The sequence below is a fragment of the Meiothermus sp. genome, assembly GCF_037443965.1.
GTDB lineage: Bacteria > Deinococcota > Deinococci > Deinococcales > Thermaceae > Meiothermus.
Window position 1 is genome coordinate 1 of sequence record NZ_JBBINI010000012.1, and the last position, 93,200, is coordinate 93,200.

General features: G+C 60.6%; 82 protein-coding genes. 38 read left to right on the top strand and 44 right to left on the bottom strand.

All coding sequences use genetic code 11. The features are described 5' to 3' along the window. Positions 1-203 precede the first annotated feature (203 nt). Complete coding sequence (locus WKI89_RS08165; protein ID WP_337868684.1) at positions 204-3,017, top strand: NPCBM/NEW2 domain-containing protein; 2,814 nt, start codon at positions 204-206, stop codon at positions 3,015-3,017. A gap of 131 nt (positions 3,018-3,148) precedes the next feature. Here WKI89_RS08165 and WKI89_RS08170 read toward each other — a convergent pair whose 3' ends face one another. From WKI89_RS08170 to WKI89_RS08205, 8 genes are all read right to left on the bottom strand, one after another. Then, complete coding sequence (locus tag WKI89_RS08170; RefSeq protein ID WP_337868685.1) at positions 3,149-4,096, bottom strand: acetyl-CoA carboxylase carboxyltransferase subunit alpha; 948 nt, start codon at positions 4,094-4,096, stop codon at positions 3,149-3,151. 38 nt (positions 4,097-4,134) lie between these two features. Further along, positions 4,135-4,989 (bottom strand): acetyl-CoA carboxylase, carboxyltransferase subunit beta, encoded by an 855-nt coding sequence (gene accD / locus WKI89_RS08175; RefSeq protein ID WP_337868686.1) that lies wholly within the window; start codon positions 4,987-4,989, stop codon positions 4,135-4,137. A gap of 489 nt (positions 4,990-5,478) precedes the next feature. Further along, complete coding sequence (locus tag WKI89_RS08180) at positions 5,479-6,288, bottom strand: bacteriorhodopsin-like (RefSeq protein ID WP_337868687.1); 810 nt, start codon at positions 6,286-6,288, stop codon at positions 5,479-5,481. 316 nt (positions 6,289-6,604) lie between these two features. Next, entirely contained in the window at positions 6,605-7,606 is a 1,002-nt protein-coding gene (locus WKI89_RS08185; RefSeq protein WP_337868688.1) for a peptidoglycan DD-metalloendopeptidase family protein, read from the bottom strand. A gap of 191 nt (positions 7,607-7,797) precedes the next feature. Continuing rightward, the gene (locus WKI89_RS08190; RefSeq protein WP_337868689.1) at positions 7,798-8,181 is read right to left on the bottom strand and encodes a polymer-forming cytoskeletal protein; all 384 of its coding nucleotides are present in this window, start codon (positions 8,179-8,181) and stop codon (positions 7,798-7,800) included. 157 nt (positions 8,182-8,338) lie between these two features. Continuing rightward, a complete protein-coding gene (locus WKI89_RS08195) occupies positions 8,339-9,241 on the bottom strand; it encodes a M23 family metallopeptidase (RefSeq protein ID WP_337868690.1) in 903 nt (300 codons plus the stop codon). A 239-nt stretch (positions 9,242-9,480) separates the two neighbouring features. Next, entirely contained in the window at positions 9,481-10,248 is a 768-nt protein-coding gene (locus WKI89_RS08200) for a nucleoside phosphorylase (protein WP_337868691.1), read from the bottom strand. Between the two features lie 35 nt (positions 10,249-10,283). After that, positions 10,284-11,366 (bottom strand): anhydro-N-acetylmuramic acid kinase, encoded by a 1,083-nt coding sequence (locus WKI89_RS08205; RefSeq protein WP_337868692.1) that lies wholly within the window; start codon positions 11,364-11,366, stop codon positions 10,284-10,286. Between the two features lie 52 nt (positions 11,367-11,418). Between WKI89_RS08205 and WKI89_RS08210 the strand changes: the two genes are divergently transcribed. Then, positions 11,419-12,426, top strand: coding sequence for a serine hydrolase domain-containing protein (locus WKI89_RS08210; RefSeq protein WP_337868693.1), 1,008 nt, complete (start codon positions 11,419-11,421; stop codon positions 12,424-12,426). Between the two features lie 238 nt (positions 12,427-12,664). On the opposite strand, the gene WKI89_RS08215 is transcribed toward WKI89_RS08210, so the two are convergent. Together WKI89_RS08215 and recG are read right to left on the bottom strand one after the other, a co-directional pair. Further along, positions 12,665-12,913: a hypothetical protein gene (locus tag WKI89_RS08215; RefSeq protein ID WP_337868694.1), complete on the bottom strand. Its 249-nt coding sequence runs from the start codon at positions 12,911-12,913 to the stop codon at positions 12,665-12,667. A 66-nt stretch (positions 12,914-12,979) separates the two neighbouring features. Next, positions 12,980-15,310, bottom strand: a complete 2,331-nt coding sequence (recG, locus tag WKI89_RS08220) for an ATP-dependent DNA helicase RecG (RefSeq protein ID WP_337868695.1) — start codon at positions 15,308-15,310, stop codon at positions 12,980-12,982. 412 nt (positions 15,311-15,722) lie between these two features. On the opposite strand from recG, the gene WKI89_RS08225 reads away from it, so the two are divergent. From WKI89_RS08225 to WKI89_RS08235, 3 genes are read left to right on the top strand one after another with little or no spacing between them, the layout of a single operon-like run. Next, positions 15,723-16,955: a pitrilysin family protein gene (locus WKI89_RS08225; RefSeq protein ID WP_337868696.1), complete on the top strand. Its 1,233-nt coding sequence runs from the start codon at positions 15,723-15,725 to the stop codon at positions 16,953-16,955. A gap of 20 nt (positions 16,956-16,975) precedes the next feature. Further along, positions 16,976-18,214 (top strand): pitrilysin family protein, encoded by a 1,239-nt coding sequence (locus WKI89_RS08230; protein ID WP_337868697.1) that lies wholly within the window; start codon positions 16,976-16,978, stop codon positions 18,212-18,214. A 10-nt stretch (positions 18,215-18,224) separates the two neighbouring features. Next, positions 18,225-19,130, top strand: a complete 906-nt coding sequence (locus tag WKI89_RS08235; protein ID WP_337868698.1) for a CAP domain-containing protein — start codon at positions 18,225-18,227, stop codon at positions 19,128-19,130. Here the strand turns inward: WKI89_RS08235 and WKI89_RS08240 are convergent. Together WKI89_RS08240 and WKI89_RS08245 are read right to left on the bottom strand one after the other, a co-directional pair. Further along, a complete protein-coding gene (locus WKI89_RS08240; protein ID WP_337868699.1) occupies positions 19,096-19,323 on the bottom strand; it encodes a hypothetical protein in 228 nt (75 codons plus the stop codon). The genes WKI89_RS08235 and WKI89_RS08240 overlap by 35 nt on opposite strands. Continuing rightward, positions 19,320-19,742 carry a nucleotidyltransferase gene (locus WKI89_RS08245; protein WP_337868700.1) on the bottom strand — a complete coding sequence of 141 codons (423 nt, stop codon included), beginning with the start codon at positions 19,740-19,742 and terminating at the stop codon, positions 19,320-19,322. Before WKI89_RS08245 ends, WKI89_RS08240 begins: the two co-directional genes overlap by 4 nt. A gap of 92 nt (positions 19,743-19,834) precedes the next feature. On the opposite strand from WKI89_RS08245, the gene WKI89_RS08250 reads away from it, so the two are divergent. The 11 genes from WKI89_RS08250 (at position 19,835) to WKI89_RS08300 (ending at position 33,646) form a co-directional block, all read left to right on the top strand. After that, on the top strand, positions 19,835-20,707 hold the full coding sequence (locus tag WKI89_RS08250; RefSeq protein WP_337868701.1) for a DMT family transporter: 873 nt from the start codon (positions 19,835-19,837) through the stop codon (positions 20,705-20,707). A gap of 51 nt (positions 20,708-20,758) precedes the next feature. Next, positions 20,759-21,343, top strand: a complete 585-nt coding sequence (gene def, locus WKI89_RS08255) for a peptide deformylase (protein WP_337868702.1) — start codon at positions 20,759-20,761, stop codon at positions 21,341-21,343. After that, positions 21,340-22,335 (top strand): methionyl-tRNA formyltransferase, encoded by a 996-nt coding sequence (gene fmt / locus WKI89_RS08260; protein WP_337868703.1) that lies wholly within the window; start codon positions 21,340-21,342, stop codon positions 22,333-22,335. Before def ends, fmt begins: the two co-directional genes overlap by 4 nt. 200 nt (positions 22,336-22,535) lie before the next feature. After that, positions 22,536-24,380, top strand: coding sequence for a serine/threonine-protein kinase (locus tag WKI89_RS08265; RefSeq protein WP_337868704.1), 1,845 nt, complete (start codon positions 22,536-22,538; stop codon positions 24,378-24,380). A gap of 19 nt (positions 24,381-24,399) precedes the next feature. After that, a complete protein-coding gene (locus tag WKI89_RS08270) occupies positions 24,400-25,542 on the top strand; it encodes an AAA family ATPase (RefSeq protein ID WP_337868705.1) in 1,143 nt (380 codons plus the stop codon). Beyond that, a complete protein-coding gene (locus WKI89_RS08275) occupies positions 25,539-26,090 on the top strand; it encodes a DUF4276 family protein (protein ID WP_337868706.1) in 552 nt (183 codons plus the stop codon). The genes WKI89_RS08270 and WKI89_RS08275 overlap by 4 nt, the downstream gene beginning before the upstream one ends. Continuing rightward, a complete protein-coding gene (locus WKI89_RS08280) occupies positions 26,083-28,464 on the top strand; it encodes an ATP-dependent helicase (protein WP_337868707.1) in 2,382 nt (793 codons plus the stop codon). Before WKI89_RS08275 ends, WKI89_RS08280 begins: the two co-directional genes overlap by 8 nt. 133 nt (positions 28,465-28,597) lie before the next feature. Beyond that, positions 28,598-29,170, top strand: coding sequence for an SCO family protein (locus WKI89_RS08285; protein WP_337868708.1), 573 nt, complete (start codon positions 28,598-28,600; stop codon positions 29,168-29,170). Positions 29,171-29,172: 2 nt separating this feature from the next. Continuing rightward, positions 29,173-30,552, top strand: a complete 1,380-nt coding sequence (locus WKI89_RS08290) for a c-type cytochrome (RefSeq protein ID WP_337868709.1) — start codon at positions 29,173-29,175, stop codon at positions 30,550-30,552. A 10-nt stretch (positions 30,553-30,562) separates the two neighbouring features. Next, on the top strand, positions 30,563-31,090 hold the full coding sequence (locus tag WKI89_RS08295) for a hypothetical protein (RefSeq protein WP_337868710.1): 528 nt from the start codon (positions 30,563-30,565) through the stop codon (positions 31,088-31,090). Between the two features lie 201 nt (positions 31,091-31,291). Continuing rightward, a complete protein-coding gene (locus WKI89_RS08300) occupies positions 31,292-33,646 on the top strand; it encodes an ATP-dependent nuclease subunit B (RefSeq protein ID WP_337868711.1) in 2,355 nt (784 codons plus the stop codon). Position 33,647: 1 nt separating this feature from the next. Here the strand turns inward: WKI89_RS08300 and WKI89_RS08305 are convergent, their stop codons facing one another. Beyond that, the gene (locus WKI89_RS08305) at positions 33,648-34,289 is read right to left on the bottom strand and encodes a hypothetical protein (protein ID WP_337868712.1); all 642 of its coding nucleotides are present in this window, start codon (positions 34,287-34,289) and stop codon (positions 33,648-33,650) included. Positions 34,290-34,399: 110 nt separating this feature from the next. Beyond that, positions 34,400-35,245 (bottom strand): aminotransferase class IV, encoded by an 846-nt coding sequence (locus tag WKI89_RS08310; protein WP_337868713.1) that lies wholly within the window; start codon positions 35,243-35,245, stop codon positions 34,400-34,402. A gap of 217 nt (positions 35,246-35,462) precedes the next feature. On the opposite strand from WKI89_RS08310, the gene WKI89_RS08315 reads away from it, so the two are divergent. Beyond that, the gene (locus WKI89_RS08315) at positions 35,463-35,912 is read left to right on the top strand and encodes a type II toxin-antitoxin system death-on-curing family toxin (RefSeq protein ID WP_337868714.1); all 450 of its coding nucleotides are present in this window, start codon (positions 35,463-35,465) and stop codon (positions 35,910-35,912) included. A 2-nt stretch (positions 35,913-35,914) separates the two neighbouring features. Beyond that, positions 35,915-38,695, top strand: coding sequence for a UvrD-helicase domain-containing protein (locus WKI89_RS08320; protein ID WP_337868715.1), 2,781 nt, complete (start codon positions 35,915-35,917; stop codon positions 38,693-38,695). Positions 38,696-38,706: 11 nt separating this feature from the next. On the opposite strand, the gene WKI89_RS08325 is transcribed toward WKI89_RS08320, so the two are convergent. Together WKI89_RS08325 and WKI89_RS08330 are read right to left on the bottom strand one after the other, a co-directional pair. Next, complete coding sequence (locus tag WKI89_RS08325) at positions 38,707-39,480, bottom strand: hypothetical protein (RefSeq protein WP_337868716.1); 774 nt, start codon at positions 39,478-39,480, stop codon at positions 38,707-38,709. A gap of 57 nt (positions 39,481-39,537) precedes the next feature. Further along, positions 39,538-39,975, bottom strand: a complete 438-nt coding sequence (locus tag WKI89_RS08330; RefSeq protein WP_337868717.1) for an OsmC family protein — start codon at positions 39,973-39,975, stop codon at positions 39,538-39,540. A gap of 172 nt (positions 39,976-40,147) precedes the next feature. On the opposite strand from WKI89_RS08330, the gene WKI89_RS08335 reads away from it, so the two are divergent. From WKI89_RS08335 to WKI89_RS08345, 3 genes are all read left to right on the top strand, one after another. Beyond that, positions 40,148-40,651 (top strand): hypothetical protein, encoded by a 504-nt coding sequence (locus WKI89_RS08335; protein WP_337868718.1) that lies wholly within the window; start codon positions 40,148-40,150, stop codon positions 40,649-40,651. A 78-nt stretch (positions 40,652-40,729) separates the two neighbouring features. After that, on the top strand, positions 40,730-41,431 hold the full coding sequence (locus tag WKI89_RS08340) for an SDR family NAD(P)-dependent oxidoreductase (RefSeq protein WP_337868719.1): 702 nt from the start codon (positions 40,730-40,732) through the stop codon (positions 41,429-41,431). Between the two features lie 113 nt (positions 41,432-41,544). After that, entirely contained in the window at positions 41,545-42,144 is a 600-nt protein-coding gene (locus WKI89_RS08345) for a DedA family protein (RefSeq protein ID WP_337868720.1), read from the top strand. Position 42,145: 1 nt separating this feature from the next. Here WKI89_RS08345 and mce read toward each other — a convergent pair whose 3' ends face one another. The 5 genes from mce to WKI89_RS08370 all read right to left on the bottom strand — a co-directional run bounded on the left by mce (position 42,146) and on the right by WKI89_RS08370 (position 48,866). Beyond that, positions 42,146-42,541 carry a methylmalonyl-CoA epimerase gene (gene mce, locus WKI89_RS08350; protein WP_337868721.1) on the bottom strand — a complete coding sequence of 132 codons (396 nt, stop codon included), beginning with the start codon at positions 42,539-42,541 and terminating at the stop codon, positions 42,146-42,148. A gap of 40 nt (positions 42,542-42,581) precedes the next feature. Further along, positions 42,582-43,706 (bottom strand): hypothetical protein, encoded by a 1,125-nt coding sequence (locus WKI89_RS08355; RefSeq protein ID WP_337868722.1) that lies wholly within the window; start codon positions 43,704-43,706, stop codon positions 42,582-42,584. Next, positions 43,707-46,562: an LPS-assembly protein LptD gene (locus WKI89_RS08360; protein WP_337868788.1), complete on the bottom strand. Its 2,856-nt coding sequence runs from the start codon at positions 46,560-46,562 to the stop codon at positions 43,707-43,709. It lies immediately after the preceding gene. A 137-nt stretch (positions 46,563-46,699) separates the two neighbouring features. Beyond that, entirely contained in the window at positions 46,700-47,740 is a 1,041-nt protein-coding gene (locus WKI89_RS08365) for an LptF/LptG family permease (protein WP_337868723.1), read from the bottom strand. A gap of 109 nt (positions 47,741-47,849) precedes the next feature. Then, entirely contained in the window at positions 47,850-48,866 is a 1,017-nt protein-coding gene (locus WKI89_RS08370; RefSeq protein ID WP_337868724.1) for an LptF/LptG family permease, read from the bottom strand. Between the two features lie 522 nt (positions 48,867-49,388). Between WKI89_RS08370 and WKI89_RS08375 the strand changes: the two genes are divergently transcribed. After that, positions 49,389-51,494, top strand: coding sequence for a hypothetical protein (locus WKI89_RS08375; protein WP_337868725.1), 2,106 nt, complete (start codon positions 49,389-49,391; stop codon positions 51,492-51,494). 245 nt (positions 51,495-51,739) lie between these two features. Here WKI89_RS08375 and WKI89_RS08380 read toward each other — a convergent pair whose 3' ends face one another. Beyond that, complete coding sequence (locus WKI89_RS08380) at positions 51,740-52,957, bottom strand: class I SAM-dependent methyltransferase (protein WP_337868726.1); 1,218 nt, start codon at positions 52,955-52,957, stop codon at positions 51,740-51,742. 415 nt (positions 52,958-53,372) lie between these two features. On the opposite strand from WKI89_RS08380, the gene WKI89_RS08385 reads away from it, so the two are divergent. Beyond that, positions 53,373-54,599 carry a cysteine desulfurase gene (locus WKI89_RS08385; RefSeq protein ID WP_337868727.1) on the top strand — a complete coding sequence of 409 codons (1,227 nt, stop codon included), beginning with the start codon at positions 53,373-53,375 and terminating at the stop codon, positions 54,597-54,599. Between the two features lie 277 nt (positions 54,600-54,876). Here the strand turns inward: WKI89_RS08385 and WKI89_RS08390 are convergent, their stop codons facing one another. After that, positions 54,877-56,673: an ABC transporter transmembrane domain-containing protein gene (locus WKI89_RS08390; protein ID WP_337868728.1), complete on the bottom strand. Its 1,797-nt coding sequence runs from the start codon at positions 56,671-56,673 to the stop codon at positions 54,877-54,879. Between the two features lie 238 nt (positions 56,674-56,911). Between WKI89_RS08390 and sufU the strand changes: the two genes are divergently transcribed. Next, entirely contained in the window at positions 56,912-57,364 is a 453-nt protein-coding gene (gene sufU, locus WKI89_RS08395; protein ID WP_337868729.1) for a Fe-S cluster assembly sulfur transfer protein SufU, read from the top strand. A gap of 38 nt (positions 57,365-57,402) precedes the next feature. Here the strand turns inward: sufU and WKI89_RS08400 are convergent, their stop codons facing one another. From WKI89_RS08400 to WKI89_RS08435, 8 genes are all read right to left on the bottom strand, one after another. Next, positions 57,403-59,787 carry a YncE family protein gene (locus tag WKI89_RS08400; RefSeq protein ID WP_337868731.1) on the bottom strand — a complete coding sequence of 795 codons (2,385 nt, stop codon included), beginning with the start codon at positions 59,785-59,787 and terminating at the stop codon, positions 57,403-57,405. A 709-nt stretch (positions 59,788-60,496) separates the two neighbouring features. Further along, entirely contained in the window at positions 60,497-61,528 is a 1,032-nt protein-coding gene (folE2, locus tag WKI89_RS08405; protein WP_337868733.1) for a GTP cyclohydrolase FolE2, read from the bottom strand. Between the two features lie 295 nt (positions 61,529-61,823). Further along, positions 61,824-62,537, bottom strand: a complete 714-nt coding sequence (gene tmpR, locus WKI89_RS08410) for a bifunctional dihydropteridine reductase/dihydrofolate reductase TmpR (protein WP_337868734.1) — start codon at positions 62,535-62,537, stop codon at positions 61,824-61,826. After that, positions 62,534-62,950 carry an NUDIX domain-containing protein gene (locus tag WKI89_RS08415; protein ID WP_337868736.1) on the bottom strand — a complete coding sequence of 139 codons (417 nt, stop codon included), beginning with the start codon at positions 62,948-62,950 and terminating at the stop codon, positions 62,534-62,536. The genes tmpR and WKI89_RS08415 overlap by 4 nt, the downstream gene beginning before the upstream one ends. A 200-nt stretch (positions 62,951-63,150) precedes the next feature. Further along, positions 63,151-63,852: an ImmA/IrrE family metallo-endopeptidase gene (locus WKI89_RS08420; protein ID WP_337868738.1), complete on the bottom strand. Its 702-nt coding sequence runs from the start codon at positions 63,850-63,852 to the stop codon at positions 63,151-63,153. Positions 63,853-63,912: 60 nt separating this feature from the next. Beyond that, the gene (locus WKI89_RS08425) at positions 63,913-64,380 is read right to left on the bottom strand and encodes an effector binding domain-containing protein (protein ID WP_337868740.1); all 468 of its coding nucleotides are present in this window, start codon (positions 64,378-64,380) and stop codon (positions 63,913-63,915) included. 138 nt (positions 64,381-64,518) lie between these two features. Beyond that, entirely contained in the window at positions 64,519-65,157 is a 639-nt protein-coding gene (locus tag WKI89_RS08430; protein ID WP_337868741.1) for a dihydrofolate reductase family protein, read from the bottom strand. A 52-nt stretch (positions 65,158-65,209) separates the two neighbouring features. Further along, on the bottom strand, positions 65,210-65,602 hold the full coding sequence (locus WKI89_RS08435) for a helix-turn-helix domain-containing protein (protein ID WP_337868743.1): 393 nt from the start codon (positions 65,600-65,602) through the stop codon (positions 65,210-65,212). Between the two features lie 108 nt (positions 65,603-65,710). Between WKI89_RS08435 and WKI89_RS08440 the strand changes: the two genes are divergently transcribed. From WKI89_RS08440 to WKI89_RS08455, 4 genes are read left to right on the top strand one after another with little or no spacing between them, the layout of a single operon-like run. Further along, positions 65,711-66,007: a hypothetical protein gene (locus tag WKI89_RS08440; RefSeq protein ID WP_337868744.1), complete on the top strand. Its 297-nt coding sequence runs from the start codon at positions 65,711-65,713 to the stop codon at positions 66,005-66,007. A 50-nt stretch (positions 66,008-66,057) separates the two neighbouring features. After that, the gene (locus WKI89_RS08445; protein ID WP_337868746.1) at positions 66,058-66,438 is read left to right on the top strand and encodes an Lrp/AsnC ligand binding domain-containing protein; all 381 of its coding nucleotides are present in this window, start codon (positions 66,058-66,060) and stop codon (positions 66,436-66,438) included. Between the two features lie 39 nt (positions 66,439-66,477). Next, the gene (locus WKI89_RS08450; RefSeq protein ID WP_337868747.1) at positions 66,478-67,374 is read left to right on the top strand and encodes a VOC family protein; all 897 of its coding nucleotides are present in this window, start codon (positions 66,478-66,480) and stop codon (positions 67,372-67,374) included. Positions 67,375-67,399: 25 nt separating this feature from the next. Next, on the top strand, positions 67,400-67,771 hold the full coding sequence (locus WKI89_RS08455) for a VOC family protein (protein WP_337868749.1): 372 nt from the start codon (positions 67,400-67,402) through the stop codon (positions 67,769-67,771). On the opposite strand, the gene WKI89_RS08460 is transcribed toward WKI89_RS08455, so the two are convergent. From WKI89_RS08460 to WKI89_RS08480, 5 genes are all read right to left on the bottom strand, one after another. Beyond that, positions 67,761-68,714, bottom strand: a complete 954-nt coding sequence (locus WKI89_RS08460) for a nitroreductase family protein (protein ID WP_337868751.1) — start codon at positions 68,712-68,714, stop codon at positions 67,761-67,763. The two genes, WKI89_RS08455 and WKI89_RS08460, sit on opposite strands and share 11 nt — an antisense overlap. A 41-nt stretch (positions 68,715-68,755) precedes the next feature. Further along, positions 68,756-69,217: a GNAT family N-acetyltransferase gene (locus tag WKI89_RS08465; RefSeq protein ID WP_337868753.1), complete on the bottom strand. Its 462-nt coding sequence runs from the start codon at positions 69,215-69,217 to the stop codon at positions 68,756-68,758. A 3-nt stretch (positions 69,218-69,220) separates the two neighbouring features. Next, positions 69,221-70,408 carry a phosphoglycerate kinase gene (locus WKI89_RS08470; protein WP_337868755.1) on the bottom strand — a complete coding sequence of 396 codons (1,188 nt, stop codon included), beginning with the start codon at positions 70,406-70,408 and terminating at the stop codon, positions 69,221-69,223. Between the two features lie 108 nt (positions 70,409-70,516). Then, the gene (gap, locus tag WKI89_RS08475; RefSeq protein WP_337868757.1) at positions 70,517-71,509 is read right to left on the bottom strand and encodes a type I glyceraldehyde-3-phosphate dehydrogenase; all 993 of its coding nucleotides are present in this window, start codon (positions 71,507-71,509) and stop codon (positions 70,517-70,519) included. Between the two features lie 134 nt (positions 71,510-71,643). After that, complete coding sequence (locus WKI89_RS08480) at positions 71,644-72,903, bottom strand: ABC transporter substrate-binding protein (protein WP_337868759.1); 1,260 nt, start codon at positions 72,901-72,903, stop codon at positions 71,644-71,646. A gap of 126 nt (positions 72,904-73,029) precedes the next feature. Here WKI89_RS08480 and WKI89_RS08485 point away from each other — a divergent pair, with 126 nt between their 5' ends. Next, on the top strand, positions 73,030-73,608 hold the full coding sequence (locus WKI89_RS08485) for a glycerol-3-phosphate acyltransferase (RefSeq protein WP_337868760.1): 579 nt from the start codon (positions 73,030-73,032) through the stop codon (positions 73,606-73,608). Between the two features lie 31 nt (positions 73,609-73,639). Here the strand turns inward: WKI89_RS08485 and WKI89_RS08490 are convergent, their stop codons facing one another. After that, the gene (locus tag WKI89_RS08490) at positions 73,640-74,803 is read right to left on the bottom strand and encodes a prepilin peptidase (RefSeq protein ID WP_337868761.1); all 1,164 of its coding nucleotides are present in this window, start codon (positions 74,801-74,803) and stop codon (positions 73,640-73,642) included. Positions 74,804-74,993: 190 nt separating this feature from the next. Between WKI89_RS08490 and WKI89_RS08495 the strand changes: the two genes are divergently transcribed. The 5 genes from WKI89_RS08495 (at position 74,994) to WKI89_RS08515 (ending at position 81,317) form a co-directional block, all read left to right on the top strand. Beyond that, on the top strand, positions 74,994-75,458 hold the full coding sequence (locus WKI89_RS08495) for a hypothetical protein (protein ID WP_337868763.1): 465 nt from the start codon (positions 74,994-74,996) through the stop codon (positions 75,456-75,458). A 16-nt stretch (positions 75,459-75,474) separates the two neighbouring features. Next, on the top strand, positions 75,475-76,206 hold the full coding sequence (gene pgeF, locus WKI89_RS08500) for a peptidoglycan editing factor PgeF (protein ID WP_337868765.1): 732 nt from the start codon (positions 75,475-75,477) through the stop codon (positions 76,204-76,206). A gap of 110 nt (positions 76,207-76,316) precedes the next feature. After that, positions 76,317-76,871, top strand: a complete 555-nt coding sequence (locus WKI89_RS08505) for a YqeG family HAD IIIA-type phosphatase (RefSeq protein WP_337868767.1) — start codon at positions 76,317-76,319, stop codon at positions 76,869-76,871. Between the two features lie 164 nt (positions 76,872-77,035). Further along, on the top strand, positions 77,036-79,693 hold the full coding sequence (locus WKI89_RS08510) for an ATPase, T2SS/T4P/T4SS family (RefSeq protein ID WP_337868769.1): 2,658 nt from the start codon (positions 77,036-77,038) through the stop codon (positions 79,691-79,693). Positions 79,694-79,955: 262 nt separating this feature from the next. After that, the gene (locus WKI89_RS08515) at positions 79,956-81,317 is read left to right on the top strand and encodes a dipeptidase (protein ID WP_337868770.1); all 1,362 of its coding nucleotides are present in this window, start codon (positions 79,956-79,958) and stop codon (positions 81,315-81,317) included. Between the two features lie 217 nt (positions 81,318-81,534). On the opposite strand, the gene ftsH is transcribed toward WKI89_RS08515, so the two are convergent. After that, a complete protein-coding gene (gene ftsH, locus WKI89_RS08520) occupies positions 81,535-83,403 on the bottom strand; it encodes an ATP-dependent zinc metalloprotease FtsH (protein ID WP_337868771.1) in 1,869 nt (622 codons plus the stop codon). A 307-nt stretch (positions 83,404-83,710) separates the two neighbouring features. Here ftsH and WKI89_RS08525 point away from each other — a divergent pair, with 307 nt between their 5' ends. Beyond that, complete coding sequence (locus WKI89_RS08525; protein WP_337868772.1) at positions 83,711-85,075, top strand: tetratricopeptide repeat protein; 1,365 nt, start codon at positions 83,711-83,713, stop codon at positions 85,073-85,075. Between the two features lie 41 nt (positions 85,076-85,116). Here WKI89_RS08525 and deoC read toward each other — a convergent pair whose 3' ends face one another. The 6 genes from deoC to WKI89_RS08555 all read right to left on the bottom strand — a co-directional run bounded on the left by deoC (position 85,117) and on the right by WKI89_RS08555 (position 90,566). Then, entirely contained in the window at positions 85,117-85,857 is a 741-nt protein-coding gene (deoC, locus tag WKI89_RS08530) for a deoxyribose-phosphate aldolase (RefSeq protein WP_337868773.1), read from the bottom strand. A gap of 138 nt (positions 85,858-85,995) precedes the next feature. Next, the gene (locus WKI89_RS08535) at positions 85,996-86,856 is read right to left on the bottom strand and encodes an ABC transporter permease (RefSeq protein ID WP_337868775.1); all 861 of its coding nucleotides are present in this window, start codon (positions 86,854-86,856) and stop codon (positions 85,996-85,998) included. After that, positions 86,807-87,754: a Gfo/Idh/MocA family oxidoreductase gene (locus tag WKI89_RS08540; RefSeq protein ID WP_337868776.1), complete on the bottom strand. Its 948-nt coding sequence runs from the start codon at positions 87,752-87,754 to the stop codon at positions 86,807-86,809. Before WKI89_RS08540 ends, WKI89_RS08535 begins: the two co-directional genes overlap by 50 nt. A gap of 4 nt (positions 87,755-87,758) precedes the next feature. Continuing rightward, complete coding sequence (locus tag WKI89_RS08545) at positions 87,759-88,781, bottom strand: Gfo/Idh/MocA family oxidoreductase (RefSeq protein WP_337868777.1); 1,023 nt, start codon at positions 88,779-88,781, stop codon at positions 87,759-87,761. Next, positions 88,778-89,497 (bottom strand): ThuA domain-containing protein, encoded by a 720-nt coding sequence (locus WKI89_RS08550; RefSeq protein ID WP_337868779.1) that lies wholly within the window; start codon positions 89,495-89,497, stop codon positions 88,778-88,780. Before WKI89_RS08550 ends, WKI89_RS08545 begins: the two co-directional genes overlap by 4 nt. A gap of 10 nt (positions 89,498-89,507) precedes the next feature. Beyond that, positions 89,508-90,566 (bottom strand): ROK family protein, encoded by a 1,059-nt coding sequence (locus WKI89_RS08555; RefSeq protein WP_337868781.1) that lies wholly within the window; start codon positions 90,564-90,566, stop codon positions 89,508-89,510. 133 nt (positions 90,567-90,699) lie between these two features. Here WKI89_RS08555 and WKI89_RS08560 point away from each other — a divergent pair, with 133 nt between their 5' ends. From WKI89_RS08560 to WKI89_RS08570, 3 genes are all read left to right on the top strand, one after another. Continuing rightward, positions 90,700-91,482: a GntR family transcriptional regulator gene (locus tag WKI89_RS08560; RefSeq protein ID WP_337868782.1), complete on the top strand. Its 783-nt coding sequence runs from the start codon at positions 90,700-90,702 to the stop codon at positions 91,480-91,482. Positions 91,483-91,738: 256 nt separating this feature from the next. Beyond that, entirely contained in the window at positions 91,739-92,518 is a 780-nt protein-coding gene (locus WKI89_RS08565; protein WP_337868784.1) for an SIS domain-containing protein, read from the top strand. Between the two features lie 195 nt (positions 92,519-92,713). Beyond that, positions 92,714-93,200 (top strand): SDR family oxidoreductase (locus WKI89_RS08570; protein WP_337868786.1); only part of this gene is annotated, 487 nt, incomplete at its 3' end.

The following is a 93,200-nucleotide window of genomic DNA, read 5'->3' on the forward strand; positions in this document are numbered from 1 at the left end:
GGCCCGGTCGTTTGCAGGTTTCCTGGCGCGGGTGAACCTGATTCTGCTGGTGCACAACCTCATCCGCAGCCGTCTTCTGCTCAGGATGGCGGGGGTGGAAGGGTAGACTGCAGGTAGCACACGAAGGCATTACATTCCGCTAAATCTTCGATGAAATACAGCGACCCATAACGTTTGTGCTGCGGTGGCAGGAGGGGTGGAATATGGTTTCATTGTGGTGGGGGCACAAAACTGGGCTTTGGTCATTGGTGATGGCATTGGTTCTGGCGGCCTGCTCGAGCCCCAACAACACTGCCCCAGGGCCCTATGCGGCAGGCCCTGCGCCTTGGTCGGATACCGGCGAGGGAACGGTGGTCACCCAAGCCGTTCCCAGCGGCAACGTCTACCTGAGCGATCTCACCTGGCTATCGGCCACCAATGGTTGGGGCCCTGTGGAGCGTGACCAGAGCAATGGCGAGACGGCCCTGGGCGATGGACGGCCCATTACCTTGAATGGGGTGGTCTACGCCAAAGGGCTAGGGGCCCATGCCCACTCCGAAATTACCTATAACCTAGGGGGTAACTGCTCGCGTTTTCAAGCTGCGGTGGGTTTGGACGACGAGGTAGACCACCAGACAGAGTGGGGTACGGTGGTTTTCCGGGTGCTGGCCGATGGAGTACAGATTTTCAATTCGGGCGTGATGCGGGGTAACAGCCCAACCCAGGTAATAGATGTGGATGTGAGCGGGCGTCAGGAATTGCAGCTTGTAATCACCGACGCGGGCGATAACAACTATTACGACCACGCCGACTGGGCCGATGCGCGTCTGGTCTGTGCGGAGGGGGGCGGGGGTAACCCTGCGGTGCAGGGGCTCACCGGCGAGTATTTCGACAACAGCAACTTCACCGGAACCCGCGTGACCCGTGTAGACCCGCAGGTCAACTTCAACTGGGGCCGGGGTTCCCCCATGAGCCAGATTGCGCCCGATACCTTCAGCGTGCGCTGGACAGGCCAGGTTGAAGCCCGCTTCAGTGAGACCTATACCTTTACCACCCGCACCGATGATGGCGTGCGCTTGTGGGTCAACAATCGGCTCATCATTGATAGCTGGCGAAACCAGTCGGCTACCAATAGAAGTGGCACCATTGCCCTAGTGGCCGGTCAGCGCTACGACCTCCGTATGGAGTACTACGAGAATACCGGTAGCGCTGTGGCGCAGCTCTACTGGAGCAGCCCCAGCCAGGCCCGTGAGATCATCCCGCAGCGGTACCTGTATGCCAGCGGAACGGCCCAATCGCTGTTGCCGCCCACCGACTTAATTGCAGTGGGTTTGTCGGAGAGCAGTGTTTACCTGGACTGGTCGGCGGTGAGTGGGGCCACTGGCTACGTGGTGGAGCGGCGTGTGGGTAGCACCGGCACCTTTGTTCGGGTGGGTACGCCTACGGCCTCGAGCTTTGTGGATAATGGCCTCACCCCCAACACCCTGTACACCTACCGGGTGAGCGGAACGGCCCCCGATCGAACCATGGCTTTTGCTACCACCACCGTGACCACCCCAGGGGCGCAGGGGCCAATCCAGGGCGGGACGGAGGCAGCGGTTCGGGGGATGTTTGGCCCGGTGCGCGATTTCCCGCTGGTGGCCACCCATGCCGCGCTCCTGCCCGATGGCAAGGTAATTGCCTGGTATAGCTACGACCGCATCGGGGTCTACCGCGATATCCAGGATGCCAACTCGGTTTTCCATCAAAGCTCCATCGTGACGCTGTGGGATCCTGTGACCAATACCTTCGAAGAGGTCAACAACAACACCACCGACCTCTTTTGTGCGGGCTGGGCCGTGATGCAAGATGGGCGTTTGCTGGTGGCCGGGGGCAACCTTGGCACCCCCAACGGAAGCCTGCATACCAATATCTTCGACCCGGTTTCCAAGACCTGGACCAGAGGCCCCAACATGCGGGCTGGACGCTGGTATCCCAGCGTAACCCCCTTGCCCAACGGCGAGTTGCTAATTACCGGGGGCCAGACCCAGACCGGGGCCAACAACACCGTGCACGAAGTCTGGCAGACCAACGGCAGCCTGCGCCAGTTGACCGGAGCCACAACCAGCGGGCGCGACTTCGAACACTATTTCCCCTGGATGCACGTGGCGCCCAATGGCCTGGTTTTCCATGCAGGCTGGAACAACACCATGTCCTACCTCAATACGGCCGGCTCGGGCTCTTGGGGTAGCCAGACCTGGACTCGCCAGGGCCCCGGTCGCTACTATGGCTCCTCGGTGATGTACACGCCGGGTCGCATCATCACCATTGGTGGCGGTGGAACTGCCACCGCAACCACCACCCTGATTGACCTTAGCGGAACCGGCGTAACCTCGGTGGCGGGCCCCTCGATGGCGTTTGCCCGTACCCATCTGAGCGCCACCCTGTTGGCCAACGGGCAGATTTTTGTGAATGGTGGAAACAACGGCACCCTGTTTGACGACTCGAGTTCGGTCTACGATGGCGAGATCTGGAACCCGGCTTCCAACAACTGGACACGGGCGGCCAGGGCCCAGCGCCCCCGCAACTACCATGCGGTCGCGCTGCTGTTGCCCGACGCTACCGTCTGGACAGCCGGAAGTGGGGGCTGCGGCGCAGACTGCCAGCCCGGCAGCGGGAGCGCCAGGGCTGGGGTGAACCAGCTCAACTACGAAATCTACTACCCACCCTACCTTTTCGACAGCAGCGGTTCTTTGGCGGCACGCCCCACCATTGGTAGTATTCCCAGCAGCATTCGCTATGGCCAGAGCTTTTCCATTGCGACCCCCGATGCGGCTAGCATCCAGTCGGTTACGCTGCTAGGTCTGGGGGCATCTACCCACGCATTTAACTACACCCAGCGTTTTATGACCCTCTCGATTCAGTCCAGGGACGCCTCGAGCCTGACCGTGGCCGCCCCCGCCAATGCCAACCTGGCCCCCCCCAGCTACTACATGGTTTTCATCATCAACCAGAGCGGGGTGCCCTCGGTGGCCCGCATGGTGCGGGTTGGGCCATAGGTCTGTTGGACAAGCTGTTGTTTTCTACTCCCTTCGGTCGGCTTGAATCCTTCACCTATAACTACGTTCAACGGTGAAGGATTCAAGCGGAAACGGTATTACCCGAGTAGAGTGGACTCTTGGAGAAGAGTTCAGGTCTGGTAGCGCCCCAGTCCCCTGAATCGGCGGTAGCGGTCCTCGAATAGTTCCTCTGGGCCCAGGCCAGCGAGTTCTGCAAGCGTAGCCAGCAAGGCCTGCTTGATGTTGGCCAGGGTGGCGGCGGGGTCGCGGTGGGCTCCGCCGCTGGGTTCGGGGATGATCCGATCGACGATGCCCAGGCTCAGAAGGTCGGGGGCCGAGAGCTTGAGGGCTTCGGCGGCTTTGGCGGCTTCTTTGGAGTCGCGCCAGAGGATGGCCGCGCAGGACTCCGGCGAGATGACCGAGTACCAGGCGTTTTCCAGAATTAGCACGCGGTTGCCTACGCCAATGGCCAGCGCCCCGCCCGAGCCGCCCTCGCCCAGAATGACTGCGATGGCCGGAACCCGCAGGCGGGCCATGCGCTGGATGCTCTGGGCGATCACCCAGGCCTGGCCGCGCTCCTCCGCAGAGATGCCGGGGTAGGCGCCGGGGGTGTCAATAAAAGCGATGAGGGGTCGTCTGAAGCGGTCGGCCAGATCCATCATCCGCATGGCCTTGCGGTAACCCTCGGGGTGGGGCATGGCAAAGTTGCGCCGGATGTTTTCCTTGGTGTCGCGGCCTTTCTGGTGGCCTACCACCACCACCGAGGTACCCTCGAGGCGAGCCAAGCCCCCCACCACCGCGGGATCCTCGCCAAAGGTTCGATCCCCATATAGTTCGACAAACTCGGTCATGATGCCCCCAATCACCTCGAGGGTGGTGGGGCGTCCGGGGGCGCGGGCCAGTTGGACTCGCTCCCAACGGGAAAGGTTGTCGAAGGTCTCCGATTTGAGCTGGGCCAGCCGCTCCCGCAGGACTTGCAGCTCGCCGGACAGATCCACCCCGCTGCTGGCGGCGAAGCCCTCGAGCTCGGCGATTTTGGCCTCGAGCTCCTCTATGGGCTTCTCGAACTCAAGCGGCATGGGCACCCCCTTTGGCCCATTCGAGCCTGGTCTGAACCCTACCCTGCATGGTTCACCGTCCTGGGATGCAGCAGCTTGAGGATTCGCGCCACGGTATCCTTGAGCTGACGCCGATCTACAACCTGGTCTACCATGCCGTGCTTGAGCAGAAACTCCGAGCGCTGGAAGCCCTCGGGTAAGTCCTGGCGGATGGTCTGCTTAATCACTCGAGGCCCAGCAAAGCCGATCAAGGCCCCGGGTTCGGCCAGAATTACATCGGCGATGGCCGCGAAGCTGGCCGTGACCCCGCCGGTGGTGGGGTCGGTAAGGATGGAGACGTAGGGCAGTTTTTGGGCCCACAGCCGGTCGAGGGCCAGGGTGGTTTTGGCCATCTGCATCAGCGAAAGCGCTGCTTCCTGCATCCGGGCCCCACCCGAGACCGAGACGATCACCACCGCCCGGTTCTCCTGGGCGGCCAGTTCGATGCCACGGGTAATTTCCTCACCCACCACGCTGCCCATCGAACCCCCGGCAAAGGCGTAGTCCATCACCAGCAGCACGCTTTCCACGCCCCCAATGGTGCAGCGCCCCCCCACGATGGCGTCGGGGCGTCCGGCTTCTTTTTGGTAGCGCTCGAGCCGCCGGGGGTAGGGTTCGGTATCGTGGAACCCCAGGGGATCGGCGGGTTTGAGGCCGGTAATTTGCTCAAAGCTACCTACATCGGCCAGCATCTCGATGCGCTTGTCGGCAGACAGCCGCAGGTGATGCTCACACTTGGGGCAGACGTGCAGGTTGGTCTCGAGATCCTTCTTGTATATTTGCGCGTCGCACTTGGGGCACTTGACCCACAGCTCGGGGATGTCCCTTGCCTCCCCCTGCGCCCGGCGACGGCGGAAAAGCCGCTCTAAGGCCATAACGCCCTATCTTATACCGCAGAATGAGAATCGGGCGAAACCCCCCTTGCTTGGACGGGGTTCAATCAGAGTGCAGCACGACAACGATGAGCCCTGAGCCCACCGCAAAAAAATGTAATAGAGCTGCCCTGATTGGGAGCTAGGCTCTGATCTTATGCATATTCCAGCCTTATCATTCACTTTGACAAGGCTAAACAATACTGCCGAAATGCACTCCTATGAACCCCCCACCTTTGATTACATCCAAAGGTGAAGGGTTCAAGTGCAACCAGTTTTGTTCAGTTTTCAAGCCGAGATGGATTGGTTACTAACCACGGGAAAAAGATGTTATACCGGATTCAAAAAGATAGTCATCAAACGAATTATGTGGTTATCTTTTTGAATCCTAGAGCACTCCCGTTCCAAGGGGCGATATCGCCCTCCGCTACGCGGATAACTTCGGTCGGGTTAGTTCGCCACCGTTCGGTGACGAACTAACCGAATCTAGTACTAGGCTCGGACTGCGCTGGCGATGCGCTCCTCGTCGAACTTAGGATTGTCGGCCAGGGTCTTCTCGCGGGCAATCGCGTACAGCAGGAAACCGAACACCGGTTTGGCCAGTAGGTCGGCCAGACTGTAGCCAACCTGTAATCCCACAATTCCTACGGCATCGCCCAGCCCCAGCGTAGGCAGCAGGTAGGCGATGGGGTAGAAACCCCAGGAGAATAGAAGCAACAAACGCATATTTCCCGTAAGCAACTTGACGCGCTCGGGCTGGCGGTCCATGGCATTGGTCAACTCTACCCAGAGAACATACAGGATGTACACGAACGGAATGGTGGAGAGGGTGCCCCATAGCCAGCGGGTCGCATTGTCGGTAGAGATCTCACCTGGATAGCCCAGCACAAGCATCAGGATGGCGGCAGTCACAAGCTTGAAAATTAGGTTATTGGTCACTGCACGGGCCAAAGCCAGCACCAGCACCAACTCTGCGAGCAGCAGCGGCACCGTGAGCAACCAGTCGGCATAGCGGTAAGCGTCGTTGAATAGTGTACCGCTGGGTAGGTATTTACCTGCATCTGCTCCGGTTCCGACCACATAGGCATCTTTCCAGCTCAGGAAGATACGGTAGTAGTGGTAGGCTGCGATCCAGCACACCAGGGTCGAGAAATACATGGCCAGATGGTACTTATTAGAAATAAAGCTGCGAGCGAACAGGAAGAACAGCCCTGCTGCCGACATGCCTGCTATCGTCAGGGAGAGCATGTTGTATACCAACAAGTACTGACCTGTGGTGATGGGTGTGTCTGCTCCAATCATAGTCATCGCCTCCCCAGATGACTCGAGCCTGGCCAGGGTTTTGTATGAGTCATTTGGTAATTGGTTTATAGAGCCGAATCGAAATACCTACCGTAGGCTGAATAACTTTTGTAAAGTTTATGTACCATTTTCGTACTACTTAGATAGCCTCGTATGGGCTGTTGTGTCGGGAATCGCGTAACTTCAGTAAATTCTGACCCGTGCTGCATGGGTCATGCAAGATATAGGTTGCTTCGATTGGTGGGTTGTAGCCGGTGGTTGCTTGCTGGGTGAAAGGATGTACAACATTGAGATTGATCTTGTACAACTATAGGTATTAGCGAATGGCTCCTAATCCTATGTAAGGCAAAGGGTCAACTGCTACCCCATAGCGGTATACGGTGTAGTGCAGGTGCGGGCCGGTCGAGCGCCCGGTTGAACCTACCGTGCCTATCAAACCGCTTTGTTCGACCTGCTGGCCTTTTTCGACATAGGTGGACGAGAGATGCCCGTACAGGGTGTGCAGGCCGTTGCCGTGGTCTATTAGGACCATTAGCCCAAAGATGAGGTTCCAGCCCATCTCGCTCACGGTTCCGGCAGCGGTGGCATAGACCGGCGTGCCCTCGGGTGCGGCAAAATCTACGCCGTTGTGGAATTCGTATGCCCCGCCTCCAAAAGGGTTGGAACGGTAGCCAAAGGTAGAGGTGAGGCGGGTTTCGGCCAGCAGGGGCAAGCCTGTGGGGATTAACTGCGCAGGGTCGGGAAGGGGGGTCTGGGGTACGCGGGTTGGGGGAGGGGGTGGGGGACGCCGCACAACGCGGCCAGGGCGGGGATCGGGCGGGAGGGGGTTATTGAGGGCAACGGCAGTGGCCTCGAGTTCCGCTGCAAAATTCCCCACTTGCGAGCGCAAACTGAGCAGCAGGTTGCCCAACTCGATGGGCTCGCCAGCGCCCCTCGGCGGATTCTCGGGTTTGGGAGGGGTGGCCGGCGAAGCCGGGCCTGGAACCGAGGTGGGCTGAACAGGTTCGGGCACCAGGCGAACCTTGGGCAGGCCAGCCTTGCTGCGCAGACGATTAATCTCAGACTCCAGCACTTTGAGACTCTGCTGTAACTGCACAGCCTCGATGCTGTAGGCCTCGTTGCGGCTTTTTTCGGCCTCGAGCTCCAGGCTAAGTTTGCGGGCCTGGGTCTCGAGCAGGGCTAGCTGGCTGCGGTCGCTCGAGCTTCGGTCCCACAAAAAAAGCACCGCTGCTATGAGCAATACCGGCAGGAAAGCCACCACCCACAGCGGCACCGTCAGGGTGACGCTAGAAGCCAGGGGATGGGGCTCTTTCGGCATGACCTTATAAGCCTACCCCCGATTGCTGTGGGGCCGGGTGATACCTGACCCGGAGGCTTCAATCATTAAGCCGCAGTAATGCGCAGGTGGGATGCCTTCAGATGCGTAGCGTACCTACAAAAAGCGCACTGACTGGCAACGAAGGGGCGGTTTTCGAAAACTCAGCCGGTGTGGCGAATTTGAAAACCGCACTAGCTTTTGGTGTTTTGGGGTAAAGCCCTGGGTTCCCCCGTCTGACTGCGGCCCACAAAAATGGCCCCCGCCTCCACATCCAACGACATCGCCCGCACATCGCCTTCTACGCGGGCACTCTTGGTAATATGCAGCTTGCCGCTGGCGATGACCTGGGCGTTGATCTGCCCGTGCACGATGATGTTCTGGGCCTTGACCTGTTCCCCTTCGATGTGGGCGTTGTTTCCTACCTCGAGGTCGCCCTCAATCATCACCGAACCTTTGACCTTCCCGTCAATGCGGGCGCTTCCACTGGCCTTCAGGTTACCTTCGATCTCGCTGCCTTCACTCACGTAGGTGAGCGCAGCCGGATTGGGTTTACGTCCTCCGCCTAGCACCGCCATAGTCTACACCCCTGGTTTCTGTTGTGAACGTTCCACATCTGATCTCAACACCGTCACTTTTGGCTGCGTCATAAAGTTATAGAAGCCAGTTACCACAAACCAACCCCTCGATCATACCCTGAGGATTCAATCCAACAGGTTGGTTGCCTAAGAGTTCTTAATCCAAATATCCGGCGGGGTTCACTTCGTCCCCGTTGCGGAAGACGGTGTAGTGCAGGTGCGGGCCTGTTGAGCGACCCGTCGAGCCTACCGAGCCCACCAAGTCGCCGCGCTCGAGACGCTGGCCTACCCGCACCGAAACAGAGGATAGGTGGCCGTAAAGGGTGCGGTAGCCATAGCCGTGATCTACCACCACCGCCAGACCAAAGGGCCCTTTCCAGCCCGCTTCAACCACCTCTCCCGCCCCGGTTACCCGTACGGCGGTGCCGTAGGAGGCTGGGAAATCAATGCCATTGTGAAACTCGAAACCCCAGCCAAAAGGGCTGCGGCGGTAGCCGAAGTATGAAGTGATGCGGGTTTGCCCCCGAATAGGGTAGCCATAGGGCATGGCGGCTTCCCGCTGGAGGGTCTCATTGAGTGCAGGGGAAACTTCGCTCAACTTGTTGGTAAAGGCCGCAGTTTGTTGACCGGCGTACTTGAGGACTTCCTCGAGCTCTGCGGGAACCGAGGCACCTCCGCGCCCACCACCTTCGTTGCGGGTGGGTACCAGCTTGATTTTGGGCATTCCAGCCCGCTCGCGCAGGGTGTTGATCTCGGTTTCCAACACCTGTAGCTGCTTGAGGATGCTCTGGGCATCCTGGCTCAGGGCATTGTTGCGGGTGCGCTCTACCGCCAGTTGGTTGTTGAGCTTACGGGCCTGATCGGACAAACTGACCAACTGAATTTGCAGGCTGCGCATCTCAGCCGTGCGCTGCCAGAGCCAGATGTTCAGGCCACTCCAGCTCAACAAAACCAGCAAGACCGCTACCGGAATCCAGACCGGCAGAGATAAGGTCCTGGGGGCCGCGCCAGTTCGGGCCAACCATAAGGTGTAGCGCACGGGGTGACGACGAAGCGGCATCAGCTGCTATAACTAACGCAAGCGTGTAACAAAAGTCAAGGGAATTTTAACCCGTTACATTAATGCTCTCATATAAATCAGCTTCCGGATTGATGTTCTGATGCGGAAATTTCATATCCGAGGTTGGGGCTAGAATGAGAGCTGGCTTGCAGTTTCCCAGCGTTACATGAAAAGGCGGTTTTGTAGTTTATATTTCAATTAAGTCCTGCTAGCGGGCTTTAGCAGCCAAGGTAGCCCTATCAGGCATACTGTTCTGCCACGGCGATGGCCACATCAATGGCTCTTTGTACCGCCAGATCTTTAGCGTCCAGTACTGGTTGTTCGGCCCGGGTGCGTTGTGCGATAACCCCGGAGATACAGGCTGCGGCAAAGCCGTAGACGTTGCCCATCTTGAACAGGGTTCCGGCCTCCATCTCGTAGTTGATGACCCGTAGGTTGCGGTACTCCTCGGTAATGCCTTGCAAGGCCCGCAGTAAATGTGGGTTGGCCGAACCCATGCGCTCCTGCCCTTCGTAGAAGGTATCTACCGAGGCGGTAATTCCCAGTGCATAGGGGACACCCATCCGCTTGGCGGCTTCCACCAACGCTACCGTGAGGAAAGGGTCGGCGCTGGCGGGGTATTCGGGTGGGGCGATGTCGTTGGCTGCGCCCTGGCGGCACAGCGCTGCCTTGGAAATGGCCACACTGCCCGGCAGCACTTCTTCCTGTATCGAACCGCTGGTGCCCACCCGGATGATGGTGCGGATGCCCACCTGCACTAGCTCGTTTACCACAATGCTCAAACTGGGCGCGCCCATTCCACTGGTAGCCGATAGCACAGGCCGTCCATTGGACAGAAACCCCAAATAACTATTCAGTCCACGGTTTTCCGAAAGGGTCTTGGTCTGGTTCAGTTTGGTTTGCGCGATCAGGGTTGCGCGATTGGGGTCTCCGCTCAGGAGGGCCAGGGTAGGGGGGATGTCGCCTAAGTCTTCAGGCCCAAAGCCGATGTGGTAAAAGTCTGCCATGCGTTCATTATGCGGCATAGACGGTACGATCTTTTCTATTCCTTGGAGGGCAAGGTAATTTTTCCCGCAATAGCGTTTTTGCAGGCACCTGTGGTCTGTTTGAGGATATTGGGCAGTTTCATATACCGTAGATACCCCAATACCGCAAAGCATAGCGCCTCACGGTGCTTGGAGTCGAAGCCCTTTTCCTCAAAGGTATACGCAGGAATCGGTAAAAGTCGCTTGAGATGCTGCATCAAGGTAGCATTGTAGGCCCCCCCGCCAGCTACCCAGATTTCGTCAAGCCCCAGGGGTAGCACAAAGTCCCGGTAGGCTTTGGCGATGGAACGCGCAGTGAACTCGGTTAGGGTGGCCAGCAGGTTTTGGGGGGGTAAGGCTGCATCCTCGTCCAGCGTCTCCAGGTTCCAGATCTCGCGCCCGGTGGATTTGGGCGGTTTGCGGTCGAAGTAGGGATGGGTCAGCCAGCGCTCTACCAAAAGCGTATCTACCTTGCCCGAAGCCGCAATTTTGCCTCCTGTATCCTGGTTCAGACCCAGTCGGCCAGCAGCTTCGTCGAGCAGGGCATTGCCGGGGCCGGTGTCAAAGGCCATTACTTTTTCGGGCTTCAGGTCGGCGGGCAGGTAGGTCAGGTTGGAGATGCCCCCGATGTTGTGGATGGCCCGGCGAACGCCTTTTTCTCCGTAGAGCAGCAGGTCGGCATAGGGCACAAAGGGCGCGCCTTCGCCGCCCAAGGCCATGTCCGAGGGACGGAAATCGGAAACCACCGGTACGCCCAGGGCTTCCGCCAGGTAAGCGGGCTCGCCTATTTGCAAGGTGGCATGGGGGGGTTCGTGCCAGACGGTTTGTCCGTGGGAGGCCACCAGGTCTACCTGGCCTTGGAAATCGGCAGCCGCTTCTGCATAGAAACGACCCATGGCATGGTGCAACAGGGCCACCTCGCGGGTCGTGGCCTGCGACTTCAGGGTGCGGATAATCTGGGCGCGCAACTCGGCTGGGAAAGGGGCTTCTTTGTGGCGAAGCACCCGCCAATCGAGCGTAGGAGGCCGACCCTCCAACTCGGCCAGCACCAAATCCACCGCGTCCACCGAAGTGCCGGACATCAGACCTAAAACGCGCATAGCCTAGACTCTACCGCTGTTCCCTGGGTGAGCGATATAGACTGGGGAGGCCATGCTAAAAAAGGCTTCGCAGATTGTTACGAGCGCGGTTGAATCGGGTCGAATACCGGGGGTTGCTTTGGGCTTGGTGGGCCTGGATGGGTCCATGGAGATGTTTTGCAGCGGGGTCAAGCACCTGCAAAAGCCAGAACCGATAGACCCCGATACCCTTTTTGACCTGGCCAGCCTGACCAAGGTGCTCTTCACCGTGCCGCAGGTGCTGCATCTGGTGGAGGAGGGGCTGGCCGACCTGGACGACCCGCTCTCGAGCTTCCTGCCCGAGCTGGCCTGGATGCAGGGCAGCGAGCTGCCCAGTCGCACCCTTAGGCAGTTGCTAACGCATGTGGCGGGTTTGCCTGCTTGGGAGGCCATTTATACCTGGGGTGGGGAGGCCCATACCCTCAAGCACCGGGTTTTACAGCACCGCTGGGAAGTGGGGCCGGTGGGAGCGCATGTGTACTCGGATATTGGCTACATCCTGCTGGGGTTGGTGCTGGAGCGTGTAAGGGGTAAGGGCTTGGATACTTTTACTCTTCCGGAGGGCCTGGTGTTCAACCCCCCCAACCCCGCGCAGTGTGCGGCTACCGAGCAAGACCCCTGGCGCGGGCGGGTTTTGGAAGGTGAAGTTCACGACGAAAACTGCTTTGCCCTGGGCGGAGCCACCGGACACGCTGGGCTGTTTGGCAGCTTGAAGGGCGTTCTGGCCTACACCCACCGTCTGATGAAGGGCGAGGTACTCTCCCCGGCGGCGCTGGCGGAGATGCGGCGTCCGCAGCATGCCGAGCGGACCCTGGGCTGGCTTATACCAAACCCCCCCTACAGCGGCGGCAGTCTGTGCAGCCGCCAGACCTTGGGACACACCGGGTTTACCGGAACCGGGGTCTGGATGGATTTTGAGCGGGGCTATGCCTGGGTTTTGCTTACCAACCGGGTGCACCCCAGCCGACACAAAGAGACCGGAATCATAGAACTGCGCCGCGCTGTAGGGAACGCAATTGCAGCAGCCTGGAAGGGCCTTTAAGGGGGGTGCTCGAGGCAACGGGGGCGGTGTCGCCCTAATTTGCTCAGGGGTGGCACAGTCATCCACCCGTTCAGTCCAGAACCTCGTCAGCAGGGCAGTTCGCAAGTACACTCTGCCACAGCAGCGCAATCACGGGCAAGGCAACCACCAAAAGCAGCATTAGCGATAATAAACCTTCCACGTTACAAACCTTATGTCGGCTTGGTCAGGTGGGGGTCATTGTTACTTTGAAGAGGCGTCAGGAAGATTCGTCTTTGCTGGGGTTCTTGGGTAGAACGCGCTGATTGGCCTGGATACCTGCATCGAAATCAATTTCCATGGGCGGTTTGTCGTCCATGTCCACAAATATGGAGGGGTTGTAGGGTTGAGTACTGCGCTCACCCGAGGTTCGATGGGAACTGGATTGGCCCGGTCTGCCCCGGAGGTAGATCCCAATGCCAACCAACGCCAAAAGCCCCAAGAGCGCCACCACCCACACCCAGAACATATGGCCCTATGCTACCGCAGGTGGGTAAGGCGATGGGTTTAGATGTGCAAAGCGCCATACTTGAAGTCAGATCACTTCACGGAAACCGATGGCCTCGGCCCGGGCCTGTAGTTCGCGCTTCAGGAGGGCGTGCTCGGGCCGCTCGAGGTAGGGGTCGGCCTCCAGAATGGCCTGGGCTAACGCCCGGCTTTGCTCGATGATGGCCTGGTCGGAGGCCAGGTCGCCCAGCCGCAGGTCGGGCATGCCCGACTGGCGGGTTCCCCGCAACTCGCCGGGGCCGCGCAGCCGGAGGTCTTGCTCGGCGATGTAGAAGCCGTCGGTGGATTCCTCGATGACCCGCAGGCGCTCCATGGTGCGCTTGGAGGTCTCGCCGGCAATCAGGATGCAGTAGGATTCCAGCCCCCCCCGCCCCACCCGCCCGCGCAACTGGTGCAACTGGGCCAGCCCGAAGCGCTCGGCGTTTTCGATGATCATCACGGTGGCCTGGGGAATATCCACCCCCACTTCAATCACGGTGGTTGAGACCAAAAGGTCGAAAGCCCCTTGTTTGAAGCGCTCCATGACCGCGTCCTTTTCCTCGGCCTTCATCTTGCCGTGTAGCAGGTCAATGCGCACGTCCGGAAGAAGAATTTCCAGCTCCTCGCGCAGCCGGGTGGCAGCGGCCAGCTCGGCGGTGGCCTCCGACTCGCCCTCTTCAATCATGGGGGTGACCACGAAGACCTGGTGGCCTTTCTGAATCTCCTGCCGGGCAAAGGCGTAGGCCTGGGTGCGGGTTTTTTGGGTGAGGATTTTGGTGCGGACGGGGGTGCGGCCGGGGGGGAGTTCGTCAATCTGGGAGACCTCGAGGTCGCCGTACAGGGTCAGGGCCAGCGAGCGCGGGATGGGGGTGGCCGACATCACCAGCACGTCGGGGCGCTGGCCCAGCAGCCGGCGGCGTTGCAGCACGCCAAAGCGGTGTTCCTCATCAATCACCGCCAGGCCCAGGTCGTGGAAGGCCACCCCGTCCTGGATGAGGGCATGGGTGCCCACCACCACCTGGGTCTGGCCGCTTGTGAGCCGCTCCTGCACGCCCTTTTTTTCGCCATTCGACATGGAGCCCACCAGCAAATCCACTGAAACCCCCAGCGGGTAGAGGTAGCGGGTGAGGTTCTCGAAGTGCTGCTTAGCCAGAATTTCGGTGGGGGCCATCAGGGCCCCCTGGGCCCCGTTCTGGGCCGCCACAAAGAGCGCGGCGGCGGCCACCGCGGTCTTGCCCGAGCCCACGTCGCCCTGCACCAGCCGGGCCATCTGCCGCTCGGACTGCATATCGGCCAGGATTTCCGAGAGTACCCGTTCCTGCGCGCCGGTCAGGGTAAACGGCAGGGCGGCGCGGAAGCGCTGGAGCATCTCCGGGGTAACCCGGAAGACCCGGCCCAAAAGCGCCGAGCCCCCGGACGCGATCATCACCTTGAGCTCCAGGAGCAGGAACTCATCGAACTTGAGGCGCTGGAGGGCCTGCTCGAGCTGTTCTTCCGAGCTGGGGAAGTGGGCCTGCCGCAGGGCCCTGTCCAGCGGCATCAGCGATGCTTGCTGCAGGTAGGGCTCGAGGGGGTCGGGTATGGTTTCGAAAGCCTCGAGGGCCCGCCAGGCCGCCCGCCGTAAAAAAGCCTGTCCAATGCCTTCCTTGGCGGGATAGACCGGCACGATGCGCCCGGTGGAGAGCGACTCCCCGCCCTCGTCCTCGAAGTACTCCACCATCAGCGAGATAACGCCTCCGCGCTTCTGCACCCGCCCTGACAGGACGATGCTGGCCCCCTCGGGCATCTGCTTGAGCACCCAGGGCTGGTTGAACCAGATGCCGGTAAACTTCCAGCCCCAGGCGTCCATAAAGCGCACCTGCACCAGTTGCAGGCCCTTTTTGGGGGTCTTGACCAGCTCCCGGCTCAGCACCTTGCCCACCACTGTGGCCTTGTTGCCATCCTCCACCTCGCGGATGCTTTGGAGGGTGCGCCGGTCTTCGTAGCGGCGGGGGTAGTGATGCAGCAGGTCGCGCAGGGCCCGGATGCCCAGCTCGGCCAGCTTTTTTCTGCCGCCGGGCCCCAGGTTCAGGGCTTCCACGGGGGTATCGAAGGACACGGTCTCCAGCGCCGGGCTTCGGGTACTGGGCACCACCGGCGGGGGGCGGCTCTCGGCAACCTGTTCCCCCAGCAGCTCGAGGGCCTTTTTCAGTTGCTCTATGCGGGTTTCGACCTCCATCTGGCGGTACCCGGCCAGCACCCGCCCCACCTCGGGGAAGGGCTGACCCAGGTTCTGAATCAGCTTTTCCAGGCCCCCGGCCACCACCCGGTCTTGGGCGCCGTCGGCCAGTTCGCGCGCGATGGGGCGGATGAGGCGGGCTTTGAGCTCTTCGCGGGTCACGTGCTCCTCAACTTATTGTATCCAATCGCTTTTCTACAACTACAACTACACTGGCCGTGCGGCGTCGCTTGTCCAGTACAACCGAAACCGTTGTACCGGGTATTTGTCGGAGCCGCTCAAGGGGCTTGAAGTTGGAACTGATACGCGATCCGGTAGTATCGTTCACTTTGACAAGCCTAAACGATACTACCGAAATGCTTTTTTGCTCCCTTCGGTCGGCTTGAATCCTTCACCTCTAACTGCGTCCAACAGTGAAGGATTCAAGCGGAAACGGTATGAAACATGCCCAGTCTCGAACCGAGTTCCTTATTTTGGCAAGCGATTTACTGGCCAGAATTCGAATAGAACCCGTAACGCTTTAGTGTTATAAATGTCATGGTCTGGGAGAATCTAGCTCGTATACTTAGTGGGTATGGCTTTATCCCAAGTTGAAGTGTTGCCCAACGGCCTGACGCTGGCCGTGGAAGAACGCCCCTGGACACCCGGTGTGGCCATGCAGCTCCTGGTGCCGGTGGGCGCGGTGAACGACCCCGAGGGGATGGAGGGCGCGGCCAGTCTGCTGGAGGGCTGGCTATGGAAGGGGGTCGGCAGCCGCGATGCGCGGGCCCTGGCCGAAGCCTTCGACGACCTGGGGGTGCGCCGGGGGAGCAGTAGCGCCCTCGAGCACACCACCTTTGCCGCGCAGTTCCTGGCCGATAAGCTGGAGGCGGTGCTGGGGCTGTACGCCGACGTGCTGATGCGCCCCCACCTGCCCAGCGAGGGCCTCGAGGCGGTGCGGCAGATCGCCCTGCAGGAGCTGGCCGCACTGGAAGACCAGCCCCCCAAAAAAATGTTTACAGCCTTGCGTCGAGCGGTGTTTACCAGTCCTCACGGACGCAACCCCAGCGGCCAGGAAGCCCATCTCAGGGCCATCTCCGCCGAGGCCCTGCGGGCCGACTTTGCCCGGCGCTATGCCCCCCAGGGGGCCATCCTGGCCCTGGTGGGTGGCATCGGCTTTGAAGAGGCCAGACAGGCTGTCCTGAACGCTTTTGGGGCCTGGAGCGGGGCGGGGGCGGGCCAGCCGCCGGTTGAGCTGGCGCCGGTGCGCACCCTGCACCTCGAGCAGGAGACCGCCCAGGTGCAGATCGGCCTGATCTACCCCGACGTCTCCTTTGAGCACCCCGAGTTCTACAGCGCCCGCCTGGCCGCACAGGTGCTCTCGGGGGGCAGCAGCAGCCGCCTGTTTACCGAGGTGCGGGAGAAGCGGGGCCTGGTCTACTCGGTGTACGCCGCGCCCAACGGCGTCAAAGGCTACAGCTATCTGACCGCCTACGCCGGCACCACCCCCGAGCGGGCCGACGAGACCCTGCGGGTGATGCAGGCCGAAATTGCCCGGCTGGCCGAAGGGGTGGGCGAGGAGGAGCTCGAGCGCACCAAGGTGGGCCTGCGGGCGGCTTTGGTGATGCAGGACGAGTCCTCGCGCTCGAGGGCCGCCAGCATCGCCCGCGACCTTTACCTGCTGGGCCGGGTGCGCACCCTGGACGAGATCGAGTCCCAGATTGCAGCCGTAGACGTAACGCGCATCAACCACTACCTGGCCTCTGCCCCCTACCAGAATCCCTGGATTGCCACCCTGGGGCCGCGCAAGCTGGTAGCTGCCGAATAGATTCGTTTCCCGGAGTAGCCATGACCCTAACCCGATCGACCCTGACCTTCCGACAAACCACCCTCGAGAACGGACTTACCGTCATCGCCGAGATCAACCCCGAGGCCAAGAGCGTGGCCCTGGGCTACTTCTGCAAGACCGGCAGCCGCGACGAGACCCCGGAGATCTCGGGCGTTTCGCACTTTCTGGAGCACATGCTGTTCAAAGGTACTGAGCGGCGCGACGCCCTGCAGGTCAACCTCGAGTTCGACCAGATGGGGGCCCAGTACAACGCCTACACCTCGGAAGAGAACACCGTCTACTACGGGGCGGTGCTGCCCGAGTTCGCCCCCCGGCTTTTGGAGCTGTGGAGCGACCTGATGCGCCCGGCCCTGCGCCAGGAGGACTTCGATACCGAGAAGCAGGTCATCCTCGAGGAGATCGCCCTCTACCAAGACCGCCCCAACGTGATGCTCTTCGACTGGGGGCGGGCCCGCTATTTTGCCGGGCATCCGCTGGGGAATAGCGTGCTGGGCAGCACCCAATCCATCACCGCCCTGACCCGCGAACAGATGGCCCAGTACCAGGCCCGGCGCTACGCCCCCTCCAACCTGGTGCTGGCCCTGGCAGGCCGGGTGGACTGGGAGCGCACCCTCGAGCAGGTGGTCGCGCTCACCGCCTCCTGGCCAAAGGGCCATGCCGAAAGGGCCTATCCGGCGCTGAACCCGGCGGTGGGCGAGCTGCGCGAACCCTACCCCAAGGCCACCCAGACCTACCTGGCCGTCTTTGCACCGGGGGTCGCGGCCCAGGATCCGCGCCGCTACGCGGCCAGCATTCTGGCCAACATCCTGGGGGAGGAGGGCAACAGCCGCCTGCACTGGGCCCTCACCGATAAAGGGCTGGTGGAGTCGGTGGGGGCCGGTATAGATGAGGCCGACCGGGCCGGTTTGTTTTACATCTTTGCCCAGACCGACCCGGCCAACGAGGAGCGGGTCAAGGCGGTGCTGCGCGAGGAACTCGAGCGCCTCGAGCATCATGGGGTACGCCCGGAGGAGCTCGAGCGGGCCAAAAACAAACTGGCCACCGCCCTGGTGTTTGCTGGCGAGACCCCCATGCAGCGCCTGATGAGCGTGGGCCTCCAGTACCTCTACAACCAGAGCTACGAGCCCCTGAGCGAGGTGGCCCGCAAGGTGGAGGCCGTCACGCTGGACGATGTGAACGGCCTGCTCGAGGCCAGGCCTTTCAGCCAGAGCTTCTTCTACAGCCTGGTGCCAGCCTAGGGGATATTAGATGCGCTGGGCCTTGCTGCTTCTGGGCTGGCTTTGGGCCGCTGCCTTTGCCCAGACTGCCCTTGAGCTGGAGGTGCTCCAGCGAACCAACCAGGCGCGCCAGGAACGCGGCCTGCGGCCCTTGCAGTGGGACGCGCTGGCCTACAAGGCAGCCCTGGGGCATGCTCAAGATATGCTCCAGCGCAACTTTTTTGCCCACCAGAACCCCGAGGGCTTGGGGGCCGCCGAGCGGATGCAGGCCGCGGGGGTGCTCGAGGTAACGGTAGGGGAGAACCTGGCCAGCTTCGAGGGCTACCCCGACCCCGAAATTCCCCAGCGGGCGCTTGCGGGCTGGATGAACAGCCCCGGCCACCGGGCCAACCTGCTCAAGCCCGAGTTCACCCACCTAGGGGTGGCCCTGGTGCGCCAGGGGCGTCGGGTGATGGTGGTGCAGAACTTCATCGGGCGGCCCTTCAACCCCCAGGTGCGCCTGACCCCAGCCCAGGCCGAGCGCACGGTGCTGGCGCTCTCGGGCAGCGCCCCCGGCACGGTGGGGGTGTTTGTGGGCAACAACCTCTACGCCCGGCTCAATCCCCCCATCCAGGCCCGGCTCGAGCTGCCCCCCCAGGCCCAGGTGAGTTTTGCGCTGTTCGACGGGCAGACCTGGTGGACCACCCAGAACGGCCAGCGCGGCCTGCGCCTCGAGCAGACCCTCGAGCGAAGCCAGGGGCCGGGCCAGCGCATCGCGCTCAACCTGCCGGCGGGCAGCTTCACCCTGGCGGTGGGCGCACAACCGCGCTTCTGGCAGAACCTTGCAGGGCCGGTGCGCCTCGAGCTTACCCTTCCCAGCACGCTGGAAGCGCTATGGCTGGGCCTGCGCCAGGGCAACCGCATCAGCTACAGCCACCGGATTCCTCTGAAGCCCTAGGCGCTGGCCTGGTTAGGGGTCTTTTGCGGGCCACCGGCTGGATTTTCTCGAGGTTCTGCTGGCCATGCAAACGGGCCCAGAAGAAGGCCATCTCCACCACGGCCTGCAAGCGCACCTCCAGGGGCAGCGCCTGCCAGCGTTCCTTTTCGGAAGGCACCTCCTCGAAGCGGTATTTACGGGCGAGGGGTTTCATAGTTCCTCGATATCGCGCAGGTCAATGCTGCGCCCAAAAGCCTTTTTCAGGGCAATAAAATCCTCGCGCGAGACCACCCGCACCGGGAGGCCCTCTACTCGATAAATCTGGCTTCGCTGGTAGGCCTGATCGAAATCTGGCCCAGACAGCAGCACCAGATCAATCTGGTTGGGCTCGTAGCCTAGTTGAACCACCCCAGGGGTGCTGAGATCCTCCAGGGTGAGCCCCAGATCGTCCCCACCAAAAAAAGTCTGAATGGCCCGAAGAACCAGGGGCGCCTCGCTCAGGCCAACCCACAGGTCGAGGTCTTTGGTAAAGCGGGGCACGCCCAAAAAGGCCAGCGCATAGCCACCGATCACCATTGAGCGAGCGCCCTGGTTATCGAGGCAGCGGATAAAATTGAGCATCTCCCGGGTCATATCTCAGTGCGGGGTGCGTCGCTCTTATAGCTTAGCCCATGTTAGTATCCTCCAGCGGCGAAGCCGTCTGTTCCCGAGAGGAGCCGGTTGCTGTGGAAGCTCGAGTTCTCCTTGCCATCGCCCTCACCATCCTGCCCTGGGCCTCGGCCTTTGCCGGGATACGGGCGGGCCTGCACGACTACAGCCCCGCGCACCTCACCTTGTTGCGCTTTCTGGTGGCCTCGGCGGTGATGCTGGTTTATGCCCTGTGGGTGCGGATGCCCCTGCCCGAGCGGCGCGACTGGTCGGCCATTTTCGGGCTGGGGTTTTTGGGCATTACCATCTACCACACCGCGCTCAATTTTGGGCAGGTTACGGTCAAAGCCGGGCCGGCGGCGCTGCTAATTGCGGTGGGGCCGGTGTTTGTGGCCCTGATGTCCTATTTTTTCCTGCGCGAGCGGCTCTCGGCCTGGGGCTGGCTGGGCATCGCGGTGGCTTTTACCGGGGTGGCCCTGATCGCGGTAGGCAACCATCCGGGTAGTTTTCAGCTCGAGCCCGGTGCTTTGCTGATTGTGCTCTCGGCCTTCGTGACCTCGGTGTATTTTGTCTTCCAGTGGCCCCTGGCCCGTAAGTACAACCCCCTCAACTTCACGGCCTACACCATCTGGGCCGGTACGCTGCCCCTGTTGGTCTTCTGGCCGGGGCTCTTCTCCGAGCTGCGGACGGCCTCGCCGCAGGCCACCTGGAGCGTGATCTACCTGGGGGTGCTGCCCGGCGGTCTTTCGTACCTGACCTGGAACTACGCCCTGAGCCGGGCCCCAGCCTCGCAGGTAACCAGCTTCCTCTACGTCTCGCCGGTGCTCGCCACCCTGATTGCCTACCTCTGGCTGGGGGAGGTGCCCGGCCTGCTGGCCTTGGTGGGCGGGGGTATCGCCCTGGTGGGGGTGGTGATCGTCAATACCTTAGGCCGGGTGGTGAGGGGTTGAAAACCAGCAGCGGAGCGCACGGTGCTTTGGGCCGGTACAATCAACAAAGATATGGCCGAGATTCTTCCCATCCGCCTGTACGGCGACCCTGTTTTGAAGAAAAAAGCCCTGCCGGTGCAGGACTTTAGCGGCATACCCCAACTGGCCGAGAACATGCTCGAGACCATGTTTGAGGCCCGGGGGGTGGGGCTGGCCGCCCCGCAGGTGGGTGTGAGCCAGCGGCTGTTTGTGGCCGCCGAGTATTTGGACGACGAGGAGGAAGAAGGCCCCGAGGCCGACCTCAAGACCCGCGTCAAGCAGCTATACGTGATGGTGAACCCCGTCATCACCTACCGCGCGGGCCGGCAGTCCATCCTCGAGGGCTGCCTTTCGCTGCCGGGCCTGTACGCCGAGGGGGCCCAGCGCGACCTGCAGGTGCGGGTCGAGTACCAGGACGAGCACGGCCAGAAGAAGGTGCTCGAGGCCGAGGGCTACCTGGCGGTGGTCATGCAGCACGAGATTGATCACCTCGACGGCATTCTCTTTTTCCAGCGGATGCCCCTGCCCGAGCGGCAGAAATTCCTCGAGGAGCACCGCGAAGACCTGGCCGGGTTCCAGCGCCAGGCCAAAGCCTTTTTGCGCGAAGCCAAACTATGACGAACGAGACCATTTCAACTCACGCCAACCGACCTCGCAGGGTGGCCTTTTTCGGCTCCCCGGCCTGGGCGGTGCCGGTGCTCGAGGCCCTCTACCGGCAGCACCAGGTGGTGTTGGTGGTGACCCAGCCCGACAAACCGGCAGGCCGGGGCCTCAAGCTCACGCCCTGCCCGGTGGCTGCCTGGGCCGAGGCCCAGGGGCTGCGGGTCGAGAAGCCCGCCAAACTGCGTAAGAACCTCGAGTTTATGGAGCTTTTCCGGGAGATGGGCCCGGAGGTGGCGGTCACGGCGGCCTACGGCAAAATTCTGCCCGCCGAGCTGCTGGCCATCCCCCGGTTCGGCTTCCTCAACCTACACCCCTCCGACCTGCCCAAGTACCGCGGCCCGGCCCCGGTGCAGTGGACGCTCATCCACGGCGAGACCGAGGCCGCCGTCTGCATCATGCAGACCGACGTGGGCATGGACACCGGCCCGGTGGTGGCCCGCTGGCGCACCCCGGTGGGCCCCGACGAAACAGCCGTGGAGCTTTCCAACCGCCTGCGCGACAAAGGGATCGAGCTGTTATTGGAGGCCCTGGCCGACCTCGAGCACCTGCAACCCCAGCCCCAACCCCCTGAGGGCACCCACGCCCCCATGCTGCAAAAAGACCACGGAAAAATCGCCTGGGAGCGCAGTGCCGACGAAATCTACAACCGCCACCGGGGGGTGCAGCCCTGGCCGGGGAGCTGGTTTGAGCACCAGGGCAGGCGGGTAAAGGTTCTTCGGATGTCGAAAGCTACGCTGGAGCAGACCCTTGAATACCGGCACGGCCAGGGGCCAGGCGGCCCCTCACTCGAGCCAGGCACGGTTCTGCGGATTGCCGATGAGCTCATGGTCGCCGCTGGGCAGGGCAGCCTCTTGCTGCAAGAGGTGCAGCCCGAAGGAAAAAAACCCATGCCCGCCGCCGACTGGGCGCGGGGGGCCCGCCTGCGGATGGGTGATCGGCTGGGCTAACCCAGCTTTGGCGGCAAGCTATCGGAAAAACGCTGTCTGATACCGTTTCCGCTTGAATCCTTCACCGCCATGCGTAGTCAAAGGTGAAGGATTCAAGCCGACCGAAGGGAGTACAAAAGCATTTCGGCAGAATCGTTTAGACTTTCAAAAGTGAACGATACTGCCGGGAAAGCGTATGATTCATAATGGGGGCGTAGCCCATGAGTACCACGGATAAGGTGAAGCTGGCCGGGCGCTTCAGGCTGCTGGCCCCCCTGGGCGAAGGGGGGATGGCCGAGGTCTGGCGGGCCGCCGACGAGCGCATGGATCGCCTGGTGGCGGTCAAGATTCTGCATGCCTACCTGCCCCCCAGCGAGCGTAACCGCTTCTTCCGCGAGGTGAAGGCCCTCTCCAAGCTCTCCCACCCCGGGGTGGTGCAGGTCTTCGATATCGGCGAAGAGGAGGGCCGCACCTATTTTGTGATGGAGCTGGTGGAGGGTGGCAGCTACGACCGGCTGGGCCCTTTTGAGGACGGGGTGGAGGGCCTGCGTCTCCTGACCGCCTCGGCGCGGGTGCTCGAGGCCCTGGAGCACCTGCACCAGCGGGGCGTAATCCACCGCGACCTGACCCCCCGCAACATCCTGGTCACGCCCGAGGGCCAGCCCAAGGTGATGGACTTTGGCCTGGCCTATCTGATGCAGGAAAGCCGCCACTTCACCCGCACCGGCATCACCGTGGGCACCCCGGAGTACATGGCCCCCGAGCAGGCCAAGGGCCTGGCCCTCACCCCCCAGGCCGACCTTTACAGCTTTGGCGCGGTGCTTTACCGCACCTTCACCGGCAACCCCTTGTTCGAGGGGGAAAACGACCAGTCGGTGCTTTACCAGCACGTCTACGAGCCGCCCAGGCCCCCCCACAGCCTGAACCCGGCCATCCCGGCGGAGGTCTCCGAGCTGATTCAGTCGCTGCTGCAAAAAACCCCCGGCGAGCGCCCGGCCAGCGCGGCCACGGCCCACGCGGTGCTGGAGGAAACCCTGCGGCGCTACCGCGAGAGCCTCTCGGCCACCCCGCGGGCGGGGGCCAGCCGCAGCGGGCACTACCCCACCGGCCCTGCGCGGCCCGAGAAGCTCGAGCTGCGCGGCATCCACGACCTCTCGGGCGAGGTGGCCTGGCCCGGTGAGCTGGTGGCCCGCGAGGGCAACCTGTGGGTGGGGGCTGGACAGGGCATCGCCCGGCTCGACCTAACCGACGGCTCGGTCTACCGCCAGCGCCTGGGCGACGAGGTCTCGGCCCCGCCGGTGGTGACCGACGAGCGGGTCTATGTGGCGGCCTGGGATGGCCGCCTGACCGGGATGTCGCTCTCCGGGAGGCCCATCCTGAGCTTCCCCACCCGCGCCGAGATAACGGCGGCCCCGCTGGTGGGCGACCTCATCTACCTGGCCGGGCGCGACGGCTTTTTATACGCCCTGGACGCCAGCGGCACCCTGCGCTGGGGCTTCCAGGCCGGGAGCGAGCTTTCGGCCTCGCCCACGCTTTACCGGGGGCTTTTGTTCGTGGCCAGCGAGGGCGGCTGGCTTTTTGCCCTTGACCCCCAGAGCGGGCACCTGCGCTACAAGGTGGAGGCCGGGGCCGTGCACACCGCCATGCCGGCTCGAGGCGGCCTGCTTTTTATCCCCACCTGGGCGGGCGAGATCCACGCCTTCGACCCCCTGACCCGCGAGGTGCAGTGGAGCTTCGACCTCGAAGGCGAACTCTGGGGTACGCCCGCTCTGGACGATCAGCACGTCTACACCGCTAGTTGGGCGGGCAAACTCTATGCCCTCGACCAGAAAACCGGCGACGAGGTGTGGGCGCTCGAGGTCGGCAAGGTCACCGCGGCGCCCTCCCTTGCCCACGGGGTGCTGTACCTGGGTACCGAGGAAGGCCGGGTGCTGGGGGTGGACACCAAGGCCGGGCGCTTGGTCTTCGAGGCCACCGGCCTGGGCCCCATCCAGGTGCCCCCGCTGCCCTACCGGGGGGCGCTTTACGTGGCGACGCTAGCGGGGAAGCTGTACCGGTTTGCTTGAAAGCAGTTAGGATGGGCGCATGTTGGCCCGGCTTTTGGTGCGTAACTACAAGAGCTTGGGGAAGGTTGACCTCGAGCTTGATAAACTGGCCGTTTTTGTGGGCCCCAACGGCTCGGGTAAAAGCAACCTGCTGGATGCCTTGCGCTTCGTTTCGGATGCCCTGAGCCTCAACCTGGACTATGCGCTGCGAGAACGAGGGGGCATCAACGAGGTACGCCGGCGCTCGAGCGGTCGCCCCAACAATTTTCGGATTGAATTGCATCTAACCCTCGAGCGCTGGTCTGCTAAATATGCTTTTGACATCGAAGCTGTACGCGGCAACGATTACCAGGTTGCTCGGGAAGAGTGCCGGGTGTCTTCACTACAGACCGCCCTCTCGCCTGAGCGATATTTTCTGCTGGAGCGCGGCGAGTTGAAAGAGTCCAACCCTCGCTTGAGCGCGGCCAGCAACCGCCAAGACCTGTACTTGAGGGCTGTTTCGGCAGAAAAGGGTTTCGACGAAGTATTCGGTTATCTCACCCGAATCGCCGTCTACAACCCTAACCCTGCGGCTATTCGCAACCTGCAAGACCCCGATGCCTACCCCATCCTGCGCCGGGATGGTAGCAACCTTCCCAGCGTCCTGCGCCAGATGCGGGACACATCCCGACGTCTAGAGCGAGTGCAGGAGTTTCTCTCAAAGATTGTTCCGGGTGTCACAAAGGTTGAGCCGGTGATCTTGGGTCACAAGGAAACCCTCTTTTTTTTTCAGCGGATGGATAACAAGAACGACTGGCGCTTTTACGCCAGCTCGATGTCGGATGGAACTTTGCGGGCGCTGGCCGTCTTGGTAGCAGCCTTTCAGACCGCCGTCACGGTAGCGGGGGTTGAAGAGCCCGAGGTGGCCCTGCATCCCGGCAGTGCTTTTGTGCTTGCGGATGCCCTCATCGAAGCCAGTGAGAGCCGCCAGATTTTGTTGACGACCCATAGTCCCGACTTGCTTGACCACGAGGGCTTATCTCCCGATGCCCTCTTTATGGTGGGTATGCAGCGGGGAACGAGTCAGGTTCGGCCCATACCAGAGGAACAAAAACAGGTTATCCGGGATAACCTGTTTACCGCAGGGGAGCTTTTGCGCCAGCGGCAACTGGAGCTGCCCGCAGTCCAAGACGCACTGCTATGAAACTTGCGCCCATTGTAGAGGGACATGGAGAGGTGGAGGCCTTACCTACCCTAATCAGAGGCCTTTTCCCTTCGCTTCAAGTTCTGCGACCGCTCAGGGTTCAACGAAACCGTTTCTTGAATAACTCGGAAGAACGGATGCGTTTTCTTACACTTGCCCAAAACAATTTAGGCCAGCAGGGGGCCATCCTGGTGCTGCTGGACGCTGACGAAGACTGTCCTGCAGAACTTGCACCTCGCCTTATGTCCCAGCTTGGGCTGGTTACACGCCTCAACTGTCATCTGGTGCTGGCCAAATGCGAGTTTGAGACCTGGTTTCTGGCCGGCGCGGATGCTTTGCGGTTGGGACAGGTTCCAAAGGATGTTGAAGCGATTCAAGGGGCCAAAGAAGAGATAAGGCGGCGTATGGGGGGGTACTATTCGCAGACCGTAGACCAACCCAAGTTGGCAGCCAGAATGGCTGCGGAATGTGACCCGCATCTTTTGCGTGAAAGGTCACCTTCATTCGACAAGCTTTGGCGGGAGCTAGAGAAGATTGCCAATGCCTGATGTGCGCCTAACCGACGAACAACAGGCCATCGTGGCCCACAACGAAGGGCCGGCGCTGGTGTTTGCGGTGGCCGGGGCCGGCAAGACCACCGCACTGGTGCACCGCCTCGAGCGCCTGGTGCGCGAGCGGGTCTTCGAGCCGCGTAAGATTTTGGCCACCTCCTTTAGCCGCCTGGCGGTGGACGATCTCAAGCGGGCGCTTGCGCGCTGGCCTCACACCCAGGGCATCCAGGTCTCCACCCTGCACGCCCTGGGCTACCGCATCGTGCGCAAGGCGGCCTCGGAGGGGCTTTTAAAGCTGGCCGAGGCCCGTGACGAGGCCTCCGAACAGGCCCTGTTGCAGCGCACCCTGCGACGGGCCCGCGAGTTGAAGCTCGAGTGGGTGTCCGAGCTGGAGAACCTCGAGGCCGAAGACTTTCTGAGCTACGTGGGGGCCTGCAAGGGCAACCTGCAGTACGCCGACCTGGAAGGGGCCGGGCTGCCCCCAACGGCCCTGCAAGTGGCTTCGCAGGCCCAGGCGCCCAAGGAACTCGAGTGGTACCTGGAGCTGTACAAACTGATGGAGCAGGTGCGCCGGGAGGAGGGCCTGCTCACCTTCGACGACATGCTCATGACCGGCTGGGAGGTGCTGGTGCGCCATCCGGGCATTCTGCAGACCGTGCAAAAGGCCTTTCAGGCGGTGCTGGTGGACGAGTTCCAGGACGTCAACCTGGCCCAGTCGGAGATGCTCGACCTGATCACCCAGCCCCACCGGAACTACATGGGAGTGGGCGACGACGACCAGACCATCTACGAGTGGCGGGGAGCCAGCCCGCGCTTCATCCTCGAGTTCGCCCAGCGCTATGGGGCCAAAAAATACCTCATCCGCGACACCTTCCGCTGCCCCGCGCCGCAGGTGGCGCTGGCCGGGCGGGTGATCGCCCACAACCGGCAGCGCGAACCCAAGCGCCTGAGCCTGACCAGGGGCTTTGAGGGCCGGGTGCACCTCCGCCTAGAACCCCACACGCCCGCCCAGGCCCAGAGCCTGGTGAGCGATATCGCGGGCCTGCTGGCCCAGGGCCGCAAGCTTGGCGAGATGGTGGTGCTGGTGCGGCTTTATGCCCAGACCCCCTACATCGAGCAGTACCTGATCGAGCGGCAGATTCCCTACCGGGTGGTGGGCAGCACGCCCTTCTACCAGCGGCCAGAGATTCAGGTGCTGCTGGCCTACCTGCAACTGGCCCTGAACCCCACAAAACGCCTCTGGTTGCAGATTTACAACACCCCCAAGCGCTACCTGAGCCGGGCCCTGGCCGATGCCGTCTGGCGGCGGGTGGAGCGGGGGGCTTCGCTGGTGGCGGCGCTGCGGGCCGAGCTGGCCGGGGCCGAGGAGTGGGTGGCCAAGCGCTTGCGCGAGCTGGCCGAGCTTTTTGAGTGGCTGGGCGGGGCTATGGCGCAGGGCTCGGCCCATGCGGTGCTGGAGGCGCTTGAGGCCCGTCTGGACTACCGCCGCCACCTAATGCGCTCCACGGGTTTCTACGAGGTGGGAGCAGGCAAGGCCGAGGGGGTGCGGGCCTTCCTCGAGTACACCCGCGATAAAGGCAGCGTGCTCGAGCTCTTGCAGCACCTCGAGCGGCTGGCCCAGGAGCACCTGGGCGACGAGCCCGCGCCGGACACCCGCGAACGCCTGAGCCTGATGACCATCTTCCGGGCCAAGGGGCTGGAATGGCCCCTGGTCTTCATCCCCGACTGCAACGAGGGCACCCTGCCCTACAGCGGTTCGGAAAACCTCGAGGAGGAGCGCCGCCTGTTCTACGTGGCCTTGACCCGCAGCTCGCAGCATACCTTTCTTTATGCCCTGTCCAGCCTTCCACTCTCGCCCTTCTTGCAGGAGGCCGAACACCAGCAGGTGCTGGAGGCCGTGGGGCGGGTGGGGGAGGCCCTCGCGATGAAGGCCGAGGAGCTCTCCACTGCCCAGACCCTGGCCCTGGCCCAGGGCGCCCATAAGCTGGGCCTCGAGCGCTTCTTGCATCGCTGGTGGAATGCCGAGCAGGCCCAGTCCATCGCCGCCAAGGTGCTGCGCCTGTTTGCCTACGCCGAGCGTAAAAACTGGACGGAAGCACTCGATCTCTCAGCCGAAGCCAGAGGGGTGTGGGAAGCCTTCGACGCGGAGATGGGAAAGGGGGTAGAAGGAGAGTTTGCCGACCTCGAGCGGTTCATCTTCAAGCCTATCCCTGCCGGTAAGCCTGTGCTCAAAGCGGGACAAAAAGTCCGACATACCCAGTTTGGCATGGGGTTGGTGGTCGGCCTGGACGATGGCGTGGCCACGGTAGCCTTCGCCGATGGGGTGCGTAAACTGGCCCTCCGCTATGCCCGGCTGGAGGTGGTGGGATGAGGCCGGGGTGGGCTTCAGCTTGATTTCAGCCTGCGGGGATAGCTTACAAAATAAGAGCGCAGAACCCTAATCGTTTCATAAGGGTGCAAGCGACTGGTTTTCTTTCCAGGCAGTTCCAGCCATGATAGTAGAAATGAAACCTCTTCTACAAAAGCTTTTTCTTTTCTTGTGCGTGGGCTGGGCCTGGGCCCACGGCGGACACTACCTGCCGGCTACCGGGCCGGGGGCGACCGATTTTAAGCCTGCCCGGGCGTTTCCGTCGGTTGAGCTTCGCACACACGAGAACAAGGCCTTGGTCTTTCCGCCCAAAGGCCCGGCGGTGGTGCTCTTTGGCTACACCCAGTGCCCGGATGCCTGCCCCCTGACGCTGGGTCGTCTGCTCCCCGCCTACGAGGCCCTGGGCTCCCCTGCAAACCTGCACTTGATGCTGCTCAGTGTGGATGAGCGCGATACCCCCCAGACGCTGCAAAAATACCTGCGGGGTTTTTCGCCCGTTCAGGGGCTTACCGGCAAGCCCGAAGCCATTCGCCAGATTGCCGAAGCGGCCAAGGTCGAGTACAACCTAGCGCCTGGCGGACGACTGGTTTTTCACACCGATGCCATGGCCCTCCTAGACGCCGAGGGTCGTTTGGTGCGGATGTTGTACGGGGTGAGCCGCCTTTCTACCGCTAAACTGAAGGATGAAGTATCCAGACTGCTGAGGTAGCCATGTCGAGATTTTCCCTTTTGATGCTGATTTTTTTGGCTTTGGGTTCGCTGGGGGCCGGGCCCACACAGCCCCCCACCTACCACGGCGAGGTGGCCGAGATTCTGCAAGCCAATTGCGTGGGCTGTCACACCGAAGGTGGCATTGCCCCTTTTCCCCTGGACGACGCCCGCTGGGCTCGGAACATGGCGGCGGCCATTGCCGATTCGGTCAAGCAGGGCCGGATGCCCCCGTGGCCCCCCGGTGAGGGCACACCGCCCCTAAAAGATGAGCGTAAGCTCTCTGCAAGCGCTAAAGCAGCCCTCGTTGCCTGGGCCGAGGCGGGCGCACCGCTGGGTGACCCCCGACCGATGGTAGCCAAAGCCGTGACGCCCGCGCCCCAGCCCGATCTAGTAGCCAGTCTTAACCCACCTTACACACCCGACGACGCGATGCTGGACGATTACCGCTGCTTTTTGATGCCAGCTACCTTCAATAGCGACACCTACATGACCGGCTACAAAATCATTCCTGGCGACAAACGCAGCGTACACCACGTGATCTTGTTTCTGGTTGGCCCCGACATGGTTGAGGCTGCCGAGGCCAAAGACCGGGCCGAGGCAGGCCCGGGTTGGAAATGCTTTGGTGGACCGGGGCTCAGCAGCAACCCCCGCAGCATAGGCGGCATTTTGGGGTTCTGGGTGCCAGGTGGGGGTGCGACCCTGCTGCCCGAGGGCACGGGGCGGCTTCTGCGGGCAGGTAGCCGGGTGGTGATGCAGGTGCACTACAACACCGCCTCCGGTGCCAACCCCGACGCCACCCAGATGGCTTTGTACCTGGCCCCCAAAGGCGTTCAGCTCAAGCGTCTGGTGGGCATGACCCTGGCCGCTCCGGTGGAGCTCCAGTGCCCCCCCGGTATGACCGGTGAGCCGTGTACCCGCGAATACGCTCGAGCCAGAACCGAGCTGGGCTTTATCGCCGACTGGATTCACCTGCTGTGCAACACCTCCATCGAGGGCTACGCCCAGCGCAATGTGGGGGATGGTAGCCGGCAAACCACCTCCTGCGACTGGACCGCTTCCAGTGCGATGGAGGTGTACGGCGTAACGGCCCACATGCACCTGCGGGGGGTGGAGTTCAAGGTCGAGGTGAACGCAGGGACTGCGGGCGCGAAAACACTTTTCTACATCCCACAGTGGAATTTCCAGTGGCAAGGGGAGTACTGGTATCAGACCCCCATCCGCTTGCGGCAGGGCGACCGGGTGCGGGTAACCTGCGTTTATGACAACAAATCGGCCATTCCCGGCCCTGGCGGCGAGCCGCTCCAGCCCCGCTACATGACCTGGGGGGAGGGTACCACCGACGAGATGTGCCTGGGCTCGCTCTTTGGGGTGCGGGAGTAGGGGAGCAGCTTTGGGCCGCTGGGCGTTCTTGCTGTTGGTACTGGCTGGGGCTTCTGGCTTGGCCCAGTCCAATGATCCGGCCGCACTGGATCGCTGCCAGGCCGTTTTCCAGTCGCTGCGCCCCCAGTTTGCCTACGCCGAGCGGGCCGCACCCCAGCGCTTCTTTTTGCGGGTGGTATTGGGGTTGGATGGTCTGCCAGTAACCCGCATTACGGTGAACATTGATCTGACTCCGGTTCCGCTGGGCCTGGAAGATATTGCGGTGGTAGCGCTCGAGCGTCCGCTTCAGGATGCCTTGCGCCTGCGCAACCAACTGGCCCGCCGCTTTGAGGGTGTGTTGCAAAACATCAACCTGGGCAACTGGTACGTGGTGGAGCCCAGAGGTTATCGCTGTTTTCTAACCTTCCAGGGCCGGGTGGTGGGGGTGTTGGTGCTGGGGAGGGATCTCGAGCCCCTCTCTGACCCCCGCTGGTTGGCGGCCTACCAGCGTTCGCCGGTACGTTTTCCGGCAATAGAACCGGTGATTCGCTCGCCCTAACTTGCCAGTTCACCAGGCGAGATGGTCATGGCCTGTCTAGTCAGAAATACCCGCGCGCCCTCATCCTGCTGCCCTTGGCCGAAGCTTGTTCGCAGCCGGGTTGCCGGAGAAGGGTTGGTCGGTGAAAGCGTCTCCCGTTGGTTGGGGTAGTTCTTCACCATTTGGTAACGAAATACCCGAATCTGGTATTAGACTGGCTTTGTGAAGCTGGTGGTAGGGCCGCCCGCCTCGAGTAAGACCACCCGCTTGCTCGAGCTGGCCCAAACCTACTTTGCAGAGCGCAAGCGGGTCTGGTGGGTTTGCCTGCCCGCGCAAAAAGCCTACGTCTACCGCCGGGCTACCCAAAAAGGTGCAGTGCTGGGGCTCGATGTGCTCTCCTCGCAGCAGCTCTACTACCGCTTGCTGGCGGCCAGCTATGGCCTGAAGCCCATCCTGACCGGGCCGGGCCGGGTGGCGCTGGTGGGGGAGGCCCTCCAGGAGCCTAATGGCCCGCTGCCCAAGCCCGGCGAGGCCCGTCTGTTCGCTCGAGCCATTGCCGAGGCCAAGCGCAACGGGGTCAGGCCCGAGGAGATTCCCGCCTTGGGCTCCGAAACCCGGCGCTTACAGCAGGTCTATACCCGCTACGAAGAACTCAAACAAATCTGGGGTCGCTGGGACTACGACGACTTTCGCTCGTGGGCGCTGGAACTGCTGGAGACCGGCCAGGCCCAGATTGAGGCCGACTTGGTGATAGTGGATGGCTTCCGCGAATTGAGCGCATTGGAGTTGCGGCTGTTGCAGGCTTTGTTCCGCTATATTCCGGTCTGGATCAGCTTACCCGAAGCCCCGCCCGGCTTCATGCCCGACGAGGTTCTACCGCACCGCCCCATCCACACCCAGACCTACCGCGCCCAGAACCCGGTCAGCGAAGCCCGCTGGGTGCTGCGCTCGATCAAGCGCGACCTGGCCTTGGGCATGAAGACCCTGGATATTGCGGTGGTTGCGCCGGAGTCGCGGATTCCCGCGCTGCTCACCCTGGCCGATGAATACAACCTGCCCCTGATAGACTACCTACCCCGCACCGCCGCCGACACCCCCGAGGGGCGGCTTTTGCTCGAGCTCCTCGAGCTGCCCGACTACCCCACCCCCAGCCGCCTGCTGGCTGTTCCGGATCTGGCCCCGCTGGGCCGGGCCGCTTTAGAACGAAGCCTGGTCGGGTTAGAAGCCACCACAAGGCTGGCCCAGGAGTTGGGCCTGCATGAGGTTTGGGCCTCGTGGCTGTCGCGCTTGAAGCCTCCCGGCGAAGAAGGCTCCTCGTTCGCGCACCACCCAGAATCTGGAGCCTTGCACCCTTCGCTAGCTTGGGCCAGTGAGCTGCTGGACTCCTTGCCCGAAGTGCGCCACAGCCCGCGCCGAGCCACCCTGATGGAGCGGGCCCGCGAAGCCCACCGCATTGCCTCTGGGCCGGATTTTCGCCACTGGTGGGCCGCTCTGTTGGCCGAGACCTACGAGCCGCAACGTCCACCTGGCGGCGTAGCCCTGCTTACGCCTACGCTAGCCTCGGGGCAGCGCTGGAAAAAGCTCTATCTGATCTATGCAGTGGAAGGGGCCTATAGTACCGGTGAGCGAGAGGATTATTTCGTTCCCGAGGAATTGCGGGTGGCATTAGAAGAAGCGATGCGGCTGGTTCAAACTGGGGCGGGGGGCCTGCTCCCCAGGCGTTTTTTGGGACGGGATCGCCTGCTCCTGGAAGAACTCAAAACCCGTGCCGATGAAGTGATAATCACCTACCCCGAGGCCAGCCAAGAGGGGCCCTTGGAGCCCGAACCGGCCCTGGTTTCGCAGCACAAACCACCTTACCTGCCCCAACTGCCCCCGGCCAGCGTGCGGGAGATGGCCCGCTCCGAAGGCTACAAAGCCTCCCTTAGTCGGGTTAATTTGGGCAAGGCCCGCGTGGAAGACCTGCGGCGCTATAGCGAGTGCGGTCTGCAGTACTGGGCCTTGCAGTTTGACCACAAACACACCGAGCGAGAATGGTGGTGGCAGTGGGTGCGCGAATTACGCAAGGCCGAGAAATTGGTTCCGGCTCGGCTTCAGACCCTCTCCCTTCAATTCCCCCAGGCCGAGGGCTGGATGTTCCACCACCAGACCACCCTGGGTGAACTAAATCTGGGCTTCAAGCTGGAAGGTCAGAGCCTGGAAGTGCAGCTCGACGCAGTGCTGCGCAAAGGAGCCGAGGCTCACATCTACCGCTTTGTGGCGCCCGATACCCACCCCGAAGACGCCAATCAGCAGGTGCGCAACCGCTGGAGCGAGCGCTGGGCCGCGGCCTATCTGCTTTCGGCTTTTGCCGGACGCATCCAAAAAGTCTATCTTTGGGCTTGGCCGGTGCTGGGCGACCCGCTGCTAGTGTACGGCAAGCCCATCGAACGGCTCTGGGGGGCGCTGGAAAACCTTCTAACCAAAGCGCAGGAGACCTACGCCCAGTACAAAACCGGGGTGGTGGAACCCAACCCCGGTTTCCGTTGCCGTAGCTGTAGTGTGCGGGATGCCTGCCGCGAGGCGCAGTACGGCTAATTCAGAAGCGGAAGGACAGCGAAAAACTGAGCGGCGTAGCCAGGCGGGGGGTGGCATAGGCCTCGTCTGGGGGCAGTAAAAACAGCGAGATTTCCGGCGCGGCCACAAAGCGCCCCAGGCTGAGGCTGACCCCGATGCCAAAGCCGGGGTTCAGGCGCAGCCCACTGCACTGCAAGGGGGCGTTGTTGGTGCTCTGGCACTGCACGTAGCTGTATAGGCGGGGCCCGATGTACCCCTGGCCGGTCTCGAGGGCAATCGGCCAGTAATACCCTGCATCCAACCCTACGCCACCGCCATTTAGTGTCGAGGCCACGGAGCCCATGCCATCGTAGCGGTAGGCGATATAGGTTTCCCAGGTTACGCTCAAAGCAACAGCTAGACCGTCTTCTATGTACGAACCCCGGGCAAAGGCCGAGGTCCCAGTACGCGGGGGCAGCAACAGGTCGGCCCCCAAGGGCCCAACCGTGTACTGGAACCCGAAGCCCTCCGGCCCGCTGCGCAAGCCCAGCGCGGCTGTTCCATCGGTGGACTGAACCCGAGCAGCCAGCGGGGCCGACAAAAAGGGTGCAAAACTGTTGCTGTAGCCGATGGCTCCCGGCGGTGCCACGTTGGAGGGCGCACAGGCCGAGAATAGAGGCGCCAATGCCGCGAACAGAATGGGATGGGTTTTCGTACCCCCAGATTCTAAGTGAGGTTTTTTTACCCACAGGTTCTGATGCCCGTGGTGGACTGCCTTGCTGTGCGGCCTCGAGCTCAGCGCAGCACCGCGCGTTGGTTCAAGTAGGCCTCGAGGTGCTCCTGGAAGGCCTTCATCAACTGCTGGCTGTAAGGCCCTACCACGCCGCTGGCCACCTTTTTATCCTCGATCTGGGTGATGGGCATGACCTGCCGGGTGGCCCCAGTCAGCAGCACCTCGTCGGCGGAGTAGAGTTCGGCCAGGGTGATGGGCCGCTCCTGGACGGGCAGGATCGAGCGGGCCACCGCCAGCAGGTGCTTGCGGGTAATGCCCGGCAGCACGCCCGCCTGGGCGGTGATCAGGGTGCCCTGCTGGATGATCAGCAGGCTGCTGCGCCCGCCCTCGTACACGGTTTCGCCATCGTGGTAGATCACCTCGGTGGCCCCCTCCGCCCGCACCCGTTTGGCGAGTTTCACCGCGACCAGGTAGTCGGTGGTTTTGGCCTCGGGTAGCTCGCGCAGGTTCTGATGCAGGATGACCTTGCCCCCCTGCTGGTAGAGGTGGGCTGGGGGTGGGGTGACCGTCATGGGCGTGATAATCAGGTTGGGCTGGCCGGGGGAAAAGGCATCGGGGGAGTAACCCCCGGTGAGCAGCATCTGGATACCGGCCTCCCGCAGGTTGTTGAGCTCAATAAGCTCCCGAATCAGGCCCTCGAGCTTTTCCCGTCCAAAGGGCGGGGTAAGCTCCAGCAGCCGGGCCGAGCACTCGAAGCGCTCGAGGTGATCCTCCAGAAACACCGGAACACCCCGCAAAATGCGGAAAAACTCGAATACCGCATACCCCCGCCGCAGGCCCAGGTCGGAGATGTGCAGGCTGGCCTTGTCGTGTTCGACGATGGTTCCGTTGATGCTGGCGTATTTCACAAAAACCCTCTATCGCTCGATATTCTAGCAAAGTCTGATATACTATCTGTCGGTAGGAGTGCACTGGCCACTAAGCAGATTAAAGCCGGAAAGAGCCCCAAGTCTGCCCGTGTAACCAGGGGTGGTCGTGCAGGCACAGAACAGATTCTTGATATGACATTGGCTGAGGCCCAGAATTCCGCGCGTGCAATCGTCAAGAAGCATTCGAAGATTATTCATGCCCTCTCCAAACTCTAAAGAAAAGTACTGGTATCGCTACCGTGGTCACCAATACCCGACGATTGCCTACGTCGAGATCCTCCAAGACGCTGTGATCAAAGAGGCTGGGGGATTGCCCGGTATCAAGGATCAGGGGCTGCTCGATCGTGCGATGCATGCGCCTGTGCGCGCTGTAGGTGGCGAAGATCTCTACCCGACTATCTTCGCAAAAGTAGCAGCCCTGGGGTATTTCATTGCCAGAAACCATCCTTTCGCTGACGGGAACAAGCGAACCTCCTTCGCGGTGATGGCCGATGTACTGGAAAAGAACGGTTACTATCTTCAGTGGGAAGTATCCACGGCGACGCTCATAATGCCCTTGCTGGCCGCTGATCATCTTGAGGTTTCCGGTTTACGCTTCGCTCTGCTCCACGGTTGCGACCTGGATACCGCTGACGATAGCCTTTAGATGTGAAAGTCCGCGTTGCCTCCGCCGGAACCGGCAAGACCGCCAGCTTGGTCTTGCGCTACCTCGAGCTCATCGCTTCCGGTACGCCGCTGCGCCGCATCGCGGGCGTCACCTTCACCCGCAAGGCTGCTGACGAGCTACGGGTACGGGTGGGCTGGGCCATCGAGGAAGTCCTGACCTCCGGGAAACATCTAGACTTCGTGGCTTCGCCGGACTCAACCGAAGCCTTCGCCGAGGCCATGCGCGAACTCCCGGGCGCTACCATCAGCACCATCCACGGTTTTATGGGTCAGTGTTTGCGGCTGGCCGCCCCGATGCTCTCTCTCGACCCCGACTTTTCCATATTGGGTGATTGGGAGGCACAGGTTTTGTTTGAGGAGGAGTGGAACACCCTGCGCTACTTGGCCACCGACCCAGCCCATTTGCTGTACGGCCTTGCCTCCGACGAACTGACCGAACCCCTCCTGCAGTTGTTTTCCAAGCGCTCTTTGGCTGAGGTGTTCGAGCCTGCCGAAGGGGAAACCAACCGACATCTTTTGCAGATCTACCAGGCGGTGTACGCCGCCTACGAGGCCCGTTTGGGGGCCAACCTGCTCTCGCCCTCGGAGCTGGAACGCAAGGCCTTGGAGCTCACCCGGCATCCTCGCGCTCTGGAACGTGTCCTCGAGCGGGTGCAGGTCTTGCTGGTGGACGAGTACCAGGATGTGAACCCCCTGCAAGGAGCCTTTTTTGCCGCCCTCGAGCGGGTTGGTTTGCCCATCGAGATCGTGGGTGACCCCAAGCAGTCCATCTACGCCTTTCGCAACGCCGATGTGGCAGTCTTTCGCAAGGCTATGCGAGAAGGCCAGCTTCAACCCCCCTTGGCCCGCACCTACCGGCACAGCCAGACCCTGGTGCGTTTTCTGGGCCGCCTGACCGACACCCTGGCCCAAAATGGGCTGGGGTTTGGCCCCGATGAAGCCCCCCAAGTGCAAGGGGTGCGGCCCGAGCGCGGGCGGCTGGAAATTCACTGGATAGATGGCGAAGCCACACTCGACGATCTGCGAACCCAGGAGGCCTGGGTGCTGGCCCAGCGGCTCCAGGCCTTGTCGGACAAAACTAGTTACTCCGAAATGGCGGTGCTGGTGCGCTCCTACGGCAGCGTACGCTTTTTGGAGGAAGCCTTTACCCAGGCCCAGATTCCCTATGTGTTGTTGCAAGGGCGCGGCTACTACGAGCGGCAGGAGGTGCGCGATCTATATCATGCCCTAAGAGCGGCCCTCGACCCTCGAGGGCTATCGCTAGCAGCCTGGCTCCGCAGCCCTTTTGGGCAGCTCGTTGCCGATGGGGCTTCGCTGCGACCGATGGAGTTGGACCAGATCGAAAGCATCCTGCGCTCGGAAAACCCGGCCCAGACCCTGGCCCTGCACTTTCCGGTGGTCTACCGGCGGCTGCAAAAAATTCAGGCCCAACTGCGGGTCGCGGCTCCGTTGGAGACCCTGAAGTTCCTGATCCGCGAGCCGATGATTGAAGGCCGGGCCTACCACGATTTTCTGGAAACCCGCCCACGGGAAAACGTGGATGCCCTGCTGTTTTACTTTGCCCCGCGCCCACCGCAGAGCCTCGAGAGCTTGCTCGAGCGGCTCGAGTTGCTCTCACGCCAGGCTGATGCGGGCGATGTTCCGCAATCGGGCGAGGGGGTGCAAATCCTGACCATCCACCGCGCCAAAGGGCTGGAATGGCCCCTGGTAGCGGTATTCGACCTGGGGCGGAAGAACGTGCATCAAGCCCAGCCGCTGTATCTGGGGCAAGGGATGGGAGAGGAGGGAAAAGGGGAAGGGGCTGACGAGGGTCGCCTGAGGCAGTGGGTGGCACTTCCGGACACGCCGCAGTTCGAAAACTTCAAACAGCGCCAGGCGATGCTGGAAGAAGAGGAGAGTTATCGCCTGCTATATGTCGCAGCTTCGCGGGCTAGAGACACCCTGATCTTGAGTGGGAGTGTGCGCCAGGGCAGGCCCGAAGGCTGGGCAGCGGTGCTGGCCCGTATGGGACTGGGGCCAGAAAGCCCGCCATTTGACCGAAGCGATTTCCTGCACAAAACCTGGCGCTACCAGCCAGTACAGCCGGTGCATATCCGGGGTGGTGTGGAACCCCCCCTGGCCTCACCCTGGATCGAAACCCGATTCGACCCCGAGCCGTTCCCACCGCTCTTTTCGCCCTCGGCCTTAAAGCGCCAAGAGGCCGAACCCCTGCCCCTACCCGACCCCGAAGAAGGGGAAGAAATTCCGGGCCGGGCCCGGGCCATCGGGACGCTGGTGCACTATGCCATCGGGCAGAACTGGCAGGCGGGCAACCCAGAGCACCTTACCAACCTCGAGGCCCAGGAGGTCATGTTTCCCTTCGACCCAGACGAGCGTGCAGGCATCATGGCCGAGGTGAAAGAGCTGCTGCAAAGCTACCAGGAACTCCTGGGCCATCTCCTCCCCTGGCCCCGCGACGAGGACTATCCCGAGTTTGCCATGGCCATTCCCATTGGCTCTACGGTCTGGCAGGGGGTGATTGACCGCTTGTACCGGGTGGGAGAGCAGTGGTATTTAGAAGACTACAAGACCGACCTCGAGGTCAGGCCCGAACGCTACCACTTTCAACTGGGGGTTTACCTCGCCGCTATTCGCCAGGCCTGGAAGATCGAGCCGGAGGTTCGGCTGGTGTATTTGCGTTTCCGCAAGGTGATGAGGCTGGACAAGGCTGTCCTGGAAGCAGCCCTGGCCGAAATCTCCTCCAAAGAGGAAAGCTCTGCATAAAGCGGCGGTTTTTACCCGTTGCAAATGGGCCTGGGGGGCAGTTTTTTGCTGTAGCTGACCGTGAGCCGGCAGGCCAGGTCGGCGTAGATGGCCCGGATGGCCTCGCCCTCGAGGTCCAGCAGCCAGCGCCGGATGGCCTGTGGCGTGTTGGCCAAGAGCCACTTTTTAGCCTCATCAGCTTGGCCCGTAATCAGTCCACGGCCATAATAGCCCAGCGCAGCGCTGCGGGCGTTGATCTCGTCTTTTTGAAGCAAGGCATCCTGCAGGGCCTCGCGGTAGTACGACAGCGTGCGAAAACCCAGGGTGGGGAAGCGGGCGGTGGCGTCCACGTAGCGCACCCCGTCCCAGGCCAAAATATAGGTCAGGCGCGGATAAACCTCCCTGGGCAGGCCGCCAAAATCGGCAAATACATCGGTACCCACAATAATCTCGGGCCGCTGGTCGTTGTCTACGTCGCGCACCTCCAGCACCCCCGCCGTGCGTCCGCGGTAGATGAGCAGGTTGCGAAAGCCTTGCTCCTGGGTAAAGAAATAGGCTGTGGTGTGGGATCCCGAAACCTCGTTGATCCAGAGTTCGGTGGGTGCCTGACCGGTGAGTTCAATCTGCTTGACCTCGAAGCGTCCACCTTTAATCTCTACTTGGGTGCGATCTGAACGAATAATTCGCAGTAAACCGGGCTCTTGCCGTATGGTGTACTGACCCCAGGCGATGGGAGTATTAGAAGTGGATTGGGCCAGGGCAAAGCTGGATAAAACCAGTGCTGTAGCCAAAATTTGCACTCTCATATTGCAACGCTACCAGAGCCTTGCATGAGAGTGCGTGGGGGTTTGCTCTAGGAAAATTTACTGTTGCTGCTGAAGCTGCTTCTCGCCTTGCCAGGGCTCAATCACCACCCGGGTCTCGACAGGGGCATTGAGGGTGGCCGAGACCGAGCAGTACTTGGTGTGGGACAGTTCCACCGCGCGCTCGAGGGCTTCCTGGGTGACATTCGGTCCTGTGCCGTAGTGCGTTACCACGATGTGGGTATAGCGCTTGGGGTGTTCTTCGGCCCGCTCGCCCACGGCCTCTACCCGGTAGCTGGTCAGGGGCTGGCGCTTTTTCTCCATAATGTCCACCACGTCGTAAGCCGTACAACCGGCCAGCGCGGCCAGCAAGAGCTCCATGGGGCGCATACCGGTCGCGGGCTGGTCGCCGTCTACCATCACCTTGTCGCCCTGCTCGTTGATGCCTACGAACCGGTGTCCTCCCAAGCGATGCAGTACCACTTTTTTCGTCGCCATAAACCTCCTAGGGGCGGTTTCTTTTTGCTGCGAGCGCAGACCGCCGCTTCGACATCTGCCCACTTGACCGGGCGTGGGCGCTCGAGAGAGCCACCCTATTTCGGATAATATGCCAATCCTACGGGCAAAATGACCCGACTGCTTCACATTTTGTCGTAGCATCGAAAGCAAAGTGAACCGCAGTTTTCGCCTGTTCTCCATTGGCCCGCGCATTCGCAAGCAAGGGGCGCGCCTGGTGGCCACCTCTGCGCTCAGGTTGCAAATACTAAGCCTGGGCGCCTTTAGGCGCGAGGTGGTGGTGGAGCCGCGTAAAGGCTGGCTGATGGTCCACGACCGGCAGTTCTGGTTTTTAGAGCGTACCCGCCTGGTTCCTTTTGAGCAGGTGGAGGCCGTAACGTATGGCTTCGAGGACTGGACACTTGGGGGTTGGTTTTTCTGGGCTCGAGATACCCGCGAGCTTTTTCGGGTTGGGCTGCGTTTGCGAACCGGCAAAGAATTCGATTTGTTCAGATTTTATGGTGAAGGCCGCTTCGTCAACGAGAGCTATTTCCCCGACTGGTGGTTTTGGGAAGATTTTCTCACCGATTTGAGCGGCACGCAAGAGCAAGAGTCGCGGGTGTTGGTGGAACTTTTGAGCAAAATGATAGGGGTCGGAGTGGATCGTCCGAGGTTTTGATGCAGCAATGAGGGAGATTTTTTGGCTGAATGTAAGCCTAAAGACAGGCGTTTTGGGGCTGGCGCAGATAATTGAGCCATGCAGACGCTGGAGGGAAAAGTTTTTATTTTGACCGGCGGGGGTGGCGCTATTGCTGGAGCGATTGCCAAGTCCTTTACCCAGGCCGGAGCCAAATTAGCCTTGGTAGACGCGCACGAGGGAACCATCCATCAGCGGGCGCAGGAACTAGGTGGGCGGGCTTTTGTGGCCAATCTGACCCACTATCCCGATGCCGAGATGCTGATTCGGCAGGTGAAGGCGCAGATGGGGCGGGTGGATGGCCTGGTTCACACGGTGGGTGGTTTTGCCTATGCGCCCATCAAGGATGCCGACCCCAGCCTCTACGACCGGATGTTCGACCTTAACATGCGCACCCTGTTTTACATTTCCCGGGCCATCATTCCCGAGCTACTCGGCCAAAAAGATGGCTTTATTGCGGGAATTTCAGCGGCAGCGGCCTGGCATGGGGCGGGGCCGGGGGTGGCCCTGTATGCCGCTGCCAAGGCCGCCGTGGCCACCTACCTGCGCTCGCTGGATGCCGAGCTGGCCGGTACCGCCATACGGGTAGCCATCGTGTATCCGATGGGGGCTGTGGATACCCCGGCCAACCGCAAAGAGATGCCCGAGGCCGACCCCATGGCCTGGGTAGACCCCGCCGAGATCGGCGAGAGCTTGGTGTATGCGGCCAGCCGCAGCCCCAGGGGCCGGGTGATGGAGTTGCAGATTTTCCCGCCCCGTTGAGCACAACTTGCGACAGTGTAGATAATTTGTATTGCCGTTAGCCCAGGTGTAACCCCCAGTTACTGTGCGAATTGGCTTGTCGCTTCTCACCCTTTTGCCTTAGGGTGGAGCCTATGGACGTTACCGCGTATGTGCAGGCCGTAGGGTATCTGGGTATTTTTGCCACAGTATTTGTGGAAACTGGCCTGCTGGTGGGGTTTTTCCTGCCCGGCGACTCCTTGCTGATAGCGGTGGGGCTGTTGGCAGCCGCTAAAAAACTCCAGTTGCCCATTGCTCTGCTGGCGCTGTTTTTGGGCTCGGTGCTGGGTAACAACCTGGGCTATTTGCTAGGCCGCAAGATTGGGCCTGCTTTGCTGACCAGGGCCAGGGTAAAGAACGAAGATTTAGAGCGCACCCGGCGCTTTATGGCCCGCTTTGGCCCTCTATCGCTGCTGATTGGCCCCTATGTGCCGGTGTTCAGGGCGGTGGTGCCGTTTATGTGCGGTACGGTCAAGATGCCCTGGCCGCGTTTTTTCGTGCTGAGCCTGCTGGGCAGCCTGCTCTGGACGCAGGGCCTGACCCTGCTGGCCTACTACGTGGGCTCGAAAATCCCGCACCTCGAGCGCTACGTCTACCTGATTCTGCTGGCCGGGGTGGGTTTTGGCGTGGCCCTGGCGGCCTGGCGGGCCTACCGTGCGGGCCATCTGCGCTGGCCTGGCCGTAGAACGGGGTAGCTTAGGTGTGGGCCTCCACCAGCTCGACCAGTACCCCACCCGACCATTTGGGATGAATAAAAGCCACCAAGTGGCCCCCAAAACCGGGGCGGGGGGAGGTGTCAATTAGCGGCGTGCCTTCCGCGGCCAGGCGCTCTAGCTCAGCCCGAATGTTTGGGGTGGCGAGGGCGATGTGGTGCAGGCCCGGCCCGCGCTTCTCGATGAACCGGGCGATGGCCGAGTCGGGGCGGGTGGCCTGGAGGAGCTCGAGCCGGCTTCCCCCGCTCCTGAGCATCCAGACCTCGACCCCCTGGCTTTCCACGCTGCCCTGGGCCTCGAGCGCATACCCCAGGCCCAGGTAGGGCTGGGCGGCCTCCTGTAAATCCTGTACCGCGATGCCGATATGGTGAATCTCCATACCGCCAAACTACCCTAAGCACTGCCGATTAGCACAGGGGCTACTCCACCGGGATAAAAGCCAGGCTGGTGATGCGCTCCTGGAAGCTGCCCAGCGAGGAGGAGCGAACCCCCGCGCTGGTGAGGGCGCTGGCGATGTTCACGGTCAGGTCTATGACCAAAAGCGTGGGGGTGTCCAGGTCGGCCAGGTAGAGAAACTGGTCAATTCCCACGGTGGCGGTGCTGTAGCGGCGTGTGCGCAAAAGCCCGGTCTCGGTCTCGCGGGGCAGTTGGAAACTGCCCTCGAAGCGGGCCAGGCCGGTGCCCAGCACGAAGACCGGCGGAGCCCCTCGAGCAAACGAGCGGGCGGCGATGTTGCTGTTCTGGCTGAGCCCCACCTCCCCGCTGGCGCTCAGGTTCCAGGCGGCCAGGGTGGTGTCGGTGCTGGTGGGGTCGTTGTCGTCGAAGAGCCCCAGGGCCTGACCGTTCACAAAAATCAGATCGGTGGGGGTGGAGCTGCTCAGGCTCAAAGGCAAAGGCCGTTCGATGAAAGGGTTGACGAAATCGTACTGCCCGAACTGGTTGGGGGTCAGGTAGAGCAGTTGGTCGTTGGAGCCCAGGGCCAGCCGGGCGGGGGTGCTCAGGCGCACCAGGTTAGGATTCAAAAAGTCAATGGGGGTGGGGAGGGCCGTGGCTGTAAAGGGAATGATCCAGGCCCGGTACTCCTCGATGGGGCGCGGGGGGGTGGTGGGGGCGGGTGGACAGACCAGCAGGAGGTTGTTCTGCCCCTGGCGCAGATAGCCCTGGCTACAGTCCACGTTCAGGGCCTGGTCAAAGCCGTCGAGCTGGGGGGTGCCCACATCGTCCACCGTGAGGTTGTTGGCAACGTAGCGGCGCAGGCGGTCGGGGGTGAGCACCCAGAGCTGGTCGTTGCCCACCCCCAGGCTGCGGCGGTAGAGCAGGGTGACGATGGGCGCGTCCAGGCTCCAGCTCCCGACCAAGCGGGGGGTATCGGTGCTACCGGGTTGCAGTGTGGTGCTCTGAAAAAAGCGAATCTGGTAGGTATTGCTGCTGGGGTTGTTGATGGCCGCGGCCAGCAAGGCGCGGGTGGGTTCCTCGCTGCTACCGGTGCAGGCCGGGAGGCTGAGCAGCAGGCTTAGACTGAGGGTTTGGATTACTCGCTTCATCTAAGGCCCTCCAGGGCTGGGGAGTTTGAGGCCGCCGGGCAGGACGATGCTGTTCTGGTTGAACAGGAACTCGGCGGCCTCGCCCCCCAGGGCAAAGGAAAACTTGAACTCCTGCTTGAGCATATCGAGGCTGGCCCGGAAGGCCCAGCAGCAGCGGTCAATAATCAGGTCGAAGCGGGGGCGCAGGATGGTGCCCTCGAGGTTGGGCAAAAAAAACTCCCTGGGGTTCGTCCCGCCGCTCTCGGGGGCGTTCCAGACGATGCGGTAGAACAGGCGGGTTTTTTCCTGGCCTATAAAGCTTATGGTGGGGCCAAACTCGCGTAGGGTCACGCGGAAGCGCCCGCTGTTGTCCGAGAGGCGCTCGAGGCCCACAAACCCCTGCAGCGACAGGCCGGGCGGGTCTTCCGGGCGCAGCGGTGCGGGGAGGAGCTCCAGCTCGCCGGTAAAGCGCAAAAAGCGCAGGAAGGCCTGGGTGTCGTCCTCGAGGGTGAGGGGGTTTTCGCTTTCGGGGAAGTGAAATTCCGCCGAGACCTCGTTGATGAAGATATCGGGTTCGCGCACGGCCGCCCGCACCGCCAGGCGGGGGTTGCGCAGCAGCCCCTCGCGGTAGTTCCACAGCAGGTCGGCCTGCAAAAGGTCGGCGCTGTACTGGTAGCCCAGCCGGAAGCGGGTCTCGCTGCCAGGGCTGAAGCCGATGGTCTGGGCGAACACAAAGGTATGCAGGCTCAGGGTAAGCTGGGCCAGCCCGTCCAGCAGGGCCGGGGTGGGGACGGGGTTGGGGTTGGTGAGGGAGGGCAAGGGTGTGTAGAGGTGGGTCAGGCTCTGGCGCAAGCGGAAGGTGTTGGGGGCTTCCTGCACAACCAGATTCAGCTCGGTGCGGATGGCCTGCCCGTTGTTCAGGTCGCGGCTGTGGGTGAGCGCGGTGGTGTTGCCGGGGGGGTTGTAGCTGGCGGAAAGCTCGAGGGGGTCGTAGCGGGCGATCAGGGGAATTTGATCCAGGGGCCGGGTTTCCTTTTCCTGCACATCCCAGTAGCGGTAGGCGGTGCGCAGCGAAAAGTTGAAGGGCAGGGGGTTGTAGGCTGCGCTCAGGGTGAGCAGGCGGTCGAGGCCCAGCTCGATGTTGCGCTCGTGGTTCAAATTGAGACTAAAGGGGGTGGGTGCCACGCTGAGGGCGGTGCGTAGAATGCTCCAGCGGCCCAGCTCGAGGTCGCGGCTCACGCTGGTGGTAAGGTTTAGCCAGGGGAAGGGGCGCGAGGTGATAGCAAACTCGGCGGGCGGGTCGAAGATGCGACGCTCGAGGTCGCGGCTGGCCCGAGCGGTGAAGGAAAAAAGGGGGTCGGGGTTGAAGCTGAAGGAGCCCTCGAGGCGGCTGTTGCGCTGGGGCCGCTCGAAGTCGAACTGGAAAGGGGTCTCGCCCTCCACCACGTTGCGGCTCACGCTCAGGTTCACGCTAAAAGCCCCCAGGGTCTGGCCCACACTGGCACGGGTATCCCAGCGGATGAGCCGCTCGAACTCGGTGGGGTTGCCCTGGGGGTCAAAGTTCTGGGTACTGTAGTAGCGCCCGATAAAGGTGTTCTCGATGCTAAAGCTCAAGCCCGGCCAGGGGGGGGTGGCAGGCCGGTAGCTGCTGCGGTGCTCCACCCAGAGCCGGCCCGCCCCAATGTAGGGCCCCAGCCGCCGGGCGCTGCGGTTGAGGGGGTTGGAGGGGGCTTCGTAGTAGCCCAGCAAAACCCGCCCGTTCAGGCGAAACTCGCCCTCGAGGCCGCGCGGAAAAGTAATCTCGGCCTCGGGTAGGCGTTTGGGGGTGGTGCGCTCGTTGGGCAGGGCCAGGGGGTTGTGATCTATGTAGCCGTCCAGGGTCAGGCGGTAGAGGGGCTCGGGGTTGCTGGGGGTGGCCCGGGTGGCCCCCTCGAGCAGAAAGGTGGTGTAGTCGGGCTGGCCCCCCGCCCCCTGTAAAAAGCGCGGCTCGGCCTGCGAGCTGTCATCGCGCACGACCTGCCCCTCCAACCGCCAATCGGGCTCCTCGTGCTTGTAACTCAAGCGGTACTTGAAAATCCCGTCCTTGCGTGGGTCGCTGTCGGGCAGCACCAGCCCAGCCGGCGGGGGCAGGTACAGAAACTGGTAGCGCTCCTGGGCCGCCCCTACGCCAAAGTGGTCGAAGCCAAACCCCCAGCCCCGCCGCTCGAAATAGCGCAGCAGGGTAAAGCCGATGCCAAAGTCGGAAACGTAGGGCAGGTCGGCACTCACAAACACCCCGTCGCTGTCGCTCTGGCCGAACTCGAGCTTGGGCCGCCGCTCGTTCAAAAATAGCAGCAACACCGGCAGGTACAAAGTGCGTTCCCCGCGCAGCAAGACCCACACCCCCCGGGCGATGATCCGGTCGCCCGGATAAAGCACCACCTCGCGGGCCTGGAAGGCGTAGTCGGCCTCCTCCTGCTCACAGCGCTGGCAGGGGGTCAGGTAGCCCTCCTGCAGCAGAATCTGCCCGGCGGCCCGCTGGCAGATGGGGCCACTCAGAAAAAACTCGCCCGACTCGATCTTCACCTCCAGGGCCTCGAAGCTCTCGTCGTCGGTGAAAAGCTCGAGTTCCTCGGCCTCGATGAGCTGCCCTTGCTTATCCTGATAGCGCACCCCCCCCATCAGCAATAGGCGCTTTCGGGTGCGGTTAAAAATGACCCTCGGAGCCTCGATACGCTCGCCGTCCCGATCCATCTTGACTGGATTGCCCACCAGAATCACCAACTCCTCGCCCGCCTCGTTGCGCAGCTCCAAACGCTCGGCCTCGAGGATCTTCAGCCTTTTGCCGCCGGTTTGGGGTGCTTCGGTTTCCTGGGCAAAGGCGGCTGCGAAAAACACCAAGAGTAAGAGCAGAAAAGGGAGAAGGGGAGAGGGGGGGCGTGGGCGCAGCCAGGTTAGATTCCTGTTGCGAGACCCTGCGGGGCTGCGCCGGTTGCTGAGCGCGCCGTGTAGCCTAAGCCCCGCCGCCCGCATACTCACCTCTTCCCCAGTCGCAACAGGGCCAATCCAGCCAGCGCATAAAGCAAGTTAGGCCCCCAGGCTGCCAGGATGGGGTGCAGCACCCCCTGCTCACCCATGATGCGGCCCACGCTCCAGGTGGCGTAGTAGACAAAGGTCAACACCACCACGCCCAGCATGCCCAGGCTGCGGCTACCGCCCAGCAGGAAGAAGGCCAGCCCCACCGCAAAAATAGCGAACGAATACACCGCCGCGGGCTCGGCCCATTTGCGGTGCAGGGCGGTGAGTTCGGCGTGGTAGGGCAGTCCCTGGGTGCGGTACTGGGCGATGCGCTGGCGCAACTCGGCTACCGTGAGGCTAAAAAGACCCCCGGGCGGCTCCAAGGACAACTCGACCAGCGGGACGGTAGCCCGCTCGAAACGTGCGACTGTACGCGGTCGGGCCCCGCCATGTGTGACCCGTAGCCCTGCGGAGAGCACCAGCGAACCCTGCTCGAAGCGGCCCGTTTCAGCTACCAGTATCTCCTCCGCGGTGATGACCCGTACCTTACCGATGCCGGTATCGCTGACCTCGCCCACATATACGATGCGCCCATAAGCGTCCACCAGCCGGGTGCCGGGCTGGAGCAAGGCCCGGGGTTTTTGCAGAACCGCCTGACGCAAAACATTCTGCCCCTGCTGTAAACTGCGCGGCACCAAATTATCGGCGGCCACCAGACACACCACAAACAAAAAAGTACCCAGCAGTAAAAGTGGAAACAGCACGCGCAGCTTGGAAACCCCCCCCGCCAACATGGCCTTGAGTTCGGACTCCTCGCCCATGCGCGAGAGCACCAGCAAGAGCGCAAACAAGAAAGCCAGCGGCATTCCCCGCACCAGCGCCTCGGGCACCCGGTAGGCCAGGTACTGGCTTACCACCCAGGGATCGGCCCCCCTGGCCAAGAGCGGGGCCAGCACCTCGTACAAAGCGCCGCCCAGCAAGGCCAGTACCACCACCGCCAGCGCCCCCAGCACATAAGCGCCCACCTCCTTGGTTAGGTAGCGGTCGAGGGCGTTCATGGCTGCCTCCGGGTCTGGATTGGGGAGAGGCGGTGCAGAGGAGCACAGGGTTTGCAAGCGTCCCAGTACCAAGGCCGAAGGGCGGTGCTGCCCTGGGTTGCCGCATCCTTCATCGGGCCAGCCTCCAGGTTCCTAGCAGGGCTAAGCCACCATACACGATGTTGGGCAGCCAGGCCCCATAAGCGCCCAGCAGATCAAAGCGGGCAAACTGAGCCGAAAGGGTGAAGAGCGTCCAGTAGCCGAAAATAAGCCCCACCACAGCAATGAAGGCCCAGGCCGATTCACGCAACGAGAGGCCAATCACAATGGCCAGCCAGGCCAGCACCACAGTGCCGGCTGCGTTGGCGTAGCGCCGGGCCAGGGGGAATTGTGCTGAAGGGTCGGCTTTGGCTGCGGCATGTAGATCGGGCATGCGCATGGCCTCATAGGAAATGGCTTTGGGTTGTACGCCGATGGGAAAGGGCAGGGGGTGCTCGGCTTCTTGGAAGATTTTGCCATTGGGATCTATACGGTAGGCATTTTGCAGCCGCCAAGCCCCACTGACCCAGATGCCCCGGTCGGCGCTCCAGATAGAACCGCCAGGTTCTACTACCCGAATCCCCTCCAGCCGAGAACCCACCTCGCCCTGGGGGGGTGGGTAGATACGCTGGGCATAGTACACACCCAACCCCTGGGGCGTGTAGGTGCGCTCGGTGAGCACACCGGAGGGCTCGGAACCGTAGTAAATCTTGTATTGCAAAGCCTCGAAACGCTCCTGAGCAATGGGTTTGAGCCAGCCTTCATTGGATAGAACGATGGTGCCTACCACCAGCCCCAGTGCTACCACCGGGCCAATGAAGGTGCGCGGGGGAACGCCGCCCGCATAGGTGGCTTTGAGTTCGGACTGGCGAATCCAGCGGGCCAGCGCCACCAGCAGGGCAAACACCAGACCCAGCGGCAGCGCAATGCCCAGGGTATAGGGCACCCGGTAGGCCACCATCTGGGCAATTTCAACCACGGGGGTTTTAGCCCGCAGGAAGGCCCCTGAGAGCGAGGAGAGCAGATCGAAGGTGATCAGCCCGACGAATAGCAGCACGCCCAGCAGATACAGCGACAACGTTTCGCGTAATAGATAACGCTGCAACATCCCAGAGCGAAGTATAAGGTGCTGCCGGGTGAGAAGCGGTCAATCTGACCCTCTATGGCGATAATCTCGATATTTTCAGGCTATTTTTGATTGAGATCTGGAGTGTGTGCAGGGGCCTGGGCCGATGAATAAGGTGGTTTTCACCCTTTATTCATGCGGGATGAGGAGCCGATGCCCAGTAAAGGGTTTCGGGATACCCAAAGACAGTAACGGGAACGTAACGTTGGGTTTGCTAGGGTATTGCTCGAGGCCATTCGACATTTGCATCTCCCACTGCATTTGCTGGTAAACCAACCCTGGCCTCCAGGCCCAGCTTGATGGGTGGATCAAGCGAAAGGGGGTTGTGTTGGGTTGACCCTGTGGCTTTGCGTTTATGGGGTGAGGTCTTTACAAAGCGTGGGGATCTCCATGGCAGGTTTGTATGCCGGCATGCCTTGGGCCAGATGGTTGTTTGCGACATCGGGCCGGGTTGCTGGCAGCCCTGAGTTCAGCACAACCTGAGTTCAACTCAAGGGGTAGATTATGGCAAAAGAAAAGGCAGTATTGCCGCGCATTGAAAAGGAACGTTTACAGTTCCGCGAATTGATTGCAAAAAACCCCAATTACTTCGGTTCCGAAGCAGGCAGCAAACTCAACGCAGTCAAGCTGCTCTCCAGCAGCAAGTACGAAGAAATCACCTGCATCGGCTACAACCCCGACCTCGACCAGCTCGAGGCCGTGGTCGAGATCAAGCTGCCCTTTGGCTACGGTGGCAACCTGTGCACCCAAGGAACCACCGAGTATGTGCGTTTCTGGGTGGACTATGGCAGCGGCTGGGTCAATGAAGGGGCGGTGGCCTTCAAGGTGCACGACATCTCCAACGGCACCGATTGCGCCAAAGACCCCGACAAACCCCTTACCTACGCGGTCGGCTTGAAGCTCGACCCCACGCGACGGTGTTGTGATACCCCCCTGTTGCCCAGGGTGCGGGCCATTTTATCGTGGGAGCTGGTGCCGCCCGACAGCCCAGGCGCTGAAAACTGGAGGCCGGTGTGGGGCAGCGTGCTCGAGAAGCATATCCAGATTAAGCCCCTCAACAAATGGTGGTGCTTACTGGACACCATCCAGCCCAGTATCTGGGAAAAGCTCAAGGTCGTACCCGAACTCGCCAAAGAAACCATTCTGCCCATCCCACTGCCCGATCCCCCGCCGCTCGAGCTACCCGACCTGGTCAAGCTTTACGCTCCCAAGCCCAGCCCCCAGGCCAAGGAAGCCAAGCCAAGCGTTGAGCCGCATCGCTTTGCTGTCCAGCACCTGCACCAGGCCCTGACCGCAGAGGTTAGCCCTTCCTTTCTACAACAACAGGGGACAGTGTGGAAAGAACTGGGGCTGGACTGGGCTGCGGCCATCGAGGCCTTGGGTAAGACCAAGGGCAACGTCAGCTACGAAGAACTGAACTGCCTGGCCTTGGACACGGGCCGCGAGTGGATGGTGGCTACTTTTACCATCAAGCGCCCCAGCGGTTACTCGGGTGACTTGTGCAGCCAGGGCAGCACCGAATACGTGGCTTTCTGGGCCGACTGGCACGACACCTGCGAGTGGACCTACATGGGTACGGTGCAGGTCAAGGTGCACGACATCGCCAAGATTCCCGCTGGGGGCTTGCACTATGCAGCCATCCTCAAGGTAGATCTGAACCAGTACCGGCGTAACTGCCACAAGACCCGACCTTCCCGCATCCGGGCGGTGCTCTCCTGGAATACCCCTCCTTCCACCACCAACCCCGATGCAGTGCCCTACTGGGGCAACCGGCTGGATACCCATGTGGTAATTCGTCCTGGCCAACCCGGCATCAACCTCTACCGAATCGGCGGGATTGTGGTGACGGATATTGATGCCTCGAGCGGTCTGACCCTACCCAGCGCTACCTTCGAAAATGGCTTTGCCCCCGATGCTCTGGGCCGCCCCTGCCCCTTCGCGGGCCGGGTGGTGGTTACCGGGCCGACCTATCCTGGCATGTACTACCGGGTACAGGTGCGGCGGCAGAACCCCGATACCCTGGCCTGGGAGTCGTGGAGCAACGTCACCACTACCCTCAAACTGGTCAGCCCCAGCCTGATTCCCTTCACCAATGCCGAGGTCGCCAACGGCTTCTTTGCCTACGCCGCCGACATTGATAACCGTCTGGCCTGGTGGGATACCGCCGGTGATGCGCTGTGGGAGTTGCGCTTGCAACGGGCTACTGCCCCTAACGAGCTGGCGATTGTGGCCGAGGAGACCCATCGCATACAACTCGACAACACCTGGCCCGAGTCTGATATCAACATTGACTCTGGCGGCAACTGCAAGGACTTTGTCGAGGGGGTGACGATTACGGGGCGCTTTGTGGCCCGCGACAAATACTTTGGTTCCTACAGCCTGGGCACCCTTCCCTTCGCGGCGCCTGCTGGGCAGCCGGTTCCCTCAGGCGGCACCACCCAGACCGCCGTTGCTCCTGGCAATGCCTGGTCGCTCCACACGGCTGGAATGCAGCCTTGCGGCTATGTGATGGTGGTGAACGTGTGGGATCGCGCGATTGTCAACAGCGCTTCGGTGGGTCACCACAGCTCCAAAGCGGTGGGTTTCTGTCTGCGCGAGAAGAAGAAATAGCAAAAAGCAATCCAGGGGCACCGGAACGCCGGTGCCCCCTGTTTATACCAACTCTGCGCGGGAGTGGCGCTGAAAATGTACCTTGTCATACGCATTTCGGCAGTATCGTTCACCTCGGCAAGCCTAAACGATACTACCGAAATGCTTTTCTACTCCCTTCGGTCGGCTTGAATCCTTCACCTCTGACTGCGGCGGGCGGTGAAGGATTCAAGCGGAAACGGTATAATACTGGGTGAGACACGTTCTTATGTGCCAATCTGAATTTTTTGCTTGCTGGAGGCGTTCAGAATGTCGGGGTGGGGTAGGGCCACGATAAACTTGCCACCGCGTTTCAAATACTCCTGGTATGGGCGAGCCATCTCGCTGGGCTCGCCGCTGAGCAAGAGCAGGTAGTCGGGTTGTTCTTCGAGCAGTTTCTGGACGCTATAGATGGGAACATGCACCCCCGCCATATAGCGGCCGTGTTTGCTGGCATCGCTGTCCACCACGAAATCAATTATTTCGCGGCCCAACCCAACATAGTTGAGCAAGACCATGCCCTGCGCATTGGCACCGTGCGCAGCTACCCTGCGTCCACGGGCACGCAGTTCTGTTAGCAGCGCTACCAGGGCTTCGCGCACCGCTGCGATACGCGAGGCGAACTCGAGGTAATACGTGGCCTCCATCAGACCCATCTTCTCTTCTTCCTGCAAATACCAGCCAACCGACGGTTCGATCTGGCGGGCTTTGCCCAGGTAGTAGCGCAGATACCCGTTTGAAAGCGGTTCGATCTGCTGAAGCCGCAAGCCATGACGGCGCACCAGTTCATGCAACGCGCTGACCGAGAAATAGTTTTGTTGCTGGTGGGTGAAGTGTTCGAACTGACGGGCCTCGAGCAACTCCCGCACATAAGGTAGTTCCATCACCACCGAGCCACTGTCTTTGAGTACCGCCGCGAGGCTCTCGAGCAATCCATTGAGGTCGCTGCTGTACGAAAGCATCTGATTGGCCAGCACCACATCGGCCCGTAGCCCCTCCTCACGCAGTTGGTTGGCATAGCTGCGGTCAAAGGGTTCGTGCCGGGTAGGTATTCCTTTGTTGGAGGCCGCTTTGCTACGCTCTGGATGGGTCTCGAGATAAACCACCCGCACCCCGGCCTGCATCAGAGCGCGCATCAGTTCCAGGCTGCTCCCCTCCAACGCCAACACCAGGTGGTGGGTGCCCAGCCGAAAGTGGTGCATCAGCCGCTCGAGCAGTCCCCCCTGTACAGGCCCGGCAGGGGCCGGGACAGGTTCCCCCGCGGGGTCGCCGACCAGTTGAACCAATCCACAACGCTTGCAAAAGCCCACCTCGAGGCTCCGCCGCTCCTCGGGGGTGGCTAGCTGATCGCTACTCAGAATGCTGGAAAGGGGAAGCCTTCCCAAACTCAGAAAGGGCACGATTTCTCCCGACCCACACGAGCGGCACATCTTGACTTTCTTCATCGGAATCACCCGAGTACCGGCCTTGCCGGGTCTCCACTGAGTAGAGGGTACGAACTCGACCGTAATCCTCCCGTTATCGGGGTTTGTCCGCATGGGTAGGGGGTTGTGCCGCTTCGTTAAGGGGTATACAAAGGCGCTTTAGGAGTACAACGTGGGTGTAACGAAGTTTATAACGTGTCCATCGGGGCTTGTTAATTTCGACTATATCCCCATCTGGAGCGGTAAAATTGCCCCCAATGGATTCGCTTTTCAAGCCCGGATGTTAATCTTGCTCCCTTACAGGAAAGGGTCTTCTGGGCGTAATCACGGGGTTTTATCTTTCAGCCAGTGCCGTATCGCAGGGTTTTGAACGAAGAAAGGGCAAAATGGGCCCCCTCTCCTAAAAATTTTCCCCGAAATGGTCTACCCTAAGGCCATGACCATTGCCACACCCCAGGCCATCCGCCAGGACTTTCCACTGCTTACGCACCATCCCGAGCTGGTCTACCTCAACTCGGCGGCCACCAGCCAGAAGCCTGAAGTGGTCATCGAGGCGGTATCCCGCTACTACCGGGAACTCAATGCCAGCGTGCACCGGGGGGCCTACACCCTTTCGGTGCAGGCCGGCGAGGCCTACGAGCAGGCCCGCCGCACCCTGGCCCGCTTTATTGGGGCCGAGGAGCGCGAAATTATCTTCGTGCGCAACACCACCGAGGCCCTCAACCTGGTGGCCTATGCCTGGGGGCTGCGCAACCTACGGCCCGACGACGAAATTCTCCTCACTGAGATGGAGCACCACGCCAACCTGGTGCCCTGGCACCTGGTCTGCGAGCGCACGGGGGCCAAAATCAAAGCCATACCGCTTGGGGATGATGGGCGCTTGGAATTGGAGCACCTCAGTACCCTCCTGACCGAGCGGGTCAGGCTGGTGAGCGTGATGCACATATCCAATGTGCTGGGAACCGTTAACCCCGTGGCCCAGATCGCCCAGGCGGCCAGAGCTGTGGGGGCCCTGGTGGTGGTGGATGGGGCGCAGTCAGCGCCGCATATGCCCATAGATGTCCGTTCTCTGGGAGCCGATCTATACGCGTTTTCCGGGCACAAGATGCTGGGGCCTACCGGCATAGGGGTGCTCTGGGGACGCTACGAGGTGCTGGAAACCCTGGCCCCTTTTTTGGGGGGCGGCAGCATGATTCGTGATGTTTACGTAGATCGCTCCACCTATGCCCAGCCACCCCAGCGTTTCGAGGCCGGAACCCCGGCGGTAGCTGAGGCCATTGGGCTGGCTGCGGCGGTGGAATACCTCGAGCGTCTGGGTATGGCGAACGTATGGCAACACGAGCTCGAGCTCGCCGCCTACGCCCTCGAGCGCCTCGACGAAGAGCTACCCGAAGTGCGCACCTTTGGCCCCCGTGGCCAAGACCGGAGCGGGGTGATTCCCTTTGTGCTGGGCGGTATCCACGCCCATGATGTGGCCACCGCCCTCGACCAATACGGTATCGCGGTGCGAGCCGGGCACCACTGTGCCCAGCCCCTGCACCGCAAGCTGGGGGTTCCGGCCACGGTGCGGGCCAGCTTTTACGTCTACACCACCAGAGAAGACGTGGATCGCTTCATCGAGGCCCTGAAGAAGGTACGCGACTTTTTCAAGGACTGGATTTGAGTTGCAGCCGCTCTCATACGCATTTCGGCAGTATCGTTCACTTCGGCAAGCCTAAACGATACTACCGAAATGCTTTTCTACTCCCTTCGGTGGGCTTGAATCCTTCACCTCTGACTGCGTCCAACGGTGAAGGATTCAAGCGGAAACGGTATCAAACATAACCAGTACCCCGAGAAGGTCGGCTTCGACAAGCTCAGCCACCCCCTGTATCGGATAAAACCGGAAGCGCTGTGGGTTACTTTGTATGAAGTGTTGCTCAGCACCGCTGTCGGATGGGCTAGGCCAGGGGGGTCTCCTCGCGGAACTGCAACTCGTACAGGTCTTTGTAGAGTCCCCCCTGGGCCAGCAGCTCTTCGTGGGTTCCCTGCTGCACCACCTGCCCCTTGTCCAGTACCACAATCTGATCGGCGTTGCGAACGGTGGAAAGCCGGTGGGCAATAACAAACGTGGTGCGGCCTTGCATAAGCTTGTCGAGAGCTTCTTGCACCAGCGCCTCCGACTCGGAGTCGAGCGAGCTGGTGGCCTCGTCCAGAATCAGAATCCTGGGGTTTTTTAGCAGGGCTCGAGCGATGGCAATGCGCTGACGCTGCCCACCCGAGAGCTTGACCCCTCGCTCACCTACCAGGGTTTGGTAGCCCTGGGGAAAAGCGCTGATGAACTCGTGGGCGTTGGCAGCTTTGGCGGCCTCGAGCACCTCCGCCTGGGTAGCCTGGGGTTTGCCGTAGCGGATGTTTTCCTCGATGGTGCCCGAGAAAAGCTGGGTTTCCTGTGGCACAATAGCGATGTGTTGCCGCAATTCCAGGGGTTCTACCTGGCGAATATTAATGCCATCGAGCAGGATACGTCCTGCGCTGGGGTCGTAAAAGCGTGGAATGAGGGAGACCACCGTGCTCTTGCCGGCTCCCGATGGCCCTACCAGGGCCACTACCTGACCAGGGTGGGCCCGCAGGCTCACCCCCTGTAGCACATAGGTATTGCCCCGGTCGCCGTAGCGGAAGCTTACATTCTCGAGGCTAACCTGGCCTCGTACCTCTCCCAGTTTTGAGTTCGGAGCCTCGGCCTTGATTTCGGACTGCTCGTCCAGCAGGGTAAAGATGCGCCTGCTGGCACCCAGGGTTTCTTGGAAAGTAGCGTACAAACCAGTAAAACTTGCAATCGAAATTGCCACAAAAAAGGTATAGAACAAGAAAGATACCAGCGCTCCCACCGTCATTTCGCCCGCCAGTACCAACCGTCCCCCAAACCAGATCACCAGGGCTAGGCTGGTGAAGGTGGCGAACGAGATGCCTGCTCCAAAATAGGCCGCTCGCAAACTGCCAACCCGCACCGCCAGTTTGAGGGCCTCGAGTATGCGCTGGCTATAGCGATGAGTTTCCACCTGTTCTGCCGTGAAGGCTTGTACCACCCGAACTCCCACGATGGCCTCTTCGGCGTTGGCATTGGCTTCGGCCAGCCTATCTTGCACCTGGGTGGAGAGTTTGCGCAGCCTGCGTCCGGCAAACGAGGCCAACAAAATTACCACGGGAACCACCGACAACATCACCAGGGAAAGCTTCCAACTGGTAACAAAGATAATCACGATGCCCCCAATTAGGGTGATGGCTTGGTTAATAAACTGCACCAGCGAACCCGAAACGGCGTTTTGCACGGTGCTGGCATCGGAGGTTAGGCGCGAGGTAATTTCGCCGGTCTTGCGGTTTTCAAAAAACCGCACTGGTAAGGTCAGAAGATGGGTGAATAGAGCTTTGCGTAGATCTGCGACCACCCCTTGCCCTACCCGCACCAGCAAGTAGGTGTTGAGGTAGTTGAAAACCGCCTGTAGAGCAAAGATGACAATTAGCCCCAAGGCAATCCGATCCAGAGCAGCCGCAGAGCGAGCTTCTGAGAGTGCCCCGTCTATCAAGCGGCCCACAAAGTTGGGGAAGACCAGCCCCAACAGCGAAGAAAAAGTGGTGGCAACCAGGGCGACCGCCAGCAAACTGCGATAAGGGCCTATGTAGGACAACAATCTAGAAAGCTGCTTGATATCGCCGGGTTCGGATTTGTAAGGTTCGCGGGACAGTACAGGTCGCATGGAGAATACCTTAGCTACAGTCTGATGAATTGCCGGGCGCCCGATTGTGAACCGGGGGTGAATACCCCCGCCAGCTTAGAGGCTGCCTTGAGTATCCCGAATCTTTAGTTCAGCAGGCTTATCGGGGTTTTCGCTATTGCATGCTGCTAATCCTAGCGGAAAAAATGTGCCTGATATGGCAATTCTCCTTGGGAATTTCGTCATTCCTTCTGAAAACCGCTATAGAATTGGCCTTGACATGAGTCTCCTAGACGACCTTTACAAAGAAATCATCCTGCGTCACTACAAATCGCCGCACAACTATGGCCCGCTGGACTCAGCTAATGTGCGGGTAATGGGCGACAACCCTTCCTGCGGCGACCAGATCGAGTTGATGGTTCTGACCGATGGCGAGCAGATTGCCGACCTGCGCTTTCGTGGGCAGGGCTGTGCCATCTCGCAGGCTTCGGCCTCGCTAATGACCGACTTGGTCAAGGGCAAGACCTGGGAAGAAGCCCTGGCGCTGGAACAGCAGTTCAAGGCCATGATTGTGGATGGCGCTGCGCCCACCCTCGAGCTGGGCGACCTGGCGGCTTTATCGGGGGTGCACAAGCTGGCGGCCCGGGTCAAGTGCGCCACCCTGGCCTGGAATGCCCTGGAACAAGCCGCCCACGAAGCAGGTGCACTCTCGCCTCGAGCCAAAAGTCCGTAGCCCAGAAGTTCATCCCTGGGCTACAGGTGTTGATTGCTTCAAGGTGCTGGGAAAACCGAGGGGCATACATCAGAACTTGCAGCTGGGGCCTCCTCGCCAGTAGAAGCGTCAATGGATAGCAGGAAGTTGATCAAGTCCTGCCGCTGGGTGGCGCTGAGGGTAAAGACCGCGTTGCCAGCCAGCAGGTGGGTGCTCCATTTATCATCGCTGAAAAGCTCATCCAGGGTCTTGGCCTGCCCATGATGCAAAAAGGGCGCGCCCACCTGCAAGCCGTAGAGCGAGGGGATGTTGTAGCCGCTGAACTCACCCTGGGCTCGAGCGGTGGGAGGGCGGCCTGCTTTGAGCTCGAGGGCATTGGTAGCAGTGGTATCTCCTGGTACGCCAAAGGTGCCCACCTTGCGCAACACACAGGCCACCTGGGCTGGTGCAATGGGGGTAGAAGCGGGTTCGTTGGCGATCTGAACGGTATGTGGGCTGCCGATGGGTGCGCCATTGAAAGAGGCTGTGGTAAGCGTGGTATTGGTTGCTGCCGATGGTGTGAAGAAGCGCCTCGAGAGCGTCCAGCCTGCCCCACCGTGGCAGTTGGTACATTTGCCTTCACGGAACAACAGCAAGCCCCGTGCCACCGAGCCTGCATCCAGGAAACGTCGTCCCTTGGGCGGACGGATGGTCTTGACGAACTCGTCAATGTCGTCCCAGTCCTTCACACAACTCGGGGTGGCTTCCTGTAACTCGCGCAGGGGTTTAGCCAGCCCGCCGATGGGTGCACCGCCAGGGGTAGCGTCCACGGTCAGGTTGGTGCGAGTCTCGGTAGCAAGGTTGCCACAGCCACCCGTTGTGAGCGCCCCTAGACCACCGGAGACATCGCGGGTATTGCGCTCAAAGTCGTGTTGCTCGTCAAAAATGCCACTCCAGTTGAAGATACGCTGCTTTTGTGCACCGGGGCCGTGGCTAAAGCTACCATCCATCGAGGTGCTCTGGCGGGGGCCAGCGGCAAAGTGCCAGGTGATGTTGTCGGAGAGTCCATCGGGATGGCAACTCCCACAACTCGACCAGCCCTCGCCCCCCTTTGACCAACGCCCCCGTCCCGTGAAGTAGAAATGCCGTCCTTTGCTTATCTTCGCGTCTAGGCTTCCTGGGGCAGGAGCAGGAGAAGCTTCCACTACCTTGACCAGCTTCTGCTGACTTAAATCTACGATGCCGGTATTGCGGGTAACCCAGCAATTCACAAACATCTTCTTCTGATCGGTGGTGTCATGCGGTGTGACCAACCCAATGGGGTTCTGGCACTTGGTAGCCAGGGTTTGCAGGTCAATTTGCGGTACGGTAGGGGTGCCCAAGGTGACGGAAGTATTGTTGATCAGGATGGCCCGCTGGATAGCCTCACCGCCCTTGGCCAGCAGATACAAAATGTTGTTGCCCACCACGCCAACGTCTACCAGATCGGCCATGAAAAACTTGGTGGTTCCATTAGAAACTGATAGGGTACGGATGGCATCGGAGATGCTAATGGTGCCCAGCTTGTTGCCATTGAGGTCGCCAATTAGCAGATACTGAAACACATTTTCGTCGAACTTGGGCGCGTTGTTGGGTGCGGCAGCAATGGCAGTGGCGATAAACTTGTCGCCCACGATGGCTACGCTGGCCAGTTGGTTGGGCGAGGCCGAGTCCACCGCGCTGTTGGCGGTGCTGGTATCAATCGGAAATGCGCCGGGGTCTGTTGGCTCGAACAATACAGTTCCGACCTCGCTTAGGTCGTTGGATCGGAAGATCCGCACGGCCCCGGTGCGGCTGGTATCGCTGCCCTCGCGACCTGGCCCGATGCGCCCATAGAACTCAGTCACTACGATCTTCTCGTCATCGCAGTTGGAGTTGCCGTTGTTGGAGACCGCCACGGCCCTGGGAGCCGCTACGATCACCGAGCCCTGGCTGGCCAGGGTGTCGGTGTTGTAGGTCGAGACCCGCCCCTCGCCGAACTCAGCTACCACCAGCTTCTTACCACAGGGATTAAGGGCCAGGCCGGTGGGCTCAGAGCCTACATTCACACTGCCAACAATGGTGGGAGCCCCAGTGTCAATCCCGCTGACCTTGACCACCTTGGCCTCGGCCCGTAAGGCCACAAAGGCGGTTTTATCGTCGGGGCCAATCACCACCGCACTGGGCTCGTCGCCCACCGCGAGCTTGGCGGTACGTATATCGTCGGCGGTGCGGAAAATCGAGATGGAGTCGTCCTCAGGGTTGACCTGCACCACATATCGGTCATCGCCCGTGATGGCAATGGCTCCCGATTTGGAAGCCCGCTTGAGGAATGGTTCGTTGCCTCCGCCGCTCCCTCCACTGGGAGGTGCACAGGCTGCCAGCAAGGCCGAGAGCAGCAACCCTGCTAGCCTCAGGCCGGTTAACTGATGGTGCCCTGGTTTCATAATCCTCCTCCTTGTATATCGCAGTTAGCTGGTATTTCGCCGCCCATCGCGGCGACGGAACCGGCTTTGGGAGAGCAAACTTTGCTATCCACAACGCCCAAATCGTTCCGCAAACCGCTCCAGATCTGAGGGAAGGCGACCATCTGCTATTGCTGCATTCCCTCGCATCGCATGGTGCAAAGGAGTCGGTAACGAGGCGGTAACGTCGGGCAAACCAGCATGGACTCAGAACACCCCTCCAAGCCTCCCCGCTGCCGCCCAGCGTGCAGGCGGTAAGCCTCCATATGGTCACCCCCCTCAACCCGGTTCAAACCCCCAGGACAGGACCCTGGGAGTAGTAGCCCTGAGCGGCCTCCAGCAACCTAACCTGCCCCCCCGTGAGCCCGAACCCCGGTGGGGATGAGCACACCACCGGGGTGGAGACCTTTGGATTTGAATAGTCCTATTCCAGAAGTCAATAGCATGGACTGGAACAACTTATGGAATGGCGTTCTGAATTTCCTAAAGACTTCGGGGAATCTGCGGGAAAACAAAGAAGCAGTAAAGAGAGCACCAGTGGCCCGCCGCTGAAGAATGGGTGGTGGAACGGTTCTAGTGCTCCGGTAACTTAATTCCCGGGATGGATTTGGCTCCCTTAATATCTGGAAGTTGCTTTGAGCGCTTCTTTTTGGGAAATTCACTGCATATCAATCTTTAACTTGCCAAACCACTAACAGACCAGGGTGCTGAAGTCGTTGAAGTCGGCGCGCAAACCGCCGGGTAGGCCCTTGGCAATGACCGAGACCGCGTCGTGGGAGTGCAGGCTCTCGAGGTGCGAGCAGGCCACCTGGAAATCGCGGATGCGCTTGTCAGCGATCAACTGCTCGTACACCAGCCGGGCCGCGTCCTCCACAAACTTTACGTAAGCCCCGTTCAACTCGGCGAAAGCCTGTTCGTCTTCACGCTTGACCATTACCTGGGTTTCGGTTTTGAGGGCCTCGCGGGCGTGATGGATCAGGTCTTCCAGGTGGAGCGAGGTATCGGGGGCGACCTCCACCTTGATGCGGGCCTTGGAGCGCTGGCTGTGGGGGATGGCGTACACCCCGCGGTTATCGCGGGCGTGTTCGGCCAGTTCGGCGGAGCAAGGGCAAGCCGAGGAGTAGACGAAATCGAGTTCGACATAGCGGCGAATCAGGCCATTGCCCTCGGCGACGGCTTCGTAGCTGCCGCTGTAGAACTGATAGCCTTCCAGGCCCGAGCGCAGGGCCGATACCCGCATGGGATAGCTAAAGGCCACCTTGACCCTAGCGGTCAGGCTGCCCAGCTCGCGGCGGTAGTCCTGCACCACCTGGGCCAGGGTATCCAGGCTGAATACCTCTTCTTTGTGGGCATAAAAGGTGCGGATGATGCGGCTCATGTTGATGCCCTTGAGGTTGGCCTCGAGCGAGACCGTGCCAGTGACGCGGGCCTCGAGGGTCAGGGCTTCACCGGCTGGAGTGGCAAACTTGAGCGGAAGCCGGAAGCCGGAGATGCCCACCTGCTGGATGGCGACATTGGCCCCCTCCACCGAGTCTATGGTCTCGGTCATGTCGGGCAAGCTGGTTTTGTAGGCGGCGTCGGGTCGGAAGTGGGCGTCGTAATGGCGGGTGATAACCGGCTCTGCACCGTCGGTGTTGCGGAACAGGTAGGCTTTTTTGCCACCGTTTTTATCGAGTTTGAGGGGGGGTGTATCGAGGATTTGCTTGTTGTCGTAGCTAAGCAAGGGCGTCTCCTTTTTCGTCAGCAACCTCGAGCAGTCTGACGAGTGCATATGCGAAGGGAATCTGTTGCGTGGTGTCCTGGGCTGCTTCCCTTCACACGAGCCCGGGCACCAATTGCAGTCTAGTCCAACTGCACTTACACAGCATGTCACCTTATACACAAACTGAACGTAACCTAGACGCTAGTTTTCCAAAAGGAGGCTCCGTGTGTGCGTACCTCCAACACCAGCCTAGCAACTCGACAGGCGTTGCTGTGTAAAAGCCTTTACCGAAGCCAATGGCTTGGTTTGTTTGCTGCTACAGATTCCATCCCCCCGAAACCTCCATGACCTGTCCGGTAATGTAGCTGCTCTGCTCATCCACAAAGTACAGCACCGCTCGAGCCAGCTCCTCCAGATGGGCCAGCCGGCCCATGGGAATCTCGTTGACGGGTTTGGATACGGAGTTCTCGGCCACCCCCGGCGCGACCACATTCACCGTGATGCCCCTGGGGGCCAGGCGCTGGGCCAGGGCCTTGCTGTACAGAATCAGGCCGGTTTTGGCGATCGCGTAGGGGGTAATCTCCGGGCGGGCCAGCAGGTTCTGCGCCCCGGCGAAGCCGATATTCACCACCCGCCCATAACCGGTCTGGCCCAGGTAGGGGAGGGCGGCCTGGGTCAGGTAGAAAGGCGCGTTCAGGTTGGAGTCCAGCAGGGCCTGCCACTCCTCGGGGGTGGTTGCTTCGATGGGCTTCTTGAGGTAGTTGCCCACGTTATTGACCAGCACCTGCAAGCCCCCGAGCTGTTCGACCACCTGCCCGATGAGCCCTTGGGCCTCCTCTACTCGCGTCACATCGGCCTTAACCTTGATGGCTCTAACCCCGTGTTGCTCAGCCTCCTGGCGGGTTTGTTCGGCCTCGAGGGCGCTGGTGTAGTAATGCACCGCCACATCAAAGCCCTGCTGGGCCAGCGCCAGCAGAATAGCCCGCCCAATGCCTTTGGCCGAGCCGGTCACCAGGGCCACTTTGCTCATGCTTCCCCCCGGCTAAGATAGGCCTGAATTAGGGTGCGGGTGATGTTGTTCAAGGGGTATTGGAGGGCTTCGGTAGGGCTGACCCAGGCCCACTCGGCAATTTCTTCGTTGGGGCGGACTTCCTCGCTCGAGCATTCGGCAAAGTAATTGATGAACAAAAAGTGCATCGGTTTGTAAAACTGGGGGTCGAACACCCCTTCCAGCAACATAGCGTAGCGGATGTTGAAGAGCTCGAGGCCCACCTCTTCGCAAAACTCTCGTTTGAGGGCCGCTTCCAGCGGTTCTCCCCACTCGATCTTGCCCCCCGGCACCCCCCACCTGCCCTGCCACTTGGTGGTCTTGACAATCAGCACCCGGCCCAATGGCCCCTTGACCAGGGCGCCCACGGTGGGGATAGGGTATTGATGCGCCATACCGGGTTTTAGGCTACGCCGGTAAGCCACTGGAGAAGGTGCTGGAGGTTAACATGCCCGGCCCAAAGCAGAAAGACCCCTTTTTGCGTGCATGAGCGAACTACGATAGGAACCGGAAACCCCGATGGCGTTCGTTCAACTCTGTCGGTCCCGGCGGAAGGTGGTGTTTGGCTTACGAAGCACGGTGCGTTTTTTTGCGATTAGTTTTGCAGTTCCTTGTAGATTGCGTAGACCCGCCCGCCTTTGGGGTAGGCCTCGAGGCCATACAGCCCTGCATGGTTGGGCAGGTTGGTTTTAGTCTTTTGCGGTAGGCCGGTTTCGAACGCGACCACCAACGGATCATCGCGGCGAAAGCCAGTGCCCCGGCTCACCCGGTCGAAGATACGGGGGTGACTGGCGCTGAAATAGACCCGCAACGGCTTGCTGCCCGCCATCAACACAATCGAGGGGATGGGGCCGCGTTCGGCCAGCGCAATAATCACCACCTCTTCCGAGACTTGGTGCAACTCGGCAAGCTCGGGCACCAGCTTGGGGCTTTGGCCTTTCTTGACCAGGGCTGCGTCCACAACTCCGCTGGGCAGCAGCATCTCGGCGGCTCCCAGGTTGCACAGGGCCTCGAGCTCCTTTTCTAGTTCTTTGCCCGCGTAGGCTTCGTGTAACTCGGAGAGCAGATCGTCGTCCTGCTGTATCAACACGTGCATGACCTCGTGGGCTAGGGTAAAGCGCTGGCGCTTGGGGCTAGATTCCTGATCAATCAAGATATGGTTTTTCTCTGGCACCAGCGCCCCAAACTTGCCCTCTGGCAACTTGCCATACGAGAGACTGGCCCCAATGCCTCCGGCCAGCCGCTCGGGCGTGAGGGGCGCGTGGGCCTTGCGGTAATCCTGCGCCAGTTTGATCACCTTGGGTCTCAAGTCCATAGGCACTACCGTCTTTCAAGTATGGCAAATTACTCTCAATATCTACTGGATGGCCACAAAAATCGAAACCCGTTGGGTGTTATCGTGTACCTCGTAGTCGAAGGTGTAGGCCCTTTTGGGTGCGCCGGGCTGTTGGAAATAGGTCTGAATTTGTTGCCAGGCTTGCCTTACCGATTCGGGTTTGGAACTTGTCACAGTAAACATTAGGTACCGACCTCCAGGGACGTTTAGACCGCTCAGGCCGGGTGGAACGTCGTCCTGCCCCCGCACCTGGTAGCCCAGCAGCACCGAGAAGGGGCCCTGCTCGCTTTCGTAGTGGTAATAGACCACAAAAGGCTTTCCTTTAGCCAGGCGCCTAGGGATGAGCAGCTCGAGCTCTCCGCTTTCTATCTTGTGCCAGAGCGGCGGAATCCGGGCGGTCTGGGGGTTTTGCTCCACGGCCAGACTGGTACGCACCTCGTACCCCGCCACAAAAAAGCCCGACTCGTAGGTGCGAACGGGGCGCTCCATAGTCTTATTATGGGGGGCCAAAGGTTTCATCAACTCAAATGAAGAGGACGGCCGTTGTTGGCCGCCTACTTCTAATGCTCCGCTTCTTTAGCAGGCTGTGCAGCGAACCGTCCGTGGCAAACAACTGCCAGGCCACCCTCACCGGCGCACATAGCGCAGGTGTGTGGCCTCTGGAGTATCGAGAACCCTGTCAATGCGAAATTGCGGCCCAGGCTCGCGTAAGTTTTCAAAAAGGCGCCGCCCGCCACCGAACAACACCGGAACCAGGGCGATTTCCAGCTCATCCACAACACCCAGGTTCAGGTACTGCTGGATTACGTCCGCTCCACCCGAGATGCGGATATCACGACTGCCAGCCGATGCCCGGGCCAGCTCGAGGGCACGCTCCGGCCCGTCGTTGATGAAGTAAAAAGTCGTCCCGCCGGGGCGTGCCCAGGGCTGGCGCTTCTCATGGGTGAGAACGTAAACCGGTGTGTAAAACGGGGCCTCTTCGGGCCAACCGCGCTCGCCCCCATCGAACATTCGTTTGCCCATGATGTGAGCACCGGTGCGCTCGAAGATGTGGCGAACCATCTCATTCACAGGGCCGGTCTCTCCGCCAGGCCCCAACCTAAGTTTCTCGCGCAAATACTGCTGATTGAGGGCCCAGGCCATCAGCGCGCCCCATTTGGCACCCCAGTTCTTGTACCCCGGATCGCTGAAATGGGCCAGATCCATGCCGTCCGGCGCCATATAGCCATCCAGGCTAAGGGAAATGTTGACGAATACTTGGCTCATGATTTTCCTATCGCGTGCTGGACTGTTGGCCTAACGTTGTTTAGAGGGCCCTCTAGCCCTCCAGCACCCGCTTGAGATGCAGGAAGATCTCGTACCAGTCGCGCTTGGACTCCGGGCGCTTGCCCCGCAGCTCGATGCGGGCCAGGGTGCGCTGCCACTCGGGGGTGATCTCGGCCCCCAGGGTGGGGTCGGCGATGAGTTCGGCCAGGCCCTTGGGCAGCGAGGCTTCGGTGCGCTCGCCGTAGAAGTCTACTGGGGCCAGCAGGTCGTTGACCGATAGGTTGTAGGAGGTTGCCAGGGTTTGCAGGGTGTCGAGGGAGGGGTTGGTGCGGCCCCGCTCGAGGTCGGATAGGTAGGGCACAGAAAGCCCGCTCTTGTCGGCCAGATCCTTCAGGCGCCAGCCTTGCTGGCTGCGCAGTTCGCGGAGACGTTCGGCTAGTGTCATGTTTCTGACGGTAGCATAAAAATGTTCTACGGTCAAGGCATAATGTCCCCCGGTAGGTATTGCGTTATGCAGATAGATTATGCTATTATCATAACGGGAGGCAAGCACATGAACAACAACGAAAAAGTCTGGAAGACCATTGGACGTGGAACCGTACACCCCAGTGAAGTGCTGAATACCCTCATCGAACTCGACAACCGCAAGGGCCAGATCGGTCTTTGGGCCCTGGAAAACGAGTTGCGCGAGAAAATGCCCTTGCTTCGCCCAACGGCTCAACCTTTAGCTAAAGCTTGGCTCGAGGCCACCATCCAATACCGCACCACCTACTATCCCGAGGGCCGCTTGTCCAAGCTGTTTCACCGCTTTAGCCAGCCTGCGCAAGAGCCCCTTCCGATTGCAAGCTAGTGTGTGACTTTCACTGCTAGCAGAATCCGCATAGCGGGAGGTGGGTGGGTATGTTCTCTACGTTTTTCTGGGAAGTAGAAGCCAGGGATCGGCACCAACGTTTACTCGAGGAAACCGTGGGGGTTGGCCCCACCATTCCAAACGCTGTACAGGAGGCCCGCATGATGCAACTCGCCCAGCAGACCCAGGCTTCGGTTGTGGAGGATATCCGTCGTGTGTCCGCGTATGTGTTTGTTTCGTGTGCCCAACCCAAGCGTATCGTGCAGGCCCTGGGCCGCCTGCCAGGGGTGATCAAGGCCGATGCCTTGCTGGGGGCCTCCGAGGCCGTGCTGGTGGTGGAGCGGCACAATTTTGAGGCCTTGCAGTCGCTTCTGACAGAAGTACAATCCACCCCAGGTGTTCGTAAGATTTCGGTCAAACTCGCGGCCTGAAGGGTAATTGTGTCCTGTGGGCGCACCAGGAGGTGCTGAATGTTCAAGATCGTGCCCAATCTCTGGTTTGACAAAGAGGCCGAGGAGGCCGCCCGGTTTTATTGCAATGCAATTCCGGGTTCCAGGATAAATAGTTTGGTTGTTTTGCGCGATACGCCTTCGGGTGACTGCGACCTGGTCTCGTTTGAGCTGGCCGGCCAGCCCTTCATGGCCATCAGCGCGGGGCCGCTTTTCAAATTCAATCCCTCCACCTCGTTCATCCTCAACTTCGACCCCTCCCAGGGGCGCACCCGACAAGACCTCGAGGCCCTCTGGAACAAGTTGCTGCCAGGGGGTAGCGTGCTGATGCCATTACAGGCCTATCCCTTTGCGCCCCTCTACGGCTGGATTCAAGACCGCTACGGCCTTTCCTGGCAGCTTATCCTCTCCGACCCCGGTGGCGAGGCGCGTCCTTTTATAACGCCCGCGCTATTGTTTGTGGGCGAGGTATGCGGCAAGGCCGAGGAGGCCCAGGACTTCTATACCTCGGTGTTCCCCAACGCTCGACGGGGAGCGACGATGCGCTATCCGGCGGGCATGGCGCCCGAGCGCGAAGGTACCTTGATGTACAGCGAGTTCATGCTGGCGGGCCAGTGGTTTGCCGCCATGGACAGCGCCTACCCGCACAACTTCGCTTTCAACGAGGCCATCTCGTTCATGATTTACTGCGACACCCAGGCCGAAATTGACCATTACTGGACGCGCCTCTCGGCGGTACCGGAGGCTGAGCAGTGTGGCTGGCTCAAAGACAGGTACGGTTTGAGCTGGCAGGTAGTGCCCCGGGCGTTGGAGCAGATGCTGCAAGACCCCGACCCAGAACGGGTCAACCGGGTTAACCAGGCGGTGCTTCAGATGAAAAAGCTCGAGCTGGCCGAGTTGCAAAAGGCCTATGCCTGATTGGTGGAGTTGTCAGAGGTAGCTTATGAAAACAAAGGTTTCGGCCATCATTCCGGTGATACCCAGCCGCGACGTGCAGGAATCGCTGCGGTTTTATCAGACCCACCTGGGTTTCCAGGACCCTTTTACCTGGGGCGAGAACCCGGTGGAGTACGGCGGGGTGAGCCGGGACGGGCTGCGGCTGCACTTCTACCTCGAGCCCAACCCCGAGATCAGCCGTAACTATGCCTTCCGGCTCGAGGTGGACGAGGTAGACCTGCTGTATGTGGCCTGCGAGGCCGCCGGTATCGTGCACCCCAACGGCCGGCTGGAGAACAAGCCCTGGGCCACCCGCGAGTTTTCCCTCCTCGACCCTTTTGGTGTGGCTATACGGGTTTACCAGGAACTTATGGGATAATCCGCTCCCTGGGCGCCTGTAGCAAGGCCTTGCCCAAAGCCTCGCCGGGCTTGCCGTCGCCCCGGTAGGCCTCGGGTTCTTTCTCGATCCAGGCGTAGCCCTGGTGGTGGAACTGCAGGCTGCGGAAGCCCTGGGCAAAGGCCGCCTCGATGAGCTGGCCCAGCGAGCCGGCCTCGAGGCCCTTTTCTTTGAGCGCCTCGAGCAGTTCGGGCGGCAGATCGGGCTCGAAGCCCTGCTGGGCGGAAAGCTGCTGGTAGGCGGGCTCGCGCGCTTCCATGGTGCCGCCCTGGGCGAAGTAGCGCTCCAGTACCCTGTACCAGTCACCGCTCCGGGTAATGGGGGCCATGGCGGCGTAGGCCTGCTCGAGGGCCTCGGGGCTGTAGTCGTGGTACTGGTTTTCGTGCACCACCAGCGCCCGCGGCAGGCGGGGGCGGGGGGCCGGGCTTTCGTCCGGCACCCCCACGCACAGACCGGCCACCGGCACCACCCCCTGCGGCAGTCCGCACAGCGCCTTGATCTCTTTTATGCCGTTCAGCACCCCGCCAATCCACACGATGCCATAGCCCAGGCTCTCGGCCATGGTAGCCAGGGCGCTCCCGGCCAGCACCGCATCGGTGATGGCAAAGTGCAAAGCGGTGCGGGGCCAGTGCCCGAACACCCCGCCCCGGTGCTCCACCAGCCGTCGCAGGCGGTATACGTCGGCCAGAATCAGGAAAAACTCGGCGCAGGTCTCGATGTGGGGGTTGTGGCCGGAGTGGCTCGAAACCTTGCGGCGTAGCTCCGGGTCGCTGATGCGCAGCAGGCTGTACATCTGCGCGGTGGCATCGGTGGGGGCCCGCTGGGCCGCAAAGAGAATCTTTTCCAGGTCGCCTTCGCGCAGGGGCTCGGGTTTGAACTTGCGCACGCTGGCGCGGCGCTGGTATAGCGTGTAAAGGTCGTTCACAGGGGTAGCCTAACGCCGGGCGGCGCGTCCAGACTGTGGCCCTACTGGTGTAGCTGCTTCTCCATGCAAAGGCTCACCGGGTCTTCGAAGTAGGGGCCAAACGGCGGGATGCGCTGGAAGCCGAAGCTCTGGTACAGGCCAATGGCCTCGGTCTGGAAGACCCCGGTCTCGAGCCGAAGTACCCGCAAGCCCCGCTCATAGGCATGGGCTTGCAAGTGGGTCAAAAGCTGCTTCCCCACACCCCGCCCACGAAACTGAGGCCGCACGTACATCCGCTTGAGCTCGGCGTACTCGTTGCCAAATAGCTGCACCCCGCCACAGCCCGCCGGCTGGCCGTCCAGGTAGGCCACAAAGAAAGCGACCTCCTGCTGGATGAGTTTTTCTACGCTATACCCGTGACGGCTTTTCGGGGGGTACAGCGGCTCCAAGACCGCATCGAGTTCGGCGATCAGGGCCCTGGCTACTGGGCTGTCCGGGGGTTCGGCCTGGATGTGTAGGGGCATGCCCTAGCTTAGCACCTCTATACCCGGCAGGGTGCCGAGTTCCAGGAGCTCGAGGCTGGCCCCGCCGCCGGTGGACACATGGCTAAACTTATCGGCCATGCCCAGCTTGTTGGCTGCCGCCACCGAGTCGCCCCCGCCAATCACGGTAAAGGCTCCTTGAAGCTTGGCGATGGCCTCGCCCACGGCCAGGGTGCCCTTGGCAAAGTCATCTACCTCAAAGACCCCCATGGGGCCGTTCCAGAGCACCGTCTTGGCGCCTCGCAGCGCCTCGGCAAAGGTTTGGGCGCTCTCGGGCCCGATATCCAGCCCCATCCAGCCGTCCTCGATGGCGTTTGCGGGCATAATTCGGGTGGGCGCCCCGGCCTCAATTTTTTGCGCCGCCACCACATCGGTAGGCAGCAGCAACTTAACCCCCAGGTCGGAAGCCCTTTTGAGCAGGTCGCGGGCCAGATCCAGCTTGTCGTCTTCCACCAGGCTCTTGCCCACCTGCCCCCCCTGGGCCTTGATGAAGGTGAAGGCCATAGCCCCCCCAATCACCATCCCGGTCACTTTGGGCAGCAGGTTCTCGATCACCCCTATCTTGTCCGAGACCTTGGCCCCGCCCAGCACCACCCAGTAGGGTTTCTCTGGGTTGTGCAGCACCTTGCCAATGCTTTCAACCTCCTTTTCCATCAGGAAGCCTGCGTAGCTGGGCAGGTATTTGGCTACCCCGGTTACTGAGGCATGGGCCCGGTGGGCCGAACCAAAAGCGTCGAGCACAAAGGCATCCCCGAGTCGCGCAAACTTCTTCGCCAGTTCCTCGTCGTTCTTTTCCTCGCCCGGCTCAAAGCGTACGTTGTCCAGCAGAACAACCGAGCCGGGGGGTACGGCCTGGACGCGCTCCAGGGTGGCTTCGCTGGCCGGGGTCAGCTCCGGCGAGCCCCCGATGAATACCACCGGCTTGCCCAGGTGTTTTTCCAGAACCGGGGCCACCGGTGCCAGGCTGCTGGCCTCCTCGTAGCCACCCTTGGGACGCCCAAGGTGCGAGAACAACACCAGCGTAGCCCCCTGATCCAACAGGTGTTTTAGCGTGGGGATGGCCGCCGCCACCCGGGTCTCGTCCTTGACCTTGCCCTCCTTGATGGGCACGTTGAAGTCTACCCGTACCAGCACGCGTTTACCGGCAGCGTTGAAGTCTTTGAGTGTTCGCATGGTTGACCTCCTAGACAAATGCCCTCTCCCACCGGGAGAGGGGTTGGGATGGGGGGTGGGGCCAAGGTGAAGCCGCTCACCCCGTGCGTCCCCTCCAAAGGTGCGGGCTTATAGCTTTTTACCGATGTACTGGGCCAGGTCGGCCACGCGGCAGCTATAGCCCCACTCGTTGTCGTACCAGCTCACCACTTTCACCATGTTGCCGATGGTCAGGGTGTCGAGGGCACTAAAGATCGAGGAATGGGGGTCGCCCTTGAGGTCGCTGCTCACCAGGGGTTCTTCGGTATAGGCCAGAATACCTTTCATGGGGCCTTCGGCAGCCGCTTTCATGGCGGCGTTGATTTCTTCTTTGCTGGCTTCCTTGTTCAGAATAGCCGTGAAATCTACCACCGAGACGGTGCTGGTGGGAACGCGGAAGGCCATGCCACCAAACTTACCCTTGAGTTCGGGGATCACCAGCCCTACCGCCTTAGCCGCACCGGTTTCGCTAGGCACGATGTTGAGGGCCGCTGCTCGAGCATCGCGGGGGTCGTCCTTCACGGCATCTACCAGGCTTTGGCTGGCAGTATAGGCGTGGACGGTGGTCAGGATGCCTTTATCAATCCCGAAGGTGTCGTTGAGCACCTTAGCTACGGGCGCTAGGCCGTTGGTGGTGCAACTGGCATTGGAAATCACATGGTGCTTGGCGGGGTCGTAAGAACCCTCGTTGACGCCCATCACCACCGTGAGCATATCGCCTTTGCCGGGGGCGCTGATGATGACTTTTTTGGCCCCAGCTTTGAGGTGGGCCTCGGCGGCCTCGAGCTTGGTAAAGCGTCCGGTAGACTCAATGACGATGTCGGCGCCAATATCACCCCAAGGCAGTGCAGCAGGGTCTTTTTCTTCGTACACCCGGATGGTCTTGCCATTTACAGTGATGTTTTTTTCGTCGTAGCTGACGGTTCCAGGGAAACGGCCGTAGTTGGAGTCATATTTGAAGAGGTGGGCCAGAATCGAGTTGTCCGACAGGTCGTTGATGCCGACCACTTCCACCCCACGCTCTTGCAGTATCCGGAACACTTGGCGGCCAATGCGTCCGAAACCGTTGATGCCTACTTTCATATGATCCTCCTATTTGGGCTAAACGCTGGATGGCTTCCGCGTTTCGCTGGACACTATAACGCTTCCCTACCGAGACGCCCATCCACAAGAATACTCCGCCCGTGGTTTTTCGGACGGAGAAGGATGTCCTGATGTTATCGGGTGCGGCCTGCCAGCAAGTCTTCAGCCGCTTTCTGGGCCTTGTCGAGTGCGGCTTTGGGGGTAGCCTGCCCCAGCACGGCTTCCTTAATGGCCTGCCCCAATATATCAAAGCGGATTTGCTCCCACTGCGAGAGGGCCGGTTCGAAGCGGGCAAAACGGGCCTGGGTGATGGCGACGCCAAACGCGGGGTTGTCCTTCACAAAACGGGTCACCACGGGGTCTACCGCCGAGCCCTGGTTGACCGGCACATAGTTGGCCGCGACCCCAAACACCGCCTGGGCTTTGGGCGTAATGATAAAGCGCAGGAAATCGGCAGCTACACGCTTTTCCTTATCGTCGGCTCCCTTAAACACCACGATATTGGTGCCCTGTACCAGGCCAAAGCCAGGCTGTTTGTCGGTGCGGCCCGGCAGCGTCGCAACCCCTACATCAAACTTGGCAGCTCGGGCATAAAAGCTATAACCGGCCGAGGTGTCGGTGGCGAAACCAAAAACCCCCGAGCCGAAGTTTTCGTTGATAAAACCGTTGGTGATGGGCTTGGCCCAGCCCTCCTTAACACCTCTGACCAGAAACTCGAGGGTCTCCACACCCTTGGGCGAGTTGAGCACCAGTTTGCCGTTTGACAGGTAGTTGCCGCCTAGGGTAAAGAACCAGTAGGCATAGGTCGAAGCATCGGGCACAAACCAGTACACCGGCTGTTTTTCCCCCGCAGAGATCTTCTTGGCCGTCTCGACAAATTCCTGAATGCTCAAGGGAATCCGGGCGTTGTATTTTTTCAACAGATCCCGGTTGACATACAGCAGTTGGATGCTCTTGTTGAAGGGCACCCCATAGGTTTGGCCGTTGATCTTGACTGCATTCGCGAAAAGCGGGTTGATCCCCTTCAAGTCCACCCCCAGGGCGGGAATGGGCAACAGGGCATCGCTTTCCAGGTACAGGGCCATGTTGTTTTCAAAAGCCTGGGCCATCACCGGGATTTTGCCGGAAGCAAACGAAGCCTTGATCTTGGTGGAGAGGTCGCGGTAGTTGCCCTGGCTGACCGGGCGTACACAGACCTTCCCGCCCTGGGTGCGGTTGAACTCCACGGCTAGATTGTCCAGTGCGTCCTTAGGCGCACCTCCCCGGAAGCCGTGCCACAACTCCGCGACCACTTCGGCCCTATCACACTGGGCTTTGATCAGATCTTCGGCTCTTTGTTGTGCCAAACCTAGGCCAGCGACCAAAAGCAGCATTCCAAGCAACCACTGTTTCATGCCATCCTCCACCAAACACTGTTGGGCCCAAACGTCAGGGCTGTGTGAGCCCGCTCGACGCCTCCATTTATACCCCAGCTTTGCAGTGTAGACTACAGGTTTGCTAGAGTACCGCTGGTTCCCTGTATGGATTTTCTTCTGATTTTTCTGGCGTATCTGATCGGCTCGATCAATTTCCCCATTCTAGTGGGGCGTTTGCGTGGTTGGGACATCCGTGAGCGTGATCTGGCCGGTACTTCGGGGGTTTTTCGCCAACTGGGAAGGGGCTGGGGGGTGGGGGTGGGGGTGCTCGAGGTGGGCAAAGGGATGTTGGCCGCATGGCTAGCCGGTTTTGCGGCTAATTTTTGGGTGGTACCCCTGGTCGCCCTAGCGGTGGTAGCTGGTCATATCTGGCCGCTTTGGTTTGGGTTTCGCGGTGGGGGTGGCTTGGCAGCAGCGGGGGGGTTTGCCCTTTGGGCTTTTCCCCTGGAAACTTTATGGAGCCTAGTGGTTTTTGCGGCGGGATTAGGGGTATATTTTGGGGTCTTCAAGCGGGATCGCTTCCAAGGCGTTGGCTCGATTCCGTTTGCGGCCATCTTCGCTTTTCTCTATCTGGCCTATGCCCTTCGAGCAGATGCGCAAGCTCTATACACCCTGATCGCTCTGGGCGGGGTCATGGCTTTGCGGGGCGTGCTGGTGCTCACGGGCCGCTGGTGGCACCGCTAGAGAAATGGGGCCAAAGGTCAGGAAAGCATGATCACGACAGGCCGATATAACTCAAATACCACTGAACGATTGCGCTGCCATAGAAAAAAGCAATCAACCCGCCAATGGCCAGATAAGGCCCGAAGGGAATCTGGTTGTCACCGCCAAACCGCCGCATGATCAGGCCGATGATGGCTCCAGCAAAGACCGCTATAAAGATTCCTACCAAGAGGTGAGTGAAGCCCAGCCAGACCCCTAGAAATCCGGCCAGCACCACATCGCCGTAGCCCATCACGGTCACGTAGCCGCTGGGGTTTTCGGCTTCAACCTCGGGCTCGACCCTATCGGAGGGGTTGCGAGACCACCAGTACAGCATGCCGGCCAAGGCAACGCCGCCCGCGCTTACCAACATCCCTCGCAGGCTTTCCAGCGGTGATAAGCCCAGCACCCAGGCCAGCAGGGGTGCTAGCGCCGCGAGCCCCAGGGTCAGGCCGTCGTGAAGGGCGAATACCTTCCCGCTGCGGGCATTGAGCGAGGCATTGAACAAGCCTACCAGGATACCCAGACTGCCCAACCAAACGCCGCCCATCATGCCGAACATCCCACCCCAGGCCCCCACCATGGCGGCCAGGTGCACGAGATGCAGTCCAAAGGGGCCTTCGCGGGGGCCATCCTTGAAGCGGTTATAGAGCAAGCCGCCAAAACCCGCAAACATGGCAATCAGCCCTGCCCCCATCAAGCCACTGTCTATGGCCTGTGGAAAAGCCTGTGGATAACCCAACAGCCCAGCCCCCAGCAAGCCCAAAAAAATCCCGGCAAAGTTGAGCGAGTTGGGCAGGGTTTTGGTGTCAATATCTATGAAAGAAAGCGCAACCAGCAAGGCGATAAAGGCCCAGATGAAGACCAGTTCGGGAAAAACCGGGCGCAAGAGGGCTGCTACGGTAAAAAGGATTGCCGTCAGGGCTTCTACCGCCGGGTAGCGCACCGAGATCGGGGCCTTGCAGTTTTTGCACCGGCCCCTCTGGATTATCCAGGAGATGATTGGCACCAATTCGATAGGGGAGAGCACCTGCTGGCAGTGGGGGCAACGCGAGCGCGGCCACACCACCGAAATACCGGCAGGAAGGCGATAAATCACCACGTTTAGGAACGAGCCAATCAGGCTGCCGAGCACGAACGCGAAAACCGCCAGCAGGGGCATCGGAAAAAAATCCACCCCGTTATTGTAGAGGCTGGGAGCTGGGCGGCTTGTGATGCTTAGGGGCGGGTTTGGCCCATTTTGGGCCAAGGCCCTGTCACAGACAGCGAATAATTGCGGGTAACATGGCAAAAAGCTGCTGTTGGAGAAACGATCTTAGAATAAGGGCACATCCGGGGTTCTTGATGCTCTGGATTCTGGAGGAAATATGAGGAAACTGCTCATTCTGGTGGTGCTGGTGTTTGTGGGTTCACTGGGGTTGGCGCAGGGCAACCGGAGTGCATTTGGCCTGTATGTTCTGGGCGGGCAGTACACGATTGATACAGGGGCCGTGGACGTGCGTTTTGGGGTGGGTTTGCCCCTTCTTGCTTTTGGCTCGAGTGCAGGCGCCTTGCTGTCGGGTTCTTTCGACCTGCTTTTTCCAATGGGCCTGGTGGGTGGTAGCACCCGGTGGTACCTGGGTGCGGGCAGCGAGGTCTATCTGGCCCTGGGCGGGGGTGCAGGGGGCGCCGTTTTTACCCCTCGAGGCTTTGCCAACTTTGAATTTGGTGGGGATGGTTTGAGCATTTTTCTCGAAGGTGGTTTGCAGGGCGTTATTGCGGTAGGAGGAGGCAACGTGTTTGGGGCCAGCGTACTCATCCCGCATGTGCGGCTAGGGGTGAATTTCCGCTAGCGGGGTGCGTTAGCTCGTGGACATGCTTACAAGCCCTTTGCTGGAGGTGCCCCACGGCTTCACGACCCGCCAGGGGGGTGTATCGCCTGCTCCCTACGATAGCCTCAACCTGGGGCTGTCCACCGCCGATAGCCCCGCGCATGTGCTCGAGAACCGTCGGCGGGTACTGGCAGCTTTTGGCAATCCGCCCCTGGCGGAGCTAAGTCAGGTACACGGCAACACTGTGCACCTGGTGGAGGGGCCGGGGGAGTGGGAGGGCGATGGGTTGCTCACCTCCACCTCAGGCTTGCTGCTGCGGGTGAGTGTGGCCGATTGCTACCCTATCCTGCTGCACGACCCCGTAAAGGGGGTGGTGGGGGCCCTGCACGCCGGTTGGCGGGGGGTGGCTGAGGGCATTCTGCCCAGAGCCTTGGAATTAATGAAATCTCATTTTGCGAGCTCCCCGGGAGCAGTACGCATTGCGGTAGGCCCTGGCATCAGCGGCTCCCATTTTCAGGTGGGGCCGGAAGTGGTGCAGCAGTTCGAGCAGGCCGGGCTGCCTTTTTACCGTCCTGACCCGAGCCATCCGGGCAAATTTTTGCTAGATCTGGAGCAGGCCATTCGGGCCCAGGCCCTCCGCGGTGGAATCGCCCCTCCGAATTACTGGGCACTGGGACGCTGCACCTACGCCGACCCAGCCTTCTTTTCCCACCGGCGCGACAAGGGCCAGACCGGTCGTATGTGGGCGCTGATTATGCTACCCATTTAATTGGGCCAGGGTGCGATTCCGGCAGACGAACACGGTATTTCAGGGTACACGGCTGCCGCCCTCTCCCAAATGACCTACAGTCTTACACAAGTTTTCGCTAGACTATTGGGGTGCTCAGGCCCAAGGCCCACCTCCAATCGGTTACAGCCATCACCCCGCAGTGGCTTGAGGAGCGGGGGTTGAAAGCGGTTTTGCTGGATCTGGACAATACCCTGGTGCCCTATAAAACCTATGGCGAGGCCCCCGAGGGCCTGGTGGAATGGCTGCAAACCCTGAAGGAGGCGGGTATTCAGGTGATGCTGGTCTCCAACGGCAGCCGCCGGAGGGTGCGCTACTGGCGTGCAAAGCTGGGGGTTCCTGGGTTTGGCCCAGCCGGCAAGCCCTGGTTCGGTTTTCGCAAAGCCCTGCGGCGGCTGGCCCTTACTCATCGCCAGGTGGCGGTGGTGGGCGACCAGCTCTTTACCGATGTGCTCGGTGGTAACTTGGTTGGAGCCTATACGGTGCTGGTTCCTCCTCTTTCTAAGAGGGAAATGGGATACACCCGGCTGGTGCGGAAACTCGAGCGCTGGGTGCTGCGGAACCCCAGCTTTGGACTGGCGGCAGGAACCAATGAGGAATTTGACCCAAAAGAATACCGCCAAGAGCCCACAATAAGCAAAGACTAGGAGGAAGCGAAGCAGTAGCTTGCATGATGTCACATAGGAGGAAGCAAGGCTATGCTCTGCATCACCTGCTACCGCAAGGAAGGAAGCGAAGCAATGCTCTTTATTACCTGCAAACACAAAAGCAATACCTGGCATCAACTGCTTCGTATAGGAGGACGGGTCGAATGGCGAACGTCTTGACCATTGGGGACAAACGATTGGGCGCAGCCCTGTTGGACATGGGCTTATTGGGGGATGAGGAACTCCAGCGTGCGCTAGAGCAACACCGCGAAGTGGGGGGCAACCTCTCGGACATCATCGTCGAACTAGGGCTGCTCTCCGAACGACGTATTGCCCAGGCCATCGAGGAGACCTTTGGGGTTCCGCTGGTCGAACTGGTGGGCCTCGAGATAGCGCCCGAGGCTAAATCGTTGATTCCTGCCGAGCGGGCCCGGGATCTGGGGGCCATCCCCTTTAGCTTGGAAGGCGGTACGCTGAGGGTAGCCCTCTTGAACCCGCTGGACAACCTGGTGCTGGAGGAACTCGAAGACCTCACCAACCAGATTATCGAGCCCTACCTGACCACCCAGTCTTCTTTCCGCTATGCGCTGGCCCTGCACTACCCCGAGCTGGGCTTGCCCGTTCCCCCACCGCCTTCTGCTGCCTCGCCCGGTGAGATGCAACTGGGTGAAATCCTGGTAGATAGAGGGTGGTTGAGCCGGGAAGACCTCGAGGCCGCCCTTGTTGAACAGGAAAAAACCGGCGAACTGCTGGGCCGCTTGCTGGTCGGGAAGTATGGCCTGGAAGAAGAAAAGCTCTATCAGGTGCTGGCCGATCAGGCCGGGCTGGAGTTCAAGTTCGAACTGGGCAACCTCGAGTTGCAAAACGAGGTGACGGCCCTCCTGTTGCGCCCCGATGCCCTGCGTTATCAGGCCGTGCCGATTCGCCAGGATGGCCAGCAGGTTCTGATTGTCCTGGCCGACCCCCGCCACCGCCACGCCGTAGCCCAACTGGTTGAACGCCCAACCAAGTTCATCCTGACCCTGCCCAAGGTTTGGGAAACTCTGTTTGGCAAGGTTTACCCTGAGAAGAGCCGTTTGGGTGAGGCCCTGGTACAAGAAGGCAAGCTGGGCCGGGCAGCCCTACAGGATGCCCTTTCGGTACAGCGACGCATGGGCAAGACCCGCCCACTGGGCGAGGTGCTGGTGGAGCTGGGCTATGTCAACGCCCAGGATGTCGAAGAAGCCCTCTCCAAGCAGCGGCAGGGCGGTGGTCGCCTGGAAGACACCCTGGTGCAGTCGGGCAAGATCAAGCCGGAGATGCTGGCTAAGAGCTTGGCCACGCAGCTCGGCTACCACTACATTGACCCCACCGACTCCCCCCCCGACCCCTCGGTGCTGACTATGGTGCCCGAATCCACCGTGCGGCGCTACACCATTTTCCCGCACCACCTCGAGGGCAACACCCTGGTGGTCTTGATGAAAGACCCCCGCAACATCCTGGCCATTGACGACCTGCGCATGATTACCAAGCGCGACGTGATGCCAGCGGTGTCGGCGGAGGCATCCATCTCCAAGCTGATCGAGCGGTTTTATGGTGGCTCGACGGGGGTCGAGGAGCTGGCCCGCGAATTCGAGGGTAAGAAGAAGGAAGAAGAATCCGTTGACACCAGCGCCCTCGACGACAACGCGGTGGTCAAGCTGGTCAACAGCATCATCCGCGAAGCCTTCTTGCAAGAAGCCTCGGACATCCACATCGAGCCGCGCCAGAGCGACATTCTGGTGCGCATCCGGATCGACGGCAACCTGCGCGAGTACATGCGCCTGCCCAAGGGGGCCGGCCCTGCTGTGGCCTCGCGCGTGAAGATCATGTCCAACCTCGATATCGCCGAGCGCCGCCTGCCCCAGGACGGGCGGGTGCGCTACCGTGACCGCTCGATTGATCTGGACCTGCGCCTCTCTACGCTACCCACTGTCTACGGCGAGAAGATCGTGATGCGTCTCTTGCGCAAGGCCGCCGACATCCCCGAAATCGAGCAATTGGGCTTTGCCCAGGACATCTTCCAGCGCTTCGAGGATGTGATTGCCAAGCCCTATGGCATCTTCCTGATTACCGGCCCTACGGGCTCTGGTAAGTCCTTCACCACCTTCTCGATTTTGAAGCGCATCGCCACCCCCGACAAAAACACCACCACCGTGGAAGACCCGGTGGAGTACGAGATTCCCGGCATCAACCAGACCCAGGTGAACCCGGTGGCGGGCCTGACTTTTGCCAAAGCCTTGCGAAGCTTCCTGCGCCAGGACCCCGATATCATCATGGTGGGTGAGATCCGCGACTCCGAGACCGCCAAAATTGCCACCGAGGCCGCCCTGACCGGCCACCTGGTGATTGCCACGCTGCATACCAACGATGCGGCAGGTGCGGTGACCCGCCTGGACGAGATGGGAGTGGAGCTTTTCAACATCTCGGCGGCTTTGGTGGGGGTGCTGGCCCAGCGTTTGGTGCGCAAGATTTGCGAAAGCTGCAAGATTCAGGTGGAGGCCGACCCCACCGTGTTGCGCCGCCTGGATTTGAGCAAAGAGGATTTGCGGGGCAAGAGCCTGTACAAGGGCACCGGTTGTGACAAATGCAACGGTACCGGCTACAAAGGCCGTGCGGCCATCCACGAGCTGATGGTGCTGGACGATGAAATCCGCCGGGCCATCGTCGAGGGTCAGTCGGCCACCCAGATCAAGGAAATCGCCCGCAAGGGCGGTATGAAAACCCTACGCGAGGACGGCATTCAGAAAGCCTTTGTGGGCCTGACCACCCTGGAAGAAGTAATGGCCCGCACCAACGAGTGATGTAAACCCATCCGTAGCGTTCTGCGATGGTCTGGTATGCGTGTGCCATTTGGGCGACGCTCAACTAGCAAAGTGAATCAAAAGGTTACTTGTTATACCGTTACCGCTTGAATCCTTCACCGCCCGCCGCAGTCAGGGGTGAAGGATTCAAGCCGACCGAAGGGAGTAGAAAAGCATTTCGGTAGTATCGTTTAGGCTTGCCGAAGTGAACGATACGGCCGAAATGCGTATTATTGGGGCAAAGCGTTAGAATCACCTTGTTATGAGCTGGCACGACTACCTATCGGAGCACCAAACCGCTCACCTCGAGGATTTCCATACCTTCTTATCCATCCCCAGCATCTCGGCCCAGCCCGCTCACAGCGAAGATGTCCAGCGGGCGGCGCAGTGGCTGGCAGCGCGGTTTAGGCAGGCCGGGTTTTTACAGGCCGAGGTGCTGCCCACCGCCGGGCATCCGGTGGTCTATGCCGAATACTGCCCCTACCCCGGCAGGCCCACGGTGCTTTTCTACGGCCACTACGACGTACAGCCCGCCGACAACCCCGAGCGCTGGAACTCCCCGCCCTTCGAACCCACCATAACCAATGGGCGCATTGTGGCGCGGGGTGCTTCGGATATGAAAGGCCAGGTGATGGCCTTCCTGCTGGCCGCCGAGGCCCTCATCGCTACCGGCCAACTTAATCTCAACGTAAAGGCGCTTATCGAGGGGGAGGAAGAGATCAGCAGTCCCAGCCTGCCGGCTTTTATAGAACAGAACCGGGAACGGCTTTGCTGCGATATGATCATCAACGGCGATAGCGGCCAGCTCTCCGAGACCACCCCGCTTCTGGGTCTGGGTGTGCGGGGGATTTGCGCACTAGAGTTCGACTTGATTGGCCCCAACCACGACCTGCACTCGGGTACCTGGGGGGGTGGGCTTCAAAATCCGCTGCATGCGATGGCTGAGCTGATTGCCTCGTTGCACAACCCCGATGGTAGCGTGGCTGTGAAAGGCTTTTACGACGACGTGGAACCCCTCAGCCCGGCCCTGCGCGAGTGGTACAAGAAGATTCCCTGGAACGAGGAAGCAGAGCTGAAAAAACTGGGTCTGCAAGAGTTTTACGGTGAGGAGGGCTACTCCCACTGGGAGCGCACCACCGGCCGCCCCACCCTCGAGGTCAACGGGATGTGGGGGGGGTACACCGGCCCCGGCGGCATGACGGTGATTCCTTCCACCGCCCACGCCAAGATCACCTGCCGCCTGGTGCCCCACCAAGACCCCCAGAAGATTGTGGCGCTGGTGAAGGCGCATCTTGAAGAGCACCTGCCCAGAGGGGTGCGTCTGGAAGTCCGGGCCAAAGAAGCTGGAGCCTTTGCCTTCCGCATGAGCGCCGACCATCCGGGCTGTGTGGCGGCTCGAGAAGTACTAACCGAACTCTACGGGGTGCCTCCGGTGGAGACCCTGTTCGGCGGCTCGGTGCCCATTTTAGGCACCCTCAAGCAACTCTTGGGCCACGACCCGGTAAGCTTTGGCTTTGGTCTGGAAGACGAACTCATCCACTCGCCCAACGAGTTCTTTAGGCTCTCGAGCTTCGAGAAGGGCAAGCAGGCTTATGCGATGCTGCTTAGACGCTTGGCGCAGTGATACGCATTTCGGCCGTATCGTTCACTTTTGAAAGCCTAAACGATACTACCGAAATGCTTTTCTACTCCCTTCGGTCGGCTTGAATCCTTCACCTCTGACTACGCATGGCGGTGAAGGATTCAAGCGGAAACGGTATGACCCGTGGGTATCGCAAAAGTGGATAGTCTTTCCTTGAAAGACCATCCACCCAAACCTGATATTCGCTTGCGGTTGCTGGCTAGATTTCCGGATTAAAAGCCGCAGGCGCTACGGCTTCGGGGCGTTTGGCTTGTTCGATAATCTGACGCACGCGCTCGCCTTGTACGATCTCCGATTCCAAAAGTTCCTCGGCCAGGCGGTGCATGGCCTCGGCATTGGCCGACAACACCTGTTTGGCTTTTTCGTAAGCCCGGTCCAGGATGGCCCGGATATCAGAGTCAATCAGGCGGCTGGTTTCTTCGGAGTGATCCTGCTTCTTAGCGATTTCCTCGCCCAAAAATATGGGGCCAGTGTTCGAGCCCCAGGCCACGTTTTTGAAGTGCTCGCCCATGCCCCAGTCCAGCACCATCTGCTTGGCCAGACCCGTGGCCTGCTTGAAGTCGTTGGAGGCTCCGGTGGTGATGGTGCCGACAAACAGCTCCTCGGCGGCACGGCCCGCTAGGGTCATGGCCAGGGTGTCCTCGAGGTGTTCCTTGCTCATCAGGATGCGTTCCTCGGGCTTGCTCCAGCGCACCCCCAGGGCCATGCCGCGCGGTACAATCGAGACCTTCTCGGTCTTGTCGGCATATGGCAACACCTCACCGGCAATGGCGTGGCCGGCTTCGTGGTAGGCTACGGCCCTCTTTTCCTGCTCGTTGAGTTTGAGGGTGCCCCGCTCCAAACCCAGCATGATCTTGTCGAGGGCGGTTTGGAAGTGAACGTTGGCAATCTCGGTGGCGTTTTCGCGGGCGGCCTGTAGCGCAGCTTCATTCACCAGGTTTTTCAGGTCGGCCCCGCTGAACTGTGGGGTGAGCCGGGCCAGGTTGTTCACGTCCACGTCGGGGGCAAATTTCTTGCCCCGCATGTGCACCTGCAAAATCTCTTTGCGCTCTTCCAGAGTCGGCAGGCCAATCACCACCTGGCGATCAAAGCGCCCAGGGCGCAAAAGGGCAGCATCCAGAATGTCGGGGCGGTTGGTCGCGGCCAGTACGATCACGCTGGTGTCCTTCTCGAAGCCGTCCATCTCGGAGAGGATTTGGTTGAGGGTTTGCTCCCGCTCGTCGTGGCCTCCTCCGATGCCTGCGCCGCGCTTGCGTCCGATGGAGTCGAGCTCATCAATAAAGATGATGGCAGGGGCGTTGCGGCGGGCCTCTTCGAACAGCGTACGCACCCGGCTGGCCCCCACCCCCACAAACATCTCCATAAATTCCGAGGCCGAAACCGAGAAAAAAGGCACGCCTGCTTCTCCGGCCACGGCCCGGGTCAGCAGGGTTTTACCGGTGCCGGGCGGCCCTACCAGCAGCACCCCCTTGGGAATCTCGGCTCCAATGGCGATGTATTTTTGTGGGTTCTTGAGAAAATCCACCACTTCCATCAGCTCGCGCTTGGCTTCGTTGTGCCCGGCCACGTCCTTGAAGGTGGTGTTGACCCGCTTTTCTTTACCGTACTGCCGGGCTCGGCTCTGCCCGAACTGCATGACCTGCCCCGCACCACCCTGCGAGCGCATGAAAAAGAACCACCAGAAGCCAATCAGGATCAAAATAGGCAGCAGCGTAATCAACAACTGCCCCCACATGCTGGGTAAACGGTTGGTGATTTCGACTCCATTCTGTCGCAGTAGGTTGGTGAACTGCGGATCGGTGAAGCCCGAGGGGAGCGCAATAACAGTAAAGCGATCCGTGGTCTCGGTAGTATCGCCAACCTGTATACGCTCAGGTGCCTTGAAAAAGCCGTTGATACGACCTTCCTGCAACACTACCCGTGCGACCTTGCCCTGCTCCACATAGCTGATGAAGTCGCTATAAGGCACCGTGGTTCGGGCATTGTTACTGCCTCCAAATAGGGTAAAGAGCCAATAGGCCAGGATGACGATAATGACCAAGCTCCAGGGATTGATGCGCGTAGGCAAACCATGACCTCCATTAAGTGCCCGCCAAGCGGGCAGTGCATACGATTCACCGATTATATGACGGCAAACCGACACACCATAACTTAAGTATATGGTACTCAATCCCAGCATGAGGAATGAGTTCTAGGGTGTAAACCGGGTAGGGGAGAGGGCATATGGGAGTTTGGGTCGAAGGCGAGGAAAGAAAAAGAAGAAAGCTTACCCTGAGCCCCATCGGAGAGAAGAAAGTGTGGGGCTCATGGTCCGCTTTGGCTGGCTTATGCCCCATCACTCATCGCTTTCTGTTTCGGGCTTTATGATGGGGGCAATGCAAGTGGTTCTCGAGGCCCTCCATCAAGGCGACTACGATACGGCGTTTGAGACGCTGGTACGCACTTTGGCGCTGGCGCAGGGCGAGGATGCAGCGGAGGCTGCTTTGTTGTTGGCCGAGGCCTATTCACTCTACGGCGAGGGGGGTATCGAACGCGCGAACCGGGCGCTGGAAGAGGGGCTTGGAAGTGTGCCCACCCTCGAGTCCCATCCGCGCTACCGCGCCATTCTGGCCGAGATGCGGGCACTGGAAGGGGCTCCGGAAGAAGATGTGCGGCAAATTCTGCCCAAAACCAACGACCCCCGCGCGCTTTACCACCAGGCCCAGGCGCTCATGTACCTGGGTTTGCCGGAGGAGGCGCTGGAAATTTTGAACCGGCCCCTCGAGCTGCCCGCTTTTCTGGCCTGGCGGGCCCATACCTTGCGCGGAAAAGCCTACGAACGCTTGGGCCAGGCTGCCGAAGCTGCGGCTGCCTATAAAGAAGCGGCAAGGCTCGCGGTGGGTATGGAACACTACTGGAACTTGATAGATGCCTCGGCGATGTTTGTAGAGGCCGGGATGGGCCACGAAGCTTTGCAAGCCCTGCGGGAAGCCCAGCCGGACATTCCCGAACTCGAAGACCCCGAGGATGCTGCCACCCGCTACTACCTCGAGGCCCGCAGCCAACTTTTGCTGGGCAACCCCAGCCTGGCGCTGGATGCGATTCAGCGGGCTTTGGAGAAAGAGCGCGAGGGGGCCGAACCCGCCCACGGCACCCCCCTGGTTCACGGACAGGCGCTGATGCAACTGGGCCATCCGCGCGAGGCCATCGAGGCTTTCCGCGAGGCGGTCAAGCGGGCTGAAGACTCCGACAGAAGCTATGCGCTGCACGAGTTGGCGGTGGCCTATCTCGAGTCCGGCGAGCTAACGGAAGCCGAGTCCACGCTGCGTGAGGTGCTGCGCGACCCGGAGTATGGCTACCCAGGGGAAGCCTATGGCGATCTGGCCGAAATTTTTTATCGGCTGGGCCGCTACGAAGAAGCCGCACAGGCTGCCCACGAGGCCATTCGGCAGGGCAGCCTCAGCGCCGGGCATCTGATTCTGGGCAATCTGGCCTACGATCTGCTGCATCTGGAAGAAGCCCTCGAGCACTACACCCAGGCCGGGCAAGAGGCCCCCGAAGGTAGCCGGGACTGGGTTACAGCGCAGCAAATGGTAATTGATACCCTGGCCCAACTGGGGTTCCGCCGCCCCGAAGAGATCGTCTCGCGCAGCGAGGCCGTACTGCCCTACCTGCATCCTGCCGATGAATGGCATCAAACCCTCAGCAACTACGCCGAGCGTGCCCGCACGATGATGGGTGGAAATCGGACGCTTAATTGACGAGCCATGAGGTAAAAGCGGCTGCTTTTGGGTGCATTCTTTCAGTATTCGCTGCTAAGTTCTGCCCTGGCCTCGCTGGCTCGACCTGCTTTGCGGATTTTGAAATCCTCGAGGATAGTTTGTGTTGCTGTAGCACCTACACGGGTTGTTCCAACCCGCATCACCTCTATCAGCGCATCCAGGGTGCGAACCCCACCTGCGGCTTTGACCTGCACGTGGGGAGAGACCGTCTTGCGCATTAGTCGGAGGTCTTCCAAAGTGGCACCGCTGGGTGCGAACCCGGTTGAGGTCTTGACAAACTCAGCCCCGGCTTGCTCGGTGAGCTTGTAGCCCAGTACTTTCTGGGCGTGGTCGAGATAGGCGTTTTCCAAAATCACCTTCACGATGGCGCCCCCGGTGTGCGCTACCTCCACGACAGAACGAATATCGTCAAGTACATATTCGGCTTGGCTCGAGCGCAAGCGCCCAATATTGACCACCATATCCAACTCCACTGCCCCCTGCTCTACCGCCAGTCGGGCTTCAAATACCTTGGTAGCGGGGGCAGAGCTGCCGTGGGGAAAGCCTACCACTGTACCCACCAGTACACCACTCCCCTTGAGGGCCTTTACAGCCACTTCCACATCGCAAGGCTTAACACATACCGACGCCACGTCGTAGCGGTGTGCGAGCTCACAGCCAGCGATCACCTCATCTACAGTGAGCTCGGGACGCAACAAAGAGTGATCAATCATCTTGGCTACTTGGCTATAGCTGAGGGTTTCGATACCGATTTCATTCATCACAGCCTTCCTTTCCGATACTTGATGGGGATTGCTTGGAATTAAGAAAGTGGTACGTACCACTTGTTTTTATTGTGATATACAAGAGTAAGTGCGTAAACAGACCACAGTGCAGGGTTGTTTGTCTGGAACCTTAACTTACCCCCGCAGACGCCGCCCTCGTCCGTATACCGAAAGCAGAACCAGCAGTATGAGCCCATACACGATTTGTCGCCCAAACTCGGGCAAGCCCAACGTAATTAGCAAAGAAGCAATCAGGGTTAGCAGTAGGGCACCGGCCATGGTTCCTGTGTAGCCCCCAATACCGCCGGCCAAGGCGGTGCCCCCGACCACTACCGCCGCAATGGTGGGCAGCGTGTAGGGGTCACCTAGGTTGAGAAACACTGCTTGGGTATAGCCCAGCAGCACAAAACCACCCAGTGCGGCAAAAAGTCCCGAAAGACCATAGGTCAAGATGACCGTACTTTCGACACTAACCCCTGAAAGACGTGCGGTCACCCGGTTGGAGCCAATGGCGTAGAGGGCTTTGCCGTAGGCGGTGCGTTGGAGCAACAGCGTTACCCCGATGCCAAACAAAGCCCAGATAAACACATCTCCCGGGATCCCGGCGATCCACGGGTCAGAGATGATGGCCTTCATGGAGGGAGGCGTGGCTCCTTTGACCACCCCGGTCATACCGAGGGTCATGACCAATGGCGGAATACGGATGAGGGCAATGCCGATGCCGTTGACCAATCCGATGGCAAATCCAACCAACAACGCGATCAGCAGCGCCGGAAGCAAAAGGGCATCCGAGCCGTTGGTAAAACGGAAGATGATAATTGCGGCCAGCGTTACGATGGCCCCGACCGATAGATCAATACCCTCGCCGCCCGATAAGATCACCAGGGTCTGCCCAATTGCTACCACCCCCAAGAAGGCAGCAATCCGCAGGATGTTGGTGAACTGGTTATAGTCGGCAAAACCAGGCCGGATCAGCTCGCCTACAATCAGCAACACCCTCTCCGTGCAAATATGGGTGATGCCTCACCGCTTCCTCCGATGCGACAGCAGGTGATGCCTCATCGCTTCCTCCGATGCGATAGCAGGTGATGTCTCCGGTTCCTACCAGCACGAAACCACATTTGGGTTGGGGTTGTAAAACCCAGGGATCGGTGAAGGTTCCCCAGCGGGTTTCGTATTTGGAGAGGCCATAGGGGTAGCGGGCTACCGTGACCGAGTGCTCGTCCACTTCAAAACCTTCGGCTCCCAAGGTAGCGGTGGTTACTTCCAGGGGTGCGACGCCCCGGTGATACCACGTGCCCAACGTGACGCCGTAGCCCAGATAATCCAACAAGGAACCTCCACCCGAAGCGCGCTTGTACCACCAACTGTGTGGTTTTTGTGCCTGCACCTCGGCATCGCTAACCTCGACCTTGTCGGCTAGGTGATACAGCGGTTCCCGGTTGCCATCGTAGAAATGTACTTCGCGGATTTCACCGATCCAGCCTTCGTCCAACAGGCGCTTGGCAGTGCGGTGGGCAGGATACCAGGCCAGCGGCCAGTTGATCACCAAGCGCTTGCCGGTCTGGGACATGGCGGCCATCATGCGCTCAGCCTCCTGTACGGAGGCGGCAAAGGGTTTTTCTACCAAAATATCTACGTTGTAGGGTGCGACCCACTTCACATACTGCGCATGGTCGGCGGTGGCAGGACACAAAATCACCACATCGGGCTGGGTACTCTCTAGGCAGGCGCGAAAATCGGTAAAAACCTGGTTGGAAGAAAGACCGAACTTGGCAGTGGCGTCTTGCATCCGGGCTGGGTTTTGGTCGGCAACCCCTACTATCTCTGCACGGGGGTGGGTAACAGATCGCCCATGTGCATGTGGTCGAAGTTGATGCCTGCTACCCGCCAAGCCTTCATAGCGCTCCTTCGAACCCTTTCAGTTGAATAGGCTGGTTGAGACGCGCACTCTCGTAGGAGGCCAGCACCAGCCGTACAGCTTCCAGGCCGTCCTGGCCAGTACAAATTACTGGGCGTTCCCCACGAATGGCCGCCAGGAAGTTGCCCACGTGCCGGGTGTGGTTGGGCTCCCCGGCAAAGTCGTAGAGGGCCACATCGGGTTCGGCCCAGGTGGTGCCGGGGGAGGCACGGAAACTATGGCGCAGCACTGGCTTGCCGTAGCGGTTGGTGTACTCGAGCGCCCCCTGGGTGCCGTAGATCCAAAAACCCTCCTCCCAACCCGTAGCCGACCAAGAAGCCTCCACCTCCCCAAGGGCTCCATTGGTAAACCGCAGCGAAGCATGGGCATTGTCCTCGACCTCGATGGGAAACTTGAGGGTACCGACACGGGCGAAGACTTCCTCAACGGGGCCGCCAAAGTAGCGGGCCAGATCGAACATATGGCAGCCATTGTCGAGCAAGGTACCGCCGCCAGCCAAGGCTTTTTTGCCAAAGGAATCACGCACTTGGAGGTTACCTCCCCAGTCGTGGGCCTGGCGTAGCCGGATAAAAGTCACCCGACCCAACGTGCCGCTGTCCAGAATTTGTTTGGCTTTGAAGCCAGCCCCACTGGAGCGCAGATGGTGGTTGATCTGTAGGGTTACTTTGGCCTTGGCCGCAGCCTTGATCATGGCTGTTGCTTCGGCCAACGATAGCGAGATGGGCTTCTCGCAGAGAATGTGCTTGCCTGCCTTGGCGGCTGCAATGGTGGCAGGATAATGCAGTGCATTGGGGGTGCAGACCGAGACGGCATCAATCTCTTGGAGCTTCAAGAGGTCGCGATAATCCGTGAATAGGTGGGGAATATCCCACTCGCGCTGGCGGGCCTCGAGGGCTGCTGGGTTGATATCGGCAATGGCTACTACCTTAGCTCCATTGGCCACATAACCCTTGTAGTGAGCCCCGGCAATTCCACCTACGCCAATTATGCCGACCTTCATAGCGGCTCCAGGGGTGCACTGTTAGGGGCCTGGGTCACGTCGAGGTTGACCCGCTGCTTGGCCCAGACACAGGCATTGGCTAGGATGCGCAGGATGTGCGGGTTGTGGTAAGTGGGGAAGGTTTCGTGGCCGGGGCGGAAGTAAAAGATGCGCCCGTGCCCCCTTGTCCAGGTGCAGGCACTTCTGAACACCTCGCCGCCCTGGAACCAGGAGATCATCAACAACTCGTCGGGCTCGGGGATGTCGAAGCGCTCGCCGTACATCTCCTCGTGCGGTAGCTCGATGTACTGGGGGATGCCCTGCAGAATGGGGTGGTCGGGACGCAAGTTCCACAGGCGTTCGCGCTCACCGGCTTCGCGCCACTTGAGGCTACAGAAAGTGCCCATCAAACGCTTGAAGACCTTGGCATAGTGGCCGGAGTGCAGCACAATCAGGCCCATACCCGCCAGCACCCGCAACTGCACCCGCTCGACCACTTCATCGCTCACCCGATCGTGGGCTAGATGCCCCCACCACAACAAAACCTCGGTGGAATCCAGTACCGCTTGGCTCAGCCCATGTTCAGGGTCACCCAAGGTAGCCGTCTGAATCTTGAAATCGCCCAAACCCTGTAGCCCTTTGGCAATCGCGCTGTGGATGCCTTCGGGGTAGATCTTGCGCACGACTTCGCTTCTCTGCTCGTGCAGGTGTTCGTTCCAGATGGTGACGTTTATCATAAGGACTCTTTTATACCGTGTTTGCGCGGGGGTTGGCTGACTGAATGATTTGCTGAGATTGCTCGGCAGCGTACTGCTCCGCAGCATACTGCTCGGCAGCATACTGCTCGGCAGCATAGACGGCTGCCCCCATTACACCGGGTTCGTTTAGTTGTGCAGGTTTGATTTGTAGTGTACTCAAATGCTCGCGCACCATATATTGATGCTGCTCGAGGGTTTGCCAGATGGGCTCAAATAAAAGGTTGCCAGCCTGGGCTACACCCCCACCAATTACCACAGCTTCCAATCCCAGCACACTGAGCACGTTGCTAATGCCAATTCCCAGCGCCCGGCCCACCCGGCGATAGATTTCGATGCACTCTTCCTCACCAGCTTGGGCGGCCTGAGCGACTGCTTTGGGCGAAAGGTCGTCTAAGGAGCCCTGGATAATTTCACGGAGGAGTGGTGTGCGCCCCTGGCGCAAATGCCGTGCAGCCGCAGCTACGATGGCGGGGCCAGAAGCAAACACCTCGATGCAGCCAAAGCCTCCGCAGCCACAGCGTGGGCCGTGGGGATCGTAGACCTGATGCCCAAATTCACCCGCAGTACCCCAGCGCCCCAAGTAGAGTTGCCCATTCAGGATCAACCCCCCGCCCACCCCGGTTCCCAGCGTGATACCCAATAGATGCCGATAGCCTTTACCTGCGCCCATTCGCGACTCGGCAAAAGTGAAGGAGCGGGCATCGTTGATAAGCCAGGTTGGGATCTGGGTGGCCTGGGTAAGTGTGGCGGCGAGAGGGTAATGGTGCCAGCCCTCGGCAAAGTTTGGGGGGAGCAAGACCAGACCGGCCCAAGGATCAATCACGGCTGGTACGCCGATACCGCTTCCTACCACGGTATAGCCCTCCTGACGGGCTTTTTGCGCAGTGGTCTGGATGGCGCTTGCGAGGTCGGCCACGATCGCGCTGGCTGGGCGGTGGGACTGGGTTTCGAGCGTCAAGGTATCCCGCAAGGCGCCGCTCTCGTCCAGCCAAGCCACGCTGAAGTTGGTACCTCCCAGATCCAGCCCGATTGAAGCCCGTTTCGCCATAGTGCTCGCCGTCCTCAAGCCCCGCTAAGGGTTTTGAATTTGACTTACACTGTGTAATATAAAGGTACGAACCACCGAATGTCTAGACCACCCAGCCACATACCGGGTCGGCCTGGACTCGAGGAGAACCCCGATGCCCCTGCCCGACGTGCTTCATACCCTCAATCCCCGTGCTCCCATCCCACTATATTTGCAGCTCAAAGAGGCCATACTGGGAATTTTGCAAAAAGGAGAGTGGGGGGAAGATCGCCCCCTGCCTTCGGAGCGGGAGTTGTCGGAGCAACTGCGCATCTCGCGCTCGACGGTGCGGCAAGCCATCCATGAGCTCGAGATGGAAGGCTGGCTGGTACGCCGACAGGGTCGGGGTACCTTTCCAGTGCAGGCCAAGGTCGAACAGCCATTGGTGATGATTACCGGCTTTACAGAGAATATGCGCCAGGCTGGTATTCGGCATAGCACCAAGCTAATTTCGGCCAGCCTGGAACCTGCAGAGGGTCGGGTGGCCAAAGCCTTGCGCCTGGGGCCGGGGGGGGTGGTGGCGGTACTGACCCGTTTGCGCCTGGCCGATGGGATACCGATGATGCTGGAGGTCTCGCACCTCAATTATGCGCTTACACCGGGCCTGTTGGAGCGCAACCTCGAGGGCTCCCTCTACGAGATCTTGCACACCGCCTACCGACTGCGCTTTGCTACTGGGCAGGAAAGTATCGAGGCCATCGTGGCTGAACCCTGGCTGGCCAAGCTGTTGCAGATCAAGCCGAAGGTGCCAATTCTCTATACCGAACGTACTGTGCTAACCGACACAGGGGCGGTGCTGGAGTTTACTCAGCGCTATGGTCGGGCCGACAAATGCAGTTTTCGGGTGATGTTGCAAGGCGACAACGCCCAGATTGCGCTGAAAGAGGTGGGTGGGTAGATGTCGAAGGTTGAACGCAATGAAGTGATCAGACAGTGGAAAGACGGCTATAAGGCGATTTTCAGATTAGCTGCACGGCGGGCGGCTTGGCAAACCGCCGCTGCGCCGCCTTGTGGCCTTGGGCGCGAGAGGCCTTTTGTGGTAGCTGCTTTAGGCGAACAGCAAGCACCTCTTTCTTTTTCGTAGTTCTCTTTTCTGGTCCTAAACCCAACCCCTGCCTCCTATTTTCCGCGTTTTGATCACCAAGGAATCCCTTATGAACCTGAAACCTGCCCACGACTATCTTGACGGTTGCGAGGCTATCCTCGAGCGGGTGCGTAGAACGCAGATCGAGCGCATCGCCACTGCAGCCCAGTGGTGTGCCGAGGCCATCCACAAGCGCGGCCTAGTACACCTGTTTGGCAACGGCCATAGCCGCATGGCGGTGGAAGAGATGTGGCCCCGCTATGGCAGCTTTCCGGGCTTTCACCCCATGGTCGAACTCTCCATGACCAACCATACCCAGGTGGTGGGTTCCAACGGACAGCGGCAGGCCATGTGGATCGAACGCCAGGAGGGCCTGGGTGAGGTCATCTTGCGCAACTTCATCTTTCGTGATTACGACGTGATGATGGTGTTCTCCACCAGTGGCAACAACGGGGTCGTGGTGGATGTGGCGCTGGGGGCTAAGCGGCGCGGTTTGAAAGTCGTTGCAGTGGTTGCGGAGGAATATGCCAAGCTGTTGCCACCAGGTCACAGCAGCGGCAAACGTTTGCTCGAGATCGCCGATTTAGTGATTGATAACTGTGCGATTCCGGGTGATGCGATGGTGGCAATTGAAGGGCTGGATGTTCCGGTTGGGCCGGGCTCGACCATTGGCAACACGGCTGTAGTGAACGCAATTAAGTGTCCAGTAGCAGCCCGCCTGACCGAGTGGGGTGAACCGCCCTTGGTCCTAGCGGGGGCTTGGAAGATGGGTCCGGAAGCCAGTGCCAAGCGCTTCGAGGATGCCTACGACGATCACCGGGATCGGGTCAAGGTGGTGTATGGGGGATAGAGAGAGGGAAGGGTTCTGCAATAAGCGAGAGCAAAAAAGCCTGCTGGTTTCCCAGGTACTTCATGCATCGGAAGAAGCCCTACCAGTCCTAATACCGCTAACACCAGGAGGAGACTCTCTGAGGTCGTTGAAGCGATTTGCCCTGCTTTATGCGCGGCCTGTCTGGCGGGTCAAATTCAGGTTTCGGGGGCCGATATGACCTCGCTCAGGGGTCAAGTTGCGCTCATCACCGGGGCCTCGGGAATTGCAGCTGCCACGGCACGTTTGTTTGTTGAGCAAGGCGCGCAAGTGATGGTGCTCGACAAAAATCCTGAGAACCTACGAATCCTGATGGCTGAACTCCCCGAGATTGAAACTTTGGAAGCCAACCTGCTCAATCCGAATACTTCTACCTTCGCGGTAGAGAAAGCTCTTTCGCGCTTTGGAAAGTTGGACATTTTAGTGAATGTGGCGGGCATCTCTGGGCGGAGCTATGGAGATGGGCCGGTGCACGAAGCCAGCGATGAAGGGTGGGATATGGTAATGGACACCAATGCCAAGACTACTTTTCAAATGCCTTCGTGTGCTACCTGCAGTCTACCCTTCCACCCCCGCCATCCTGAGCAGAAGACGGCTGCGGATGAGGTTGTGCACCAGCAGAATCAGGTTCACCCGCGCCAGGAAACCTGCAAACGACCGGGCC

Coding starts and splice junctions, on each gene's coding strand:
- WKI89_RS08180 (WP_337868687.1), bottom strand. CDS start 6,288: ATGATTGGAGCAGACACACCCATCACCACAGGTCAGTACTTGTTGGTA.
- WKI89_RS08390 (WP_337868728.1), bottom strand. CDS start 56,673: ATGCGACCTGTACTGTCCCGCGAACCTTACAAATCCGAACCCGGCGAT.
- def (WP_337868702.1), top strand. CDS start 20,759: ATGGCCGAGATTCTTCCCATCCGCCTGTACGGCGACCCTGTTTTGAAG.
- WKI89_RS08340 (WP_337868719.1), top strand. CDS start 40,730: ATGCAGACGCTGGAGGGAAAAGTTTTTATTTTGACCGGCGGGGGTGGC.
- WKI89_RS08165 (WP_337868684.1), top strand. CDS start 204: ATGGTTTCATTGTGGTGGGGGCACAAAACTGGGCTTTGGTCATTGGTG.
- WKI89_RS08290 (WP_337868709.1), top strand. CDS start 29,173: ATGTCGAGATTTTCCCTTTTGATGCTGATTTTTTTGGCTTTGGGTTCG.
- WKI89_RS08465 (WP_337868753.1), bottom strand. CDS start 69,217: ATGCCCCTACACATCCAGGCCGAACCCCCGGACAGCCCAGTAGCCAGG.
- WKI89_RS08315 (WP_337868714.1), top strand. CDS start 35,463: ATGCCCTCTCCAAACTCTAAAGAAAAGTACTGGTATCGCTACCGTGGT.
- WKI89_RS08365 (WP_337868723.1), bottom strand. CDS start 47,740: ATGAACGCCCTCGACCGCTACCTAACCAAGGAGGTGGGCGCTTATGTG.
- WKI89_RS08235 (WP_337868698.1), top strand. CDS start 18,225: ATGCGCTGGGCCTTGCTGCTTCTGGGCTGGCTTTGGGCCGCTGCCTTT.
- WKI89_RS08495 (WP_337868763.1), top strand. CDS start 74,994: ATGAGGAAACTGCTCATTCTGGTGGTGCTGGTGTTTGTGGGTTCACTG.
- WKI89_RS08510 (WP_337868769.1), top strand. CDS start 77,036: ATGGCGAACGTCTTGACCATTGGGGACAAACGATTGGGCGCAGCCCTG.
- WKI89_RS08210 (WP_337868693.1), top strand. CDS start 11,419: ATGCTAAAAAAGGCTTCGCAGATTGTTACGAGCGCGGTTGAATCGGGT.
- WKI89_RS08325 (WP_337868716.1), bottom strand. CDS start 39,480: ATGAGAGTGCAAATTTTGGCTACAGCACTGGTTTTATCCAGCTTTGCC.
- WKI89_RS08240 (WP_337868699.1), bottom strand. CDS start 19,323: ATGAAACCCCTCGCCCGTAAATACCGCTTCGAGGAGGTGCCTTCCGAA.
- WKI89_RS08270 (WP_337868705.1), top strand. CDS start 24,400: ATGTTGGCCCGGCTTTTGGTGCGTAACTACAAGAGCTTGGGGAAGGTT.
- WKI89_RS08245 (WP_337868700.1), bottom strand. CDS start 19,742: ATGACCCGGGAGATGCTCAATTTTATCCGCTGCCTCGATAACCAGGGC.
- WKI89_RS08430 (WP_337868741.1), bottom strand. CDS start 65,157: ATGAGCCAAGTATTCGTCAACATTTCCCTTAGCCTGGATGGCTATATG.
- WKI89_RS08225 (WP_337868696.1), top strand. CDS start 15,723: ATGGCTTTATCCCAAGTTGAAGTGTTGCCCAACGGCCTGACGCTGGCC.
- WKI89_RS08170 (WP_337868685.1), bottom strand. CDS start 4,096: ATGCCGCTTGAGTTCGAGAAGCCCATAGAGGAGCTCGAGGCCAAAATC.
- WKI89_RS08555 (WP_337868781.1), bottom strand. CDS start 90,566: ATGGCGAAACGGGCTTCAATCGGGCTGGATCTGGGAGGTACCAACTTC.
- WKI89_RS08525 (WP_337868772.1), top strand. CDS start 83,711: ATGCAAGTGGTTCTCGAGGCCCTCCATCAAGGCGACTACGATACGGCG.
- WKI89_RS08385 (WP_337868727.1), top strand. CDS start 53,373: ATGACCATTGCCACACCCCAGGCCATCCGCCAGGACTTTCCACTGCTT.
- WKI89_RS08280 (WP_337868707.1), top strand. CDS start 26,083: ATGCCTGATGTGCGCCTAACCGACGAACAACAGGCCATCGTGGCCCAC.
- WKI89_RS08265 (WP_337868704.1), top strand. CDS start 22,536: ATGAGTACCACGGATAAGGTGAAGCTGGCCGGGCGCTTCAGGCTGCTG.
- WKI89_RS08450 (WP_337868747.1), top strand. CDS start 66,478: ATGTTCAAGATCGTGCCCAATCTCTGGTTTGACAAAGAGGCCGAGGAG.
- WKI89_RS08445 (WP_337868746.1), top strand. CDS start 66,058: ATGTTCTCTACGTTTTTCTGGGAAGTAGAAGCCAGGGATCGGCACCAA.
- mce (WP_337868721.1), bottom strand. CDS start 42,541: ATGGAGATTCACCATATCGGCATCGCGGTACAGGATTTACAGGAGGCC.
- WKI89_RS08455 (WP_337868749.1), top strand. CDS start 67,400: ATGAAAACAAAGGTTTCGGCCATCATTCCGGTGATACCCAGCCGCGAC.
- WKI89_RS08545 (WP_337868777.1), bottom strand. CDS start 88,781: ATGAAGGTCGGCATAATTGGCGTAGGTGGAATTGCCGGGGCTCACTAC.
- WKI89_RS08370 (WP_337868724.1), bottom strand. CDS start 48,866: ATGTTGCAGCGTTATCTATTACGCGAAACGTTGTCGCTGTATCTGCTG.
- WKI89_RS08205 (WP_337868692.1), bottom strand. CDS start 11,366: ATGCGCGTTTTAGGTCTGATGTCCGGCACTTCGGTGGACGCGGTGGAT.
- WKI89_RS08480 (WP_337868759.1), bottom strand. CDS start 72,903: ATGAAACAGTGGTTGCTTGGAATGCTGCTTTTGGTCGCTGGCCTAGGT.
- deoC (WP_337868773.1), bottom strand. CDS start 85,857: ATGAATGAAATCGGTATCGAAACCCTCAGCTATAGCCAAGTAGCCAAG.
- WKI89_RS08195 (WP_337868690.1), bottom strand. CDS start 9,241: ATGCCGCTTCGTCGTCACCCCGTGCGCTACACCTTATGGTTGGCCCGA.
- WKI89_RS08230 (WP_337868697.1), top strand. CDS start 16,976: ATGACCCTAACCCGATCGACCCTGACCTTCCGACAAACCACCCTCGAG.
- WKI89_RS08435 (WP_337868743.1), bottom strand. CDS start 65,602: ATGACACTAGCCGAACGTCTCCGCGAACTGCGCAGCCAGCAAGGCTGG.
- WKI89_RS08355 (WP_337868722.1), bottom strand. CDS start 43,706: ATGAAGCGAGTAATCCAAACCCTCAGTCTAAGCCTGCTGCTCAGCCTC.
- accD (WP_337868686.1), bottom strand. CDS start 4,989: ATGGCCTTAGAGCGGCTTTTCCGCCGTCGCCGGGCGCAGGGGGAGGCA.
- WKI89_RS08185 (WP_337868688.1), bottom strand. CDS start 7,606: ATGCCGAAAGAGCCCCATCCCCTGGCTTCTAGCGTCACCCTGACGGTG.
- fmt (WP_337868703.1), top strand. CDS start 21,340: ATGACGAACGAGACCATTTCAACTCACGCCAACCGACCTCGCAGGGTG.
- WKI89_RS08415 (WP_337868736.1), bottom strand. CDS start 62,950: ATGGCGCATCAATACCCTATCCCCACCGTGGGCGCCCTGGTCAAGGGG.
- WKI89_RS08285 (WP_337868708.1), top strand. CDS start 28,598: ATGAAACCTCTTCTACAAAAGCTTTTTCTTTTCTTGTGCGTGGGCTGG.
- WKI89_RS08380 (WP_337868726.1), bottom strand. CDS start 52,957: ATGAAGAAAGTCAAGATGTGCCGCTCGTGTGGGTCGGGAGAAATCGTG.
- WKI89_RS08560 (WP_337868782.1), top strand. CDS start 90,700: ATGCCCCTGCCCGACGTGCTTCATACCCTCAATCCCCGTGCTCCCATC.
- WKI89_RS08565 (WP_337868784.1), top strand. CDS start 91,739: ATGAACCTGAAACCTGCCCACGACTATCTTGACGGTTGCGAGGCTATC.
- WKI89_RS08425 (WP_337868740.1), bottom strand. CDS start 64,380: ATGGAGCGCCCCGTTCGCACCTACGAGTCGGGCTTTTTTGTGGCGGGG.
- WKI89_RS08275 (WP_337868706.1), top strand. CDS start 25,539: ATGAAACTTGCGCCCATTGTAGAGGGACATGGAGAGGTGGAGGCCTTA.
- WKI89_RS08470 (WP_337868755.1), bottom strand. CDS start 70,408: ATGCGAACACTCAAAGACTTCAACGCTGCCGGTAAACGCGTGCTGGTA.
- gap (WP_337868757.1), bottom strand. CDS start 71,509: ATGAAAGTAGGCATCAACGGTTTCGGACGCATTGGCCGCCAAGTGTTC.
- WKI89_RS08330 (WP_337868717.1), bottom strand. CDS start 39,975: ATGGCGACGAAAAAAGTGGTACTGCATCGCTTGGGAGGACACCGGTTC.
- WKI89_RS08440 (WP_337868744.1), top strand. CDS start 65,711: ATGAACAACAACGAAAAAGTCTGGAAGACCATTGGACGTGGAACCGTA.
- sufU (WP_337868729.1), top strand. CDS start 56,912: ATGAGTCTCCTAGACGACCTTTACAAAGAAATCATCCTGCGTCACTAC.
- WKI89_RS08200 (WP_337868691.1), bottom strand. CDS start 10,248: ATGGCAGACTTTTACCACATCGGCTTTGGGCCTGAAGACTTAGGCGAC.
- WKI89_RS08485 (WP_337868760.1), top strand. CDS start 73,030: ATGGATTTTCTTCTGATTTTTCTGGCGTATCTGATCGGCTCGATCAAT.
- WKI89_RS08375 (WP_337868725.1), top strand. CDS start 49,389: ATGGCAAAAGAAAAGGCAGTATTGCCGCGCATTGAAAAGGAACGTTTA.
- WKI89_RS08400 (WP_337868731.1), bottom strand. CDS start 59,787: ATGAAACCAGGGCACCATCAGTTAACCGGCCTGAGGCTAGCAGGGTTG.
- WKI89_RS08215 (WP_337868694.1), bottom strand. CDS start 12,913: ATGTTCTGGGTGTGGGTGGTGGCGCTCTTGGGGCTTTTGGCGTTGGTT.
- WKI89_RS08515 (WP_337868770.1), top strand. CDS start 79,956: ATGAGCTGGCACGACTACCTATCGGAGCACCAAACCGCTCACCTCGAG.
- WKI89_RS08345 (WP_337868720.1), top strand. CDS start 41,545: ATGGACGTTACCGCGTATGTGCAGGCCGTAGGGTATCTGGGTATTTTT.
- WKI89_RS08190 (WP_337868689.1), bottom strand. CDS start 8,181: ATGGCGGTGCTAGGCGGAGGACGTAAACCCAATCCGGCTGCGCTCACC.
- tmpR (WP_337868734.1), bottom strand. CDS start 62,537: ATGAGCAAAGTGGCCCTGGTGACCGGCTCGGCCAAAGGCATTGGGCGG.
- WKI89_RS08550 (WP_337868779.1), bottom strand. CDS start 89,497: ATGATAAACGTCACCATCTGGAACGAACACCTGCACGAGCAGAGAAGC.